Genomic DNA, 115,343 nt, shown 5'->3' with positions numbered 1-115,343 from the left:
TACAATAAAAGGGGTTTGGCTTTGTATGAAATATGAACTTCAAGCAATGTTAGAAAATGGAGGGGGTTCTATTGTAAATACATCCTCGCTTGATGCTTTGTTATGCTCACCAGGTACGACCGCCTATGCTACAGGTAAAAGTGGTATCATTACTCTAACAAAGTGTGTTGCCCAGGAGTACGGGAAGCAAGGAATAAGAGTTAACACCCTCACACCAGGTGCAATTAGGACACCAATGATTGATAGTAAATTTGAAGGTTTATCAGTAGAAGAAGCAAAAAGGCTTGAAGATAAATATAATAGCCTAAATGCTTTGGGTAGAATAGGAACGCCTAAAGAAGCAGCAGCAGTCGTGACATGGTTAATGTCTGATGAGGCGACTTATATAACTGGACAAAATATTATTGCAGATGGTGGAGTGAATTTTATTTAGTAAAAGATTAAAAATTACCTTTCTTGCATCTTTATATAGTGTAAGTGCTTAAAAAATAAAGGTCTTTTATAATATAAATCTGTTTGAACTATTACTTTATAAAGTAATACGTTTTTCAACTAATGGGCGCGAACCACGAAGAACTGAAAGTGTCATTTTGATAGCTAATTTTTTGCAATTAAATGGAAGTTTAGTTCAAGAAGGAATAGCACCAAAAATAATAGAATAACTATTGAAATACATTTACAAGGAGTTATTTTATAGTGTTTAACGAGGGAAAAATCATTGCTCTGATTAAAAAAGATGAATGGATGATGGAGATATTAGATACTGCCAAATCGTTGAATTTACATGATTGGTGGATTTGTGCTGGATTTGTCAGATCAAAAGTATGGGATGAATTACATGACTTTAGTGTAAGGACAACTATTCCAGATATTGACGTAATCTATTATGACTCGACTAATATTGATGAATTAGAAGAAAAGAAACTCGAAGAAAAACTAAAATTCCTTGTACCGAATATTCCCTGGTCGGTTAAGAATGAAGCGAGAATGCACCTTAGAAATAATGTTCCTCCTTATTCTTCTTCTGTTGATGCAATTTCAAAGTTTCCAGAAACTGCAACAGCTTTAGGAGTAAAGTTAGATGAAAAGGACAATGTTATTTTAACAGCACCTTGTGGAATTAGTGATGTTGTTAATTTAGAGGTGAAGCCGACTCGCTTTTTTACAGAGACTAAAGAACGTGCGGAAATTTACGAAGAACGCATAACAAAAAAGAATTGGAAATCAACTTGGAGTAATATAAAGGTTTACCATATCAAAAGTGCTTATTAATCTACCATGAAAGAACGCAATTTCCTTACATATTCTGTGGTGATGCAGAGCTTCTTAGGAGGCTAACGGTGGGTAATCTTTAAAGGGGTTTAAGAAATGATCTTCAGCAAACGGGCGCGATTCTACAACAAGAATTGTGCTCTTTCTTTATGTTAAGGACTATTTAATTGAAGAACTTACTTTAAAGAAAACGGTAAAATTAGTTATCAGAATCTTTTTACCGTTTTCTTATATATTACTTTTTTAGTACATTTGTAATATGATGAATCGGTCTTCCTAAAATGGAGAAAATAACAATAGCCATGGAAGTAAAGATGACTACTAATTCAGTAAATGACTTACTTTCTAAATCAATATTTAATATAGTTTTTGACCACAATGGACTTGTGATACCCAAAATTATGATGATAACAACAGCAAAAATTCTTAAAGTTAAACCATAATCATTTTTCATATCACTCACCTCCTCGTATATTGTCTTATGATTTCTATAATTTCTTTGTTAGCAGGAATAATGCTAAAAAGAAGCCCAATTGTCCCTGAAATAACAATTGCAATGGTTGCAGATAAAAGCGACGGACTTATTTAGAATGGTAAAAAATTCAAGATAAATAGTGCTGTAATTATACCTAAAATATACCCTATTATTCCATAAATTGTAGTTAAAATTATTGATTGTTAAATTCAACTTGGCCCATGTATAAGAACTAAAAATAAAATTGTGAATAATTATACTTAAATTAAAGGGGGCTTTAGTAAAAGAGAGTAATTGATTTTTTGATTGAAGTTCATATTTTAGTTATTCCATTATAGGGCGCTATCCATTAACAAGGATCAGCGCTTATTTTCATTTTGGGGCCAGATTGTTGTACATCCCTTTTAAAGAAAATAGGTATGAGTTAAGAGATTGTGAGGGCTTTCACTTAAACTAATTTGGCAGATTAAGTTGGAGTTATCTGAAACTTTCAATGTTATTAAACGTATAGAAAATAAAGAAAGGAGTTGTTTTTATTATGAAAAGTAAAAGGATGTTAAAGTTTGTTATAAGTTCTTTTACAGTTCTACTACTCTTGTCTGGGTGCTCAAGTAAACCTTCATTGGAGTTAGTTAGCTCAACTGTTGATATTAGAAATGATGAAGAAAGACTCGGAGGAATTGGTGTTACTTCAGGAGAAAAGAGTGGTGAAATCATAGTACCTACTGTACTGAGTTATGATTTCGTTTTAAAGAATACTGGTAAACAGATTCTTGGGAGAGCTGAAAATCCAAATAAACAGACATATGAATATGATGACGGAATAAAAGTTTTTATTGAACCAAATGAAAAGTTGAAAGCAGTTTCTAAAGAAATAATGGGCGTAAATATTTTTAGTTTTGACGAAGAAGGAAGACAAATAGCAGAGCTAGGTATAGGGAAAACGGGTGTGCCTATTATTGAACCAAATCAAGAAGGAAAATATACTTTTGATTTTATTTTAGGTGCGAATGAAGAAAACCCTGAATTAAGAGTTGTACCCTCATCAGAACAATTAGAAAAGTTGAAGGAAAATGCTATGGAAGCGAGTTTAATTGTTTATATTGAAGATGAAGAAATCGCACGTTTTGACCTTAGTAATTCAAATTAAGTTGGCTTAAACAGCTTTTAATAAATACACTTTTGTTTTTAAACCAGTGGCAACAATTTAACAAAAATGGACTGTTTAAGCAGTCCATTTTTCTTCGCCTTCTTTTCTAATGAGTGCTTATCTTCAATAAGAATCTTCCATAATCGGGCGCGTGCGACGTGTTCTGTTATAAGCACTAAAATGCGAAAAACAGGAGACTTTTCATTTTTTGCTAATACTAAAATTAAAATCTCAACTTTACAACTGAGGATGGGAATGACGGAACCATGTTACCTGAAACCATCCCGACAATACTCCTGCATGCGTCATAATTGACAGATTATGGGGTATGAAGCCAGGTGGAGTCGGCAGAACAGAGGCTAAAGCCTCACTTTTTTTTTCCGTGATGCCATGCCAATGGATATGCCGGGCGGCTGAAAAACTAGATATGGTGAGAATCGTTCCAGGTATAGGAACCGACGAACTTTCGAATTTAAGGGTCTAAAGATTGAACATATGGAAACCTATGGACCATCTAACGATGGTGTGAGTGGTGTGGAGTAAAAATGCGCCCTCTGAAACACGCTATATCGAACTATGGTGATATCCAGCTCACAGGCTTAAAGAAAGCACCTACGTCTAGGAAGGATAGCTAGGTTGTAAGGAACGCGGAAAGCAAGGAACATTGAAACGAAGGCTGTCACCTGAAATGGTTGTTATAAGGGTAAACCGAAATACATTTATCCTTGTGAGGGTAGGGGCACGACCTATGAAACTTCTGTAATGGGAGCTGAGGAACAGCCCCGAGTCTAGCGAAATCAAACGATTATTTTCCTAAAGTGCATTGCACCGATCGGGTATGAACGTGGGAACATCACCTCGGAGAGGGGGGATGCCACAGTGCAAGCTCTACGATATTGGGATTACTACAGTATGACTGAAACTTTTACGGATTTATATGATAGAGCCACTCGTAAAGAATCTTTTACCCGATTATATGACATTATTACATCAAGAGAAAATATTCTACTGTCTTATCGAATCATAAAATCTAATAAAGGTTCAAAAACTGCGGGAACAGATGGTAAAACTATAAGCGATATAAAAATACTGTCTGAAGATGAACTAGTAACCACTGTACAAAGTAAATTACGAAACTATCGTCCAAAGAAAGTAAGACGAAAACTGATTGAAAAAGAAAATGGAAAGATGAGGCCGCTTGGAATTCCTTGTATTTTAGACCGAATTATCCAACAGTGCTTCAAGCAAGTTCTGGAACCTATTGCAGAAGCTCAATTCTATAAACATAGCTATGGTTTTAGACCTCTTCGGTCTACTCACCATGCAATGGCAAGAGTACAATCCTTAGTTAATCACGCATCACTTCACTATGTAGTTGACATTGATATTAAGGGTTTCTTCGATAATATCAACCATACTTTGCTTATCAAACAACTGTGGAATCTAGGTATTCAAGATAAAAAGGTCTTAGCTTGTATTTCCAAAATGCTAAAAGCTGAAATTGATGGAGAAGGAATCCCTTCAAAAGGGGCACCTCAAGGTGGATTGTTATCGCCTTTACTTTCAAATGTTGTCCTTAATGATTTAGACCAATGGGTATCTACACAATGGGAGTTCTTTCCTTTAAATCGACCATACGAAACAAGAGAAGGTCAGCTGTGTGCCAAAAAACGTACCAATCTTAAAGAAGGATATTTGGTTCGTTATGCAGACGACTTTAAAATTCTCTGTCGAGATTGGAAAATAGCCCAAAGATGGTTTGCTGCCGTAAGGCAGTACCTAAAAGACCGCCTAAAATTAGATATTTCGCCAGAAAAATCTCAAATTGTAAACCTTCGAAAACGCAATTCAGAATTTCTAGGTTTCACGATTCGGGCGAACAAGAAAAGAAACAAGAGGGTTGCCCACACGGGAATAAAAGATAACAAAAGGCAGAAAATCAAGGCTGAAGCGAAAAAACGCATTCAGATACTAAGAGTGTCCCCAACATCTCAAAATGCTTTACTTTTCAATAGTTTCGTCTTAGGAATGCATAATTATTTCAATCGAGCAACCCATGTTAATATAGAGTTCTCTCGTATTGCCTACGAACTGCAATCCTTTATGTACAATCGTCTAAAATCCGTCGGTATATATGAACATCCATCAAATGCATCTCCTACTTATAAGAAATTCTACAGCAGAGGAACTAAAACATTTAAAGTAGCTAATGTATATCTATTCCCTCTTTCTAATGTAAAAACTAGGAACGCCATGAACTTTAGTCATGGTCTTACCCCTTTTACAATTGAAGGAAGAGCACGTATACATAAAAAGATTCAAACGGATATTCAACGGGAAATTGCATTATTGATGAAGTCAAATATTCAGGCACGAAGTGTTGAATATTTGGATAATCGGATTAGCCGATACAGTATGAAAATGGGGAAATGTGAAATCACAGGCAATTTCCTTTATGCTAATGAAGTTCACTGTCATCATTATATCCCAGTACATCTTGATGGAAGCGATCAATTTAAAAACCTTCGCATTCTCCATAAAGATGTGCATCAATTAATTCATATGACGGATAAAAAGACGATTACAATACTCATATCGAAACTTGGAATTTCTGGACCTATGGTCCAGAAAATTAATACTTACCGCGAAAAATGCGGAATAGAACCAATCTCATAAAGGATGGGTAACTAGGAACTTATAATCTAGTACAAATCGTTAGATGGAACGCGGAATGATGGGAAACTATCACGTTCCGTGTGGAGCAGGGGAAAAGCTGGAGATAACATCAAAGGTTTACCTATTGCTACTTGTGCGGCTGAGCTTAGGTCGTATCATATAACGGGTGGGATTCCCGTCGAGTAAGAACTAGCCATTCACTCGTAGCGAGTCTTGGAGGACTAAAGGAAACTTTAGTTTTTAAGCGTAGACAGTTAGGTGGCGGGCCGAAAGCCAAATGGTTGAAGGGATTGAGCTCCATAATGATTGTAATTTGAGAGGGCTGATGCTTTAAGCGCTGCAGAAAGCTACATTTTATCTTTCGTTAAAGGCAAGAAAGATAAAACCTCTCTGGAGTCATAGACCTTGGCACGTTATACATTGATATGATACGGCAACTCAGGAGACCCTACCGGTCTTTTCTTTTTTTTTAGAAGAGTATGGTTTACAAGCGATAAAAAGCAAGGAAACCAAATGCCGTTGTAGGGAGTCGGATAGCAGCGTAGTACCAATGAAATTGGGTAATGCCGATGGAGGAAAGGCTGCTACCTAGTTATCGCCCTTACTAGAGACACATTTACTACACACAGAGGTAGGTATACTAAATGGAAACAAAACTACTAAGGATAGCAGAATTAACAAAGTCTAATCCTAAAATGAAATTCACATCACTTGCACATTTACTAAATAAGCAAGCACTAGCTCAATGTCATTATGAACTACCCAATAGGAAAGCAACCGGGATTAACGGTACAACTAAAGAGCAATACGGTGAAAATTTAGAAGAAAACATAGAGGAGTTAGTAAGTCGGCTTAAAAGCAAAAGCTATCGTCCTGTTCCTGTAAGGAGAATGTATATTCCGAAGCTCAATTCAAACAAGAAAAGACCATTAGGAATACCGGAACATGAAGACAAGATTGTTCAAAAAGGCATTACAAAGATACTAAATACCATCTATGAAAATGATTTTCTAGATTGTTCCTTTGGGTTTCGACCTAATCGTGGTTGTCATGATGCTTTGAAAATACTGGATTTTTATATTGAAAAGAGATCAGTAAATTATGTAGTAGATGTCGATATTAAGGGATTCTTTGACAACGTTGACCACAAATGGATGATGGAGTTCTTAAAACTGCGAGTTGCTGACCCTAATCTACTAAGAATAATTGGTAGGTTTCTTAAAGGTGGATACATGGAGGAAGGTAAGAAATACAAAACAGACAATGGCACACCGCAAGGTGGAGTTATATCACCGGTATTAGCCAATGTGTATCTCCATTATGTCCTTGACTTATGGTTTGAGAAAAAGGTTAAGAAACAATGCAAGGGACAGGCATATATAGTAAGGTATGCAGATGATTTTGTGTGCTGTTTTCAATATCAGAGCGAAGCTCAGGAATTCTTCCAATCATTGAAATGTAGATTAAAGAAATTTAACTTGGAAATTTCCGAGGATAAAACCAAAATTATTCCCTTCGGGCGGTTTGCCGAGAAATATGAAAAGCAAAAGGGAAATAGTAAACCAGCAACCTTTGATTTCCTAGGCTTTACACACTATTGTGGGAAAAGTAAACAAGGGAAATTTCGGGTGAAACGGAAATCGAGTAGCAAGAAAGTCCAAGGTAAATTAAAAGAGTCTAAAGAATGGCTGAAGAAGAATAGAAATAGAGATATTCATATGATCATGGATAGATTTCGACGATCGCTTATAGGTTATTACAACTATTATTGCATCACTGATAATACCAAAAATGTTTGCAACTTCAAAGACAAAATCGAGAACTTACTGTTTAAATGGCTCAATAGAAGAAGTCAAAGGAAATCCTTTACATGGGATAAATTCAGACTATTTCTTGATAAATATCCACTACCTTCACCAAGAATTAAAGTGAATATATATGATTTAAGAAAAGAGATTAGCTACATTCTGTGAATGATGACTAGGAGGAGCCGTGTGCATTAATAGTGCAAGCACGGTTCTGTGAGGGGATGGAGTACAATTTACCGTAAGGTAGAAAGGCTCCCTACTACTCGACTCCTGCATAGGATTAGCGCTCAATTTTCTTTTTAGGGCCAGACTCTGTAATAAATAGAAATGATTTAATTATGGTTAACCGAAAATTTTGGAACTTATTCCCAACACGATCGTATTAATTTAAAGACAAATAGGGTAAATATTGAACATACATAAAAGGGGAATAGTTTATGGAAAACAAAAAGTGTATTAAATGTGGAAATACGGAATTTGCAGAAGGTACAGATTATATGCCAATAAAACCAAACAAATTGTCATTGAGTGGTTCAAATAAAATTTATACATTTTGTTTAGAATGTGGAGAGGTTTATTCTATTCGTATTGAAAACACAGCCATTTTAAAAAAGTAACAATGGTGGTTTCTTAAAGTATAAGTGACTTTTTTACCACCTGAATTTTTTTAACTTTAGCAAAAAGACAAGATAAAGGAAAGAAGGAAAAGGAGGATCATGTTAAATGGTGTTTCGGTCAAGAATTGATAAATACTTTTTATTAATGATTTCTATTGCAATAATAGCCTTAGGATTAGCATGTCTTTTTCCACTTTTCTTAGATGGAGAAAAAGAACCGTTTGCCATTGTATTAATGTTGTCGATTTTCATTTTGTCAGTAGGCTTCTTATTATGGGTTAGTTTTTCTATAAGTTATGTATTTCAAGAAAATCATTTGCTGGTGAAGGCTGGACCTTTAAGAAAACGTATCCTGTATAGTGAAATAAGCAGCATTCGCCCTACGAAAGATATTTTAACAGGCTATCGTATTTTATCATCAATTGATGCTTTAGCTATTTCTTATCAGTCCGGTTTGATAGGAGAGATAAAAATTACTCCTAGAGACAAAGACGTTTTTTTAGCAGAATTAGCAATAAGAGTTCCAAAATTGGCTAACATACAATGATTTTTAATGGGATGTATCATTCTTCAAAGGGCGCAGTCCTTAAAGAAGAGATGCGCCTATTTATGTAAAGGGTCATCCGGTTGAAAATATCAATGGATATTTATGGTGATATGTATTTGTGGATGGTGTAAGATCTTGAAAAAAAGAAGGGAGGGATTCGTAGTGCGAACTTGTCAAAACTGTGGAACAAAGTGGTCTTGGTTTAGTTCTATAAAGAAATTATTGACGTTTCGTAAAAGTATGAAATGTAGTCATTGCGGGAAAATTCAATATCAAAGTAAGTCTTCGAGAAATACTACATCTTTATTAATTTTACTCCCCATTATCACTATACCATTTACTGTATTGTTTGATTTATCCATTATGTCTGTACTTCTCATGGAAATTACCTTACTATTTGTAGCTCTATTAATTATGCCATTATTTTTGAAATTAACTGATAAAGAAGAACCCTTATGGTAAAGAAAGAGGCTGCACCAGATATTTCCTATTCACATCCTCATATCAACACAACAATCGGGCGCAGTTAATGAACCTGGTTAATGAATTTAAACTAAATGAATCGTGGATGGGCGTACTTTATTATACAAAATTTGGATATATTGATTGAACTTTAAATCTTAATTTTCCGTAGAAAGAAAAAACTGAATCGGGAGGAAGAAAATGTTTAATGATAAACCAAAGCGTATAAATTGCGGTAAAGAAATTAAAGATGATGAAGTGGTTTTGATAAAAATGCGATACCCTAAGAATAAAGGTTTTACTGAAATAAAAGCTTTTTTTAAAAATGAAGGGAAATTCATTTGCGAAGAATGTTTTGAAAACAAATAAGAATAAATTCCGCAATCGGGCGCAATTATCGAAAGATGATCGCGCCTATTTCATGTTTGGGCCATTTAATGGAATAACACCTTTAAAAAATGAATCCTTGTCTTAGAGATTAGAATTGATTGTGAAATACTGTACTTTAAGTAATGGGTATTATTTGAAGTACAACTGGTATAATTATCTTTAAGAAAATCGGCATTTTTGGGGTGGATTAATATAAATAATTGGATTGCACTTACAAAAACTGAAGAAAAAACCGTTTGGAAAAAGGTGTATAAAGATTTTAAGTTTAAACCAAGTATCTCAAAATTTCCATCATTTGATGTACCAAGCCCATTCATCTCATATAATATTTCAGCTTATCGAAATTGGTCAGGAGATAAAGATGAATATGAAAAGGTTTATAAAGACCTTGAAGACAAATCATTATTAGCTTTTCAAGAATTGACGAATAAAGATGAATATTTTTATGCCTTAGATTGGCAACATCCATGTTATTGGGTTAATCCCTTTATAGAATTTCCCAGAGACGAATTTAATGAATGGATAATACCTGTTTTTCCTGATGGTGATTATTACTTCTTTATACAAAAGGATTTTAAATGGGGATTTTTAGGCCATCCTTGGGAAAAAACCATAACCATATTCGGCAAGGGTCTAATCCAAGTTTTTGAAAAAAATAAACCAAAAATGCTTAACACAGTTTTAAGGAAAGGTTAATCACTTACCTTTGAACAAAAATGGGCTGCAGAAGTCAACGTTATCTTTATTTACATCGTTAAAGGGCGGTTTAGTTAAAGATGAAAGATATTATAAATGTTAAAATGAGACTTAATAGGAGGCGAAATTACTCTTGAATAAGACTCAAGTGAAGGTTTATTTCAGCTTGTTTGGAGATGACTTTCCATTAGATGAAGTAACGGAAAAGTTAGAAGTAACACCTACCGACACAAATAAAAAAGGCCATATAATTCCAAACCGTTCAACTATTATTAGAAAAGAAACAAGTTGGGATTTAGGAACAGGCTACCAAGTTTCACTTGATGTAAATGATCAACTAAAACAAATTATAGATAGGCTACAAAATAAGTCATCAATAATTAACGAAATAAAAGAGGCTTATTCCTTGGAGTGTAAATTCTTTATTGAAATAAAAATAGAAAAGGGAAATACCCCAGCTTTATATTTGGATAAAGACATTATAAAATTTGCATCAAGTATTGAAGCTGAATTTGATGTAGATTTGTATGCTAATCCTTATAATGATTTTGGAGAATAAAAAAATACAAACTTTATTTCACTAATGGGCGCGAAAATGCAACAACTTGGACTGTTAATTTTTAGCAGTCCATTTTTCTCGGCCTTTAATCAATTAAAGGAGCAGTATAGTCGAAAAAAAGATATGCTAAACTAAAAAAGTGATTTTCTTTTTACGTTTTTAATATTTTTCCATATATTTAATAAAAGGTGGTTAAATAAATGACTATTCATCACTCTTTAGTTTATTACATAAGAATAGGATACTTACCTATTCTTGATAGATACCGATTAAAAGATATTAATTCAGAATACGGTTGTTTTATAGGTTTAGATGTGTGTTTTCCACTACATAAAGTATTGGAGATGGAAGCTCAAAGCTTAGAAGGTACTTGGAATGAAGTAAATTATTATGTTGCTAATGCCTTCAGAATTATAACTGATGAGTATAATGAAGAACTAGGGATTGAAGAAGCAGAAAAATTAAGGGATGTTGATAGGGAAATTATTCATGAAATTGAATATCAACTAAAAGCACCTCCCACTGCTTGCTATCCTATTTATTTTATATCGGTTGGTGATGGTACAGAAGAACGACTTGTTTACATTGGAAAAACTTCCTCAAAAACACATCGTTTCTCTGGCGGTCATAGTGCTGCACTTAAACTTCATGCACCTGAATATGAGGGGCTTTCCAAACATATCTATTTTGGTACAGTTGTCTTTTTAGACCATGAAAAAAATTATATGCCTTTAGAATTTATACAACCATTTGAGGATGCCAAAAACCTATTAAGTAATTTAGAGGCTGGTCTAATATACGATCTGAAGCCTGAATTAAATTCAACCTATTTAAATAAGAAACATGCAATTTTTGATATGTTAGTAAATATTGAAAACCATTCAAGTAGGTCTAATTTACTTGAAAATATGCAGGTCTCTATTCAAAGTTAACTATTATTTTTAGGTATTGTATTGGGTTTAAAACTAAATTAAGTTAGTCTGTAGATAATTTGTTTCTATGAGAATTTTGTCCTTTAAATACGCTTGTGAAATAATGTACTTAAACTTACTGGAAGTTATATACAGTATCAGCAAAAAAATGTTGATGTGATACACCTTTTATCATTGTTTATATGTATCCGTAGATAAGCGGTTAAGGACTTGACTTGGAGCCTCTGTGGGTACGATTTGTCTTGAAAGGCTGAAGCAGTTGTTTCATCAGGCATCCAAGCATATCATACCCACCTCTCCAAGTAAAGTCCTATGTTTGTTAACGTTGAAATCTATAAATACTTACTGTAGATAATGCTTCTATAAAGATAGAAATTTGGCACTTTTACTATCTTTACTTACGTTGAATACGGTAGAAAATCATACTGTAGAAAAGGGGGCGTTAGTTCAACAAGACATATTACATACGATCTTCAGCAATCGGGCGCGATTATCAAAAAGGTGATCACGCCTAATAAATCCTCGGAGGTGCACTGGCACCTCTTTTTTTGGGTTGACAAATTTTTAAAATATTAATAAAGTTTAATTGTTAACCAAACAAAAAAATAGTTTACAATTAAAGGGGAGAAACAAATGACAAATCAACAATTGAAATTAAGAATGATGATTGTGACAGCACTTTTTGCTGCAATTATTGGTGTAATGGCTCAAATTACAATTCCACTTCCGCTCGTTCCAATTACAGGACAAACTCTTGCTATTGGCTTAGCAGCAACAATCCTAGGTTCTCGTTATGGAACCTTATCGGTCATTTTATATTTAATTATTGGTTCTGCAGGAGTACCAGTATTCGCTGATTTTTCAGGTGGAGTTTCAAAGCTTATCGGACCTACTGGAGGTTATTTAGTGGGCTTCCTTCCAACTGCCTTCCTAGTCGGATGGTTTATGGAAAAAACAGCCTTCAACTTCAAGAATGCTGTGATTGCTAATAGTATTGGAATGCTCATTACTTTGGCATTAGGCACTGCTTGGCTAAAGATTGCTGCCGAGCTTTCTTGGTCAGCTGCTTTTGCAGGAGGATTTACTCCATTTATCATTGTTGGGTTAATCAAGGCTGCCCTTGCTTCGTGGATTGGTGTCTTAGTTCGAAACCGATTGATTTCTGCTAGGCTATTGTTTTTAGAAAATAAAGACCAAACAAAATCAACCTAAAGAATATTGATGATTTGTAGTTTATTCTTCAGCTCCCTCGCAGGGAAAGGCTAATTAACTTTTAATTCTCCCGTAAATGGGTTCCAATCCGTGCAAATAAAGCTTTATTATTTATGCAACTAATGGGGGCTTTCCAGAAGGAGCAGTGCTTTTTTATTTTAGATTAGTCCGCTTATAAAGGTAATGAATATAAAGTTAAAGCAAAGGGAAACAAATTAAATATTCAACCATGGGAAAAGATTACATTAAATGTTTTTATGCCGTTTGAAGGTATAGGTGATAAATCTTTGTTAGGAATAGATAACCCTAGTATTCAAATAATTGGTTATTTGGATAATATTGAAAACAAACATAAATTTAGTATTAGAGGGGACTTGAACAAAAATTAAAGTGGAGTCTTCTTTAACGGGTGCTTTACTTCATTAAGGGGTAAAGCCTTTTTTCTTATTCAAGTAATGGTCTAGTTGGTTGTAGGAGATATGGGAAAATAAAGCTTTAAATTAAAGGGTTTTAAACAGTATTAAGTCGAAATTAAACCTATGTTGTATTTCAAAAAGGAAAGGAAAAGAGAAATAAAGTGAGAATAGACAACAAAACTTTAGAAGCTATAAAAGTGTTCTCCCTGGTTGTAATTGCAATTAGCTCAGTGTGCATTGCCTTTTGGTTGGCCCAAATTATTTCTCTTTTAGAGGTTATCGGTGGTAATTTAAGTGGAATTAACACAAGCCTGTTTGATTTAGTAAATATGGAATAGGTTCGAACCAAATTAGGGAGCGTGTAATCAAGAATGGATTAACGCTTTTTGAACTAAGGCGGGCAGTTTAGTGCAACAAAATAATATCTATCAACCCATTTACTTATTGATTTTCTATGCGTTATTGCTCAAACAAAACTAAGACCAAGCAATAATATATAAATCACCACTGCTGATAGCCCAAGAAATGTAATTACCCTCCAAAATCCTTTTGCAGGAAAAGCTAATACAAGGGAAATTCCAAATAAAATCAATTCAATAATTGAACCCCAAAATCCATTCAGATTAGAAATATTGTGTGCAAAAAACGCAAAAAGTAATGCTAAAACAAAAAATGCAAAAGAAGCTATACTTAAATATTTTTTTTGCATTATATAACACTCCTACCTAGAAAATTTAATTAATAAATGTTTATACGTTGAATAATATCCAATATTTCCTATTATATCATTGATTTTCGTTTTAAAATTGTTCACACTTAATCTAGTAGACTATAAAAGTTGGAAGTTGGTGTGAGAAAGAACTGATATTTGCATGTTGTGATTAATATACTGATTGAATTTTAAAATAGTTTATGTTGGTTGTTCCACAATCGGGCGCATTTCTCAAACAAGAGATGTGCCAATTTTTGTTATGGGCTAGATTGTTGAGGAAACCTCCCAAGATTGTGAAAGTTTTCACGGTTAGTTTAGTGGAAGAAGGAATTTATTAATTCAATCTCAAGTGTGATAAAATACAAAAAATAAAAGATCCGGAGGGGGATATTTTGCGAAAGGTGGAAGTATGTTCATACAATGAGAAATGGGCTCAAATGTTTATGGAAGAAGCTGAAAAACTAAATCATATTTTCAGGAATGAAATCGTAGATATTCATCACATTGGTAGTACATCTGTTCTAGGGTTAAAAGCAAAACCAACAATAGACATAATGCCTGTTGTTAATGATATTAACAATGTTGATAAATATAATTTAGAGATGCAAGAAATCGGATATGAACCTAAAGGTGAAAACGGAATACCTGGACGGAGATACTTTCAAAAAGGTGGGGACAATCGCTCTCATCACGTTCATATCTATCAGATTGGAAGTTATGAAATAAAACGACACTTGGCTTTTCGCGATTATTTAAAATCACATACAGATGAAATAAAGAATTATGGTGAATTAAAAGAGAAATTAGCAGACATAGAATTAAAAGCACTTGAATGGTATGAAGAAAATAACAATAAATCATTAAACAACCGATTATAAATACTGAGCTAACAGGTACTTGAGTGAAAGTTTAGGGCAATGAACGCTAATGCGGTCATTTTTTCTTATTGAGCAAACGGGCGTTTATCCTATCAAAGAGTCGTAGCTGAGGCTCTTTTTTTGATATAACTTACTGACGTTTAATTGAAGAAATAAATTATATAATTAATAGAATATTAGCAGCTAAAGGAGAAAAAAGTAATGATAAATTATAATGGACGTAATTTTGTTTCGGTTGAAAATACAGAGAATGGAGAGGTTTCTTCACAAACTTTTTTTGAATACAAGCAAAATGGACATATCATCTCAGGAACGTACAGTGGTGGAGAGATTGTTCAGGGGATATTAATTGGCATAGTCAAGGATGACGGGGTTTTAGAATTTAGATACAACCACGTTAATAATAAGAATGAAATTAGGGGTGGACACTGTATTTCTACCCCTAAAATCTTACCAGGCGGAAGAATTAGACTGTATGAGAATTGGAAATGGCTTGATGCAGAAGAAACTGAAGGAAGTTCAATCATTGAAGAAGTTGTTGGGTGAACTTATAAAAATAATAAAGTATTTCTTGTTCCATTAAAGGGCGCTTGAATTGAACAACGAATGGACTGCTTCGGCAGTCCATTTTGCATATCGTCCATTATGACGAAAGGGCAGTTTAGCTCAAGAAGGAGAATGAGTATTTATGTGGAATAAATTAGTAATAAAATTTTATAATGATGGGTAATTTTAGTTGAATGGGAAAATTGAGATATGGAGTGACAGGATTGAAAAAAGCATTAGTAATGGGTGGCACTGAGTTTGTAGGAATGGCAATTCTAAAAGGTTTAATATCAAAGGGGTACCAAGTAGATTTTTTAACTAGAGGAATTAAAAAAGTTTTTATCCAGGGTTACAATAAACATTATATTTGTGATAGAAAAAATGAAAATGAAATAAAAAAATGCCTAAGTGGGATTGAGTATGATTATATCTTTGATATTTCAGCTTATTCACGTAAGGATGTTGAAATTTTATTAAAATCAGTCAAGTTATCTAGAATAACGCGTTACTGTTTTTTAAGTTCGGGCGCTGTATATACTATGTCTAAAAACTACCTTTATGAAAATAGTGAACGAGGTACAAACCCTAATTGGGGAATGTATGGACTGGACAAAAAGGAAGCAGAAGATTATCTTTTTAATTTGAGTAAAAGTAATGGTTTTCCAATGGTCATCTTCCGCCCGTCATATATTTATGGAGAAGGAAACAATCTTTATCGAGAGTCTTATTTCTTTCATAGAATTTTAAATAATCAACCGATACCAATTCCGAATACAGGTAAAAAAACGCAGTTCATACATATTAATGATGTTGTAGATATTATTCTAGATTCTATAACAAACGATAAAACTGTAGGTGAGGCATATAATTTAACGCATCCAAGCGAATTTGAGTGGATAGAGTTTGTTGAGATAATTCAAAAAATCGTTTCAAAACAAACAACGATTTTAAGTGTAAGTCAGGAGGATATGAATAATCTAAATATAACTCCTCGGCAGTTTTTTCCTTTTAGAGATATTACCTATTTAATGGATATAAATAAACTAAAAGAACATAATCTTATTTTACCTCGTATTAATATAGAGGAAGGTTTGCAAGCTAGTTTTGATTGGTTTTTACAGCAAAATGTAAAAGAGCAATTTGATTGTATGAAAGAGTTAAGAAGAGTAACAAATTATTGTTTACAGAAAAATGATTTCTTATAAGTAAGGATGCTTTTTATTTCCACAAGTAATATTACACTTAAACCAATTAATAAAGGCTACTTGTTGTTCTATAAAAGGGCGCAATCCTCTAACAAGGATCAGCGCTATTTTTATTTTTGACCATTAAATTGAATAAGGCTTTTTGAATTTAATGGCAGGATAGTTGAACGGGGGAATTTCTGATAAGTCTAACTAATCTGGGTTAAAATTTACAAATACTTGAGAGGAGAGATAGTATGCAAAAGGTTGGAATTGTCGGAGGAATGGGACCAGAGTCAACAGTAGATTATTACCAATCAATAATTTCAAAGTTTCAAGAAAAGATAGGAAGTCAAGAAGACTTACCAGAACTCTTTATCAATAGTATTAATATGTATAAGATGTTTAATTTGCTTATTAAAGGACAGACAGAAAAGTTAATAAACTACTTGGCTGATGCAGTTCAAAGGCTAGAAAATATAGGGTCTGATTTTGTGGTGATTTCTGCAAATACGCCACATATTGTTTTTGAACAAGTTCAACAAAGAGTCAAAGTACCTATGATAAGTATTGTAGAAGAAACTTATATAAAGGCTGAAGAAATGGGTTTAGAAAAGGTTGGTCTTTTAGGAACCAAGTTTACGATGGAAAGTGATTTTTTCAAAAAACCTTTTATTTCTAATCACAAGGATATTATAGTGCCGAACCGGTTAGAACAGGATTTCATACATAAAAAGATTGTTGAAGAATTAGAAAATGGTATTGTGAACATTGAAACAAAAGAAGAATTTTTAAATATCGTCACTCAAATGATAAAAAGAGATAATATACAAGGAGTCATATTGGGTTGTACAGAACTCCCTATGTTAATCAAAAATGATGATTTAAATATCCATCAATTAAATACAACAGAAATTCACGTTAATAAGATTGTAGATGTCATTTTTATGGATAAAAAATTATTTACCTTATTAAACTAAAGGTGACTTAAATTAATAAAGAGAAATAAATGATCTTTAACAAAACGGGCGCGATTATCAAAAGATGATCACGCCTATTTCATGTTTGGGCCAGATTGTTTAAGATCAAAGTTGAAATAGGTTAGAGATTGTGAAGAATTGTACTTAAAGTAACTGGCAGGATAGCTTAATAACAAAATTACTACAAAAATATTCATAATATTTCAAACGTTTAAACAAACAACAAGGTTTCTCACACATATTGGTCGAATATGTAATTTTGTAACGTAGACCATCTAAAAAGGAGTCGGATAAACTATGAAAACACGAGTAACGGAGATTTTTGGAATTAAATATCCAATTATACAAGGAGGACTTGCTTACCTTGCTTATGCTGAACTGGCGGCCGCGGTCTCAAATGCAGGAGGACTCGGACAAATTACTGCGGCAACGCTAGGTACACCAGAAAAACTACGGGAGGAAATTCGTAAAGTACGTACTCTCACCAATAATCCATTTGGAGTAAACTTTGCGATTGCAAAGCACGATAACGGTGGAAAATTTCAGAAATTGCTTGAAGTTGCAATTGAGGAAAAGGTACCCGCTATCTCTTTAACCGGAGCGAACCCACAACCTGTATTTGAACGAATTAAAGGAGAAAATATTCGTACGCTTGTCCTCGTAGCGGGTGTTAGACAGGCACAGAAAGCGGAACAGCTAGGTGCAGATGCTGTAATGGTGGTTGGACAAGAAGGCGGAGGGCATTTAGGACGAGAAGATATTGGCACAATGGTTCTTACTCCTAGTGTGGTCGATTCCGTATCGATTCCAGTATTAGCAAGTGGTGGGATTGGAGATGGACGAGGTTTGTTGGCAGCTTTTGCACTTGGGGCAGAAGGAATTGAAATGGGTACTCGCTTTATTGCGACCCAAGAGTGTGTTCACGCAAACGAGAAATATAAGCAGGCAATCGTAAATGCAAAAGAGACGGATACAGTAGTTATTAAGAGAACATTAGGTACACCGGGGCGTGTTCTTAAAAATGGCTTTGCATTGAATATTATCGAACGTGAACAGGAAGGAGCAACCTACGAAGACCTAATAGATGTGATTAGCGGTAAAGCAAATCTCAAATATATCTATGATGGTAATGAAGGAGAAGGTTTTGGATGGGCTGGACAGGTAATTGGTCTTATCGAAACTATACCGACAGTACAGGAGTTATTTGACGAGATGATTCAAACTGCGGAAAAAGGATTGTACCGTATAGGTAATATTATCAAAGAACGGATCAATAGATAATTATTTGAAAATGGTGCTACTTTGTAACCATTTTATCGTTCTCCGACAGAAGACTTCCACCTCAAGGAATGTGAAGGTGGAGCCCAATGAGTAGGTGGGAGATGAATGTCGGTTGGCGTTAGCCAAAACGTTCCTCACCATGGCATAATAAGAACTAACGTTCCTGTTTATTGAGGTGAGATTCATGCTGGTCAACAAAGCCTATAAATTTCGTCTTTATCCAAATAAAAAACAGATTGAATTAATTAATAAAACCGTCGGATGTTCAAGATTTGTCTTCAATTTTTTTCTAGGCAAACAAAAAGAAAAAGATGCTTATTGGTATATTGTCGAAGAACTGGTTCAAAACGGTCAACTTCCGATGAATAACTGGAGGGGCCAATTCCTAAACAAATATGAAACAGTAAAATCACTGCCTGAACTTAAGAAGCATTATTCTTTTTTGCAGGAAGTCGACAGTATTGCTTTGCAAAAATCGGTTGAGAACTTAGCGGATTCCTGTGGTCGATATTACAAAAAGCAGAATAAACAACCACGTTTTAAATCAAAAAAGAATAGAGTTCAATCCTATACCACTAAACAGACGAATGGGAATATAGCTGTCATGAACAACTATATAAAATTACCAAAGCTAGGTCATGTCCGTTTTGCGAAAAGTCGTGAAGTAGAAGGAAGAATTTTGAATGCAACCATTAGACGAAATCCTTCTGGTAAATACTTTGTTTCTCTCGGAACGGAAATAGAAGTAGCAGAATTATCTAAATCAAACTCTGTTGTTGGAGTGGATCTGGGCATTAAAAACTTTGCCATTCTTTCAGATGGAACGATCTATTCCAATCCAAAGTTTTTCCGTACACTTAAAGAAAAGTTAGTCAAAGCACAACAAACTATGAGCAGACGAACGATAGGCGGTGCGTACTAGTACAAGGCCAAAAAAAAGTCGCGCGTATTCATGAGAGAATAACGAACGCAAGAAAAGACCATTTAGACAAATCTCCACCCAAATTGTCAAAAACCACGACATTATTGGGATGGAAGATTTGTCCGTATCAAACATGTTAAAGAATCATCATCTTGCCAAAGCCATTAGTGAGGTATCTTGGTCGCAACCAAAAGTATGATTGAATATAAGGCGAAATGGGACGGTAGACAAGTCATATCCGTAGCCAGTTAAACAAAGATTGATTAATTGGGAGTTATAAGATGAAAAATAAAAAAAGAAATAGAGACGGCTTTTTTAAAGATACCCTAATTGAGTTTATATTTGAAGTGGTTTGGAACATCTTAATGTTTATACCAAGAATGATAATTCGCTTAATAGGGCACATTTGGTGAAGTGATTAGTCAAAATAGAGCTAACGAGGTCGATTGAAAATAAGAGCAGTCGCTTTTTTACAAACGGGGTAGCATCCCTGTAATCAATGAAAGTGCGGGTCAAGTTTGTGAAAAAACGTACTTAAAGTAACGAGGTCTTTAGCACAATAACTTTGGAACTTTTGCGGGTTTACCGTGTTATTCAATATTCCATGAACGGGTGCGACTCTTGAAAAGAAGGGCCTTTTTTTCTGATTGGATTCCGGATAAGTTTTTTATAAACAACTGGTTAGGTAAAGAGGAAATATTTAGGGCTTTAAAGAATGAATTAGCTTGAAGAATTGACATTGTAGGGAGTGATGTAAATGCCTGTTATCACGGTGAAATTGGCTAAAGGAAGAACCATTAAACAAAAACAACAATTTGTTGAAGCAATTACAAATGAAGCAGTTAAATCATTAAATGTAAATAAGGAATGGGTTACAGTAATTTTTGATGAATACGATAGGGAAAACTGGGCTTCAAACGGACAACTACATTCCCTTAAATTTGGTGAGGGATTTGGAAAGATAGGAACAGAAAAATAGTTTCAAATACTTGGATCTTCAACAATCGGGCGCTATCCTGCAAGAAAGGATTAGCGCTTAATTTCATTTTAGGGACAGATTGCGAAGGAAGAATGGCTGACTTTACACAAGGTAAATTAGTTAAGGATAAATAGTGGTGAACCGAAAAAAGGCGCTTTTGAGTGGAACTATTATTTGGGATTTTGTGCATAATTTTGGAACCAATACCCATTTCAAACGTAAGTAATGTAAAAGACTTAGTGTTGGGAGGCATAAGTATGAGGCAGCTTTATATAAAGCAGAAGGTATTCAGTCTTAGCGGGAAATTTACAGTAAAGGATCAGCAGGAGAAGGATATATATTACGTGGAGGGAAGTTTTATGCAAGTTCCAAAGACTTTCTCTATTATGAATACAGCAAGAGATGAAGTAGCACTCATTACGAAAAAGGTGTTCAGCTTTTTACCAAAGTTTTTGGTTGAGGTGAATGGTCGAGAGGTATTAACAATTAAGAAGGAATTTTCCTTCTTAAAAGCACGATATACAATTGATGCGGCAGGCATTGAAGTAAATGGTAATTGGTGGGATATGGATTTTCAAGTTTTAGAGCATGGCAAAATCGTAGGTAAAGTGGGCAAGGAGTGGTTCACTTGGGGCGATAGCTACAAGGTTCAAATAATAGATGAAGAGATGGAAACCATTATGATTGCACTCGTTGTTGCCATCGATTGTGTGAAGGCTGATCAAGGAGCTGCTTCCTCAGCAGCGTCGATTTAAAGTAGAGGTGTAAAATTAAAAGGCTGACAGTTTTAAAAAATCACTACTTTAATAGGTGCGGTGAACCGTATCATAAATAAATGACAAGGCCATTTGGTACCAAGGTTTTATATTCGTTCTTCAGCAAACGGGTGCAATTCTGCAGCAAGAATTGTACTCTTTCTTTTTGTTAGGGCCATTTAACGGAACAACACCTTTAAAGAAAAATGGATCCTAATATTAAAGTTTAGAAGGGATTGTGAAATTCTGTACTTAAAGTAACTGTGCAGTATAGTGGAAGAAAGAAGTAATCATAAAAGGAGTTTCTTTAGTGTCATCGAATATATACTATATATTTATGGGGGGGGATAGGATGGATAAAGTTAAAAAATATCATTTATCAAAGTTTAATAAGCTATTATTCCTTTTTCCACCCCTATATTTAATTCATGATCTTGAAGAGATTCTAACAGTAGAGAAATTCCTCGTAGAAAATTCAAACATTATACCGTTTCGTGTAACAACATTGGAGTTTTCATTTGCTTTTACCCTATTATGGATTTTAGCTTCAATAGGTTGTTATAAAGCCTTTTTAGATAAGAAGTTTATTGGTATGAATCCAACTACTTACCTTTCATTTTTAGTCCCTGGAATACTCTTGGCAAACGGCATTGGCCATTTGTTACAATTCATTTTCTTCAAAGACTATGTTCCAGGGATAATTACATCAATCTTCATTCTACTTCCCTATTCATTTTTAACAGCTAAGTTTCTTATTACTGAAAGGGTATTAACAATAAAAAGGATTCTAAGCTATTTAATACTAGGTTTTGTTTTACAAGCACCTCTTGCACTGGTGGCACATTTTATATCAAAATTAACATTATCATTGTTGTTGAACTAAAGGGTGCTTATCTTGAATTAGGTTTTAGTAACAACCTTCCACGAACGGGCGCTTTAATGGAATAAGTACTAAGCTCATTTTTTTTGTGTATAACTAGGGAATAAAAGAATATGTTTGATTAATGAGCAAGCAAAGTTACAGGCTTCTAATATGTAGATATCATTATATGTTTTTGATTTAGATACTCATATCGGGTGTCTTTTTCATTATCAATACATTTGTAGAATGATGATTATTGGGGATGTGCACTTTTTAGTTATAGGGGGTTATGACTATGAAAAATACCCACCTATGTCTCAAGGATCAAATATGATTCAAGGACAGAGGAGATAGTATATATCAAGGAATGTAACACTTTAGTGCAAAGCTGGGAACCCGATGCTGTTGCTGTTTCACACCTGAATTTCTTCAACTTGTCATTAGCTAATCAGCGTATGCAGTTTCGCCCAAATACATCAAGACAAGCGCCATTGGTCGTGACCAATCGAAACTCCATCCGAACCGTTTCTGCAAGAAGCTGTTCCCGCTCATCTAAGTCTCAAAATCCGGTCTGAAAACAGCAGTAAAGACCCTGTCTAATGATTACTACGTTGATTTTCTGCATCGGTACAACTCACTTGACCTCTTATTTTGCGTGACTTAAGGGCATTCTCACGGTTATTTTTACACTATGGGGCCTACTAAACGACAGCGTTTTGACAGTGGGAGCGGCTTTGACCCGGTAGGGCTTATTTATTGTGATTTTAATAAAACATTTAAAAAATAAAAAGCAATCATTTACTCTAAGATTTTTCATAATATGATACCTTTAATTGGTAGTTTTAAAGAAAATAAGGTTGTAATTAAAATAAATGAAAAGCAGCAAACTGAAGTACCAAAGAATAACGCTTCATTGGGGAGGATATTAATCATTGTTATTATTTTATATACTGTCTGTCCTATGTTAGTGAAAAGTGGAAGAAATGATGTAATATCTTTCCCTAAAGAATGAGTTACTAAAACTTTCTCCAGAAGTTTTAGTAACTCATCCGTTTAGACTTTAGAAAAAATCTATACCATCTGCTTTTTTTTTATAAAAATACTATTCAGGACTGATTTTCCGTTAAAATAAACATTGTCGATTTTCACAATAGTTTTTCACAAATTATCAATGTTCAAATATACTTGTGTTTGATAATTAGTTATTAGGCGTGATATAAGTGTAAAAGAAGTGGAACATTTAGCCTTATATTTTTTGACCGAGAGTTTGAAGTTGTATCCATAGTGAGAGGATTTGAGTTTGAAATGATAGATAATTTTTGGCGTGATTTACCACGACCATTTTTTGTACTTGCACCAATGGAAGATGTGACAGATGTTGTTTTTCGTCACGTAGTAAGTGAAGCCGGTCGCCCGGATGTATTTTTCACAGAGTTTACAAACTCGGATAGCTATTGTCATCCAGAGGGCATGCAAAGTGTGCGTGGCCGTTTGCTTTTTACAGAAGATGAACAGCCAATGGTGGCACATATTTGGGGGGATAATCCTGAATATTTCCGTAAAATGAGTATTGGCATGGCAGAACTAGGATTTAAAGGCATCGATATTAATATGGGCTGCCCTGTACCGAATGTGTCATCGAGAGGGAAAGGTAGTGGCCTTATTCTGCGTCCAGACGTTGCAGCAGAACTTATTCAAGCAGCAAAAGCGGGCGGACTGCCTGTCAGCGTGAAAACACGACTTGGCTATAAGGAGGTTCAGGAGTGGGAGGAGTGGCTAACGCATATTTTTAAACAGGATATTGCTAACCTTTCTATTCATTTACGTACAAGAAAGGAAATGAGCCAAGTAGATGCGCATTGGGAGCTAATTCCGGAAATCAAAAAATTACGTGACCGTATCGCACCAAATACGCTGCTAACAATCAATGGAGACATTCCTGACCGTCAAACTGGGCTTCAGCTTGCTGAACAATATGGTATTGATGGCGTTATGATCGGGCGAGGTATTTTTAAAAATCCTTATGCTTTTGAAATAGAGCCAAAAGAGCATAGCAGTAAAGAATACCTTGATCTTTTAAGACTGCAGCTTGATCTTCAAGATCATAATGCGGAAGCACTGCCACGTTCAATCACAGGGCTTCATCGCTTTTTCAAAATTTATGTCAAAGGATTCCGTGGAGCTGGTGAATTAAGAAATCAATTGATGAACACGAAATCAACAGATGAAGTGCGTGCATTGCTTGATAACTTTGGAAAAGAATGTTGATGGGACGGGGACAGTTATACGGTTATAGGTTTGATTAAAAGATTTACATCATCAATAAGGGCACTTGTTTTTAAACAAACTCCCTTATTATTTAATAAATCATCATCTTTGTGTTATTTCTGGTGGAGGAAATCCTCGATTGAAATTACATTTGCATACATACTTTGAAGTGCGCTGACAAACCATAATGAACCTGTTCTGCTGGAACAACCTTATCTAGGTAAGACAAATCCTTTGTCGCACATGCATCTTCAATTAGTGTAGTTTCAAAGCCTAGATCCACTGCAGCTCTAACTGTTGCATCAATACACATATGAGTCATCATACCTACAACCACAACCTTGGTTACACCTTTTTCACTTATAGACAAGATTACAAAAAAATCATAAAAACAGCTAAAAAGGTATAATTCTCACGGATATTGAGAATTATACCTTTTTGCTTAAGGGGACTTTTTCAGTGCCTAGTTTGGTACCCAGTTCAAAAGAATATGGCAGAAAAGCAGTCCAACAGTATATGGAAAAACAAGGAATTTCAAAGGGTAATATAGTAATAAAAATTCCTAGCCGTAACCACCATAACCATATCCGTAGTAATCAGCCATGTAAAATCCCCCTTTTTTATAAATTAAAAATATCTTCGACCAACAAAGGCAGAACCTACGATAATAAGTAGAATAAACAGTACAACAATTATTGCGAAACTTCCGCTCCATGGAGGGTTAACAGAATAGTTTTGTCCCGATAACAAAACCTATCAGAATGAAAACGATAATATATAAAGGAGATTACATATGCTGAAAAAGATAGTGAAAATCCTTCAAGCACTCCTATTTGTAATTATCAGTGCATGTTTTGTTTTGCTTGTTTGGGGTAAAATTGACAGAACAGCAGCCGAAAAAAGGATGGTATTTGACAAGCAGCCCATCCAATACCCGATTCGTCAAAGTAAAATTACTTTGTATACGGACGGGAAACAATTTAACAATCAATTATTCTCAGATATAAGTAAAGCAAAACATTACGTGTATATCAACTTTTTCTCTATTGCTGATGATAAAGTAAGTCATCAGTTTCTGGATTTATTGAGGCAAAAAAGCCTGGGAGGTGTAGAAGTATATTATGCAGTGGACAGGCTAGGTGGAATTTTACTTAAGAAAAAGGAAATAGAATTATTGGTTAAAGCAGGAGTGCATTTTACGTATTACAATAAGCCTGCTTTTCCTTATCTTTTTTCTTCTTTGGATCATCGGAATCATCGGCGTATTTCAATTATTGATGGAAGGATTGGGTACATTGGCGGATTTAACATCGGCAAGAAGTATATAGGAGAAAAAGCAAAACTCGGTCACTGGAGAGATTATCACCTTCAAATACGAGGAGAAGGAGTTCAAGATCTAAAAGATCAATTTGTATTAGACTGGAAGAAAAACACGGAGCAACAGATTCCAATACACAGCGCGACAAAGGAAAAGGGAGCAACCTTGCATCAATTTACTGCATATTATAGCGGAGAAAAGCTTGGGCAAGATTATGCAATGCTGTTTCATCAAGCAAAAGAGTCCATCATTATAGAAACACCTTATTTTATACTAAACGACAGAGCTATTTGGAACTCAATAGTGGATGCAAGAAAAAGAGGAGTCCGTGTTAAAATTCTGTTCTCACCCCATTCGGATGCACTGTTAGTTAAAGAAGCAGCGTATCCATATATTCGAAAAGCATTAAAACAGGGAATAGAAGTATATGGTTATAAAAAGGGAGTGTTACACGCTAAAGTATTCTTGATTGATGAAACCGTATTGATGGTTGGGACCGTAAATTTTGATTCGCGCTCGTTTCATTTAAATGAAGAAATGAACTGTTATATCCATGACCCTGTCTATATTTCTAAAATAAAGCCAGTTATCAATAAAGACATCCAAAATTCAAAACGAGTAACATCCTCTGACGTCAATCAATTATCTATAAAAGAAAAAATTAAAGAAAAGGTTGCAAAAATGATTGAGTACTATTTGTAAAAACTAAGTATTTATATTTTAAGGAGTTGTAAACTGTATTCTATTAGACTAAATTAATTTACTGATTCAAAAAAGAAAGCTATGGAGTACATAAATGCAATCACTATTTTTATGGGTGAAATGGGTTTAAATAAGGTTTATCAAAACTTTTTAGAGATATGGTCTGACGAGGTTACGAATCAAAATGCTTTTTTCTTTTATCTAAAATGGGGTGGGCAAAGGCGTACCTACTCAAGAAATCAATGAGTTAGCAAAGTTAACATTAAGAAATGTTATTTGGTGTATTTATTGAGGGAGTATAGTTGCATAAGAATAAATTCCAGAAGATCGCCATTAGAGTCAATCTTTTTCTTTTCACTGTTTTAGATAAAAAAGTTACTATTTGAAAGCACGTTGTAAACAAATTTATCGTGATAATATTTTATGAAGTAGAAAAAACTATTGTTTAGGAAAGGAGGGATTGCGAATGTCTGTTAAAAAATGGGTAACAGGATTGGTCGTTGTGCTTGCAATGGTTATGACAACTCTGGGTTCACTTGGCGTATCTGCCGAATCCGGTGTTGTACCTCAGCCTAGTGAGAGGGTGAATTCGATTGAGGTTGAGTTGAACGATGATTACTTTAATCCGAAAATCATCACTATTACGAATGGAACAACCACAACGTTGATATTGAAAAACAAAGGCAAGAAAGAGCACACCTTCACAGTGAAAAAGCTCGGCATTGACGCCGAGGTCCAGCCAGGAAAAGAAAAAAACATTACCGTGACACCGAAACAGCCCGGTACATATGAACTTATATGTCGGTACCATTTCCAGGAAGGAATGGTTGGAAAGGTAATAGTCAGATAAAAAGCAGGGCACAATAGTGCCTTGCTTTTTTAATAGGCAAAGTAAATTTACTTATTTGTACCCAGACATCATCATAACAACTAACTTTCCTGCACAAACGGAAGTACTCTTCTTAGTCTAAAGGCTAAGTTTTAGCGGGATTCTTTATTAAGTTTATTTTTCATTACAAAGGATATTAATGTTTGGATTATTTCCACCTCTAAGGGTAAATCCTTGTAAGTGATTTCTCAAATGTAAGCAGAATATTATAGATTTGATTTATGGTACTATTTCAAAAACAGTTCCCTGGTTAAAATCAGTCACTTTCATAGACGCATAAACCCCTAAATATAATTTGGTTTGATTCAGATTCGTTCCCAAATTAACAAAATAGGCTGATTGTTGACCAAAATCATATTCGGTTTGTATCACACTAAAATCATTTTGTTTACCATTTGGTCTTGCAATGGTATAAGCTAAAGCTCCTCTAACCAGAGGTTGGGATTCTTTCCGGGCAAGATCGGTAAACACAACGCTTCCTGTTAAACCAGGAATTCTATTCCCTATATAGGCTTGGACTCCTGTAATTGCAGTTCCTCCAAACTTTTCGGGCCTTTGATCTTTATGAAAATAACTAGTTAAAGGCTGAAGACGGCTCCCTGAAAGGGATATTGCTTCATTGTAATAGGCAATAGTTTTCTCATCCAAAGTCGGACTGTTAGTGCAGCCTCTTATAACCGAAGCAGGAAAAGCACCTTCCCAACCTCGCCAGCCAAAGTTAATAAATCCTTCTATGTCAGATTCAGAATTCATGTAAGAAGCATGAATAAGCTGAGTAACCGGTATTGGTTTATAATGAACGAATGAAAAAATCGACTCGACCAAATCCTGGCCGACATTTCCTGCATATTTAATATACTGATTATAAAACCTTTGAAATGAAATGCCAGGTATATTGCGAACCCCTTTGGCCATTACCGTGAGCGTTTCCTGAATAATTGTGGGAAGTTCATTAAAACGTGTGACAATGGGTGGGTTATTGATGTATGTATCCTTATCTACATCAATTTCAATGATTTTACCGGCAATTTCCAAATTATCCTGGCTTAAATTAAATGGATCATAGCCTGATCCACCATCTCCGGTTGTTAAAACAAGTTTTCCCGTTTCAGGTGAAAAGTTTAAGCTATTGACACCATTATGATTTAAAAAGGGTCTTCGTAAGTTAAGTAATGTCCGTTTTTTTTGAGGTTGACCATTTGATTGTAAAATCCATTCTTCCACTGTATCGATATGATCATATTGAGTTTCTCTATTTATCCACCTTTGGTTTAAGGTTTTGGTATCACACGGGTTAGGATTAATATGTTCAGTAAGAGCACCTGGACCTTGTGTTCCAGCTACTGAATAATGAAGATAGAACAGACCGTTATAATAAAATTCGGGATGAAACGCTAGCCCTAGCAATCCCCGTTCATCATATCCGCCACCAGAAACACCTAGTTTTAGGATTCGCGGGCGAATATCTAAAAAAGTCCTTAAATTTGAGTTTCCTATGTAAAAGATCTCTCCTACCTGGGTTGCAATAAATAATCTTTCAATTGAGTCACCCGGAAGTATAGTTGTTTTTAAAACAGTAGGTAAATTTATCTTACTTACAATGGGCTGTAAACCAACCTTAACTTTTATCAACTGACTTTGCACTCCTTCTGATTGTTTTCTTTTATAAGAATATGATTAGAACTGTCTATTAGTACCAAAATAGGCCGGGAAATCTGAAAAGGCATTGCACCACTTTCCGTACCAGCGTAATTAAATTAAAGGAGTGCGATATTCCATATTTATATGTATCCGTAGATAAGCGTTTAAGGACTTGACTTGGAGCCTCTGTGGGTATGATTGGTCATGAGGCAGAAGCAGGTGTTTCATCAGGAAACCTCGCCTATCATATCCACCCCTCCAAATAAAGTCCTATTATTTTCCTTTCATCGAGAGTAAATGTTAACTAATAAATGATAATATTAAAAATATGACAAGAAGGGAGAAAGGCTTTTTACTATCGTGGTAAAGTGGAACAAAACAAATCATATATGAATAGAACTAAAAAGGTGGTTGTTCAATGAAGAAGAAAAGTCATATTTTTGGTTATATAGGTATTGCAATATTAATCGTCGTTCTTATTTTTGTAAGGTTTAATGATAGAAATGTTTGGGAAGTTAATGCGTCTAATCTCAAAGATTCATTTCAAGTTATTAGTGGCAATGAAGCAGAAATTGCAGACTTAAAAGAATGGACGCAGTTTGAATGGGATACTTTGTACAGCTTTTCACCATATACTCCAAAGTCAACTATTTATAAAACAATAGGGTATAAATGGGATAACATAAATGAGACGTCTAGCGAAGGGATGAACCAAGTTGTATTTATGAATAATGGTAAAGTAGTATGCTATTTTTATGGTTATCCTGAAAACAATAAAATAGGATTTAATTTCGGTAGTTATGAAGGAAACTATATAAAGCTTACAAGTAGAACAAAATTGCCTTTTAAAATGACTACCGATAACGATGTAAGATACTTTGAGTATATAAATGAATAAGCAATTCCTTCTTCAAGTAACGGATGCTTATCTTCAATAAGATCTTCCGCAATCGGGCGCCATCCTGTCAGTAATTGTGTTCTTTCTTTTTGTTTAGGGCGAGATACTTTAATTAAGAGGGTTCGCCCTTTTGTATTCAAGTAAAAGGTCATGCTAATGCTTACTGACATAAACAGGTACATGGCTTAATGGATATTACTCTTAAAATACAAAGGAACTTTAATTTTATAATATGAGAAAATAGTGGTAGCCAAAATGGATTATAGTGTAAAATTACACGAGGCTATACTTGGTTATATCCAGCTAAAAGAAAGTATTTCTATCCTTGTTTAACTAAGGAATGAGCTAAACTATATAATAACTGATCCAATTAAGCTCAAAACATATTTAAAGTGGCTGTCCCAAAATAAAAACGTTTGGGATGACCACTATTTTTTTTAAAATGAATAAGAATCCTCTTTTACTAATTACTTAGCATTTTATTGTTTAATTTATCTTGTTCAACAATTTTCGATAGCTCAAGCAGCACTAGAAAAGGTTCTTGAAAATGTAACCTTGAGTATACCTGTAATCGATTCTATTGCAAGTGTATTTTACCTTAATACATTACACAAAATTATAAAAAAGGACTATTTCGGTGTATTGACAAATGCTTATGATGTAATTATTATAATTACATGTAATTAATTAAATTACAGGTTAATTTATTAATATAGGAGGAGCATAAAATGAAAATTGGAATTATTGGTGCAAGTGGTAAAGCAGGAAGCCTTATTCAAAAGGAAGCTGTTGAAAGAGGACACGAAGTTACTGCCATCGTCAGAGATGCATCTAAAGTACAAAACAAACAGGTTGCAGTAGTAGAAAAAAATATTATTAATTTAAAATCACAAGATGTTGAACAGTTTGATGTGGTAATAAATGCATTTAAAGCTGCTCAAGGACAAGAACAACAGCATATTGAAGCTGGTAAAGTTCTAATCGAAGCATTAAAAGGTGCTCCAAATACAAGATTGATAGTCGTTGGGGGAGCAGGAAGTCTGTTTATGGATGAGGCAAAAACAGTTCGAGTAATGGAAACTCCTGATTTTCCTGAAGCCTACCTTCCAACAGCTACCAACATGGGCAAAAATCTAGAGGAACTAAAAAGTATAAGCGTTATCCAATGGACATACATCAGCCCAGCAGGATTTTTTGATCCTGAAGGTAAACGTACTGGATCTTATCAAAAAGGTGGAGATCAATTAATCTTCAATTCAAAAGGTCAAAGCTATATAAGTTATGCAGATTACGCAATTGCGGTTTTAGATGAAATTGAAAATCCACAGCACATAAACGAACGTTTTACTGTCGTTGGCGAAGCGGAGTAAGAAGTGACGGCGTAAAAACAGTCTTTTTTTATCAAATAGTCTTAAAAGGAGTTTTTTAATATGAATCAAAAGGAACTTGCTCTTATCTATGTGTGGGATGCATACTGTGGCTGGTGTTACGGGTTCTCGAAGAGTATCCGAGCCTTTCATGAGAACCACCCCGAATTACCCCTGACCATATTGTCTGGAGGTTTGTTTGTTGGCGATCGTAAACAGCCAATTGGGGCATTCCCATACATCCCAGAAGCACACAAGCGAATCAGCCAGCTTACCGGTGCAGAGTTTGGAATCCCTTATCAAATGTTGTTGAAAGAAGGTACTTTCGTCATGGACTCCGAAGCGGCGGCTATCGGCTTTTCTGCATTGCGTTTCTTCGCACCAGAACGTGCAGTGCACTTAGCCTCGTCCTTGCAGCGTGCGTTTTATTACGAAGGCAAGAGTCTCAGTGACCCAGCAACTTACCGAGAGATCTCCAATGCTTATAATCTTGACCCAGAGGCAGTTCTGGCACGGATCGAGGACCCGGCTTCCGCCAGAGCTGTCCACGCAGACTTCATCAAGGTTGAGCAGATTGATGTCCATAGCTACCCTACGCTCCTTTTGCAGAAGGGTGACGAATTTATCGGGCTTGGCGGGGGTGTTATGACCACCGAGAAACTAGAGGCTCGCCTGGAAAGTGTCATTTCATGACTTGAATCCTTAGTCCCCTTCCGAATAAAACGTAGAATCGTGGTTGTCTACAATATCGGTATTTTTGGTGGATCGCTGGCCTGTGGTTTTATTTAAGCGCATCAATGCTTATGCACTTCCATGGATAGCGTTTGTACTCATTCTAATATCATTTATTTTCATATGGAATGGATACCGAACTGCCTTTCCAAGAACGAACCCGTAATCGCTCGTATTCTTTTTAACGATAGATTAGATTGGTTTAATGAACATAACCCTTACAAAAGACCTTTGTGGATTGTAGAGTATGGAGGCGAAATTTGTGGTTGGGTAAGTCTTCAATCTTTCTACGGAAGACCTGCTTATAATGCAACTGCTGAAATAAGTATTTATCTTCATGAAGATTTTAGAGGTAAAGGACTTGGGAAAAAGATTTTAAACAAAGTGATAGAGGAATGTCCTAGGTTTGAAATTGATACCTCTTGGATTCATCTTTGGACACAATGAGCCTAGTTTTGGACTGTTTTCAAGTTTTGGTTTTGAGAAGTGGGCTCATTTGCCAGAAGTCGCTAAATTAGATAGAATTAAGAGAGATTTGAATATCCTCAGAAAAAAGATTTCTTAACCTTAAGAATTTTAATTCTTCAACTGACGGGTGCCTTTACGAAATAACAAAAGCCTCATTTCTCACTAGTACCGAGAAATGAGGCTTTTGTTATTTGGATTCTCTTCAACATTGTAAATCCTCATTTTCCTGATGCCTCCCCCATATGAAGGGAGTTGTTTTTAAGTTAGATGTGCAAAATAGCGCATAAATTGACAGTCTGCCGGAGCCAATGAAGGAGAATAATTAAAGACCAAAATAACGTTTTGCGATTTCATGAAATAATTGTTTATCAATCTCTTTTTTCTTCGACTTTCCATCCACACATTCAGTAAAAGAAGTGTCTGTTAATGTCATAGTCCCTTTATCCGTGAATTTGGTAATTAACGGCTTCTTATTAAATTTTGATTCTGGATGTTCAGTGTTGATTTTTTGCACTTCATTTAATTCAGATAAATCCTTTATGACTTTTTTAGAATCAAAAGCATAACCTATTTTCCAATCTGTATCCTTATGCTTTAATTTCATATAAAAAATGGAATCCCCATGTTCACTATCTATATTTTCCACTTTAAATTCACCGTTATTAGATGTTACCGTCTCTCCATTTAATGGAACAAGTTTTAAGGGTGAGCTTCCACCAAATCCAATATCCACTATATAGAAATGCCCGTTATGTTTGATCATATTAGCCACATGGGTTTTTCCCATAGTACTCCATTTTTGACTACTATAGTTGTATCTCATAGCAAGGATTAAATTTGTATTAAAGCCATTTTCAATTAAGAAGAAGTAAAAAATAGAATTTAGTTCATAACAAAGACCGCCTTCGTTTTGTTCTATTATTTTTTTTATCAAATTCTCTCTCGTAATTTCATTTGTCCTATTCTCTACAATACATAAATTTTCAAACGGGATTGCTTTTGCTGCCTTTTCGAGAACAGCATTTAAGTTTTCAAATGTAATTACTTTGTCACATGGGATTCCTAATCTTTTTCGGAATAGTCTATTTAAATTCGTCATTTTAATTCAATCCTTTCTACGATAAATGACTGACCTAGTATACCATTGATATACTGGGTTACGGGAGCTTTTCTACAAAAAGCTATTTGAAGTGATCTATAACAAAACCAGCTAATAGAAGCTCATTCTTATTCCATTTAAGGGCGCGACTCTTGAAAAGAAGGGTCTTTTTTTCTGATTGGATCCCGGATAAGTTTTTTATTAACAACTGGTTAGATATAGAGGGAATATTTAGGGCTTTAAAGAATGAATTAGCTTGAAGAATTGACATTGTAAGGAGTGATGTAAAGGCCTGTTATCACGGTGAAATTGGCTAAAGGAAGAACCATTAAACAAAAACAACAATTTGTTGAAGCAATTACAAATGAAGCAGTTAAATCATTAAATGTAAATAAGGAATGGGTTACAGTAATTTTTGATGAATACGATAGGGAAAACTGGGCTTCAAACGGACAACTACATTCCCTTAAATTTGGTGAGGGATTTGGAAAGATAGGAACAGAAAAATAGTTTCTAATACTTAGATCTTCAACAATCTGGCGCAAGAATTGAAAAAAACGGACTGTTTCAGCAGTCCATTTTTCTTGAACTTTAATCAGTTAAAGTGCAGGTTTCTTGAAAAAGGAAAATGATTGATTAGAAGAAAAAAGATAGCGAGGATAAATAGTACATTATAAATGCAGAGGAGAAAACATTTAAGTTCCATTTTATAGGAGAGTGTACTGGAGGTTCAATAAATCTTGAAGAAGATGAAATTATTGACAGTAACTGGGTGAAGGTGGATGATTTGGTAAACTTTAACGATGATGAACTTCGCAATCCAAGTGTAATAAAACAAATAGCAAATTGTCTTGTTAATAAAAGTTTCCACCCGATTAATGTATTTCATAAACAAATTGAGTAAAATTCCTTGTTTAACAAACGGGCGAAATCCTGTAATAAGGATCAGCGCTTTTTTCATTTTAGGGCCATTTAATGGGGCAACACCTTTAGAGAAAACTGGAAATTCATATTAAAAAATAGATAAGATTGTGAAGGATGTACTTAAACTATCGTGCAGTATTGTTTAATAAAGTTGTTATAATAGAAATGATAATCTTAACAGTAAAAAGGAGAAAAAATGGGGAAAATAAAGGCTTGGGCGAAGAATTTAAAGCGACAAATATTCATTCTTTATTTTGCTTACAAAGATGAAAGAGTACCTTGGTATGCTAAGGTATTTACAGCTTGTGTTGTAGCATATGCGTTCAGTCCTATTGACTTAATACCTGACTTCATACCGATTCTTGGTTATTTAGACGATGTAATTATTGTTCCGTTGGGAATTATGTTTGCATTAAAGATGATACCCAAAAGTGTAATATCTGACTGTGAAGTTAAAGCAGAAGAAATGATGAAAAATGGTAAGCCAAAGAATTGGATAGTTGGTTCACTAATTGTTTTGATTTGGAGCTTAATTATCTTATGGCTTATTGTAAAGGCATATCAGTTATTCAACGAATAGGGTGCGTTAGTTCAACAAGAATTAAGTGACTTTAAGACTGAGGTCAAATTTAGTTGTTCCATTAAAGGGCGCTATCCATTAACTGAACTGCGCTCTTTCTTTATGTATAGGGTAGATAATGGAGGAAACCGAAAGAGTAGAATACTGGATTAGATTATTTGTAAAGTGTTTCACAGGGAGTTGAAGAAGGATAGTAATCCAAGGCACTCTAAAGAGCCCGTTTTTTATATAAAAAACAGGCTCTATTATATTTCGAGAATTAAAAGATAATGGATGAGTTCAGTTTTAAATCTATATTAAATTACATTTTCTTTATCCATGTTTATTCTATTTTTTATGAAATGCATTAATTGCTTTACGTAATCTTCTGGCTGTGTCGTTTGATTTTGCATCCAATGTATCGCAGCTCCATAAAGTGCCCAGCTTAACATCACCGTAAATGCCTCTACCTCAGTTTTGTTTTGGTTAGCCCATTGCTTTTGAGCCCACTTTGAAAAAAAGGCTTGAAGTTCCATTTTAAAAATCGTTTCTATCTGGGGTGTAAATGCCTCGTAACTTCGCTGACATTGGTTGCTGATCGAAGTTAGGAACTTAATGATTGATAAGAAAATAGCTTTAATGGTCTCTTCGTTAATTACCTCATGTGCACCTACTTCTTGAATGACTTCTCTCATAAAACTTTCACTTATAACCTTTTCAAGCAAGTCATATTTGTCAATGAAATGAGAATAAAAGGTTGCACGATTAACCGTTGCAGCAGTTGTTATATCTTTAATGGTGATGTTTTTAAAGTCTTTTTTCATTGATAACTCGATAAATGCATCCATAATGAGCTTACGAGTGCGAAGTATACGTGGGTCGATTTGTTTTTCCATAAAAATTGCTCCTTTTTTTAGACATTTTTATCAATATGTTGTTTAAGCAATATATGTTTTATTTTGTCGGTTGCTTCAAGTTTTCCAACTTGATATATTGATTGTACAACAAATGTTGTTTAAACAAAAGATGTTGGAGTGAAGAAAATGAAAATAACGATTTTTGGTGCAAATGGTCAAATTGGTCATCTTCTTGTGAGTCTTGCACTCCAGGCTGGATATGGTGTTACTGCCTTTACAAGACGACCCAATGCTTTAATGATAGAACATAAAAAACTGCAAATTGTAGTTGGATCTTTAACAGACCGAGAAAAATTAAAAGAGGCAAACGTAGGAAGTGATGCTGTGGTAAGTGCTCTTGGGCCAGCATTGTCAATGAAACGACAAGTTTCTGACCTCCCTATTACAGAAGCACATAAAGCAATTATCTCCGTTATGGAGGAGTGCGGACCGAAAAGGTTGATTACGCTTGCAACACCTACGATCTCTGCAAAGGAAGATGTTAAACAGCTTGTTACTGAGTTACCGAGTAAAATGGCAAAGATATTATATCCCACTGGATTCGCTGAGATGAAAGCAATAGAGAAATTGCTTAAAAATTCTAAGCTTGATTGGACTGTTGTACGGATCATTAATCCAAATGTTAAAACAAATGGGAATGGTTATTCTGTATCGTTTGGTAATACGAAAGGTAAGATGAATGTTTCTCGTTTTAATGTTGCGAAATGTTTGCTTGAAGCTACGATGAAAGACGAATGGATTCATAAAATGCCAATCGTATTTAACAACTAGGTGGGGAAGGGAATGTGCGAATTTGAATTTGGAGTTTATTCATTAGGCGAACGAATACCTGATGCAAATGGCTTTATTTTAAAAATTAAAAAAGAAATAAGAATCTCAAAAGGGGAGAGAAATATGGGGATTTTAACTTATATTTTACAAGGAATTCTTGCCTTAATGTTTTTAATGGCAGGATTCGGGAAAGTAACAGGTTCTAAAATGCATGTTGAAGCTTTTACGCATTGGAGATTGCCACAATGGTTTAGAGTTGTAACTGGGATTGTTGAATTAGCAGGAGCTGTACTTTTAATCGTTGGATTTTGGACTTCAACTTCCGCGATGGCAGGAGCACTTTTACTTGCCATTACATGTGTAGGCGGCATCCTTACACATATTAGGGTAAAGGATTCCTTTAAGGATACTGCTATGATTCTATTCTTAGCTATTCTATCGTTTGTTGTATTTTTTCTTTATTTCTCGTAATAGTTTTATCTTCAACTAACTGGGTGATCTAGGGGATAAAAAATGATTGAAGGGCAAAATATTTGTGCGATATGCGATACATTTTGGAGGAAAAGATTATGAAAATATTAGTTACAGGTGCAACAGGAAAATTAGGTTCAAAAGTCGTGGAGTTGTTATTAAAAACCATACCGGCAGATCAATTAGCAGTTAGTGTTCGCAATCCGGAAAAAGCAGAAGGATTAAGAGCGCACGGGGTCGAAGTCCGGCAAGGTGATTTTGATAAACCGGAAACACTGGATGCTGCTTTTGCTGGAATTGACAAGTTGTTAATTGTATCTTCGTCTGAAGTGCGGCTTGGAGGCGATGAAATAAGAATGAGGCAACACGCCAATGCAGTTGCTGCCGCTAAGCGCGCCAACGTTAAATTTATTGCGTTTACCAGTGCGCCTAAAGCCAGAAATAGCGACTTTTTCCTTGCTCCAGTTTATAAAGCTACGGAAGAGGCTATCGTAAAAACAGGCATTCCTTATTCATTTTTGAGGAATAACTGGTATCTGGAAAATGAAATTGGAAGTATTCAAGCAGCTATGGCTGGTGCTCCCTGGATAACGGCGACCGGAGATGGAAAAGTAGGTTGGGCGCTCAGGCAAGATTTGGCGGAGGCAACTGCCAACGTACTGACTGGAAACGGACATGAGAACACGATTTACGAACTTTCCGGTGAACTTATGACACATAAAGATTTATTCTCTACCCTTGAAACTATATTAGGAAAAGAGATTTCTTTTCAACAGGTGGATGATGACACATATGCCGAGATTATGAAAGGTGCGGGAGTTCCTGAAGCCTTCCTTCCTATGCTTATTAACACACAAAAGGGCATTCGTGAGGGTGGATTAGAGGTTGAAAGTAACGATTTGGAAAAACTGCTTGGTCGCCCTGCCGTTCCGATGAAAGAGGCTTTAACCCAAATTGTTAGCCAAATCTCCCACGCAGCCAATTAAGTTATTACAACACTTAGAAGTAGTATGGTTTGTTATTTTTCATGAAGCTTAGGAATTATGATAATGAAGTTAATTCAAAACAATTCGTTTTTTTAGACCATGGAGGAAGAAATCCTGACAAATGAAAAATAAAATATTGGAATTATCTTAGGAAGCACTCGTCAGGGTCGAGTTAGTGCCTGAAGTTGGAGAATGGGTAAAAGGAATTGCTGACAAACGTGGAGATGCAAATTATGAAATTGTCGATATAGCTGATTACAATTTGCCGTTTTTCGGCACAACCGATGGAACAGAATCTGGAATAGCAGCCTGGAGTGCAAAGGTTGCCAGCTTGGATGGATTCGTATTTATTGTTCAGGAATACAATCACAGTATTATTGGAGCATTAAAAAATGCACTTGATATTGCCAATCGTGAAGCTTGGAATAACAAAGCCACAGGATGGGGGAACTGGTGGTGCTCGTGCAGCTGAACATTTACGAGGAATTTGTGGAGAATTATTCATTGCAGATGTGAAGACTCACCCAACATTATCTTTATTTACAGATTTTGAAAACTTTACAACATTTAAACCAGCTGAATTACATCTTCCTAATGTCAATTTGATGCTTGACCAAGTTATTTCCTTAGTCGTTAATAAAAAGGGGTACCCAAGAGAAATCTTATTCATTGGGTACCCCTTAATCTTTACTTAAAACACTTTCGTAGTCCAATCCTCACAATTCCAAACGTCGGTCGCAATTTCACGATAGAAATCAGGTTCGTGGGATACCATCAAGATACTTCCGCGATATGCCTTTAAAGCACGCTTCAATTCTTCTTTTGCGTCCACATCCAAGTGATTGGTAGGTTCGTCTAGAATTAATAAATTCGTTTCTGTGTTTAAAATTTTACACAATCGAACTTTGGCTTTTTCACCACCAGAAAGGACTTCGATTTTACTTTCAATATGTTTCGTCGTTAATCCACATTTTGAAAGAGCAGCACGAACTTCAGCCTGATTCATACTTGGGAACTCGCTCCAAATCTCTTCTATACAAGTGTTGTAGTTGGACTGTTTAACTTCCTGCTCAAAGTAACCGATGTATTGATACTCACCACGTTCTACTTTACCCGAAATTGGATTAATCAACCCAAGAATACTTTTTAAAAGAGTAGACTTACCAATACCGTTTGCACCAACGAATGCAATTTTTTGTCCGCGTTCCATTTTCAAATTCAGAGGCCGCGAAAGTGGTTCATTGTAACCAATAACAAGATCTTCAGCCGTGAAAATCCAACGGCTAGCTGCACGAGCTTCTTTGAAATTAAACTCTGGTTTTGGCTTCTCTTTCCCCAATTCAATAACTTCCATTTTGTCGAGCTTCTTCTGACGAGACATTGCCATATTACGAGTCGCCACACTTGCCTTGTTACGAGCAACGAAATCTTTCAAATCAGCAATTTCTTGTTGTTGACGCTTGTAAGCAGACTCTAGCTGTTGCTTCTTCATTCCATGAATTTTTAAGAAGTTATCATAGTCACCAACATAGCGATTCAACTCTTGATTTTCCATGTGATAGATCAAGTTAACAACATTGTTCAAAAATGGAATATCATGTGAAATCACGATAAATGCGTTCTCATATTCCTGTAAATAGCGCTTCAACCATTCGATATGCTGTTCATCCAAATAGTTCGTAGGCTCGTCTAGTAATAGGATTTCAGGCTTTTCTAGCAAAAGCTTAGCTAGCAAAACTTTCGTACGTTGCCCACCGCTAAGATCATCTACATCTCGATCGAGTCCAACATCGTCTAATCCTAGACCACGAGCAACTTCCTCAACTTTTGAATTAATTTGATAGAAATCATTACTATCTAAAGTTTCTTGTAGTTCTCCAACTTCTGCAAGTAATGCGTCGATATCAGCACCTTCATCACCCATTTTTGCATAAAGTTCATTGATTTCTGATTCTGTATCAAAAAGATATTGAAAAGCAGTACTCAAAGCATCACGCATCGTAGTACCTTTTTGAAGTACAGCATGCTGATCTAAATACCCAACACGAACCTTTCGTGACCATTCAACTTTCCCTTCATCGGGTTGCAGTTTCCCAGTAACAATATTCATGAAAGTAGACTTACCCTCACCATTTGCCCCAACTAGTCCAACGTGTTCTCCTTTTAAAAGTCGAAAAGACACATTATTAAAAATCGCACGATCACCGAAACCGTGGCTTAAATTTTGTACGTTTAATACGCTCATTTTTTTAACCCCTTATCTAAAGTCACATGAGGATATCTTACTAGATTTTAGCTTTTTTTTCTATCTTGAATTTATTTCTTGTGAAAAATGTAATTCGATTTTTGGGCTAAATTGAAGTCTGCCCCTTCTTGATTCAATAAGATTATAAAATTATATTATTTGGACGTATAACAATTTGGTAAGAGTCTATTATAAAACCGAACCTGGAGGAAAGATATGAGTTATTCCCATGTGGTAATAACTGTAGAAAAATGTAAGAATTGGTTGAGTTCTAAACTAAAATTTTCAAAACAGTGTAAACTCATCCAAACTCTAGTTGTTGCCACATATCCTCTACACATGTAGAGTGCGGGAAACATTTTGTAAATAACCTATATCAAAAACATAACAAATAATCATAAGTAAAATTTCAGCTTCAAATTAAGATAATTATCTTCTTGGTTTGCAGACTTTAGTTATTTAAAAGTACTAACAATAAAAAATGCAGTCCCAACCTTCGTTTGCAATGCTCCTGGTGGTGGCGGAAAAATTGCATTACAACCAAATTACCTTATTTCACAAAGTGCGGATAAAGTGGTATTACGGAATTTTGAAGGTGTGATAACGTACTACCCAAACCCTCAAAACTATATACCCGGCACAGCGGAAGGCTATTTTAAAGGTGTACCCCGATTATGAAAAGTACCAATCCAAAGTTGGTATATCCGCAATAATGAATGACTGTAAATTCACCCTCATTTGCTAATAACTTTTTTTACATCCTCAACAATCGGGCCAGATTGTGGAATAACAAGTGGAGAGAGAATTATTAATTGCGAAGAATTTCACTTAAACTAACGAACAGGTTAGCTTTAGAAGGAAATCGAATATTTTTAGCGAATTGATAATAAAAAACTCGATAAGAAGAGGTATTTCAATGGCAATAAGAAGAATGGGGAACTTTTTTGTAGACATTGAAAAAGGAAAAAAATATCTGGGGATAGATTCAGATAATATAAAAGGGTGTATCGAAGAATACAACACTGGTAATTACGAAGGTATTTTTGGAAATTACGGTTTTGGCTTTAAGGAAGATAACTTTGATTTTCTACATGAACTTACCAATGTAAAATCAATCTGGTTTTGGGAAGTTAATTTAAAAAATACAGAAGGTATTTATACTCTTGATTCCTTGGGGAGTTTTGGATTGCATGGGAAAAGAAATGGTATAAACTTTGCCAAATTTCCAAATTTAAAAGTTTTATCAACCGATTGGATTTCTAGTGATGAAAACTTAGAAAATTGCTTAAATATCCATGGCTTTTATCTATGGCATCACAAACCTAAAGAGAAGAATTTTGAAAAATACCACTTCCCACCATGTTCAAACGAAATCCAATTGAACTGGTCCAATGTAAGTGATTTAAATACTTTGAATGGACTAAAAGGAATCAAGAGATTTGAGATACACAGGTCACGAAATTTAGTCTCTTTAAAAGGTCTTGAAAAATATCAAGATACTTTAGAAGAAGTCATTGTAGATACATGTGGCAGGTTATCGGATTATAAATTTTTGGGAAAATTCCCTAAACTGAAATTTGTGAGTATTAATGGCAATGTTGTAATTAATAAAAATGATTGACGTTCTTCAACTACCATGAAAATAAACTTCTGTAACTTTGGGGAAAAGGGCACACTAAAGAAGACGCAGCTTATTCATTTTAAAAAAAGGGGAGAGCGCCTAAATAATTGGTTTTATTGAAGATAAGTTGACTGGATTAAGATGCTTCAGGTTCTTTTAATGTAACTGTGTATCCTAAACTTTCAAGTCTTCGTAGGGAATGCCGAACAATTGATTGCTCTTTCTGCTTATCAAAGTAGTCTTCGCCTAAGTCTACATACATTTCTTTTCGAGTTAAGAGATAATAAGAGATGCGTAACATGGCATGAGCGACTACAATTCCTGCTCGTTTCTTACCTTTTCGTGATGCTGTACGTCTATACAGTGCACCGAGATAGTTTTTAGATCCTCTTACAGAATGAGCTGCTTCAGTTAATGCTGATCTCAAATACTTGTTTCCTTTTTTGGTTTTAGCTGATTTCCTTTTTCCCGCACTTTCGTTATGTCCAGGAACTAGTCCTGCCCAAGAACACATATGAGCTACGCTTGGAAACTGTTTCTTAATATCAGTTCCGATTTCAGATAAGATCTGCTCAGCCATTCTTGTAGCTATGCCAGGAATAGAATCTAGTCGTTCTATATCTTCTTGGTATTTGCTTACTCTTTGTGCTACTTCTTCGTCTAGCATCTCAATTTGCTCAGTCAAAAAATCAATGTGTTTAAGAATGCTTTTTAACATAAGACGTTGATGTGGATTGATATACCCTTTAAGAGCGAGCTCAAGCTCTTCTTTCTTCTTTTTCATTGTACGTCGAGCAAAGTTTGCTAGTTTTTCAGGATTTTCTTCACCTTCGGCAATAGCGTTAAGCATATCCCGAGCTGAAACGCCCATGACGTCTGAAACAACAGACCCTAGCTTAATGTTTGCTCCTTCTAATACCTTTTGGATTCGATTATGTTGTCTAGCACGCTCTTCAATGATACTCCGCCGATAGCGAACAAGTTCACGCAATTCCCTTTGATTACGGTCTGGAATGAAACTAGCTTTGAGTAGACCATGACGAAGAAGTTTAGCGATCCATTCTGCATCCTTAACATCTGTTTTACGTCCTGGGACTGCTTTCATATGTTGGGCATTCACAACTAGAAACTCAATATCTTCAGCCTCTAGTAAATTCACAATAGGTTTCCAGTACACACTCGTACTCTCCATGGCAACATGGGTACATCTATGTTGTTTAATCCAGTCAACCAACTGTATTAGAAAAACAGTTTTAGTTGAAAACGTTTGAATCTCCTTTCCTTCTGGTGTCATAATACATGCAGTAATATTGTCCTTATGAACATCCATACCACATGCCCGTTCAATGACTACATCCATTGAAAACAACCTTTCTACGACTTTCATTATTGGAGGCTGGTGCAGCAACCAGAATAGGATTAATCTACCATGTGTGCTTCCTGTAAGGGAGCGACAGTCAGTGGTGCACCGTGGTCGTTGGAGTCAGACTAACGGATGGGCTCTAACGCACCATAGTTCATCGACCTTCCTCCCCCAGCCGTAGAATCAGTATTGACGGTTTTTTACCATTTTCATTCTCTGTGGTGAAGCGCTGATTTTGCGCTTCATGGATGGCTAACGGGCGCAAAAATTGCGTAACTAGAGGCTGTTAATAAGCAGCCCTTTTTTCTTGGTCTTTAATAAGTTGAAGGACAGTTTAGTTGAAGGTGAAAGAACACCCTAATGCACATTTAACTTCTATTGCGAGTACAATAAAAAATATTATTTAGGCAACCCTATCAATATAAAAATATGGGAGTGGTTGCGATGAATAAAGTAGTGCTAATGTTAATCATGGTATTTTTCTTAACTGCTGGTAATACTTCGGCTGCTAAAGTTACAGCAGTAGGAGGAGGGAGATATGAAGTGAAGGACCAAGCTACAAAGATGTTTATATATGACACAATGCAGGTATGGATGCGTCATAGCTTAGACGATTATTATCATAATAAATATCATGCAGACTCCATAAGTTGGGGAGAGCTAAAACCAGAAGGAATTCATGTTTGGATAAAGCAGTTTGAGCCTACTGAAAACATCAGCACGTATACCCATCTTATAAAAATCTCTTTACAATATGATAAATTAATTATCAATGACAAGAAAGAAATTAAAACAAAGGATACATTTACTTATGCAGTTAACGCAGATTTACTTTCACTTTGTCCTGAATCAGGTAAATCTGAAAAGGAATTTAAATTAATCAATTCTTATCATAAAGTGCGACCATAGCTGGTTGCGCTTTTATTTGTTAATGTTATAGACAAAAGTTAATGATTAATATGAAAAGATTGAGTAATAAATGGCACCTTGTTCAGCTAATGGGCGCGATTATCGAAAGATGATCGCGTTTATTTCATGTTTAGAGTCAGATTTTTTAACAATACGATTTAGAAAAACTGGTAAGGGTGTAGGTGTTGTGAAGGTTTTCAGCAGTTTAGTAAAACAAAAAGGTATGGTAAAATAAATTTACAAAAAATTCTAAAAGGGAGATAAACCATGGATACTTTTATAATTAAAGAACTTCAATCACAAAATGAAATGCTTGAAGCATTTCCAGTAATGAAACAGTTACGTACTCACCTTGATGAAAATACATATCTTGAATTAGTAATAGAAGCTCAAGAAAAAGATAGATATAAAATGTTTGCTTTATTTGATGGTGATGAAATTGTTGCGGTGACTGGTTTTAAGCCAATGATAACACTTTATTATGGGAGATTTGTTTGGGTATGTGATTTAGTTACAGATAATAATAAGCGTTCTAAAGGATACGGTGAAAAACTACTTACATATGTTCATAAATGGGCAAAAGAAAATAATTATGAAAATATAGCCTTATCATCGGGATTACAGCGTAAAGACGCACATCGTTTTTATGAAGATAAGATGAAATATGACAAAGTAAGTTATGTATTTAAGAGGTCTTTAAAATAGGTGCTTTTTTATAACGGGTCAAGTTAGTTTATAAGGAAATCTCCTGTCTAAATGTATAATGATAATAAAAGGGGGGATTTTATTTGGAAGGAATTCCGATGAAACTGGAAATATTACTAGATGAAGAAATTGATGAACAGGAGTTTGTTGATATAATTAATCGCTATTACAAGCAAGAATGCTACATTTATGCGGTTATTCCTGAATATGAAGAAGAACTTCTAAATGAGCTTTCTAATGATTTTATTGAATTTAATAAATTCCCGTTACCACGAGGTTTTCCAAGGGAAATGGGGCATTTAGGATATATTAAAGACAATCAAAAAAAATATGTTTACGAATTTTATTTAAGGTCTACCACAATGGATTATTTGGTATTTTCCGAAACTGATGTATCAGAACAATTAGGTACATTAACCAAGAAGAGTGTTGATATATACAAAATATTTGAATCTAATAGGATTCCTCATATAACCATTGGTCCCGATGGTCAATGGCTAAATGTCCTTAAGTATTGATATTAAAACCTAGTTCAACTAACAGTGGCGTTAGTTAGTTGAACTAGAATCTAAGTTATTCAATTAAAGGGCGCGATTGTTGAAAAGAAAGACTATTTCTTATGCAAGAATTAGGTAACCACTACTACATCATTCACTATTCAAAGCCACGTTGATTGTGGAAACAATGCACCCTAGAAAAAATAAAAGTCAGAAAAATTTAAAAGCGTCAAACACTTGGAAACAAGAGTTTGGCGCTTTTTCAATTTTGTTGACCCAGACTACGATCAGGTGAAAATCAACATTTATCGCACATTTTAATTTTGACTCTGTAGGTTTTAGTAGTTTTTTGTAGGTCTCATTTTAAACTAAGAATATTCACAAAAGTAAAGGCGATAACAAAGGGCTACTAATTTAAGGAGGATTTTAAATGAAGAAGTTTGGTCTTGCTTCGCAAATTTTTGTTGCACTTGTACTCGGTATTGTTCTTGGTGCTTTATTTCATGGTAATGAAACAGTCATGGCCATTATCGCTCCGATTGGCGATATTTTTATTCGTTTAATCAAAATGATTGTTGTCCCGATTGTCATCGCTGCATTAGTAGTCTCAATAGCGGGAGTTGGCGATATTAAAAAACTAGGGAAATTAGGGGGGAAGACCCTTCTATATTTTGAGATTGTCACGATCAGTGCTATTGCGATTGGATTGCTGTCGGCAAACTTGTTCCATCCGGGCTCTGGTTTAGATACAAGTAATCTTGAAAAAAGTGATATTTCAAAATACGAGGCTACAACGAAAACAGTTGAAAGTCATGGCTTTGCGGACACGATTGTCCATATTGTTCCGAAAAATATATTTGAATCCATGGCTCAAGGGGATTTGTTGCCAATTATTTTCTTCTCAGTGTTTTTTGGTTTAGGAATTGCGGCTATAGGGGAAAAAGGAAAACCTGTCCTTGGGTTTTTTGAAGGTATATTGGATGCGATGTTTTGGGTGACAAATCAAGTGATGAAGTTCGCACCATTTGGTGTGTTTGCGTTGATTGGAGTGACTGTTGCTAAATTTGGGATATCTTCATTAATCCCTTTAGGGAAATTAGTGGTGGCTGTGTATTTAACAATGATATTTTTTGTATTCGTTGTTCTTGGAATAATTGCAAAAATGTCTGGGACAAGTATATTTATTCTAATAAAAGTGTTAAAAGAAGAACTAATATTGGCTTTTACAACCGCAAGTTCAGAGGCTGTTCTACCAAGGCTTATGGACAAAATGGAGAAGTTTGGTTGTCCGAAATCGATAACTTCATTTGTTATTCCAACAGGTTATACGTTTAATTTAGACGGTTCATCCATTTATCAAGCACTAGCTTCACTTTTTGTTGCCCAAATGTACGGGATTAATCTATCATTGACACATCAAATTACATTGTTATTGGTGCTAATGTTAACTTCAAAAGGAATGGCCGGTGTTCCGGGTGCATCATTCGTTGTCGTTTTAACAACACTTGGTTCTATGGGGTTGCCAATAGAAGGTGTCGCATTTATCGCAGGTATTGATCGCATTTTAGACATGGTACGAACAGCGGTAAATGTTTTAGGGAATTCATTAGCGACGATTGTCATGTCAAAGTGGGAAGGTGAATTTGATGAAGAAAAAGCGAATGCTTACATTAATTCAACTAAGCAGGCAGAGGTTGCGTAATATATAACGAAATTGAACCTTATGGTGAGTTTATCGGTGGTGATAATAGTATCTGTTTTGAAAAAACAATTTTGTAGAGAAGCTGACACCATTCCTTTCTTTTTTGTCAGGTACGTCAAGGTAGATATGGTAAAAGGTTTCTTCAACTATTGGGCGCTTTCCTTTAAATAAGGATTGCGTTCTTTTGTATTATAGGACCATTTAACAGAACAATACCTTTAAAGAAAAATGGGTCCTAGTATTAAAGTTTAGAAGGAATTGTGAAATTCTTAACAAATTCTTTTATTTACAAATAACAAAACTATCAAATCCTAATATATGGTAAAATTAAACATATGCGATTGTGAAATAAAAGCAGTCGCTTTTTTGAGTTTAACTATTTTTTCACACTAGACAAATAATTACATACAACAGAAAGGATTCAAATGAAAAACACAAAAAAATTATTTAAATTTCTCGGCTTAATTACTATATTACTAGTAATAACACTTTTTCGTCCCACATGGACTCAGCATATAAAAGGCAATAATAGTATAAGCACATTAGAACAAGTAGAGATAAATGGAAGCAGTCACGAAATAATGATACGTGGCAATGATAAGGATAATCCAGTTATTCTTTTTGTACATGGAGGACCAGGAACTTCAGAAATACCGTATGCTGATAAATATCAGGATTTATTGGAGTCAAAATTTACGGTCGTTAATTACGATCAAAGAGCAAGTGGAAAATCATATCATTTTTTTGAGGACTATTCTAACCTTACACCAGGCTTATTGGTAGAGGACTTATTGGCTATCACGGATTATGTAACAGAACGTCTTGGTAAAGAAAAGGTAATACTTATTGGTCATTCTTATGGTACATATATTGGAATGCAAGCTGCCCAAAAAGCCCCTCAAAAATATGAAGCATATATTGGTATTGGACAAATGAGTGACACAATAGAAAGTGAGATTGACAATTTAAATTACACTATTGAAAAGGCACAAAATGCTGGAAATACGGATGATGTTTTATATTTACAAGGATTAACTGAAAAAATCAAAAAGGGCGATATGTTTACCCCAAGGAATTATGTTATCAAATATGGTGGAGCTACAAGACTTATTGATAACCCTGATGGTGATAACATAGGTATGTTATTAAGTAGTGAATATAACTTATTAGATGTAATCCGTTATAACTATGGGTTAACCTATTCACAAAATATTTTGTTAAAGGATTTAACGGAAAATCCATTACCTTCCATGGTGAAAAAACTTGAATTACCGCTCTATATTATCATGGGAAAATATGATTATATGACTTCTTCTAATGCAGCAATAAAATACTTTGAAATGATTGAAGCCGATAAAAAGGAATTTATTACTTTTGAACAATCAGCTCATTATCCACAGTTTGAGGAGAAGGAAAAATTTTATCAATGGATGTGCGATTCGTTTTTAAAATAAATAGGGTACTATTTTCATACCTGAAAAGAGTTTGTGAAGAATTGTACTTTAAGCTAACGAGGTTCGTTGATCCAAGATGGATTCACGCACCCGTTTGTTGAAACTATTGTACTAAAGTAAGCAGTTGAGTAAGGGCGGTTATTAGTAATGAATTTCTGAGTATTTAAATATAAAAATGATTTAGGAGGTACTATGAACTTTTTTCTTAAATTATTGGCTTATGTTGTCTTTGTAATCGGGTCACTATACTTCTTCTTTGGAAAAAATAATTCCTCCGAGAAACAAAGGAGAAAACAAATAGGGATAATAATGTTAGTAAGTATTTTAATATTAAGTTACTATTATTGGTTTCCTAATTAAATCATCATATTCCAATAAGGAACGGTGTTTCAAAAACAACTGAGTGTCATTTTTCCTTCTTTAATATCGGGTAGCTTACCTGGAACAACGGTGATGCACTTTTCTTATTTAAGTAAAGGGAAGTTTGGTTGAATAAGGAATAGGAAAATATAGTAAAGAAAACTCGCCAGTATAATTCGGCGAGTTTTGCTTTTTTATTTGCTAATAACAAAACAATTGTCATTTTGGTTTATGACTTCAAAACGGGCAGAAGAGTTAAAAATTCTTTACTTAGAGTAAACTCTAAGTATTACTCTTCATTTGTATCACAAATTAATAGAGAGAAGAAATGATATATCAGATTTAATGGAGGCGGTTATATTGACATATTCTATTGGAGAATTTTCTAAAATCGTTGGGTTAAGCGACCATACATTGAGGTTTTATGAAAAAGAAGGGTTAATAAAAGTAAGCAGGAACGATAACAATGTCAGAATCTACTCGGATGAAAATAAATTATGGATTGAATCTTTGCTCCACTTGAAAAATACCGGTATGTCACTAAAAGACATGAAACAATTTGCCACGTGGGGGCATATTGGAGATGCAACAATGGAAGAACGGTTAGCTTTACTTAAAAATCATCGCAAAAAAGTAGTCGAAGATTTGAAGAGGCTTCGTCAAAGTTTAGAGCATCTGGATAATAAAATTAATTTTTATGAAAATGAATTAGGAGACTGTTTCTCTACAAATTAAGCAACCATTTGTTTTTTTCATTTGCGAATAAAATAAAAATAAAAAAACACTTGCCTTAGAGTGCTCTCAAGGGATTAACCTTTTCTTGCACCATTTAAATACATGAAGAGTTGATAACCCTTTACAAAAATAGTGCGAAACTAAGAAGAACATATAAATAAACATATAGAAAGAGGTTAAAAAATGAACACAAAATATAGCAACGTATTTGAATCACTTACATTTAAAACTGGTATCACGATTAAAAATAGAGTCGTTATGGCACCAATGACAACTTGGAGCAGTAATGATGATTACACCGTTTCAGATGAAGAAGTGAACTATTATAAAAGAAGAGTCAATGGAGTAGGACTTGTTATCACTGGCTGTACACATGTTCAACCAAACGGTATAGGTTTTACGCATGAATTCGCAGCTTATGACGATAAATTTATTCCAAGTCTACGGAAACTGGCGGATGCGGTGAAAAGTGGAGGAGCTCCTGCGTTACTTCAAATTTTTCATGCAGGAAACAAGGCATTGCCTTCTTTAACACCAAATGGTGAGGTGGTTAGTTCCAGTGCTTTAGGGACTGAAGCTACTGCATTTGCTCCTACAGTATTCCCTAAAGAACTTTCACATGATGAAATAATAGAAGTGATTCATGCGTTTGGAGAAACAACTAGACGAGCTATTGAAGCTGGTTTTGATGGTGTTGAAGTTCATGGTGCACACGGATTTTTACTTCAAAACTTCTTCTCTCCTTTCTTCAATAGACGTAAGGATGAATGGGGTGGCTCTCTAGAAAATCGCTTGCGTTTCCTATTGGCAGTCATTCAGGAAATGAAAAATGTGATTAAGAATCATGCAACAAAGCCATTTATTTTCGGATACAGAATATCACCTGAAGAACAAGGCGGTTATGGGATGGAAGATGCCTATGAATTAATTGACCGTTTGGTTGAACAGGAATTGGATTACATCCATGTATCGCTTGATGATGTATCTTCAAAACCACGAGGCATTGAAGATGGAAAAACACGGCTTGAATTAATTGTTGAACATGTAAACGGCAGAATTCCTCTAATGGCTGCTGGTTCTATGGTAACTGCTGATGATGTCGCATCAGCATTAGATAAAGGTCTATCCCTAACAGCAGTTGGTCATACGTTAGTCATGAATCCAGATTGGGTAGAAAAGGTTCAGAATGGAAAAGAAACTGAAATTAAGTCAGCAATTAAGACTTCTCAAGTGAGCGATCTTGAGCTTCCAGAAAAACTTTGGGGGATCATTCAAGCTTCAGGTCCATGGTTTAAGATTGAAGATTAAAATTGAAAAGAAAATTTACTGTTTTTTATTACGTTTGTATTGAATGGAATACGATGAATGATGTTAACATCAAGGGTGTGCTTTATGGTATTGCTGCTGTTCTTCCGTCTATGAAAGAAAGAAAAGAAGGTCATATCATCTGCCATCGTTGAAGATAGCAAAATTGGAATCGAGCATGCAAGCATTGCTCGTGCCATTGCATTTGCAACTGAACAACCATCAGATGTAGCGATTAATGAGCTGATTGTCCGTCCAACCATTAAAGAACTCTAAAAAGAAAGTCTTTGTAATGAGGCAGCCTCACTTTTTTGGGGCTGCTTATTTTGTATTTAAGACATTAATACAATTAAAATGGAGAATGAATTTTAAGCTTTGTGAAGCTTTGTACTTAAACAAACATGTTCTTAAGATTTTCAGCAATAGGGCGCATATGGGCTATTTAGTTCAATTTGGTAAGATGATTGTGCTAAATCATCTTCTGTTAATAAAAGTATGGTACCATCCAAATCACTATACCTTTGAGAACTTTCAGGGCGTTTTTTTTCCTTTTGATAAGAAAAAAGAACATAAGGGAAATTCTATGATATCGTTAAGAGATTAATTATTAAAAAAGGTATGAGGAGAATAAAAATTATGGGAAATACAGCATTAATAATTATTGACTTGCAAATTGGTGTTCAGCCTGAAAATGTTCCGCTTTATAACTTAGCCAATGTATTAAATGGGGTTAATCAAAGAATTCGTTTATTTAGAGAAAAAAACAATCCTATAATTTTTGTCCAACATAATGATAGTGATCTAGTTCTAAATTCTCCAGATTGGAAGCTATTTTCAGAGCTTGATGTTAAAGATACAGATATCTATATCAACAAAACACATGCAAACTCATTTTTCCAGACTGATTTGAATGAACAACTAAGGAAATTAAATATAAATAAACTTGAAATTTGTGGCGCGCAAACTGAATATTGTGTAGATACAACTATTAGAATGGCTCATGGATTAGGATATAAATTATTTATGAAAAAAGGGTTAACTACCACCCTTAACAGTGAACTTCTAGGAGCTAAAACAATCATTGAGCATCATGAGAATCTCTGGAATAATAGATTTTTAACTTTTTTATAGAAAAGAATTGTTTTTATCAAAATGAGTAGTTCTTAAAAAGACCCTGTTCCGTGGGCGATAAATTTAAAATTGGTTTAAACTTAAAAGGTAGTGGTTGGATGAAGGTAAGTAAACAAAACGCAGAACATTACATATGGGGAAATATTTGTGATGGCTGGCATTTAGTGAAAAATAAAGACTTAAGTGTAATTCACGAACGTATGCCCCTTAACACTTCAGAAATAAGGCATTATCATAATCAAGCACGTCAATTTTTCTTTGTTTTATCTGGTACTGCAACAATAGAAATTAATGGGAAACGTACAACTTTAAACACTAATGAGGGAATAGAAATACCACCTCTAATTTCACACCAAATGATTAATGAATCTAATGGAGATGTAGAATTTTTGGTAATATCATCACCTAATAGTAGAGGCGATAGGATTTTGACAGATAAATAAATTGATTTTTTATTAAACTAATGGGCGCATTATTGGGGACCTGCTGGTTCATTTACTTGGATAGGGTACTGGGTGGGCGCAACTTTTTCTTACGTTTATTCGTTGTCTTCAATTGTTTGTATGTTTTTAAATAAAGAATAGAGTAATATTTTATTGAGGGTAATTAACTTATTTTTAATTTCGGGTTCACATTTTCCAATATCCGTTCAAAAAATTAAAGGATCTCCAAAGATAAATGGTAAAATATTTCAAAATGGGGTATTTTCTTGAACATTAAAGACATTAAAGCAGGTCAAGTAATCACCTTTTTATTAATTTTAATCACAATCTCACCGATAAATTTTATTGTACTTAAATTAGAATTAGGTTTTCTTGAATCATTTTTTGTGTTTTTAGTGTTGGGGACACCAGCCTTTTCTTTAATTAAGTATATTGAAAAACGTTATCAAAATAGGCAATGGATGCAACAAAGAGCTTCCGCATTATTATTGATGTTGGCTATAGGCATGTTCTTTGTTGGACTAATTTTATTCAATATTGGCTTAAGATAGGTTCTCAAGACGACTCTTGTTCATTATACAAAAGAATGTTAATTCTTTCTCAAGTAATGGGAAATTGTAATTTGTTAATGTTGATCCGACAGCCTTTTTTTAGTTTGTGAAACAATATACTCAAATTAACGGGTCCAAGAGCTAAAGAACAATTGAGCTGATACAGCTCTTTTTTCTTTTTCAAATTGAAGGGAGAGTAATTAAATGAATTCAACTGAAGTTTATTTAAAAACTGTTAAAGAAGATAATGAACATTTAAGAAATTTAATTTCTAAACTTGACGAACACTTATCCAGTCTCTATCCGAGTGAAGGTATCTTCGGAATAGACTTTAACGATTCAAAAATAAACGACATAACATTCGCTGTTGCATACATTGGAGATAGTCCAGTCGGGTGCGGAGCAATACGTCCATTGGACTCCGAAAACATCGAAATAAAGAGATTTTATGTTGATACAAATTATAGAAAAAAAGGCATTGCTACAAAATTATTGAAGTTCTTGGAGAAGAAAGCTGAGATTTTAAACTTTAAAACTCTGCTATTAGAAACTGGAAATGAACAACCAGAAGCAATTAGTCTTTATCAGAAAAACGGATATAACGAAATTGAACCTTATGGTGAGTATATCGGTTGTGATAATAGTATTTGTTTTGCAAAAAGAATTTTTTAGAGAAGCTCATACCATTCCTTTCCTTTTTGTCAGATACGTCAAGGTGGCTGCTTTACTTCAATAAGGAGTATAGCTATTTTTTTAAGGCTTCTTTTTTTAAAAGTAACGTAAGCAGTTTTAGCTTAATAAGCCTGATTTGGTTTATTGTGCTAAAATTAAAAGAAAAATTAAAGTGGGTTTTTTATTTGGAGCTCTTTTCGGAAAAGTTAATCCTAATATCATTATTTATATTTATCATTCATTCAATTGAAACACTCGCTTATGCTGTCAGATTATCTGGTGCAAGGGTAAAATTATTAGCCTCAGCATTATCTTTATTCAACCTAATGGTAATTATCTCTAGAATGGCAAATATGATGCAACAGCCTTTTACAGGAAGCCTTATTGATAATGCACCTAAAGAAAATACTTTACTTTTTGTAGAAAACCAATATAGGGTGATTATTGCTTCATCGACACTAGGAACAATAATGGGAGTTCTTTTGCTACCTACATTTATAACAATTTTTTCGAGGGCAATTATACATTTATCTGAGGAAAGAGGCTCTATCCCATCTTTAATTAAAAAAGGATTAACTGTTGAATACATAAAACGTGGAGTAAAACATATTCATTTACCAAGAATGTCTTATCTAAAGGATATACGAATGAAAGACATTCCGATAAAATTATTCGTTATTAATATGTTTATTACTGCCATTTATACAATTGGTGTCCTATCTGCATTATATGCGGCTTTAATAGCTCCAGAAAGAGCATCGACATCTATTATGGCTTCAGGACTTATCAATGGAATTGCAACAATATTACTTACAATTTTTATTGATCCTAAAATATCGATTCTGGCGGATGATGTAATAAACCAGAGGGGAAGTTATACTAGTCTAAAGGCATCGTCGCTAATGATGATTACTTCTCGATTATTTGGGACCATACTTGCTCAAGTGTTTTTTATACCGGGTTCTGAATATATTGCTTGGTTTACTAAATTTATTGTATAAAATTAAATATTGCTTGTTGAACAGGTGCAAGATTTAAGTTTGAGGCTGCCATTACGCGCAGCTTTTTATTTTTTTGTAAATGAACCAGGAGATTGGAAAGTTTCTAATATGGTGATTCCTGAAATATTAGTTCATTTGGCTAATTCGATTGAATAACAAATGCAAGTTAATCTGTATTCAATTAACGGATCAGGAGTGCAAGAAGGTATTTTAGTTTAATTGGGAAAATGTTACAATTTCGGTAAGAGGTGATACCAAATGAGTTTAATAATTTTTGTTATTATTCACATATTAATTGGATTAGCATTAATATTTTTTTACGGAAAATTACCTAAAGCATTATCTACATTTGCATTTGTGTTTTTATTTATGAGTTTTATTTATTTTGGGTCTATTATCTTGGAACTTATCTGTGACAGTTGGTACTAACGGGGTTTTCCTTTCTCCAAAAATAAATATTTATTAATAAATGGAAATATTAATATAAAGTGAGAATGGGAGGGGATAGTATTAAAAGCTTTATTAGATATTTTATTTGGAAATTAGTTATTATTCTTTTACTTTATTTAGGTACTGAAATTCAATTAAGATTAAAAGATTACCAAGCTCAGTATTTTAAGGTAGTTCCTCTTATGGCGTTTAATGTGTTTTTTCCTATTTTTATGGGTATAATCATTCGTCTACCACAATTATTATCTGATAAAATACATAAAAAACAATTGCAAGTTGATTGGGTGAAACTTTCTGTGATAGGGATTCCATCACTTTGTGTAGCTCTAAGTCCATTTCTAATTTTACTAAATACACCTTTATTCATCCGACTTTTTGTAATTCAATTAATAAGTTCCGATTTCTCACTGACTAGCTTAGCTGGTTTTATCTCTGTATTGAAGGAACTAAAAGACATTCGCCTTTTTTTGACGGAGAATTTGTTGATGAATACTATATGTCTAAACTTATATAAAAATATCTTGCTAAGCTAATGGGTGTGGATTCTTCAATCATGAAGGATCTCTTTTTTATATAGGTAATAGGGGCTTTTCATTAATATGGTCTTTTCCAATATATTCCCTTTTTAAAGGAAATTTAACCAAAACCTCCTTTGTTCTCACTTCAATGACTTATAAAAGGATAAATATTACAACAATGTGAAATACCAATCAAGGCTATTGTAAGCCTTACCGTCCCATGTTACTCTCAGGTGAAGTTAAATACGAGGAGGGATTTTTTCTAATTGGTCAGTTGCATCCCCCATTCCGACTGGTTAGGCATGGGAATATTAAATGCTGAATTTATCGCTTGTTGATATTATGGTTATCGCCTAATGATTTTGGTGTTGATAATGGTGATTGCCCAAACTAGAATGACGAGAGGTTGGAATCTATGGGAAAGAAACCAATGAATGAGAAAACAGAACCGGGAATATCGCGCCGACGTTTTTTATCTCTTGGTGTTGGTGCAGCAGGAACTGCAATCGCAATGGGTTATATTGGTGCGGCTGGGAAATTTCTAGAACCACCGGTAGCCAATGCAGAAACGCTAAAAGAAGTAGGGAAAGTGTCCGATTTTGAGGAAGGTGTTCCTAAATTAATTACTTATCAGGGGAGTGCCGTCGAAGAAGGCATCTACGTACTCAACATGGGAAACGAAGGATGGCTTGCTCTAGAATTTCTCTGCACCCATTTACAGTGCGCGGTAAATTACGAAGATGCATCGAAAACATTCATTTGTCCATGTCATGGGGGAGGATTTGATATTAAAGGAAATGTTCTCTTTGGACCAATACCAAAACCTTTACAACGCCGGGTTATTCAAGTTCAAGGAAATTCTGTAAGAGTAGGGGGAAGGTTGGTTTGAGAAAATGGCTTGAAGAAAGATTAAGGGTTCAGGAACTTCTAGACTCAATGTTTAAGCACCCTGCTCCTAAACGAAGTAATTTTTTAGACTATTTAGGCTTTGCTACTTTATTTGCTTTTATTAATGAAGCGATTACGGGAATATTATTGGCTACAGTATACATACCTTCAGCTAATGAAGCATACAACAGCGTCAAGGCTATAGAAGCTTCGGGTGCTGAGAATTTTGTTCGCTCCTTACATGCATGGGGAGCAGATTTCATGATTGTTTTAGTGGTTATACATTTGCTTCGTGTATTCTATGTCGGTGCTTATAAATACCCCCGTGAGTTAACCTGGGTTTCAGGAGTAATTCTGCTTCTGGGAACTGTTGCATTAGGATTTACAGGTTATCTTTTACCTTGGGATCAAGAGGGATATTGGGCAACGAATGTCGGTACGGCAATGGCAGGTTATGTTCCATTTATCGGGGATTATCTGATACAGGTTTTGCGGGATGGCGTAAACGTAACGGGAGCGACATTAACCCGGTTCTTCGCAATCCATATACTTGTTCTCCCTGGGATTATCTTATTATCTTTCTTGCCTCATATCTTTTTTGTTCTTCGTCAAGGTATGACTTCTACAGACGAACTTACTAAAGCAAAACAGAGGGGGGAAGATATAACCCAAAAGTCACGTCCTTTTTATCCAAATGAAGCTTTTCGGATGGCTTTTTTTATTTTAATTAATGCAGCTGCCCTTTTCATTCTAGCTGGTTATTTTCCTAAGGATTTGGGCGATCCAGCGGATCCATTAAACATGGAAAACTATACCCCTAAGCCTGCCTGGTATTTCATGGGTGTATATCAACTTCTAAAGTTTTTTCCTGGGAAGTTGGATGTCCTAGCGATGGTGGGGCTACCTTTGATAGGGATTCTTGTGTTATTTTTCTTGCCATGGATTGATCGTAATCCGAGTCGTACACCTAAGAAAAGACCCATTGCACTGGGTGTGGCAGCGGTAATAATGATAGGGCTAGGTATTCTAACCTATCAAGGAATGAGTTCTGAACCTAAGACTTTAGCCTCGACGGGCGTAGTTACCCATCCAAGTTTTCAAAAAGACATTCTACCTATTTTTCAGACTTCTTGCACCCAATGTCATCCTGGATACGGAAGCTATTCTGGAATTTCGAAGGAAATAACTCCTGGAAATCCTGATAATAGCCTGCTATATGATAGTTTGACAGGTAAAATGAAATTCCCGATGCCTCCTGGACAACCTTTGAGTAATGATACGATTCAAACTTTTAAAAACTGGATTCAGGATGGGGCAAAGAATAATTAAAATTTTACGACATTCATGATAATGCACTATAAATTGTTATAGTTTTAACTTTGAAATTAATGATAAATCCTAATTTAGGTTGGTTGAATGACTCCGTTTCTCAAATGGATCATTTGACTATCCTGTTTTTTTCGAGGCATGGCACAGTTTCATAACCGGAAATTGTGGGGCAAGCGGATTAAACCTTAATATTGTTCGGATGTGGAAGATAAAGATAATGATTTTGATTGCTGCCTTTAGCTTGTTAAACTACCGCACCCGTAGCTTAAGAAGGATTATTGATTTCTTCCATGGAGTATATGATGGGATGTATTTATATTAAAGACAGACAGAAGAGTTCATAAACATCTACTTATTTTATAAATAAGGATAGGTTAAACAAATGATAATTGATAATCAGGAATATCATGTGAATGGATTGACGTATACCATAAGGTCTTCCATCGAAAACGATGCAAAAGATTTGTCCGCATTAAGGCTACAAATTGATGGAGAAACGGAGAATATGGACAGAGAAAAAGGAGAGGCTTTCATAGATGTACCTGGATTTAAAAGGGTTATACATACGGACACAGTAAGTTCAAGAAATTTATTTTTGGTTGCTGTGGCTAGTGAGGGTATTATTGGGTTCTCAAGATGTGAAGGAACTTACCTTATGAGATTCTCCCATAAAGTAGAATTCGGTGTGTGCGTACTCAAACATTTTTGGGGATATCGAATCGGAAAAAATCTTTTGAAGGAGTCTATCGCTTGGGCTGACTCTAATTGTATTAAAAAAATGACTTTGAATGTCTTAGAAACAAACGGTAGAGCCATTGAGCTTTACAAAAAGCATGGCTTTGAAATCGAAGGCATATTAAAAAAAGACAAAATGCTTTCCGATGGTGAATACTATAACACCATTGTTATGGGGAGATTCAATGAATGACATTCATAGAAATGGTTATTCAATTTATGGGAGCTTTACAATAAATAAGAAGTAAAGCAGGGGGCTCCTTCAATAAAAAATCAGCACCAATCTTCAGCTATCAGGCGGATTATCAAAAGGATGATCGCGCCTTTTTCATCATGTTAAGGCCATTTACTTGAAAATAATAATCATAAAATTTTCAATTTTTTATGAACCCCCATCAAACTATATGAGTTACCATAAAATAGTAAATTACTGATATTATTAGAATTAATTGGGGGGAATTATGTTTTCAAATATCGGTGTACCAGGTTTAGTTCTGGTTTTTAATGTTATTCTTTGGATTGTTGGTTTATTTATTTTGTATTTAGTAATTTCAACAGCAATCAGAGATGGTATAAACAAGTCTTTGATTGGTCAATTTATCGAAAAAAAGCATGGGATTAATGGGAATAAAAAGTCATTTCTTGAAAGTGATTTGGATAATGACAAGTAAAACCTAGTGAATAAAAGGGTACCTATAATGAAAGTAGGGCTGGTCAAGGTAAAAGCCCTGATACTTGTTTTAGTTAAGAGAAGGTTTGCTTTTAAGCAAGAAGATATATCAAGACCTAATAATTAAAATAGAACTATTATCCAAAACATAGTGGAGGGTAAATATGAATTTTGGTGATTTGTTATTTCAGCTAATTATTTTTATTTTGTTGCTTGGAATAGTTTTTGCTGTTTATTTTGTTATTCGTTCAATTGTCATAAAAAATCCTACCAATTCAAAGGTACTAGAACAAAAGCTGGATAGGATAATTGAACTACTTGAAAAGGAAAATAAAGAATAACATGGCAGTATTTGTGAGATTGTAAGAACTATCTTTACTAAAGGGTGGGTAGCGGTAGAATATTTTAAGTCTGAGTCAATATCTTAGTTATCTATTAAAGGCCACGATTCTAAAAAAAGGGATCAGTGTCCATTTTTGTTTGTACAGCACCCATAAATAATAATTAATCTTTTTGAATTTATATTATCCTCGTAGATCTGAAGTTGTTATTTTGCTGGCATTTTCGGATTCTGTTAAAAATAAGGAAGTTAAGGCGAGATGTCAGAACAACTACCAAGTAGGAGGAAATAAGATGAAAAAGCCTCTAATTATTTATGTAATATCGTTGATTGTGGAAACAGCCATCACCTATTTTGTTGCAGAGAAATTATCTATCAGATTCATTGAAATAATGTTTATTGGAGGAGTCACTTTTTCTGTAATCGTCTTTTGGTTTTCAAGCAGTGGAGGTAATTTTACGAAGTATAGTGAAAGCGAGGCTAGCGCCATGACAGGCATTATCCAAAAAAGATCGGAACTTGTCTTCAGAAAAGGGCCTGTGTTCTTGGCATCTCTAACTTTTATGCTAATGGGCCTAATCATCTTCATCCTACTAATTGCCGGAGTTATTCCTGAAGTATAAGGTCCGAATCATTTAAGAATATATTGAACGTGAAATCGTGAAAAAATGTATCGTGGAAAATTAATTGATTAACTATATGTATAATTTGTTGCTCAGCAATCAGAAGCTTTCATGTAATAAAGAAAGTGATTTTCCCCATATTATGACCATTTACTGGAGTAATAACTTAGATGTAGTAAATGTTTGTACCTAAATCGTGGTAGGTTAGTTCAAAAGGTTCATTGGTTAAATTTACGGATAAATTCATACTCAAGGATTGGCTACTCGGATATTCACGAATAGGCAAAGAATAAAAAGAAAATTATAATTGTTTTATAAACGCCTCAACCATATAATTGTGTGAAAAAGGATGCGTATCATGCCGATTAATTCTTTTGAGAACTATCCAATGAGCTGGAAGCCATCGATTGATAAAACTGCTAAGCCTATTTATCAAGCACTCGCACGGCAATTGGAACAGGATATATTAAATGGAGTTTTATTACCTGGAACAAAACTTCCTCCACAGAGAGAACTGGCTGATTATTTGGATTTAAATTTAAGTACCATTTCAAAAGCTTTTAAAGTGTGTGAGTTAAAGGGCTTGCTAAGTGCATCTGTTGGAAGTGGCACATTTGTATCGTATGATGCGTTATCGAATGCGTATTTACTTGAAGATACAAAGCCGAGGCACTTAATTGAAATGGGAGCAACACTGCCAGATAATGATTCTTACGAGCCACTGCTACTCCAATTAAAAAGTATGCTCCAAGAGACAGATTATGAAAAATGGTTTGGTTATGGTAGGGCAGGCGAAAGCCTTTGGCAAAAGGATGCAGCTATAAAGCTAATCCGAAGAGGTGGGTTTGAAACAACCATTGATCACATTTTATTTGCAAATGGGGGCCAAAATGCGATTGCTGCTACATTGGCAAGTCTTTGTAAGCCAGGAGATCGCATTGGTGTGGACCATCATACATACGCTGGGTTAAAAACTGTTGCAGCTATGCTTAGTGTACAAATAGTACCGATAAAATCAGAGAACTATGAAATGAGTCCAACGGCTTTTGAGTATGCATGTAAAAATGATAATATTAAAGGCATTTATTTGATCCCAGATTATCATAATCCGACAGCTTCCTTTATGTCTGTTGAGAATCGAAAAATGATTGCAGCTATTGCAAAAAAATATAAACAGTTCATTATTGAAGATGCCTCATACCATCTTCTGGGTAAAAAACCTCTTCCAGCACTCGCATCATTTGCCCCAGAACAGGTCATCTATATTGCAAGTTTATCGAAAGTCTTAGCTCTAGGGTTACGATTAGCATATGTAGCGGTTCCAGATCAATTTAAGGAGCCAATTTCTAAGGCACTTTATAATTTAAATATTACGGTTTCCCCGTTATTAGCAGAACTGACAGCACGTACGATTGTATCAAATCAATTTGAAGTCTTAATTGAGGGTCATCTGGAACAAACGATTCGCAGAAACCAAATCGTAGATCGATATCTGGCAGACTTTACGTGCTTAGGTGATCAGACAGGCATCTTCCGTTGGTTGTTATTACCAGGAAAGATTACAGGGGCTGAATTTGAATTGTTAGCTGCACAGCATGGGGTACAAGTGTATGCAGCTGAACGGTTTGTAGTTGGAAATAGTTGCCCGGAAAGGGCTGTCAGAGTATCTGTATGTGCACCAAAAACCCCCGAAGAGCTTGAGCAAGGATTGATGATCCTTAAATGTTTGCTAAACGATCTTACCTAATATTGTTCGCCATACAATTAAATATTGTATGGTTTTTTAGTGCGTGTTATGATGTTTCAAATATAGCTAGGGGTTTAATGGAAAATAGAATCAGGGTTCTAGAAAGGTAGGGTAGATTATGTTACATAAAGATAGTGTAAAAGCGGTAGCCGCCCAAACAGCTTCGCTACAAAGCTACATTCGTTCTTCAGAAAAACAACAACAATTATATAAAAGAACATTAATTGTTGTTGTCATATCCCAAATTTTTGGAGGAGCAGGACTTGCAGCAGGAATAACAGTAGGGGCACTTCTAGCGCAAAATATGTTAGGTACAGACAGTGTAACTGGAATTCCGACGGCTCTATTTACTTTGGGATCAGCAGGTGCTGCACTACTAGTGGGACGATTTTCTCAGAGATTTGGTCGTCGTACTGGACTTGCGGTAGGATTTTTGGCTGGAGGTATTGGTGCGATTGGAGTAGTTATTGCAGCATTAATGAATAGCATTCTACTTTTATTTACTTCACTGCTTATCTACGGGGCTGGAACGGCTACAAACTTACAAGCACGCTACGCAGGAACTGACTTGGCAAACCGGGCACAAAGAGCAAAGGCTATTAGTATGGCCATGGTTTCCACTACATTCGGTGCTGTTGCTGGCCCAAACCTGGTGGATGTAATGGGTGAGTTTGCTATATCCATAGGAGTTCCTGCTTTAGCTGGTCCATTTATATTAGCTGCTGCAGCGTATATAGTAGCTGGTTTAGTTCTATTCATTTTACTTCGTCCTGATCCCTTTATTGTTGCAAAAGCAATATCTGATGCTCAAAGAACATCCAGTAATTTACTTTTAGGGGAAAATTCAAAATTGTTATCAATAAACAGACGAGGCATTTTTGCAGGAGCTGCAGTAATGGTTCTCACTCAATTTGTGATGTTGGCAATTATGACGATGACACCCATACATATGGGACACCATGAACATGGGTTGAATGAAGTAGGACTTGTCATTGGATTTCATATAGGTGCTATGTTTTTGCCTTCGTTAGTAACTGGTTTTCTTGTTGATAAAATTGGCCGTACTTTTATGGCTATTGCTTCTGCCATTACACTATTTGTTTCTGGCATTTTAGCTGCTGTGGGACCTGCTGATTCGATGGTAGTGCTCATAACAGCACTTGCTTTACTTGGACTTGGCTGGAATTTTGGTTTAATTAGTGGCACAGCGATTCTTGTAGATTCAACTCCACCTTCTACTCGGGCTAAGACGCAGGGTTCTGTAGATGTTTTGATTGCTTTGTCGGGAGCATTAGGAGGAGGTTTATCTGGAATGGTTGTAGCACACTCCAGTTATGCAACTCTTTCAATTGCTGGTGCTGTGCTTTCATTACTGCTTATTCCAATTGTTATTGGGGCAGGTAGCACTCAAAGAAGGTCTAACAAAATAGAGATAACAGAGTAAAGGTAGCCTATTATTCTTTTAAAATAATTGTTAATCGTAATCAATTGCAAAAATAAAAAAAGGGGTGGTTATATATGGGGAATAAATTTGCAGAGAGAGCTCGTTTAGTAAAATCCTCTGAGACACGTGAAATTTTAAAAGTAACAGAAAGACCAGAAGTAATCTCTTTTGCGGGAGGACTGCCCGCTCCAGAGTTGTTTCCAGTAGAAGCTCTTAAGGGTGCATGCAATGCTGTATTGAATGAAGAGGGTGCGGCTTCCCTTCAATATAGCACGACTGAAGGATATATTCCTTTAAGAGAATTTATTGTTCAAAGGATGAAAGTTATCGGGATCAACTCTACTATTGAAAATGTTCTTATCACATCAGGGTCCCAGCAAGCAATCGACCTTACTGGAAGATTATTTATCAATGAGGGAGATACTATTATTTGTGAAAGCCCAACCTATCTTGCAGCAATTAACGTTTTCAAGTCATATAATGCTAAATTTGTTGAAGTATCCATGGATGATGATGGAATGGTTATGGAAGAACTTGAGAAAAAGTTGCAAGAACATCCTGATGCAAAATTTATCTATACTATCCCGGATTTTCAAAACCCTACAGGTCGTACATTGAAACTTGAAAGACGAAAAAGAATGATTGAGCTTGCTAATCAATATGATGTACTGATTGTAGAGGATAACCCCTATGGAGCTGTAAGATTTGCTGGAGAGCCACTCCCACCTGTGAAACATTTTGACACAGAGAGCAGAGTAATTTATTTAAGCACTTTCTCTAAGATTTTTGCTCCCGGTCTTCGACTTGGGTGGATTTGTGCAGATAAGACTTTTATTGATAAGTATGTTTCTTTTAAGCAAATAGCTGACTTGCATACGGACAGCTTTGCTCAAAGAATTACAGCAAAGTATATGGAACTTTACGACATCGAAGAGCACGTTAATACAATCAAAGCTGTTTATAAAGAAAGATGCACAGCTATGTTATCTTGTATTGAAGAATTTTTTCCTAAGAATTTGGCCTATAGTAAGCCAGAAGGCGGATTATTTATTTGGGTGGAGCTCCCTGATTCTGTTGATTCGGGGGAATTATTCGCTGAATGTTTGGAAAATAATGTTGCGTTTGTTCCTGGTGCCCCATTTTTTCCGAATGGAACTAAGAAAAATACTTTACGTTTAAATTACTCGAATATGCCTATAGACAAAATCAATGAGGGCATGAAGCGTATAGGAGAAATAGTGCATCGTAAATTAGAGAAAGAGAATACTTTTTTTAAAAGAGAATTATAAAAGAGTTTCTGTTAAACAACATTTGTTACTTAACAGTAAAAAGATTAGGACATATAATGAAGATTGAAGATAGGTGAATTATTGAGATATAAAAGGTTTTTTTGAGGGGGAATTTGGATGGCAACCTTAATACCCTTGTTAATTCATGCATTAATATATGTACTTATTTTTTATTCTCTTTATTCTTACTTAAATAGAAAAGTTAATCGAACAGGGCTAGTTATTTTAACTATTATGTTTTCACTATTCTTTATTGCTGGTATTATAATCGGATTGTTTATAGGAATGAATTTGGGCGGTAACTATTATGTAGACTTTGTATTCCTTGGATTGCGTGGATACGAAGCAGTTGGAGAAATCGGTGCTATCATTGGAGGAATTCTCGGAGCGGTGTGTGGATTTTTACTTGTTCTCTTGATTGTAGGACTCAAAGGAAACGGGAAAATCAAATAACACTTTGATAAAATGTATTTAAATTAGCAATGTAAAAAATTACACGCTAAACAGGCGAGTAAAGCATAGAGTGTAGACGCTTAACATATAGAATTGTGTGTTGAAAACATAGAAAAAATCTCGTATAGCCGATTGGTCTCTATTAAGGATCAGTCGGCTTTTTAATACCTTGAAATTGTATATAAATTTTTAAAAATAAGGTATTGACCTAGAGTTAACTATAAGGGTTAATATTGTTTTGCTAGAGGTAAAAAAGAAAGGGGGACTATTGGTAGGAGATATTGCTCAAGCAGTTGCTTACGTTATACCTGACAGAGTCTATGTTAGTAATATGAATATTGGCCCAACAAAACAACCAATATAATTAAAAAATTAGCAAATAAAGATAGGTGTTTTAAAAAAATGGACAAGAGGGATTTTATAGATTTTTGTAAGAAGGGCAATCCAATTTCAGGTGAGGATAAAGAATTACATGGATTATTAGTACAATGTAGTTATGAAGCTCAAAGGATAACTATGGGATTGAATACTTCCTATCATTCAAGAGAAGAAATAGCAGAGATATTTAGTGAACTGACAGGCACCAAAGTTGATTCTTCTTTTATGTGTTTTCCGCCATTTTATACTGATTTTGGAAAAAATATCACTATTGGTAGAAACGTCTTTTTTAACATAGGATGTTCATTTCAAGACAGAGGTGGTATTAGTATAGGAGACGGTTCAATGATTGGTATGAATGTCACCATTGCTACACTTAATCATGGATTGTCAATAGAAACAAGAAACATAACATATCCCTCTCCAGTTATAATAGGTAAGAACGTATGGATTGGGTCTAACGCAACAATACTACCTGGTGTTACGATTGGCGACAATTCAGTTGTTGCGGCAGGAGCAGTTGTCACTAAGGATGTCCCTAAAAATACAGTTGTGGCAGGAGTGCCAGCGAAAGTCATAAAAGAAATTAATAATTGATTTAAAAGTGATGTTCACATGAACTTCCGATCCATTGGTGAAAGCAGGCTTTTTCCATAAAGTAGCCATTAGAAGTTGAGATCAATGAGTGGATTATTCAACCACCCTTCCAAGTATGTTAAATCATCAACTGCCCATTCACAAAATTTTGGGGCAGTATTTTTTTTGTTTAATACTTTCCTAATAGCTTATTGAGGAGAAAATAGAATGAAGAAAATCCTTCTGGTATTTTTTACAATTTCTGTTATTTTTATTTTTTCAGGGTGTAGTAATAGTGCAGAAAACAATACATCATCTGAAACATCTGCTGTTTCTAAAAATAACTCAACCGATGAACACAATAAAAACCAAACTGATAGTGCGAAGGAGAAGTCAACAGTGAAAAAAATGATTACCATAAATATCATAGTCGGAAATAGGAAATTCACGGCAACTCTTGAGGACCACAATACTGCTATAGCGCTTGTTAAACAGCTACCGCTAACAGTAGATATGTCAGAACTTAACGGCAATGAAAAATATAATTATTTATCCGGTAATCTGCGCTCAGATACGTCCACCAGTCCGGGAAGGATCAAAGAAGGCGATTTAATGCTTTATGGAAACAACTGTCTTGTTCTTTTCTACAAGACATTCAATACTTCCTACAGCTATGTAAAACTCGGTCACATTGACAACACCACAGGTCTTTCTGAAGCCCTAGGTTCAGGTAGTGTAAAGGTTACATTTTCCGTCAGTGAATAAGGTTAAGATGGTAAATTTAATTTAATGTTCAAATTATATTATATTTAACTCTTAAGATATAAAAGTAAAATTATGTAACAAGGCTGCCCCAACTTTTTTGGGGCAGCTTACCTTGTTCCTTAATGCATAAACACCCTCCAAAACATTTTTCAAAAGTGGATTTTTAATAGAGATACGACCCTTTGCGGTGGTTGGACCTTACTGGAACAACAAACATGAATACAGGTGGTTTTGTTAACTATTAATAGTAACTCCTACTTTATCAATTTTATGAAAATCTTCCGTTCCGGCATCCAATGCAGACTTGTAATAGCTGCATTTATACTCGATGACTTCCATTGTTTTTTTCAATTCTTCTATCTGTGCCTCTACAATAGCTTTTCGATCTATAAACATGTCATATCTTTGTTGCAACGTGGAATCCCCATCAGAACACCAATCTATGAAATTTTTAATTTCCTTAATTGGCATCCCGGTGGATTTCAGACATTCAATTATTTTTAAAGCGCTGATATCGGATTCCTTAAATAATCGGTTTCCACTAAGTGTCCGTTCTACAAAAGGCATTAGTCCCTCCTTGTCGTAGTAACGCAAGGTATAGGGTGTAAGATTCAATTCTTTTGCAGCTTCGCTGATAGAATATGTCTTCATCATTTATCTCCTATTCTTCATGATATAGATTTCGAGTTAACTCTATGACTGTAGGGAATTTATCATGTTCTATGCTAATTGTCAAATGTTACTTTAACATTCTAGCGAAAGTAGACTTAAAAATATTAAGTTCTTTAAATAAGGTATTGACTTAGAGTTAACTATAAGGATTAATATTGTTTCCAAGAGAATAAAATTAGGGTAGAAATGAAAGAGAGGGATTTTCACCCTGAGTTATGCATTTATTCTCGGTACAAGCACATCCTCTTGGAAAAAAATTATTGGAGGTTTTATTAATGATAACTGCTAAAGCACGAGCTGTAGACGGTCCAGACAAATCGTTTCGAGCTGCTGAAATTAAAAGACGTGATCTTGATTCGCAAGATGTTCTGATTGAAATAAAATATGCAGGTATATGTCATTCCGACATCCATACTGCGCACGGCGAATGGGGCCCAGTTAACTATCCACTCGTACCTGGACACGAGATTGCAGGAATTGTTACGGATGTAGGAGCAAATGTAACAAAGTACAAGATTGGTGACCGGGTAGGGGTCGGATGTATGGTTGATTCCTGTGGTGAATGTGAAAACTGCCGCAAAGGAGAAGAACAATACTGTCTAAAAGGCAATGTCCCTACATATGCAGGTGTTGACAAGTACGGCGAGCCAACTCAAGGTGGTTATTCTACTCATATAGTCGTAACTGAGGACTTCATAGTTAGAATACCTGACAACATTGAACTTGATGTAGCTGCACCATTACTTTGCGCAGGTATTACGACTTATTCGCCACTAAACCATTGGGGAGCAGGTCCAGGTAAGAAAGTTGCGGTTGTTGGTTTGGGCGGTCTTGGTCATATGGCTGTTAAGATTGCACATGCCATGGGTGCAGAAGTTACGGTTCTGTCACAAACATTGAATAAGATGGAAGATGGCTTGCAATTCGGCGCTGACAACTACTATGCCACAAGCGCCCCTGAAACATTCGAGAAACTTGCCGGTACTTTTGACCTGATCATTAACACGGTAAGTGCAAAAATCGATATTAGTGCTTACCTCTCATTGTTAAGTCTAGATGGAACTCTAGTAAATGTTGGTGCGCCTGCAGAGCCATTATCATTAAATGTGTTCTCTCTCATCGGTCATCGCCGCTCCTTTGCAGGTTCGATGATTGGAGGAATCCGTGAGACTCAGGAAATGTTAGATTTCTGTGCAAAACATAACATTGTTCCTAAGATTGAAGTAATTTCAGCCGACCAAATTGATGAAGCTTACGAACGTGTATTAGCTTCAGATGTAAAGTATCGTTTCGTAATTGACATCAGCACAATGTGATTTGCGTAAATAAAAAATTCTAATGGTAATTTCGAGGGTGTCCCAAAAGCCTGCTTTTGGGACATCCTTTATATATATATATATATTGCTTCATCAGGAACAATGGCAGCATTATATGCAAGATTGAATGTAGTCACTGAGTTTAATTTATCAAAATTTTTACCAAACCAATCCACAAATTCATTTGTATTATAGCGGTCTTGATTGTTATCTTTGCTTGAAAGGAGGGGGATAAAATGTCGAATACAGAAGAAATTACTACAATACAGAAATTGAACAGTTATGGTAAACCAAAAGCGAAACGAAGAATAATAAAGAAAATACTGATTTATTTCTTGGTCTTAATAGTTGTATTAGGAGTTGTCATTTCATTGTTTATAAACATACATCCAGCTTTCGGCGGTAATCCAAGTAAGGAGCAAAAAGTGGTATACAGTTCGTTTGATAATTATGATAACGGGAAATTTGTATATCGGGTAACAAAAAAGATGACCGGGAGTGCATCTAATAGCCCATCAACATTTAAGGACTCTAATTCAGTTGGTAATCAAACCAATCCCGCTGGTCAAATTCCTATTTCTGAGCTTGATTGGAACAAAATTAATAGTAAAGAAGATAGTTTAACTTGGTTTGGACATTCTGCTTTTTTACTTAGTATCGATAATAAAAAGATACTTATTGATCCCATGCTGGGACCCATAGCTTCACCCGTTTCCTTTGTAGGACCTAAACGCTACAGCAAAGATTTATTGGATATTATTGAAGAAATGCCTCCTATTGATGCTGTCTTTATTACACATGATCATTATGATCACTTAGATTATCAATCTATAAGAAAGCTAAAGAGCAAGGTCGGTCATTTCTTCGTTCCTTATGGTGTAAGTAATCATCTGATTCGATGGGGTGTTGCAAAAGACAAAATTACAGAGCTCAATTGGTGGGATGAAACTGAGTTCCAAGGTTTAACCATTGCATTAACCCCCTCCAAACATTTCTCTGGAAGAGGGATTTTGAATCGAGATACGACCCTTTGGGGTGGTTGGGTCATTCTTGGAAAACAAATACGTTTCTTTACAAGTGGAGATGGTGGCTATGATGCCCATTTTAAAGATATTGGAAAAAAATATGGACCTTTCGATATCGCTTTAATTGAAGGCGGGCAATATGATAGACGCTGGTCTTGGGCTCATATGTTTCCTGAAGAATCTGTCCAGGCTAATATAGATGTAAGAGGCAAGCATATGATGTTAATGCATTGGGGTGCTTTTACCCTTGCGAATCACGGTTGGATAGAACCAATAGAACGAGCATTAAAAGAGGCAAATAAAAATGATGTGAATCTCATCGCTCCACAAATCGGTGAAACGGTTCCATTGGATAGAAGGTTGCCTATTTCTGTTTCATCATGGTGGAAAAAGTAATTTGGCAAAGAATGACGAACAGGCGCTATACCAAAAGAATTGTGCTCTTTTTTTGTGTGCATTTTTAGCAATAAAATACATATAAAAAGGTTTGGGAAATTTTAAAAACAAAGAATTGACTTAGAGTTAACTATAAGGTTTAACATTGGTTTGCAAGTGAAAAAAGAAGAGCGTGTTGAGGAAAGGGACATTGTTTTCATTTTGACAAGTTGGAAGCATTCTTTACTGAGAATTTATAGTAGAAAATCGTATTTAAAGTATAGGAGGAATTAGAATGCCCGAAAAAGTAACAGCAGGACGGGATTTGTTAGGTGAGTTTGCACCGAAATTTGCAGAATTAAACGATGATGTATTGTTTGGACAAGTATGGAGTCGAGAAACAGAGTTGAGCTCGAGAGATCGCAGTATGATTACTGTTTCAGCGCTTCTTTCTGGCGGGAACTTCGAACAATTACAAGGCCATATGATGAAAGCGAAAGCGAACGGAGTCACAAAAGAAGAACTGGTTGAAGTGATTACACACTTAGCCTTTTACTGTGGGTGGCCTAAAGCATGGTCAGCTTTTAATATAGCAAAAGAAATTTATAAGGACTAAGGGAGGACTAAGCTTATGATTATCAATGACATGAAAGACACGGTTTTATTCGATGTTGGAGAACCAAACCCGTATTCTCAATTTTTTGTTGGGAAAAGTTATTTGAAAATGCTCACACCAGGACCAAATGCCATTGGAAACGTAACTTTTGAACCGGGTTGCCGTAATAACTGGCATTCTCATGCAGGTGGGCAATTATTGTTTGTTACTGCTGGTGAAGGTTACTATCAAGCTGAAGCGGAACCCGCTCAACGCTTAAAAGCGGGAGACGTTGTAAATATTCCAGCCGGTGTAAAACATTGGCATGGTGCTGCAGATGATTCATGGTTTGTTCATTTAGCAGCTTCAGGTGACCCAAGCAAACCAGAAACTGAATGGTTTGAGCCAGTAAATGATGAGCAGTACGCAGTAGCAAATAAAGTGAAATAAATAACTCAGTTGCTCATAGGGAACTGTCAGATTTGTATTCAAAGGCATCCGAATGCTCATACGGATGCCTTTTGAATACAATCTACGCCCTTCATTTTTTAAGGGTATTTTTCTCAATACCTAAACTCTTACGAAAGTATTCAAAAAGAAATTAATAGAGGGGATCTTGGTTTCAAACGCAAATAAGTAAGATGTTAGAATTAGGTTCACAACGGGGTGTTGATCCAAATAGGATTGATGCTCTTTTTTGTTGAAGTTACTGAACTAACGGAGCGGGTTTGTTTAATAAGCGATTGGTATCATGGGGAAAATAAGAACTCTTCCTAATTTAATTATAACATTTAAAAAATGGTTAATATAGACTTATAATTCTCATTTACTACTGCTAAAATCAATAGAACATTAATGGTTAGGAGAGATAGAATGGGTCCTTTGGTTCTCGATTTTCAGGAAATGGAAAAAACTCAGCTTTCGCTCGTTGGCGGAAAAGGGTTAAATTTAGGGGAATTATCAAAAGTTGAAGGAATACAAGTACCTGAAGGATTTTGTGTTACAACAGTGGGATATCAAAAAGCCATCGAACAAAACGAAACGTATCATGCTTTGTTGGATCGACTAACCATGCTAAAAGTAGAAGATCGAGATCAAATTAGTGAAATCAGCAGGAAGATTAGACAAATCATTATGGATGTAGAAATTCCTTCCGATGTTGTGGGCGCAGTTACTCACTATCTCTCCAAATTTGGAGATGAACATGCTTATGCAGTGCGTTCTAGTGCGACTGCTGAAGATTTACCCCATGCCTCTTTTGCTGGTCAACAAGACACCTATTTAAATATCATCGGCGTCGATGCCATCTTACAGCATATCGGCAAATGCTGGGCTTCCCTATTTACGGATCGCGCTGTAATCTACCGTATACAAAATGGATTTGACCACAGTCAAGTTTATTTATCCGTTATCGTTCAAAGAATGGTGGATATCCCACAGGCTTCAGGGATATTATTTACCGCTGATCCGATTACTTCCAACCGAAAGTTGCTATCCATAGATGCCAGTTTTGGACTTGGAGAAGCACTGGTCTCCGGCTTGGTCTCTGCCGATAACTATAAAGTAAAGGATCAAGAAATCGTAGATAAGATGATAGGAACAAAAAAACTGGCTATTTATGGCCTAAAAGAAGGCGGGACAGAGACCTTGCAGGTCGATCCCAATCTTCAAAAGACTCAAACCCTTACTGATCAACAGATTTTACAACTGGCAAGCATTGGTAGAAGGATCGAAGCATATTTCGGCAGTCCCCAAGACATCGAATGGTGTTTGGTTGATGATATATTTTATATTGTCCAGAGTCGACCAATAACTACTCTTTTCCCCATCCCTGAAGCGAGTGATGAAGAAAATCACGTTTACTTATCGGTCGGTCATCAACAAATGATGACCGACCCCTTGAAACCATTGGGGATGTCGATATACCAGCTAACATCTTTTGGACACAGGTTTAAAGCTGGTGGATGGTTGTATGTTGATGTTACAAAAATGCTGGCTTCACCTAATAGCAGAAAAACATTATTAGATGGTATGGGACAACATGATCCGCTCAGTAAGGACGTACTTATGACCATAATAGAGCGGGATTTTATAAAATTGGTACCAAATGATAATCAAGAACAGAGTTCCGGAAAAAGTAATAAAAGTGTGTCGTCTTCTGATGCAGGGGCACAAATCGAAAACGACCCGACAATCGTTTCTGATTTGATTAAGAAAAGTCAAACATCGATAACAGAGCTAAAACAAAACATTCAAACGAAATCCGGATTGGATTTATTTGATTTTATTCTCGAGGATATCCAAGAGCTAAAGAGGATTCTATTTGACCCACAAAGTACAGCTGTTTTCATGGCTGCTATAAATGCTACATCATGGATTAATGAAAAAATGAATGATTGGTTGGGTGAGAAAAACGTTGCAGACACGCTTTCTAAATCTGTACCAAACAATATTACTTCGGAAATGGGTCTGGCGCTATTGGATGTCGCCGATGTGTTTCGTCCTTTTCCAGAAATAATTGAATATTTACAACATGTAAAAGATGATAATTTTTTGGATGAACTGGTTAGGTTTGAGGGGGGACAGGAAACCCAAGAGTCAATAATTGCTTATCTTAACAAATATGGAATGCGATGTGTCGGAGAAATCGATATTACTAAAACTCGTTGGAGCGAAAAACCAACTACGCTTGTTCCCATGATTCTTAGTAACATCAAAAACTTTGAGCCTAATGCCAGCAATCGAAAATTTGAGCAAGGGCGACTAGAAGCTTTGAAAAAAGAACAAGAGTTATTAGATCGATTGCAGCAATTACCGGATGGTGAACAAAAAACCAAAGAAACTAAAAGAATGATTGACCTAATCCGGAATTTCATTGGTTACCGTGAATATCCAAAATACGGTATGATTAATCGTTACTTCGTTTACAAGCAGGCTTTATTGAAAGAAGTCGAAAAACTCGTACAGAAAGAAGTTATTCATGAAAAAGAAGATATATACTATCTCACCTTTGAAGAACTTCGCGATGTCGTACGCACAAATACACTGGATTACCAGATTATCAGTAAACGAAAAGACGAGTACAAATTTTATGAAAAGCTAACTCCCCCACGTGTTATTACATCTGATGGTGAAATCATTAAAGGTAAATATAAAAGAGAAAATCTCCCAGCTGAAGCGATTGTAGGTCTACCTGTTTCTTCTGGAGTTATAGAGGGACGTGCACGTGTCATCTTAAACATGGAAGATGCTGATCTAGAAGATGGAGATATATTAGTCACATCCTTTACTGACCCTAGCTGGACACCATTGTTTGTATCTATAAAAGGCCTTGTCACCGAAGTTGGTGGACTGATGACCCATGGAGCAGTAATTGCGCGAGAATATGGCTTACCAGCAGTTGTTGGAGTGGAGAATGCTACCAATCTGATAAAAGATGGGCAACGAATTCTTGTCAACGGAACAGAAGGGTATATCGAAATATTGTAATTGCTGAATACGTCCAGAAATAATTAATAGCATCGCACAAGTGGTTACCTTTTTAGAGTAGGCATGGAATAAAGGAGGATATACGGATAATCCGTTGTTTGGACCACCTGTATATCCTCTTGGCTTACTAACTTTCGATAAGGAGATAAACCTTATCGCATTCTATAGTTGTTTTATATGTTTTGACACATCCCGTATCCGGTTCTTGCACCTTTCCATCATTCAGGCAAATCTTCCAATCATGCATCGGACAAAAAACAAATTCCCCACTCACAACTCCCTCTGCTAATACTCCGCCTTTATGCGGACAGCGGTTTTCAACCGCTCGAATGCTTCCGCTTGACAATTTAAATACAGCGATTTCTTTATCACCTACAAGCACTGTTTTTCCTAAATGACCCGGTAATTCATGAACAGAACCAACTAATACTTTCGACTCGGTTAAGCTTTTGTTCACCATGAATCATCTCCTCCAATGAAACATCCTTCAAAATTAAGACATTACTATTCTTTCAAATAGGTCTTTTTTCTTTTGATTGTCCTTAATAATCTCCTTCCATGGATCTTTGAAAAGGGATAACGTTTCTTCCATACGAGTGTTCAATTCTTTGCGCTTTTCCTTATCTTCTAAAATCGATTGTACGTGTACTAAACTGATACGCTCGATCCATGCAGAGGTACGCTCCAAGTAGTTGGCCGTTTCGCGGTAATACTGCAAATAAGCACCTGTAATTTCCATTACTTCTTCATTCGTTTTCACTTTGTACAACAAGTCTCCCCCGCGTAGATGAGTTCCACCGTTACCGCCTATATAAATTTCCCAACCACCGTCGATGCCAATAAATCCAATATCTTTAAAGCCGGATTCCGCACAGCTTCTCGGGCAGGCAGATACTGCCATTTTCACTTTATGAGGCGTTTGAAGACCTTGGAATTTCTTTTCTAGTGCGATTCCAAGAGCCATTGAATCCTGCGTGCCAAAGCGGCAGAACTGTTCACCGACACATGTTTTAACCGTACGAAGGGATTTTCCATACGCAAATCCGGAAGGCATATCGAGTTCTTCCCACACTTTTGGCAGGTCTTCTTTTTTGACCCCGAATAGGTCAATTCGCTGGCCACCTGTTAATTTAACCAATGGAATCTCATATTTATCTACCACATCTGCGATTTTTCTCAAGTCTTGTGAATTGGTCACTCCGCCGTACATTGCTGGCACAACCGAGTATGTTCCATCCTTTTGAATATTCGCATGCATCCGTTCGTTTACCAAACGGGATTCTTTTTCATCTTTATATTTCGTTGAGTTAACCATTCCTAAGTAGTAGTTAAGAGCCGGGCGGCATTTGGAACAGCCTTCCTCTGTGCTCCAGCCAAGGACATTCATGACTTCTCTTGTATGAGTCAATCCTTTCGCTCTAATTTCTTCTACCACTTCATCCCTTGATAATGTTGTACAAGCGCAGATTGCTTCTTTTTGAGAATTTGCATTAAATTCCGACCCTAGCGAATGCTGTAACAATTCAGCTACAAGCGGCTTACATCCGCCGCAAGAACGGGAAGCACTTGTACAAGCTTTTATTTCATCGACCGAACTACAGCCTTGCTGTTGGATTGCCTGGACAATGGTTCCCTTTGATACTCCATTACAGCCGCAAATGATTTCTTCATTTGTCATGCCGGCAACCGAGCTACCCATCGCTGCTTCACCAATCGGATGCAAAATTGATACTTTCGCTGTTTCCGAAATATCTGCCTGCTTTTGGATCATTGAGAACATGCGGTTGCCATCGCTGCTGTCACCGAACAGCACGGCTCCGACAATTTGATTCCCTCGCAATACAATTTTTTTATAAATGCCATCTTGTTCATCGAACACCTTGATTGCTTTTTTGTCTTCTCCCTCTGTGAAGTCACCAGCAGAGAATACTTCCACACCAGACACTTTCAATTGAGTGGATAAAACCGATCCCTGATACGGCTTTGTTTCTACACCGCAGATTTCCTTCGCTAATATTTTTCCCTGTTCGTAAAGGGGGGCAACCAATCCGTAAGCAATGCCCTTATGCTCAGCACATTCTCCAACAGCGTAAATATGAGGGACATCTGTTTGTAAATAGTCATTGACGACAATCCCGCGATTAACAGAAAGACCGCTTTCTTTGGCTAATTCGATATTTGGTTTAATACCAACCGCCATGACCACTAAGTCCGCTTTCAATTCGGTTCCATCGCTAAACCTTAATCCTTCTACACGTTCATCTCCAAAGATTTCCTGCGTTTGTTTTTCTAATAAAAATTTCATCCCTTGTTTTTCTAATTCCATTTGCAATAGCTTACCTGCCGTCGGATCCACTTGTCGTTCCATTAAGTATGGAGCAAGATGGATGACAGAAACATCCATTCCCAGATTTAAAAGGCCTCTAGCTGCTTCCAGTCCGAGCAGCCCACCTCCGATAACGGCAGCCTTTTTGTATTGTTTTGAAGCAACAAGCATTTCATCCGTATCTTTGATATCACGGAAGGTTGTTACCCCTGTTTTATCCGCTCCCGGAATTGGAAGGATAAACGGAAGAGATCCTGTTGCCATAATTAATTCATCATACGGCTCCATTCTTCCTGAATCGGTCACGACCAATTTTTTCTCGGAATCAATCTTTATAACCGTTTCCCCCGTGTATAATTGAATATTGTTTTCTTTGTACCAATCCCAGTCATTTAACGTGATATCAATGACTTTTGTATCACCTTGTAATACCTTTGATAATAGAATTCTATTATAATTTGGATGCGGCTCACTTCCGAAAATCGTAATCTCAAATTTTTCCTTTGATACATTCAATATTTCTTCAATGGCTCTAACACCAGCCATTCCATTTCCTACAAGAATCAACTTCTTCTTCTCCATCCAGCGTTCCTCCTATTAGCAAGTTGTATAAGTTGAATAAATTTACTAAACTATATCATGGTTTGTTGAATACGTGACCTGTTGTGTTAGGATTTCTCACAAGGTTTTCTCGATATGTAATGTCCTCCAAAATGTTTCTTCCACTGCAATTTATTATCGGGAAGTGTTTTAATTGGTTTTTAGGGTTCAAGATAAATCAGTATACGAGTGGTCTATTGAGGGGAAGAGATTAATGGAAAAAAAGGCCTTTCATCTTCACTATCTTACTAGCGGAGATGAAAGGCCAATTCTTCATTGAATCTAAATCATTAAATTTTCACAGAAGCTTCTTTTGGGGGACAAGCTTTCCTCCATGAAATTTGCGCAATCATCAAAACTAAAAGTGCCGCCAATCCAATTCCTGCATAAACCATAAAACCTGTTGCGTAGGTTCCTGTCACTTGTTTAAGTGTTCCAAGAATATTGGGTACGAAAAATCCGCCGACACCGCCGGCAGCTCCGACAATACCGGTAATCATCCCGATTTCTTTTTGAAATCTCTGTGGAACTAATTGGAAAACCGCTCCATTTCCCATGCCAAGGCACATCATTCCGATGAATAATAAAGCTGTCACCATAGTTATAGATGGAAGTTGGCTTACGCCAAACATGCTGAGTGCTACACCGATAAACAAAAAGGTGAGTAGTCGAACGCCGCCGATTTTATCGGCGATGAATCCGCCTACCGGACGGAAAAAGCTACCTGCCGCCACGCAAAGTGTTACGAAATCTCCTGCTCTTACTTTTGATAAATCATATTGATCGACAAAAAAGATACTTAAAAAGCTGGCTAAACCGACAAAACCACCGAAAGTGACACTATAAAGTAAACAGAAATACCATGTATCTTTTAGTTTGAAGACATTGAAATATTCGATGACTGGTTTTGCCGGAGGCTGTGAAGGTGCATCTTTTGCAATAAGGACATAAATAGTTAATACAATTAATAGAGGAATAAGAGCTATTCCCATCACGCCGTGCCAGCCGACATGTTCTGCAAGACGCGGTCCAAATAAAGTAGCAAATAACGTTCCGCTGTTACCTGCACCTGCGATTCCCATCGCTAATCCTTGTAAATGCGGCGGATACCAGCGGCTCGCCATCGGTAATGCTGCAGCAAAACTTGCACCTGCTACACCAAGCAGGATTGCAATTAAGTAAAGTTCTGTAAGTGTCTGTCCGAATAACCATCCCCATGCAAGCGGGAGCATCGTTACAATCATTCCGCCAATTGCTGTTTTTCGAGGCCCAATCCGGTCAGTTAAGACGCCGAGGACGAGACGGAAGAATGAGCCGCCAAGAATAGGAACGGCAACAATGAGGCCTTTTTCTGCGGGTGAAAGAGCGAAATCTTTTGTGATATATACCCCTAGAGCTCCTAATAAAACCCAGATCATAAAGCTGACATCAAAGTATAAAAATGAGGCGAATAGAGACGGTGCATGACCGCTTTTTTTAAGATCGGATAACTTCATAATGTTTCTCTCCTTTTAACATATGAATTTCTGATTGTTAGTAAGTGCGCAAGTGAATAAATGGATTTTTAATTACAATCTGATCGTTTGATTTTTTGGAAAGATGACCTTTCCAACCCATACTAAAAATGAAAATAGACCAATATTTTTTATATCTTCATACCTCCCTGGTTGTAAAGTTTTTGTTTCGTTCTTGGTTAAAGGATAGACTGTTACAGTGAGTTTTGTCACAATTCATGTAAGATAATATGACATAAATAATTTATTAATCTGGATTTTATGAAATAATAAGTCCTATAACGATATGGACTCTCATTTTTTACAATCGGCTGGAGGTTTAGAAATGACTAAACAAAAACTAGTTTTAATAGGGAACGGTATGGCGGGTGTGCGTTGTATTGAGGAAATAATAAAGAATGATCCTGATGCTTTTGAGATTACTATTTTCGGAAGTGAACCGCACGCCAATTATAATCGAATTTTATTGTCGACCGTGCTGCAGGGCATGACGTCGGTCGAAGATATTACGATAAATGATCGTGATTGGTATGAAGAGCATCATATTCAATTGTTTACAGGAGAAACGGTGATAAAAATCAATAAAGAAAAAAAACTGGTACGGTCGGATAAAGACCGGGAAGTTTCATATGACAAACTGATCTTGGCAACTGGTTCTGTTCCATTTCATCTTCCGCTTCCGGGTGCGGATAAAGAAGGGGTTATCGCATTTCGAACGATTGAAGACTGCCGGAAAATGATTGAAACCTCGAAAAAATATAAAAAAGCAGTTGTGATCGGGGGTGGATTATTGGGTTTAGAAGCAGCGAGAGGACTGTTGAATCTTGGGATGGAAGTGAATGTAGTTCATATTGCCCGCTATTTAATGGAAAGGCAGCTTGATCCAACTGCTGCCAAAATGCTGCAAAAAGAGTTGGAAAGTCAAGGAATGAACTTTCTTTTAGAAAAGGAGACACAAAAGATTATCGGAAACCAACGGGTAGAGGGTTTGCGTTTTAAGGACGGAACGGAAGTGGAGGCTGACTTGGTCGTGATGGCTGTAGGGGTTAGGCCGAATGTTCAGTTAGCAAAGGACAGCGGCATTGAAACAAACCGTGCCATCATTGTGAATGACTATTTGAAGACCAATACTCCTAATGTTTACGCTGTTGGGGAATGCGTGGAACACAGGGGAATGGTGTACGGGTTGGTCAAACCCCTTTATGAGCAGGGGCAAGTACTGGCCAAACACATTTGCGGTATCGATTGTAAAGGTTATGAAGGATCGATTTTATCCACGCACCTAAAGATTTCGGGTGTTAATGTATTTTCAGTCGGCCAGTTTGCGGGGGGGAAAACAACAAAGGAGATTACCATCTTTGATGAATTAGTCGGTATTTATAAAAAGATCGTCTTTCAAGACAGTAAAATGGTTGGAGCTGTATTGTTTGGAGATACGCGGGATGGAACAAGGCTGTTGGAGATGATTATTAAGAAAAAAGATGTGTTGGATGCAGAAAAAGTCCTTTTGCTTCAGTCGTCAAATGGAGACGAACATTCGGTTGCTTCCATGGCGTATAGCGAAATCATTTGTAATTGTAACATAGTGACAAAAGGAATGATCATCGAGGCGGTTCAAAAGGAAGGCCTATCAACGATTGAACAGGTCAAAACATGTACGAAAGCCTCTGGTTCATGCGGAGGTTGTAAGCGGTTGGTAACGGATCTTCTTTCCTATATCCAGAGTGACGAACATGATGAGGAAATGGAACAAAAGTCGATGTGCTCCTGTACATCGCTAATGGAAGACGAAGTGGTGCACGAGATGCAGCTGCTGGGATTGACTTCAGTGGAAGAAGTGATGGATAAACTTGAATGGGAAAACAAGCAAGGCTGTTCAACGTGTCGACCTGCCTTGAACTATTATTTAGGAATGATTTTTCCAGAGTATGAAAGTAAACAAGAGATTCTTTTCGTTAGCGAAAGAATGAATGCAACCGTTCAGGATAATGGTACGTACTCAGTTATTCCGCAAATGTTTGGCGGCATGACAACCGCAGAGCAATTACGAAAAATTGCAAATGTGGCTGAAAAATACGCTATATCAAATGTGGCAGTTACCAGCGAACAAAGAATACATTTAATGGGTATTAAGAGTGAAGACTTGTCAGGTGTATGGGCCGATTTGAACATGCCTTTAAGTTCTACGTATAAAAATATGGTTCAAAATGTAAAAACGTGTATTGGCGAACATGTTTGCCAATGTAATAAATATCCATCTCTAAAGTTGGCAGTCAAATTAGAGAAGAAAACAGAATTTGTAACGACTCCATATCGTGTCAAAATCGGTGTATCTTCTTGCATGCATAATGGGGCGGGTTCGACAACAAAGGATATCGGGGTAATTGGGACTGACAGAGGGTGGGAAATTTATGTCGGTGGCAGCAGTGGGCGCAATGTAAGAGTCGGAGAATTGCTATGTGTTGCGGGGACAAAAGATGAAGCGATGGAGGTTATCAGCGGTTTTATCCAATATTATCGAGAGACAGGCAATTATTTGGAGCGTACTTGGGAGTGGCTGGAACGACTTGGCTTAATCCATGTAAGGGAAGTGCTATTTGATCAAGAGCTTCGTCATCAGCTGTTAAAGAGGTTAGATGAGGATAAGTCTTGGAGAAAGAGGATGGCTCAAAAGGGATAAACGATATACCATATACCATAGGTGAACTATATGACGGCACTTATATTACGTTATTCAGCGGAAAAGTGAATAGAGAAAATAAGTGAGCGAAGGATGAGGTAAATTGACTGAGTTGTTATTAAAATACTTTCGGATGAAGCAGCAGGAAGTTCAATCAGAAAAAGTATATGATACACAATGTCCCTATTGCAGTATGCAATGTAAAATGCAATTGATTGAACAATCAATTGTTACAAGGAAAAAGCACACGACAATTGGAAAGGACAATCCAACTTCCGAGGGGCGTTTATGTATTAAAGGGATCAATGCACATCAGCATGCTTTTCATGATGACAGAATCAAGCATCCATTATTTAAGGTGGATGGTAAATTTGTTCGTATTTCCTGGGAGGAAGCACTGAATCATATTAAAGAAAATTTCAACAAAATTCAATCTGAAGATGGTATGAATGCACTAGCAGTTTATGGCAGTGCCTCGATTACGAATGAAGAGGCGTATTTACTCGGTAAATTTGCACGTGTGGCATTAAAAACAAAATACATTGATTATAACGGCCGTTTATGTATGTCCGCAGCTGCTTCGGCAGCAAGCCAAACGTTCGGAATGGATCGGGGGCTGACTAACGCCTTAACAGAAGTTCCATTCGCACGGTGTATTATTTTAGCTGGTACGAACATTGCCGAATGTCAGCCGACCATTATGCCATATTTTCAGAAAGCGAAGGAAAATGGCGCGTATATTATCGCCATTGATCCACGAGAAACGGCTACGACAAAAATCGCGGATTTGCACTTAAAAGTAAAACCGGGAACGGATGCTGCCTTAGCGAATGGACTTTTAAAAGTCATCATCGAAGAAAACTATATCGATGAAGACTTTGTTGCTGAAAGAGTGAACGGCTTTGAGGAAGTGAAGGTGCATGTATCTTCATTGAACTTAGCAGAAATTGGCCAACTGACCGGTATTCCAGTCGATCAAATTCGCAAAGCGGCTGTGGTATTCGGTCGTGAGGAAACGGGTATGATTTTTACAGCAAGAGGAGTGGAACAACAAACAGATGGGTCTATAGCTGTTCGGAATTTACTGAATATTCTTATTGCTACAGGTAAAATAGGGAAGCCTTCCTCCGGTTATGGAGCAATCACTGGTCAGGGGAATGGGCAGGGAGCTCGGGAGCACGGTCAAAAGGCAGATCAGCTTCCGGGGTATCGCTCGATTGAAAACAAAGAACATCGGGAGTATATTGCCGGTGTGTGGGGAATCAACGAAGACGAGCTACCGGGCAAAGGGGTATCAGCTTACGAAATGATGGAGAAAGTTCATGAAGGCGAGATTACCGGTATGCTTCTAATGTGTTCTAATCCCGTCGTTTCTAATCCGAACGCGAATTTCGTCAAGGAGGCATTGAAGAAATTAAAGTTTTTTGTGGTAGTCGATTTATTTGTTTCCGAAACTGCTAAGCTAGCAAATCTTATTTTGCCAACTACATCTTATTTAGAGGATGAGGGCACCATGACCAATCTGGAAGGGAGAGTAACACTGAGGGAAGCGAGTTATCCGATTCCGGGAGAAGCTAAGCATGACTGGCAAATTATTTGTGACATCGCCCGTGTTCTTGGAAAAGGGAAATATTTTTCCTTTTCATCTACGGAAGAGATATTTAATGAATTAAGGGTAGCGAGCCGCGGTGGAATGGCTGACTACTACGGTATTACGTATGAGCGCTTAAGGGCGGAGGGTGGCATCTTGTGGCCGTGCCCAGAAATAGACCATAAAGGGACAAAACGAATATTTGAAACATCTTTTCCGCTTCCTGATGGGAAGGCGTCTATGATTGTTGTTCCAAATAACCCGGCTGTTCCGAAAGAACAACCGAATGAAGATTTTCCACTCTATTTGACGACAGGAAGGATTATGTCACATTATTTAACAGGGGTACAAACAAGAAAAAGTCCGTCATTAGCAGCAAGAAATTTCGAATCATTCATGGAAATTCATCCTACAACAGCGCTGAAATACCGAATTCAAGATCATTCTTTAGTGAAGATTGAATCTAGACGAGGAAGCATTATTGTCAGAAGCAAATGGTCAGAAGCGATCCGTCAAGACACGGTTTTTATCCCCATTCATTGGGACGATTCCCAAAATGTCAATCGCCTCGTGTCAAAAGAATTAGACCCAACATGCAGAATGCCGGGGTTTAAAGTCAGTGCCGTTAAAGTCAGTACTGTTACAGACTTTTAATTGGTTTGAAGCACCATAATTTATTCAAATAAGTTTAAATAGCTTAAAAAGCAAGTGATACTCTAAAAGAAAATCTTAGTGAACTTAATCACAAGTTACCGTGTTTTTTTTGTATGGAAACGCAAAGTAATTCGCCACCACCAGTGAAACCCATGACAAAAATTGTCATGGGTCTTTAATTATTGATATACTCCTTCATTATATTGAGAAGTGAGAATAGACAATATATTGTAATTAAATAAAATGTTCCCGTTATAAAAGAAAGTTAAAATAAACTAAACAAGTTGGTGATGTAAAGGAACCATAGAACATAGGAGGAGAAACCAAAATGATTAGAAGACTTAACGAAAATGACCAAGAGGTTTGTTTTAAATTGATAAAAACTATGCCAGCTGAAAATTTATTTATCATTGGCGACATTGAAGCATATGGGTTTGACCAAGAATTCCAAAAAGTTTGGGGAGAATTTAATGAAAGTGGAGAGCTAGTAGCTGTTTTGTTAAAATTCGAGGAAAACTATATTCCATTTGCGGCGGAATCCTTTAATGCTATGGGATTCGCAGAAATTATGTCTAATGATCCTGATTTTAAAATGATGTCCGGATTAAAGGAATTTACTGAACAAATTGAGCCCTTCCTGAAACAAGAGCTTAAGAGGAAGAGGCAAAGTTATTATGCTAAATGTACAAAACTAGATGGTAATATAAATAATATAGATTTAAAAAGTGTTCAAAAAGCCCTTTCTAAAGATGCAGAAGCCCTTGTTGAATTGATAAACTCAATTCCAGAGTTTGAATCAACCCTAACAGTAGAAAGAAAATATCGTGAATTGAAGGATGGAACTTCGCGTTCATTTTTTATTTTAGCAGATGGAAAAATGGTATCAACAGCATCAACTGCAGCAGAAAATTCTATGTCCGCAATGGTTGTAGCTGTCGCTACATTAGAAAACTATAAGAAAAAGGGCAATGCAACCAAATGTATGCTCAAGCTTTGTAATGAACTGTTACTCGAAGGGAAAGATCTCTGTTTGTTCTATGATAATCCTGAAGCTGGAGCAATCTATAAAAAAATCGGATTTAAAGATATAGGATTCTGGATGATGTATACATATAAATAGAAATCTTTTAATAAGATATCTAGATTAAAGTTTAGAAGGGATAGTGAAATTCTGTATTTAAAGCACAGGATGGTTAGTTGAACAAGAAAAATCAAAACCATTCTAAATTGAATGGTCAGGGTGATTTAATTTAGGTTGATTGGAGCGGAAGGTGCTCGACTCCTGCGGGAGCAGCGGGACAGGTGAGACCCCGCAGGTGTGTAACGCCGAGGAGGCTCAGCGCCCGCCCCGCGGAAAGCGAGCACCTGGAGCGGAAATCAACAGGCCAATTAGCAGGATAAATAAAAAATTGCCGAGAAAAATACTGAATACTCTTTCTTGACAATCTGACTATTCTAAATTGAATGGTGTTTATCATTATCATAATTTCGTGATGTCCTAGAGTATTGTTAATACGCGTTCTATTACTCTTTTAGTAAGTGGCATAAATTGATTAAGTATTAGTCCTCCTAAACAAACGGTTAATAAAGTTCCAATTCCAATTGGTCCATGGAAAATTATTGCTAATATCAAGAATACGAGGTAAATGAATGTTCTCGAAAAAAATAAATTTGTTCTAGATAATTCTTGTAGGATTAATGTTAAACGGTCAATTGGAATCGGTGCAAAATTTGTTTGTAAATATGTTGCAGTTCCTAGTCCTATAACAACCAAGCCAATTCCAAAACAAATAACTTTGCTGATTACTTGTTCGGGTGTTATAAAACTGTGCAATAAATAAAGCCACATATCAATACCGATACCGGTTATAAATGCTGTTAATAACCCTAAAACTTCTGGTCTTTGTCTTTTTAAAAATGAATTACAACCTATTAATATTAAAGCTATTATAATTTCCCAACTTCCCACAGTTAGCCCCACATTTAAGGATAGTCCTACCAAAAGCGCATCAAAGGGTGAAGTTCCAAGGTCTGATTGTATAGTGAAAGAAATACCCAGGGTTAATAGTAATATTCCTATTACATAAACAACATATTTGGCTTTAACCGACCTCGTTATCATTTTTTAGAAGATAATTCTTTGAGCATGAGAATATGTGGGATTCCATCTTCCATAAAGATTGTAGAAGAAGTCCTAAACCCTAGTTTTTTATAAAATCCTTCTGCCTGCGTTTGTCCATGTAATTTAACCTGCGAGGCTCCCCGTTCTTCCGCTATTTCTTCTAACGTTTTTATAACGATTTTTCCAAGACCAAATTTACGGTAAGGTTTAAGAATGCAGATTCTCTCCAATTTTCCTACTCCATGCAAAAACCTTATCCTTCCCGTACCGACCGGTTGTTCATTGTAATGGACTAATATGTGTTGGCAATGTCCATTGAGTGTATCAAATTGATCAAATTCATCTTCTAGTGGTACGCCTTGTTCTTTCACAAATACTTGTTTCCGAATAGCAAATGCTGCCCTTAAATCTTCATCAATCGTTATTCTTTTTACATTCATTTTTTTTCAGTCCCTTTAGATTAATATGACCATGATGATTTTGTTGCAAATGCAATAAAATTAGGCTAAATTTAATTTATATTAATTTTATAGTAAATGCAACAAATAATGAGGTTAAGGAGATAATCATGAAAGAAATTTTACGAGAAATTGGAATGATAGCAAGGGCATTAGATTCTATAAGTAATATAGAATTTAAAGAATTTGACCTTACAAAAGGGCAGTATTTATACCTTGTCCGTATATGTGAAAACCCGGGAATTATTCAGGAAAAGTTAGCTGAGATGATAAAAGTAGATCGAACAACAGCTGCTCGTGCTATAAAAAAGCTTGAAATGAATGGTTTTATTGAAAAGAAAGACGATCAACATAACAAGAAAATAAAGAAGCTCTTTCCTACAGAAAAAGGGCAAAAAGTTTATCCTTTTATCAAAAGAGAACATGATTATTCCGATACTGTTGCATTAGAGGGTTTTTCCGAAAGAGAAGTAGAAACCATTTTCAATCTTCTTCAAAAGGTAAGGAAAAATATAGAAAAAGACTGGGAATTTGTAAAAAAGGGAAACAAGAGAAATTATTGATTATTTAAAGGAGCGACATATTTAAATGACTATAAATATAAAAAAGTGTGGCCTTGAAGATTTGCACACACTTCAAGAAATTAGTTATGAAACATTTAATGAAACATTTATGCATCAGAACTCACCCGAAAATATGAAAGTCTATTTGGAAAGGGCATTAAACTTAAAACAATTAGAAAAAGAATTAATCAATATTTCTTCGCAATTCTTTTTTGTTTATTTTAAAAATGAAGTGGCTGGATATTTAAAGGTCAATATCGATGGTGCTCAAACTGAAAAAATGGGCAATGAATCACTTGAAATCGAAAGGATTTATATCAGGAGTAAATTTCAAAAACACGGGCTTGGCAAATATCTGCTAAATACAGCTATGGAAATTGCTATAGAACGTAATAAAAAGAAAATCTGGCTAGGTGTATGGGAAAAAAATGAAAATGCTCTTGCTTTTTATAAGAAAATGGGGTTTGTCCAAGCTGGAGCCCACTCTTTTTATATGGGTGATGAAGAACAGATAGACTTTATAATGACCAAAACTACTGCACAAAATTATAATTACTAATTAGGTCAAGATTTGGTAGTTACAAATGTCGAAGTACGAGTGCATTTACTACCAAGTACTAAATGGGTGAATGGTAGCGATTTGTTAATTGCGCAGCCGGTAGCAAGATTTGCAATGAAAAAATTACACTCTAGACAGGCAGACAAAGTAGAAAGTGTAGATGCTTAACGTATAGAATTGTGTGTTGAAAACATAGATAAATATTTTGTATAACCGATTGGTCTATTAAGGATCAGTCGGCTTTTTAATGCCTTGAAACTGGTCTAACCTCAAGAATAAATACTTTATGCACTATAATAAACATTAATAATTTGACTACTTTGTGACAAGTTTGAAATCATATTGACAATCATATGTTTCAATTCTACTATTGATAATAGTTATCATTATCAATTAGAAGGAGCTATACTTATGTCAAACCGAATAAATAAAAAAAGATTTAAACTTATGTCAATAATGATTGTTATTTTATCCTTGGCTTTACTTGGTTGTTCTAGTGAATCAGTAGAAAAATCAGAATCTACCAGTAAAAGAGACAATATGATTACTTTTGCTTGGCCCAGGGATATAGGTGAATTGAATCCACATGTTTACAATCCATCTCAATTATTTGCTCAATCTATGGTATATGAACCTTTAGTTAGCTACCAGGATGGAGGAGAGCTAAAACCGCATTTAGCGGAATCTTGGAAAATTTCTGAAGATGGCAAAGAATATTTGTTCAATTTACGTAAAGATGTGAAGTTTTCTGATGGGACAAGTTTTAATGCAGAAATAGTGAAAAAGAACTTTGATGCTATTTTAAAAAATATAAATTCGCATAGTTGGTTAGGATTTATTTCAAAAATCGCTCAAACAGAAATCGTAGATGAGTATACGTTTAAATTAACATTAAAAGAACCGTATTACCCTACTATTCAGGAGTTAGCTGTCGTACGCCCGGTTCGATTCCTAGGAGAAGCTGGATTTCCACAAGATGGTGACACTTCAAAAGGTGTAGCAAAACCAGTCGGGACAGGCCCATGGGTATTGGATGAATACAAAGTAGATGAATTTGCTATTTTTAAACGTAATGAAAATTATTGGGGCGAGCTCCCAAGTGTAGAGAAAATTAAAGTCAAAATCATTCCCGACGCGGAAACACGCGTACTTGCTTTTGAAAAAGGTGATTTAGACCTTATATATGGTGAGGGTGTTATCAGTTTAGATTCCTTCAAACAATTAGAATCCACAGGCTCCTATAAGACTAGTATTTCAGAACCAGTCGCCACTCGACAACTAGTTATGAATACGAATAAAGAACAGCTTTCTGATATACGTGTTCGTCAAGCATTACATTATGGATTTAATAAACAAGCAATGGTAGAGGGCGTGACATCTGGTTTGGAAGAGAAGGCTGACTATATCTTACCAACAAACTTACCATACACATCAAATGTTGATGTTGCCAAGGTTAATTACAATGTTAAGAAAGCAAAACAATTATTAGATGAAGCAGGCTGGAAGTTGCCAGAAGGTAAAGCTATTCGTGAAAAAGATGGGAAACCACTTGAGATCGAGTTAATGTTCAACTCAGCTGAATCAATCCAAAAAACAATGGCTGAAACATTACAGTCTGAGTGGGCGGGATTAGGTGTAAAACTAAATATTGTCGGAGTTGAGCTTACCACTCAAGTAGAAAGATTCAAAAAAAATGAGTTCGAATTGAATTTCTTTAGTAACTATGGTGCTCCATATGACCCACATACCTTCGTAAACATTGTTGCCACAAAAGGATTTGGATTTAATGAAGCGATTTCAGCTTATCCTAATAAGGAGGAGTTACTGAAACAAATAGCTGAGGTTAAACAATCCACTGATGAAAATGAACGTCAAAAACTATACACTGAAATTTTAGTTTCACTACAAGAGCAAGGTGCAATTGTACCGATTTCTTATATTAAGAAAATTGCAATCTATCAAAAGGATGTTTCTAATTTCGCATTCCCTGCTAACCGAGATGAACATCCATTTACAAGTATTAGTATCAAAGAGTAAGCGACAGGAGAATTTCTTATGGGGACTTATATCGTCAAACGAATTGTGACAATCATTCCAATTTTCCTGTTGGCTACCTTGCTAACATTTGGAATGATTAACCTATCACCAGTTGATCCTGCTGAGGCATATTTAACTGCTGCACATATCCAACCTACAGATAAGGTATTAGCCCAAAAAAGACATGAGTTTGGCTTAGATCAACCTCTCCTTGTACAATATGTGAACTCCGTTATTAAAATAGGCCAATTTGATTTTGGCCTATCTTATGTTACGAATAAACCTGTATGGGAAGAGCTTTCTTCTCGATTGCCAGCAACTATTCAGTTAACGATAGGGAGTATCATCATAGCGATCCTAGTAAGTATCCCTCTTGGTTTTTTAGCTGGTATAAAGAAGAACAGTGCAATTGACCATTTTAGTCGATTCCTCTCCTTTTTGGGGGCATCCATACCTTCCTTTTGGCTTGGATATTTACTCATTTTTTTCTTTTCTGTAAAACTAGACCTTTTACCTGTAGAAGGCATAGGAACTTGGAAACATTTAATTTTACCCTCTGTAACTTTGGCTTTACCTTTAATAGCTTTATATACTCGACTTTTACGTGCAAGTGTACTTGAAATTTTACAAGAACCATATGTTCTTTTTGCACGGACGAGAGGAATTGATGAAAAAATCATAATGGGAAAGCATATTTTAAGAATCGCCATTTCCCCTATGATTTCTGGACTTGGAATGAATATAGGGAAACTGATGACTGGAGCTATCATTGTAGAAGCAGTGTTTTCGTGGCCAGGATTTGGGCGCTATTTTATTGAGGCTATTTTTAATCGTGATGTCCCTATCATTCAATGCTATGTCCTATTAGCTGCAAGTTTATTCCTCATCTGCAACTTAATTGTCGATCTTATCCAAATGTATATTGACCCACGTATTTCTAGCAAAGGAAGGCAGTATCAATGATTGCAAAGTTTCGTGATAGATTAAAAAGTCAAAAAATGATTTTCATCTGTTCTGTAATACTGTGCGGGTTGTTTTTAATCACGATCCTTGCTCCATGGCTTGCACCTAATGACCCCATCGCTGTTAATTTAGCTCATAAACTACAGCCACCCTCTTCGAATTACCCATTAGGAACAGATCATTTAGGTCGATGTACGTTATCACGTATCCTATTTGGCGCTCGTATTTCGCTCGGGTTTGCTATGTTGATTTTTATGTCATCTTTAAGTATTGGTTTAATCATTGGTATCATTGCTGGATATAAAGGTGGTTGGGTTGATCAATTGTTAATGAGATTCGGTGATGGGGTGATGGCGATCCCAAATCTTTTACTTGTTCTTGGTTTTGTTGGTATTTGGGGAGCTGGTCTTAAACAAGTCATTTTAGGTTTAATTCTCGTCCAATGGGTTTATTACGCAAGAGTAATCCGAGGAATGGTCCTAAGCCTGAAAGAACAAAACTATATTGCTGCAGCTAAAATAAGTGGTTCTTCTCAATGGACAATTATGAAGAAACATATCATTCCAAATGTTCTTCCATCGTTAGCGGTAATGGGAACATTAGAAATTGGGTGGGCTATTATGGATTTATCCTCCATGTCATTTCTAGGGTTAGGTGTTCAACCCCCTATAGCAGAGTGGGGAGCGATGATTCACGAAGGAAAGTCATATATCCGGACAAATCCAGCATTAATGCTTTATCCGGGTTTAATGATTATGCTAGTCGTTGTTACCTTTAATTTATTGGGAGAAGCATTATCAGAACGTTTTGGTGTTATACGACGCTAATTAAAAAGGACTGTTGAAAAATGGAAACAAATGAGCCAAACATTTTAAATGTCAGAGACTTAAATGTGCAGGTAAGAACCAGAGAAGGTTTGACCACGCTTGTTCAGGATATTAATTTTGGTATAAAAAAAGGGAAAATTCTTGGTCTTGTTGGGGAAAGCGGTAGTGGTAAAACCGTTACAAGTATGTCTATCTTACAGCTACATTCTAAAAAAAACATGAAAATTCAAGGCAGTATTACGCTACAAGGTAGGGAATTAAATGGCTTAGAAAACAACGAAATGAGGAAGATTCGAGGGAATGATATTGCTTTTGTTATGCAAAATCCAATGAATGCTTTTACTCCAGTTTTTACGATTGGCCATCAATTTGTTGAAACCATTAGATCTCATACTTCATTAAAGAAAAAGCAAGCAAAGGAGCTTGCTCTTGATGTAATGCGAAGTATAAATTTGCCGGATCCTGATAAATTACTAAGAAACTACCCTTTTCAATTGAGTGGAGGTATGCTCCAACGAGTGATGATTGCTATGGCTGCATCTTTACATCCTGCTGTTGTTATTGCTGATGAGCCAACAACAGCACTCGATCTTCATAATCAATTATTAGTGCTTCGTCTATTAGATAAAATTCGGTGTGAATATGGAACATCTATTTTACTCATTTCTCATGATCTTGGGGTGATTTCAGAAATGGCAGATGATGTAATTGTGATGAATCATGGAAGAATTGTTGAATCTACAAATGTATTTGGATTATTTGATCATCCACAACATGAATACACCAAGAAGCTACTAAGTACAAGGCCAACCTTACAACTTGAACAACAACCTATCACCCATATTTTGTGAGAAATATAGTGTATTTTGGTAAGGGGTGAAAATAATGAGCTTATTACAAGTAAAAGAAATAAACCATAGTTATGAATCTAAGAAGTTTTTTAAATGGAAGGATCAGAATCAATCAAAAAATGGACTCATTGATATTTCTTTTTCTATTGATGAGGGTTCATGTTTAGGATTACTTGGTACAAGTGGAGCAGGGAAAAGTACCTTAGGAAAAGTGATACTAGGCATACAACGTCCGCAGCAAGGTCAGGTTTTGTTTCAAGGATATGACATCTATAAAGCGGATAAGCTTACTCGGCAAAAAATTCGTCGCGATCTCCAGGTTGTTTTTCAAGATTCATATTCATCGGTTAATCCTCGAATGACTGCTGAACGTATTATAGGAGAGCCATTAGAGAACTACGAAAAACTAACAATAGGAGAACAAAGAAGAAGGGTTATTGAGCTATTAGAAAGAGTAGGATTAAGTGAAGAGGATTTAAAAAAATACCCACATCAATTTAGCGGTGGACAATTGCAAAGGATTAATATTGCTAGAGCAATCGCTCTTAAACCGAAGTTAATCATCCTAGACGAATCGGTTAGTAGTTTAGATATGGTTACACAAAGCTTAATATTAGAATTATTAAGAGAATTAAAGGATGACTTCGGTTTATCCTATCTGTTTATTACACATGATATTAAAGCGGCCTTTTCAATTTCTGATACTTTCGGTGTGCTTGAAAAAGGAGAATTAATTGAGTTTTACGATTCAAAAGACCAGTTTTTTTCCTCCAAACATCCGACAGTCGCACGAATGAGAGACTCGATTCTTGCTGAACACCCACGTTTTCGCTCAATTACTACGAGGGCGAACAGGGGTTAGCACAAAACTGCGAATGGAGTACCTAAATATCGTGAAATCAGAAATAAAACGTAGGCATGATGTCACAACACCAAAAATGCTGTGACTTTTTGTTATTTAAAGGGGAAGTTATATGAGTATACAGAGATCTACTTATTCAAGCACTATACAGACATCATCTCTAACAAATAAACAATATATGGCTTTAGCCGTACCCATTATTATATCTCAGATGACAACTCCTCTCCTAGGAGCAGTTGATACTGCGGTAGTCGGTCAACTTCCTAATCCAATCTTTATAGGTGGTGTGGCGGTTGGAAGCCTAATATTTAATACATTATACTGGGTGCTTGGTTTTTTAAGAGTGAGTACATCAGGTTTCACCTCTCAAGCCCACGGTGCCAATAATCATGTTGAATTACAGTACTCCCTATTAAGACCGATGTTCATTGCAATGGTCATAGGTGGATTATTTGTCTTGCTCCAAGAGCCTATTAAATGGGCAGCTTTAACGATCATAGACCCTAGTTCTGGTGTAGCTGAACAAGCTGCATTATATTATGATATTCGTATCTGGGGTGCTCCCTTTACTCTAATGAGCTATGTGATTCTTGGATGGCTAATCGGCTCGTCTCATGTAAAATTAACTGTATATTTGCAAATAGGGATGAACGTTCTGAATATTCTATTAGATATTGTATTTGTTACTAGTTTGAATATGGGGGTTGTGGGTGTTTCCATCGCAAGTCTGATTGCAGAGGTCGGAGTAACAGTAGTAGGAATCTTCATCTTAATAAAGTTAAAATTAGTAGACCTTACATCAATTCAACTAATTAAAAATATTTTTGAAAAAAATGTATTTTTAAAAATGATTAAGGTAAATCGTGATTTGTTCATTAGGTCGATCAGCCTGTTAACTGTCTATACGCTTTTTACTTCAAAAGGGGCACAAATGGGGGAAGTGGAGCTTGCTGCTAATGCCATTCTGTTTCAGCTGCATTATATTATGGCCTATGCTTTAGGTGGTTTTGGGAATGCCGGCAGTATATTGGTTGGTAGAGCTATTGGTGCAAATAATCTTTCAATGTTCAATGAAACCATTAAGTTATCTGCAAAGTGGGGGATTTTATCAGGGGTCTTTTTATCATTACTGTTTTTTATTTGTTCTTCTTTTATTTACCCTCTTTTTACCTCAATAGAACAAGTCATACAATGTATTTTACAATACCAAGGATGGCTTTTATTATTTCCTGTAGTGGGATTTTGGGGAATCATTCTCAATGGAGTTTTTTCTGGTGCGACAGAAGCGATTCAAATTAGAAATTCAATGATCATTTCTATGATTCTATTTATTATTTTAGTTTACTTGTTAACTCCAATACTTGGGAATCACGGATTATGGATATCCTTTACTTTATTTACTTTATCACGTTCTCTTGTTTTAGGGTTTTATTTACCTAAATTGTCAAAAGGGTTATTTTAAATAACAGGTTCCCACTCAAGATATGTGTAAGCAGTCGTGAAAATTATACTAAAAGAAGGCAACTAATCCTTATGTGAGTTGCCTTCTCATGGTTCTTGCAATGCATTAACAAAGCTGTATTTGTTGTGGATTGTTCCGTCTGATTGACAGATTATTTTTTCAACTAATGAAATAAGAGTTTGAGGGGTCAAATCCGTACATTGATACTGATTTATCATATTTCCTATTATTTTTAAGCGCGAGGTCCCAATTTTATATTATGAGTAAAAAAGATTATTACTTGTGCAAGTAACGGACGCCATTCTTTCAAAAAGAGTGCGCTCTTTTTGAGTTGGTCTAGATTGTTAATGTCATTGCCACGTAATATTCTTAAAATTAATGAAGTATTGATTGTAATATTAATGGAACAGAAAGCCCAGAATTTGGTTTAGTGTTATGGGCAGTTTTAGTGGACGGAAAGAAACGTTTTGGGTATAGTATACGTATTAAAAAAGCTCGAAAAATAACCTAAATAGAGTCTTTTAGTGATGGAAATATTTAGATAGGAAGGCGTAAATATGGCAAAATCATTTTATCATTTTTTGATGAAATATCGACACCCAGAGCCAAGCGATACTGTAAGTCACTTTGCAAACCATGCATACCATGATCACAGTTTTCCAAAAGGATCAACAGATTACCATGAAATCAGTGCGTATCTTGAACTGAACGGTCATTATTTAAAAAGCATGTCCATTTTTGATGAGGCATGGGATATTTATCATTTAACCGAAAGATAGGTCTATAACCTATCTTTTTTTTTGGCTGTTTTCTAAGAGATTGTTGTTTTTGAACGAGTTTTGAATGCATGCAGCTGAAAATAAAGCTGATAGTGAGCACCTGGAGCGGAAATCAACCACACTTCTCTTTTAGTAAATAACAACAAAGTTTACGAAAACAGCCTTTTTTTTTTGGAAAAAAGGCGAATGGTGTTTTTTATCAACACGTTGCTAAGAGGCATTTGCTGTGCCTTTTTATATTACAAGTGCATATAATATCAAAAATAATTTCACGGCTATCATTGAAAGGATGGAGGATATGGATAATGGGAAAAAACCGAACAAACCTAAATATAAAATCGGTGATACAGTCGTGATTATCATGTATGGAACGGTAGGAAAGATCACTGATTTAAGATGGCTTGATGGAATGTATGTTTATGAAATAGATAAAAGCGAAGGGCTCTATTTTGAAAAAAAATTGGAACTCTTATCTGAATATAAAGGCGAAATAGTTGAAAAGGAACACATTGAGATTGAATATAAATTCTTTTTTGGAGACATTGTCCAGGTGAAGGGGTATGGAGCGGAATTATTTAAAATTGTTGGTTTTCGTACTGAAATATGGCGTTATAAGGAAAATGCCTGGGAAGATGTAATTTACGAGTTATCAAGAATTAGAGATGGGGAATGGTTAGAGGCAGGTGAAGAAGAGCTAACATTAGTGGCTGATGCTGAAAATGCAGATATGTTTATCCAAAAGCTTGGACTACTGTTTTTAGCGAACAAACCACAAGCGAACCTCAATCTTCCTGAACCAAAGAACCCGATTAGAAAAGCAGAGCAGGAAGAGTTGAATAAAAAAATGGAAAAGAAAGAATATATCGACTTCCTTTTGGATGTATATAATGATTATAAGATCTTATACAACCTATTCCACGATTCTGAATATAAGAAGGTTATGCGGGTTGTATTGAAAAAGCTGGCCTCTATTGTCAATGGTGATGAAATCAATCGTGTTTAGCAAAAAAATAGAAAAACATATTATCCCACCTAGTTTATTTCCCCACAACAAGTCCCTTCATATCTTGTCCATTGTTAAGGTCTTTTAAAGTATTGAATCATATAGGTGAACTATGTCTGTTAATTGAAAATATGAGGGTATGAAAAAAGAACAACGGTCATACATTCCAATAAAGGGGGCGATACTGTGAGAGAAATCGAAGTTTTCATTGACACGGAAGAAATAGCAGAATTTTTCTTTCATGAACTTTTAAAACGGGGATACGTTCCCACTGAGGAAGAACTGGAGGAGATGGCTGATATAACGTTCGAATACTTAGTAGAAAAAAGTATCATTGATGAAGAAGTTGCGGAAGATTAACATAGATAACGAAATGACGAGTAGATACTCGTCATTTTTTGTGTACTAAATAGAAACCTTTTGCCTTCGGTATCGTATAATTAATTTACAAGGAATTTTCTAAATGTATTGAAAATAGGGAAGGGGAAACGGGAAATGTCTTTATTTAATAAGGTGCTCGCAAGTGTTGGGATGGGTTCTGCTACAGTCAATACGAAATTGGAAAGCGATAAATTAGTTCCAGGCCAGGAAGTCAAAGGAATTGTTGAAATCAAAGGCGGAAGTATTGATCAAAAAATAAATGAAATTTATTTGTCATTGTACACTACATATATTAAAGAGGCAGATGAAAAGAAATACACAAATAATGCTTTAATTGACCAGGTCCGAATAAATGACCCATTTGTCATCAAAAAACAGGAAACCAAACAAATTCCATTTTCCTTTGAACTTCCAATAGACACACCAATATCTTTAGGAAAGACACAAATCTGGGTTGCTACAGGTTTAGATATTAAAAATGCAGTCGATCCATCTGATAAAGATTTTCTGAAGGTAATCCCAGATTCATTAACTCAAACCGTTTTAAATGTGATAAATGATCTTGGCTTTCGTCTTCGTGAGGTAGAGTGTGAGGAGGCACCATACCGCCTCCGTCGTCGTTTACCATTTGTTCAGGAGTTTGAATTTGTGCCAATTACTGGATCATTTAAAGGTCGTCTTGATGAACTCGAAGTTCTGTTCTTTCCAATCTCCACAACAGAAACGGAAATCTTTATGCAGGTTGACCGTAGAGCGCGTGGTTTAGGTGGATTTTTAGCAGAAGCATTTGAGATGGATGAAAGCCATGTTCATTTCACGATAAAATCAAGTGATTTACATTCGATTAGTGAAAAAATAACCGCTATGATCCAAAGGTTTTCATAATATTTGTCAGGGTGGAGATTCTTCTCCACCCTTTTTTGGTCTATTTTTGGAAAGTTCTTAAAAAACGACAAAAAAACAAGAAAACTGATGAAGGATTCGACAAAAGCAATGTTTAATTTATTAATAAACAATTAAAAGAATTTTGTGATAATTTAGCATTAGAATAGTTACCGATAAAATGATTGAAATGAGGAGGAGTCATTATGTTAAAGGAATTAGTTGGAAAACGAAAAAAAAGATTTGATGTAACCCTTTACCAAACTCCGGTATTCAGTCAAAAGAAGGGATACCAGGAAGTATATCGTTTACCTGTTGAGGAGAATAACCATAAGGAATGCTTGGATAATGTCTTTAAAGTATTTAATATCTCGGATTGCATTCCAAACGATTATGGCGGAAGATATGTTGGGACTGGAGATATAATTTCAATTGAGGAAGGAAGGAACGGTCAATCATTCTACCAACTTCAGTCAGGAGGATGGATGAAAATCAATCGAATCCGTTTAAGGTAAAAAGAGGAGAGCGAAAGCTTCCTCTTTTTTTGATCTAAACGATACTGAAATCTAATTAGTTTTGTAATTATTGTTTGTTTTTTCGATTATGTGCGGAATTCTCTTTACCATGGGCCTCTTGTTCAGCAATAATCGCTTCTGGTGGAATATGGTTGTTTTTTTTCGGAGAATTAGTTCGATTTCGATGTTTCTTTCCCACATTTACTCCTCCTTTTGATTTGTTTGTTAGATTAAGCTTAATTAAAAAATTGTAAAAACATGATTCATTAACATGGTAAAAGCTTTTTAAGGAAAGGCTAGGTTTAGCTTTTCCTAAATTAATCTATATCATGAAACTTGGAACGATATTTTTCAGCAATGTGATAATATGGTATAGTTTGAATGGTCAATGATGTACACTTGTCTTCATAAGAATGGAGGAAATGAAAATGAGCATTCATATTGCGGCGAAAGAAAATGAAATTGCCGAGACGGTCCTATTACCAGGGGATCCACTCCGAGCAAAATATATTGCAGAGACTTTTTTAGAGAATGCCACTTGTTATAATGAAGTTCGTAACATGTTTGGGTATACGGGTACATATAAAGGGAAAAAAATATCAGTGCAAGGTACTGGAATGGGGGTTCCCTCTATTTCAATTTATATTACTGAATTGATGCAAAGCTATAATGTCCAAAATTTGATTAGAGTTGGTACCTGCGGTGCTATTCAAAAAGATGTTAAGGTTCGGGATGTTATTTTGGCAATGAGTGCTTCAACAGATTCACAAATGAATCGTATTACTTTTGGTGGAATTGATTATGCACCTACTGCCAGTTTTGACCTGCTTAAAAAGGCTTTCGATTCTGGGATAAAAAAAGGATTGAATTTAAACGTTGGGAATGTGTTTACCGCTGATTTATTTTACAACGATAATGCAGACTTTGAAAAATTGGCGAAATACCAGATTTTAGCAATAGAGATGGAAACGGCTGCATTGTACACACTAGCAGCAAAACTTGGGCGAAAGGCCTTATCCGTTTTGACAGTCAGTGATCATATTCTGACTGGAGAAGAAACTACATCAGATGAAAGACAAACAACTTTTAATGACATGATAGAAGTTGCCTTGGAAGCAGCAATAAAGGAATAACGAATTCCCTAAATTACAACGAAAAGGTACCAGTTATAGGTACCTTTTCAATTTGTTCATTCATTTTGAATCAATCAGATTTCACTTATTTTACAATGCATTTTGTCGTTTCGTGGTAAAATACTAAGTATTGTATTTAAATTTGAAAGGTAAGGACAGGTGGGTTTTATGAAAAGATTGCATTATCTAATTGGATTGTGTTTAATCCTTTTAACTGGGTGCAGTCAAATGGATTTATTAGATAAAAAAGCACCATCTAAAAATAATCCAAAAGAGGCACATTATGTGCAAGATGAGCAGCAAACAAACAAACAGGGTAATGAAAATGGTTTAAGGTTAGAGGCGGTATACTTTAATAAGATCCAAGATGTTGCTGGAAAAAGGGTAATCCAAAATCCTCTTAACCTGTTGGCTTTAGTTAACAAGCAGTTTGCCTTGCCTGATGGCTATGTTCCAAATGATCTAACTCGGCCTAACGTAGACTTTTCCTTTGGAAATAAGGACATTGAAAAGAGCTATATGCGTAAGAAAGCTGCAGTTGCATTGGAAAAAATGTTTAAAGATGCGAAAAAAAACGGTGTTGAGTTACAGGCTGTTTCGGGGTACCGTTCATATGATAGGCAAGTTGCATTATTTAATGCTGAGGTGGATAGGGTTGGAAAAGATAAGGCTATCCAAGCAGTCGCTGTTCCTGGGAATAGTGAGCATCAAACAGGCTTAGCAATGGATATCTCAAGCCAAAGTAATAATCTTAATCTTTCGGAAAGTTTTGAAGGAACAAAAGAAGGGAAATGGTTGGCCGAAAATGCTGATCGATTTGGATATATCCTTCGTTATCCAAAAGGAAAAGAGGCAATTACGGGGTATGAGTATGAGCCATGGCATTTCAGATACGTTGGGGAAAAAGCAGCAAAGATAATTTTTGAGAAGAAGCTTACACTTGAAGAATATTTTAAAGTAGTTGAAAAGATTTAAAACAAAGGCTTGATTTGTCGCACAATGTTGATTGGAGTGGAACGGAAATCAACATTCTAGTTTTACAAAGCCAAAACAAAAAGATGAAAAATTATCGACATATTTTATGGAGGCAAAGCCGATTATAACCAAATTCCTTTGTTAAAATGCAGTGAAAAGTGTTATTCTAAAAAACAAGGAAATATTTATCTTTATACAGTTCTTCAAAGGTATAATGAAAGTGGTGAAACGTTTGGAACAGGATAATGTAGAACAAGAAAAGCAAGAGCAACAAGAACATCCAAAAAGTGAATCAACTGCTGGTTTTATTCGTATTAAAAAGTTTTACTTTGTGATGTTATTACTACTATTAGTATTTTTAACAGCAGGTATTACAACTTTTGCGTTGGCTTTTGGAGATGAAAAGGTCGTTACAGTTGGATCAGAGAGGCAAGAATTTGATAAACTCTATACTGCGTACGATACAATTAAACAAGAATATTTTAAAGATGTTAAGGACACTAAATTAATCAATGGTGCCATAAATGGAATGATTGAATCGCTTGATGACCCATATTCAGACTATATGAACGAAGAAGAAGCTGGCAGTTTTCATCAAAGCATATCTTCTTCATTTCAAGGAATAGGGGCAGAAATTCAGGAAAAAGAAGGTCATATTATCATCGTTTCACCTTTAAAAGGTTCTCCAGCTGAAAAGGCAGGATTGAAACCGAATGATATGGTCCTTTCTGTGAATGGAAAAAGCTTGCAAGGAATGAGTTCTCAAGAAGCAGTAACATTAATTAGAGGTAAAAAAGGCACAAAAGTAGATTTATCTATTCAGCGAGCAGGAACTGATGAACCAATGAGTATGTCGATTGTTCGCGACGACATTCCACTCGAAACGGTTTACGGTGAAATGTTAGATGATGGAATTGCAAAAGTACAAATCACTACTTTTTCAGAAAACACAACTCAAGAGCTTGTAGATGTTTTAAAAGATATGAAGGGAAAAGGGATGAAGGGACTAGTTTTAGATTTAAGACAAAATCCCGGTGGACTTTTAGACCAAGCAGTAAATATCTCGAGTATGTTTGTGCCTAATGGCAAAATATTATTTAAGGTTGAAGATAGAAAAGGAAATATAAAGGAATATAAATCAAACAATACAGAGGGAACAACAATTCCTCTAGTTGTGGTAATCGATAAGGGAAGTGCAAGTGCATCAGAGATTTTTGCTTCTGCTGTTCATGAATCAGCTGGAATTCCACTTGTTGGAGAAAAATCATTTGGTAAGGGAACTGTGCAAAGGGCGCAAGATTTCCCAGATGGTTCAAACATTAAATTTACAACTGATAAATGGTTGACCCCAAATGGAAATTGGATTCATAAAAAAGGGATAAAGCCAGAATATGAAGTAGCATTACCTGCCTATGCTTCATTGCCGTTTATCAACCCTGATAAAGAGTACAAGCTATCTTCTTCTTCAAATGAAGTGAAAGCTGCCCAACAGATGTTAAAGGCTATAGGTTATGATCCAGGTAGAGAAGATGGATTCTTTGATGAAAAAACACAAAATGCGATTATCAGTTTGCAAAAAGATGCTAAAATTGAAGCAAATGGTGTTCTTTCAGGGCAAACAACAATGGCTTTAATGGAACGTATAAGAGACCTAATAGTCAAAAATGATACGCAAATTAATAAAGCTATAGAAGTGTTAAAACAGCAAATGGGTTCCTAATAAAAAAAACCTCTTCAACTGAAGAGGTTCAGACTGTCGAGAAACTCTCGACAGTCTATTATTTTACCTAAAAACTTTAGTGATTCACCGCATTAATTTATTTATTTAGGCTCTTCAATAGGTCTGTTGATTTCCGTTCCAGGCGCTTCACTTTCCGCGGGGCGGGCGGTGAGCCTCCTCGGCGCTAAAGCGCCTGCGGGGTCTCACCTGTCCCGCTGCTCCCGCAGGAGTCTTCGCGCCTTCCACTCCAATCAACAGGGTGGTCCCAATACAAACTATCAACTCAACCAATAAATAATAAAAATAAGTTGTGAAATCAATGTTTAAGCCAAAAGAGTCTAGCCAAAGTGAATATGAATTTGTGTCTATTGATTAATTAGTTCCTAACGATCATCGCCTCCGTTTAATTGATAAATATATTAATTTTTCATTTCTTCTTGAAAAAGTTCGCCCGTTTTATAGCGACGATAACGGTCGTCCTTCTGATCCACTTGTTCTATTTAAAATGGTGTTTATAGGCTATCTACGGTATTCATTCCGAAAGACAATTAGAAAGAGGGATAAGAATGAACGTTGCCTACCGCTGGTTTTTAGGTTTAAAGTTCAAAGATCCAGTTCCCCATCACTCTACGATAAGTTGGAATCGTCAACATCGTTTTAAGGATTCGCTACTATCTCAATGTACACGGTCAAAAAACATGGTAAAAGTTGTGACACAACATGTATGGGAAGATAATTTGGAAAAGGTAAGGTTAAATCGGTTATCTATATCGGGAAAAATGCCAAATTTAGAAAGAAAAAAATTGAGCAAGCTTTGCAGACTCAGGAAGAGCTACATGGGCTTCGCTACTGCCGATTACGGGGATTGAAGAAGGTAAGTGAACAGGCTTTCCATACTGCAGCCTGCCAAAACATAAAAAAGATTGCAACACATTTAGCTAGGTTGGATATGGTGTGTTGCAATTCTTTAGACCGATTTGCCCCTAGGTTGATTGGAGCGAAGCACCTGGAGCGGAAATCAACCGGCCATTTAGCAGGCTACAAATAATACAAAAAAATTGCCGAGAAAAATACTCTTTCTCGACAATCTGAACCTCTTCAACTGAAGAGGTTTTTTATGTCTTTCTGCTACCCTTTCTGCATGATTTTGGACCACAAGGGAAAAACTTAAATATCGTTTTTTTTACGAAAATCACAGAAATTGAGTGGGGAAAATGAAAGGGAAAATCATCATTATTGCTTTATCAGTGGTTTTACTGTTTTCGAATATCCCATACTTTACAAGTAACGGGTATGCAGAAAATGAGATCAATTTGCTACCGTGGAAAAAGGTTAATAAGGTTTTACCAAAGTATAGTAAGTTCATTGTTATGGATATTGAAACAGGAAAGGAATTTTGGGTTCAAAGAAGGGCAGGGAGCCGTCATGCGGATGTTCAGCCAATAACACATCATGACACAAAAATAATGAAACAAATTTATGATGGAAAATGGAGCTGGAGAAGGCGAGCGATTATTGTCAAAAGTGGCAATAAGAAGATTGCTGGTTCTATGCATGGTATGCCACATGGTGGGGGTGCATTGGAAAATAATTTTCCTGGACATTTTTGTATTCACTTTTTTGGAAGTACTACTCATCGGACCAACAACATGGATTTATCGCATAAATTAATGATTTTGAAGGCTGCTGGCCAACTGCCAAGCCATTTGGCGACACCTGACCCCTATGAAGTTGTGAATGCCTATTTCGCTGGATTAAAAGAGCAGGATCAAACAATAGTTTCAATCATTTCACTTCAGCCTGTTCAATGGAAAGATTTGTTAAGTAAAATTGAAGCTGTTCGGATTACCCAAATGACGGTACTACCCATAGAAGATCTTAACGCCGAAATACATATGTCGATACCTATCAATGTTGACTGGTTTATCAAGGATATAGGATTAAAAAGATTTCATGGTAATATTGAACTGATTCGTTTTTCGCAAACAGATCCATGGAAGGTCGACTCCTTGTCCTTTCTCGAAAATAACAACTTATCCTTTAAACTTGATGAAACAAGCTTGAGATTTTGATCTCGAGCTTTTTCATTGATACAGAGGGAATTTCTTTGCATTATTATGTCCAATTATGTAACAATACGTTAGAGTGATATTTTCTAAGGAGTTCCATTCGGTGGAGATACACCATTTTGCATATTTGCTGGATCAATACGATACATATTGATGATGGAAAGTTTAAATATTTTAGTAGATTACGAAAATGGGGAAATAAAGAGGTGGATAAGTGATGAAAAAGCATGTTTATTTATGGGGAGCCCTAGTATTACTGATGATTGTTTTAACCTCATGCTCTCAAAGTGGGGAAGAAAAAGATGATACACCCAAAATGCTCGATGTTAAATTAACGGTAAATCCCACTCAAGTTCAGCCAAACGAAATGATAACATTTAAGGCGGATGTGACTTATGGCAAGGAAAAGGTAACGGATGCTGATGAGGTAACCTTTGAATTTTGGCGATCCAAGGATGAAAAGCACCAAAAGGTGAAAGTTGCTAAGGCAACAAATGGGGTCTATCAGCTTGAAAAGAGCTTTACTACTGAAGGGACTTATTATGTGATTTCTCATGTTACTGCAGAAAGTATGCATAGTATGCCCAGAGTCGAATTTGTTGTAGGCAGTCCAAGTGAGCCTGAACCTGCACACTCAGCGAAAATGGATATGTAAAATATAAAATGAAAAGGCTGATATTTCAGCCTTTTTCTGGTTTTGAGCGGAAATTCACTTTTGCTTTCTCTAAATCTTTCATTTTTTTTGCAACCTTTTTTTCAACTTTTTCCGTACCTTCGTAGCTTGTGCCAATATTTAATCTTCCTGTCAATTCTTTGATTCCTAATTGTCCTAAATTATTTGTATAGTCAAGTTTCTCAACAATGATTTTATCAATCCTAAGGTTCTCGATGTGAACAGAAGGGGGAGCTTCGTTTTGCGTGATATCTATGTCCTTAGGATTTTTTTTAGGTATTTCGAGCTTGGCAAGACGTGCTTCTAAATCCGTTATTTTAGAGAGTAAAGCTGAGATATGGCTACTTGCACTTTTTGGGAATATCCACGCTTTAACACTGAAACCCTTTTTTTTACTCATAATGAGTCACTCTTATCGAATGAAATCTCTACAAATTCCGTATCTCCCTTCTCTATGGGAAGGAAAACTTTTAGGATTCCGTTATCAAAGCTGGTGGTAACCTTATTTTTTGAAACAGGAATAGGTAATTCGATTTTTTTCTCGAATTTTCGATTTGGTCTTTCCTTCAAGTAGTATTGTATTTTCGGAAATAGGCTTTTAAATTCTCCTCTAATAATAAGTTGGGTGTTTTGTAAAGCAATATATATTTCTTGAGGATTGATACCTGGGAGTTCAGCCTCGACTATCAACATGCCTTCGTATTCATAAAGATCACAATGAGGTAGAATCTCACGTTGTTGCATAAATGAATTTGGATCTATGTTAAATTTGTCGCGTTGGGAGTTGTTTTTTTCACCATCCTGAAAGATATCCTTCCAAAGATGGGTGGCTTGATATTGTTTTGTCATATCAAGCCATTGTTTTAATTTTTCCATATCCATGACAAACCCTCCTTAATGCTCTGTTTATCACACTTTAATGGGTAGTAAAAACACTCTTCGGTAGAAGTTCTACTTTATGTCATCATATTTATCTTTCTCAAAATCAATGCGAAAATTAAAATTGACGCCTAGAGAGTTTCCGTGACGTCAATTTCGCAGAATTGCATATCCACACTTTTGGGGATCTTTATTTCTAGTGTTCCGTCCTTATAGTTAGCGGTTGCACCTTTCTTTTTGACGATTGCTGGGAGTGTCAATGTATGTTTATCTTCAGAATGGGGGATGTGTTCAATAATCATGAGATTTGCAGTATGGTATAATTTCATTTCTCTCAGCCATTCTTCTGATTTAATGATAATCCGAACATAAATATACTCATGTGTCTCAAAAATAGAGGTTTGTAGTGAAGATTGATGGTTTGACGATGGTGAGTTGCTCGATGAAGTTTGGTTAGTTGTATTCGGGAAAATTCCTCTTAATAACTCTTGAGGATTCATCATTCCTTCCGCATAATTAGGTAACATTTTACTCATGATTTCTTTTGTGTATTTTTCAATCTCATTAGGGTTTACATTATCCATCATCTTTTTCATGTTGTCATTAAAAGGGAATAAATTCCATGGGAACACATATCATTCCTCCTTTCAGAACAGAACTCTTTTTACAGTTGGTTTACCATTGGTAAAGAAGGATTAGCAATTTGGTCTTGGTCACTAACATCTAAATCAGCAACGCCATTTGTTGACACAGCGTTACTTGAGGAAATATCCCCATAGGCAATATTCGAACCAACTGTTTTATAGTTTGAGGTGTGGCTATTATGAACGGTAGGGCCAATATCCACATTGGCATTACTGGTCATTCCGTTTGTTTTTATGCTAAATATATTAATTTGATAGGGCATTCAAGCTCACATTCCTTTTATATTTGATTTGAAATGACATTGGCAGGGTTTGCGATATCGCCCTGATCATTCATGTCTGGATCAATAAAGACGTTTTCCATAGCGGCTGTCGGAGGAGCAAAATCTCCGAAGGATGCGTTGTGACCTTGTGATTTTGTGTTTGCAGTTGGTGAATTGTGTAATGCCTCTCCGATATTAAGTGAGCCATTGTTAGAAATACTGTTGATTTTTAAGTTAAAGATATTAATTACTGTCTGCATCCTCTCACTTCCTTTTAAGTTGATATTGTATAGTATGCAATTAAAAGCCCAACCGTTAAGAAAAGTTAACAAGGAAAAAAATCGACCAGTAAATATGCTTCTCCTGTATACAATGCAAAAAACAAAAAAAGGATCATCTCAGTTTAAATAAGATGATCCTTTTTTATGTTTTGATATTGATGCTTTTGAATTGAAACGAGGCGAACCGTTAAACAAATGGCTCCAACAGCTAATCCGGTTATTAATCCGACCCAGTACCCATAGGGTCCCCAAGCTGTGAAGTTTGCCAAAAAATAACCAAAAGGAAGGCCGACTGCCCAGTAGGATACAAGTGCCATGATAAAAGTTATATTAACGTCCTTGTAGCCCCTTAGTGCCCCTTGAACGGGTGCCTGGATTGCATCAGAAAGCTGAAAGAAAAGGGCGTACAGGAGAAAGTGAGCAGTTAGTTTTTGAACGGATGGGTCATCAGTATAGATCCCAGCGATTTCATGTCTGAAAAGTAACAATATAATCCCGGAAAAAAATGCCATCGCAACAGCTATTGCCACTCCAATGAAACTGTATTCACGAGCATCCTGAAAACGCTTAGATCCAACCTCAAATCCAACCACAATAGTCAAAGCCATTGAGATACTAAGCGGTATCATGTAAATGAATGATGCAAAATTCATGGCTGATTGATGAGAAGCAATTGTTACAGTATTAAAATCACTCATTAATATAGTAACGGCTGAAAATATACTTGTTTCAAAAAAGATCGACAAGCCAATTGGTATCCCAATTTTTAATATTTCTTTCCACTTATTAATGGAAACAGCATAAAAACTTTTAAATATACCATAGGATAGGAAAGGCCGCTGAGTATGGATGATGGCTGCTGCAATAATAGTAATAATCCAATAAGTGATGGCCGTTGCATATCCGGTCCCGACCCCGCCAAGTTCTGGAAATCCGAATTTTCCATAAATGAGTAAATAATTAAAAATGATATTAATCGGTAAGGAACAAATTGTAATGATCATTGAAACCCGTGTTTTACCAAGTGCATCAATAAATGAACGGAGCACATTGAAAATAAACAGTGGAATCATTCCATAGCTTAAAGCAATTAAGTAATTTTGAGAAATGGATTCAACTTCATTATCTAATTTCATACTATTTAACACGGGTACAAGAATAAAAGATCCAAGAATAATGACAATAATAGCTAACAAAACAGCTAAATAGATCCCTTGTATTACTGAAAAAGCTACTTTTTCTTTGTTCTTTGCTCCAACAAGTTGCGCAATGATTGGAGTTACAGCAAGCATCCCAGTGAGTCCAGTAAAAACAGGTACCCATAAAGAAGAACCTATTGCAACACCAGCTAGATCAACAGAACTGTAATGCCCCGACATGGTTGTGTCAAAAAAATTCATCATCATAAGTCCAACCTGGGAAATCAAAATTGGAATGAAAATAGTTAATAATAACTTAAGTTTCTCGGACTTCTTTATTTTATTGTACATTAATAAAATCCTCTGTTTCTAATCAAATTATATTGGGAAAATTATATCATATTTTGCTAGCATTCATTTATTCTTTGGAACATTCATATATCTAAAGAAGGAATGAATTTGCTTACTATTGTCAATTATATGAGTAAATCATTGTGGGGGGACGAGGACAGTGAGCTACAAATTAAATCGGATTAATCCTAACCAAATTCAAGTTTTCTTTCTTGATGGAAGATTTGAAACTTTAACAAATGAGGAATTATCTTATTTATTAGCCGAAATGGGGGATTCTGAAACAAGCACTACAGAATTCTTTCAAAGTGACCTACAATAAAACGCTCCGAATTAATTCGGAGCGTTTCCTTTTTCAGGAATAAGAAAACCATGAAATTCATTAAAACTGTCCATCTCTGGCGCTTAAGCTTTTCTAGGCTTCAAGCAATTGTGACGATTCTTGGAGATGTGGAGTGGTTCTTAAGACATGGAGAGTATAATGATCCTTTGAAATTTCATACAGATCATAAATATCCCCTTGGGCATTTAGCTGATCATATAAGGATTTTCTTGATTCGTTGGCCTTTATAACATAGGGGAGTTTTTCTGCTGCTTTGATGGATCGAATGTTTTCTTTTCTAATGCGCATGAAAATTTTCTCAATTTCCAGTTCAAAGAAAAGTTCTTCGAAGAAGGCATCTTTCGCAGGTTTATTATATCCCTTTCCGTGATAAGGCTTACCAAGCCAAGTTCCTAGAAAACCAGCTTTGTCCTGAATGTCATACAAGTTAATCGTCCCAATTGGAGCGCCCCACTCATCAAGAATTGTGCGTGAAATTAATTCACCTTGCTCTTCAGCTTCGATTGTTTGCTTTGTTACAAACAAGAACTCATCGTAGCAATTGGCCTTTTGACGCACAAATGGGAAGACTTCTGGGTGCGTCATTAGATCATACAAAGTATGACAATCGTGGAGTTCACGTTTCTTGAGTTGCATGCTAATCCCTCCAATGAAGGGTAGTCTGAACCCGAACCCGTGCCTAAATACACGTCGGCCCTAGCCCACCCTCGAAATTTTTTGTGTTGCTAAAAAATTTCGGGGTGGGAATCGAACCCACTAGGACCAGAAAAACTGGTGGCGCACCATTTGCCTTCCCTAAAACTTAGTCTATGAAATTGTCGTTAAAAAATTTATTGTACTGTAGGTGTATAATACAAGAAAAAATGAAAAATTGAAATAGGTATATTTATGAATTTTTCATGATTATAACAAACTAATTTTCACTTGTTTATTTTGACAAATACCCCATGGATCATGGTCCATTTTGGTTTGGCTATATAATGAAATGGATGATGGCTCCAGAGGACAAGGTCAGCGTCCTTACCCACTTCGATACTTCCTAGTTGGTCGTCGATTCTAAGATTTCTAGCCGGATTTATGGTGATCCCTTCGAGGGCTTTTTGTTCTGAAAGACCCTCCCGCACAGCTAAGGCTGCACATACATTTAAATATTGGATAGGAATATATGGGTGATCCGTTGTGATCGAAACTTCAATTCCATGGTTTGATAGTTCTTGATAGGTTTTCCAAGTTTTATTTTTCAATTCAACCTTCGATCGCCGTGTCAAAGTGGGTCCTACCGATACCTTCAAATTTAGATCTGCTAATTCAGATGCTATCAGGTGGCCTTCGGTGCAATGTTCAATTCGAAGGTCAAGATTAAATTCTTTCGATAGTCTTACAGCCGATAAAATATCATCTGCTCGGTGCGCATGGATTCGGACAGGTATTTCCCTTTTCAAGGCTTTGACCAATGGATCCATTCTTAAAGATTCTGGAATTTCAGTACGTTGGGCATTATAGAAGGCCTCTCTAAGCATTCCCATGATTCCCATCCGCGTAATTGATTCCGACGACCCATGACTATGAATTCTTTTTGGATTTTCCCCAAAAGCAATTTTCAAACCAGCTGTTTCCTGTATAATCATTTTTTGTATATTATTCCCTGTTGTTTTAATAACTGATGTGGTTCCTCCAATTACATTTGAACTTCCCGGCATGACATGAACCGTTGTAATTCCGTGGCTAATTGCATCAGAAAAGGCAGGATCAAGTGGATAGACTCCATCAATTGCTCGAATATGAGGACTAAGTGGTTCAATCGTCTCATTCGCATCATTTCCAGCCCAGCCAGTTCCTTCGTCATATAAGCCAAGGTGGGTATGAACATCAATAAACCCAGGTAATAAATAACCGTTGGAACAATCAATCATTTTTGTGTTTGAATCAGAGGGGAGATTTTTGCCAATCTTACTGATTTTACCATCTTTTATCAGCACATCTCCTGTCTGAAGAGGGGGAGAAGTGATTGGGTACACTTGTGAATTTTTTAATAATATATTCATATTTTCCCTTTCTTATGTGATGTCCAATTTGTTTTTTATGATAGATTTTATGCAGATAGGAAAATATAATTTTATCTATTTTTTATTTGGTTAAAAAATCCCTTTCCATTGTAAAATAATGATAGTTGAGCCCAAAATCCAAACGTAAATGGCAAATATTTTTAAAGATTTCTTTTTTAAAAATTGGATCATCCCGACAACCGCCATATAGCCAAATAGGGCAGAAGATAAGGTCGCGATAAATAGACTACCGAAGGATACTGCTTCAATGGTCTGTTCAGACATTTTTAAAAATTGGAGAACGATACCTCCTGCAATTGCCGGGATCGATAGTAAAAAAGAAAAATAGGCCGCAGTTTCTCGATCCAGTTTGCGGAAAAGACCAGCCGCAATGGTAAGTCCGGAGCGAGAAATAGCGGGGAAAATGGCTGCTGCTTGAAATGTGCCAATCAAAAGTGCATCCCCATATCCGATGTTGTTCATTTTCTTAGCGCCCGATTTAACCCCATCTGCCATCCAGAGGATCCCACCTGTGAGTAAAAACTCCCAACCAATCGTTTTGCCAGTTTTTGATATTGATTCAAACAAATCGTTTAAGAGCAAGCCTACTAATACGGCAGGGATTGTCCCAACCACTAACAATAGCGAGTGTTTTCTAAAAGGATGTTTTATTATATCGAACAATTCTTGTTTGTATACGATAACAACAGCCAGTAATGTCCCAACATGAAGCATCGTATCAAGGAATAAGCCCGCTTCATCGAGGTGGAATAGATGTCTTCCCAAATATAAATGCCCGGAGCTTGAGATGGGTAAAAACTCCGTTAAACCTTGTATGATTCCAAGAATTAAAGCTTCAAACATCGACATATTATCATCATTCCTTATCTTATTCTTGTTGTTAAATATGGTTACTAAAATGTATTCAAGTTGTCCAAAACAAGAACTATAATATAAAATCACATTGTTATAAAATTCCATATTTTGTGACACATTTTAAAGTATTTCTATTTGGGATAGGATAAAATGAGAGTATATAAATGTATTGGAGGAAATATCCATGCCTACAAATGAAGAACGTACATTTGCTGCAGTCATATATGCGATTAGCTTTTTTACTGCTTTTATCGGTCCAGTAATCATCTGGCTGTTAAAAAAGAATGAATCTGAGTTTATTGATTATCATGGAAAGGAATACTTAAATTTCCTCATTTCTTACTCTGTTTACGCTGTTATCAGTATGGTTCTGATGTTCGTCCTAATCGGGTTTATTCTCATTTGGATTGTAGGAGTATTCGCTTTTATCTTTACTATCGTGGCCGCAGTCAAGGCATATGAGGGTAAAGAGTATCAAATTCCACTAATTTTTCGATTAATACGCTAAAATACATGAAGGGAGGAGGGGAGAGATATGGAATTCATTGGAAATCTAAATCTTGCCATCATTTTACCTATTTTTATCATCCAATTGATTTTACTTGTTGTAGCGTTAATAGATTTATATAGAGTTGAAAAAACTAACGGTCCTAAATGGGTTTGGATTTTAGTAATCTTGTTACTTAATATTATTGGTCCAATCCTTTATTTTGTAATTGGAAGGAGAAATCAATAATGCCGGTAGTTGCCGTTAATGGTTTGAAAAAGGATTTCCAAGATAAACGAGTAATCAAGGGAGTGGATTTTAATCTAGAAAATGGAAAATGCACAGCATTAATTGGTCCGAATGGATCTGGAAAAACGACGATATTGCGTATGCTTTCTGGATTAATTAAACCATCATCAGGTGCTATTCGATTTCAAGGTGCAGGATATGAAGGGGACATTCGACAATATATCGGATATTTACCACAATTCCCAGTATTTTACGAATGGATGACCGGTTTTGAGTTCCTTAAATACGTTGGTAGATTAGGTGGGTTAACCAAGATAGATGCAACCGAGCGCAGCGAGGAGTTGTTAACTCTAGTTGGTCTTATTGATGCAAAGAATCGCCGGATTGGCAAGTATTCTGGGGGTATGAAACAGCGTCTGGGGATTGCCCAAGCTATCATTCATCATCCTAAACTTGTCATGCTTGATGAACCGGTATCTGCATTAGACCCGTTTGGGAGAAGAGAAGTATTAGAGCTTTTGGAAAAATTAAAACAGGATACGACTATCCTTTTTTCAACCCATATTTTAAATGATGCTGAGGAGGTCTGTGATAATATTCTCTTCTTGCATGATGGGATAATAGTTGAATCTGGATCCATGACTGAGCTTCAAACAAGGCACCAACAAGCAAAGATTGTAATTGAATTCCGGCAGGACACAAATAAGTTTGTTCAGTCTTTTACATCTCAGCAATTAATCGAGTCGAAGAAAATAGAGGGAAACATCGGAATTTTAGTTGTAAAAGATTTAGATCAAGCAAAAGCTGCCTTTTTAAGGGAAATTGCTGATGAAAATTGGCCTCTTATCAGATTTGAAGTGGGTGGCTTAAGCCTAGAGGATGTATTCTTAAAGGTGGTGAAAAAATGAGACAATGGCTAACGATTTTACAAAAGGAAATCCTGGAAATGTGGAGGAATTTTAAGTGGATTTGGTTTCCACTCACCTTTGTTTTATTAGGTGCTTCAGAACCTTTAACTACATTTTATACACCGCAGATCATTGATTCACTTGGTGGGTTACCAGAAGGAGCTGTCATCAAACTGCCTACTCCTACATCACCCGAAATTCTTTTTCAAAGTATTGGACAGTTCAATTCTATTGGTCTGCTAATTATTGTACTCGCTTCAATGGGAATTATTTCTGCCGAACGAAAAAGCGGGGTAGCAGAATTAATTCTAGTTAAGCCAGTATCATATTTATCATATATTACAGCTAAATGGGCAGGAGCTACTCTTTTATTATGGAGCTCTTATTTTGTTGGCTTACTCGCAAGTTGGTATTATATAGCCATTTTATTTAAGCAAATACCCTTTACAAATTTGCTTGTCTCTTTTATCATTTTTGGAATCTGGCTTACATTTGTCCTAACAATAACGGTGTTCTATAATGCGTTTTTTAAATCTCCAGGGGTTGTTGGATTTGTATCCATGGCTACAATTATCATTCTTAATTTAATTTCAGGAACTTTATCCCAGTGGCTTGAATGGAGTCCAGCCCAGTTATCTTCCTACACTAGTTCCTACTTAATATCAGGAGCTATTCCGGATGAGGCGTGGGGAGCAATAACCGTTACAACAGTATCTATTTTCGTACTATTAGCTGCTTCTGTTTATATTTTTCGAAAAAAAGAATTGGCTTGATACTATATTTTTATATTTTGAAAGGAAGAATTGTTGTGGTGTATGACTATGGTCTTGTTTTAGAGGGTGGGGGAATGCGAGGAGTCTATACTGCTGGCGTTCTCGAATGTTTTTTAGAGCATGAAATTTCTTTTCCTTATGTTGTGGGTGTTTCAGCTGGTGCTTGCAATGCAGCATCGTATTTATCTGGGCAAAAAGGCCGGAATCATACAGTAAACATCGAATATGCCTCCGATCCTCGCTATATTTCATGGCGAAACTTTTTTAAGAATCGCCAGTTTTTCGGAATGGACTTTATTTTTGATGAGATTCCTAATAAGCTCGTTCCATATGATTATGAGTCCTTTTATCGTAATCCTGCCGAGTTTGTTATCGGGACCACAGATTGCAACACGGGAGATCCTGTCTATTTTTCAAAAGAGGACTATGGCAAGGAAATGCTGACAGTTCTGAAGGCTTCTAGTTCGCTGCCATTTATAGCACAGGAAATTACCTATAAGGATAAAGTGTTACTTGATGGAGGAATTAGTGATCCGATTCCAATTAAAAAGGCTCAAGAAGATGGATTTAGGAAAAACGTTGTGATTTTGACTAGAAATAAAGGTTATCAAAAACAACCCTCACGGTTCCAATTTCTCGTCAAGGGAAAGTATCGTCATTATTCAGGCTTACAGTCCGCATTAGCACGTCGGTACCAAAAGTATAATGATACAATTCGCTTTCTGGATGAAGAAGAAAAGGCAGGGAATGCAATCGTGATTCGCCCAACAGTTCCTATCGAGGTTGGGCGGATGGAACGTCGACCAGAAAAGCTTGAAAAGCTGTATCGGGCAGGCTACAAAGATGCCAAAGGTTATATCGAAAAAATCCAGAAATGGTAAGTAACATAGAAATATATTTGAAGCCCCTCGACCAAGGTCAGGGGTTTTTGTCTCTATTAGGGGATGATTGGTGTAACATTATCATATTTGTTTGAGTAAAATAATAGAATGGTATAAAGCATTAATTGGATAAGGAGAAAATCTGATGAACATCCAACAATACTACCGCTCCGCGGCTACTGTTTCTCTCAATGGGAGCCTAGCAGCATTTGTTCCTGTGATCATCATTCTAGTAGGAAGTATATTGTTTTCAGTTAACCTTCCACTTTTGTACGTTATGATACCTTTTTGTGTTTATAGTTGTATTTGTTACCAAGTTTATTTAATCCAGCA

120 protein-coding genes and 6 pseudogenes (2 of these 126 cut by a window edge) are annotated in these 115,343 nt (G+C 35.9%); 101 read left to right on the top strand and 25 right to left on the bottom strand.

What is annotated here, in order from left to right:
• Positions 1 to 433, top strand: partial view of an SDR family NAD(P)-dependent oxidoreductase gene (locus tag B1NLA3E_RS14230; protein ID WP_041580553.1) — the 3' portion only. 341 nt of this gene lie to the left of the window's left edge; 433 of the gene's 774 nt are visible here — the last part of the coding sequence; its start codon lies beyond the left edge, outside the window; its stop codon occupies positions 431 to 433.
• Positions 434 to 744: 311 nt separating this feature from the next.
• Complete coding sequence (locus B1NLA3E_RS14225; protein WP_051120222.1) at positions 745 to 1,272, top strand: nucleotidyltransferase family protein; 528 nt, start codon at positions 745 to 747, stop codon at positions 1,270 to 1,272.
• 235 nt (positions 1,273 to 1,507) lie between these two features.
• Here B1NLA3E_RS14225 and B1NLA3E_RS14220 read toward each other — a convergent pair whose 3' ends face one another.
• A complete protein-coding gene (locus B1NLA3E_RS14220; protein WP_015594530.1) occupies positions 1,508 to 1,726 on the bottom strand; it encodes a hypothetical protein in 219 nt (72 codons plus the stop codon).
• Positions 1,727 to 2,285: 559 nt separating this feature from the next.
• Between B1NLA3E_RS14220 and B1NLA3E_RS14215 the strand changes: the two genes are divergently transcribed.
• The 12 genes from B1NLA3E_RS14215 (at position 2,286) to B1NLA3E_RS25370 (ending at position 13,550) form a co-directional block, all read left to right on the top strand.
• The gene (locus tag B1NLA3E_RS14215) at positions 2,286 to 2,897 is read left to right on the top strand and encodes a hypothetical protein (RefSeq protein ID WP_015594529.1); all 612 of its coding nucleotides are present in this window, start codon (positions 2,286 to 2,288) and stop codon (positions 2,895 to 2,897) included.
• An 879-nt stretch (positions 2,898 to 3,776) separates the two neighbouring features.
• Positions 3,777 to 5,573 carry a group II intron reverse transcriptase/maturase gene (gene ltrA, locus B1NLA3E_RS14210; RefSeq protein ID WP_015592367.1) on the top strand — a complete coding sequence of 599 codons (1,797 nt, stop codon included), beginning with the start codon at positions 3,777 to 3,779 and terminating at the stop codon, positions 5,571 to 5,573.
• A 644-nt stretch (positions 5,574 to 6,217) separates the two neighbouring features.
• A complete protein-coding gene (ltrA, locus tag B1NLA3E_RS14205; protein WP_015594528.1) occupies positions 6,218 to 7,546 on the top strand; it encodes a group II intron reverse transcriptase/maturase in 1,329 nt (442 codons plus the stop codon).
• 272 nt (positions 7,547 to 7,818) lie between these two features.
• Positions 7,819 to 7,998, top strand: coding sequence for a hypothetical protein (locus B1NLA3E_RS14200; RefSeq protein WP_041580551.1), 180 nt, complete (start codon positions 7,819 to 7,821; stop codon positions 7,996 to 7,998).
• Positions 7,999 to 8,104: 106 nt separating this feature from the next.
• Positions 8,105 to 8,545, top strand: coding sequence for a PH domain-containing protein (locus B1NLA3E_RS14195; protein WP_015594527.1), 441 nt, complete (start codon positions 8,105 to 8,107; stop codon positions 8,543 to 8,545).
• 162 nt (positions 8,546 to 8,707) lie between these two features.
• The gene (locus B1NLA3E_RS14190; RefSeq protein WP_015594526.1) at positions 8,708 to 9,007 is read left to right on the top strand and encodes a TIGR04104 family putative zinc finger protein; all 300 of its coding nucleotides are present in this window, start codon (positions 8,708 to 8,710) and stop codon (positions 9,005 to 9,007) included.
• Positions 9,008 to 9,208: 201 nt separating this feature from the next.
• Positions 9,209 to 9,376 carry a hypothetical protein gene (locus B1NLA3E_RS14185; RefSeq protein ID WP_015594525.1) on the top strand — a complete coding sequence of 56 codons (168 nt, stop codon included), beginning with the start codon at positions 9,209 to 9,211 and terminating at the stop codon, positions 9,374 to 9,376.
• Positions 9,377 to 9,589: 213 nt separating this feature from the next.
• On the top strand, positions 9,590 to 10,093 hold the full coding sequence (locus tag B1NLA3E_RS14180) for a DUF2716 domain-containing protein (RefSeq protein ID WP_041581120.1): 504 nt from the start codon (positions 9,590 to 9,592) through the stop codon (positions 10,091 to 10,093).
• A gap of 133 nt (positions 10,094 to 10,226) precedes the next feature.
• Positions 10,227 to 10,652 (top strand): DUF4279 domain-containing protein, encoded by a 426-nt coding sequence (locus B1NLA3E_RS14175; protein WP_015594523.1) that lies wholly within the window; start codon positions 10,227 to 10,229, stop codon positions 10,650 to 10,652.
• A gap of 200 nt (positions 10,653 to 10,852) precedes the next feature.
• Positions 10,853 to 11,584, top strand: a complete 732-nt coding sequence (locus B1NLA3E_RS14170; protein ID WP_015594522.1) for a hypothetical protein — start codon at positions 10,853 to 10,855, stop codon at positions 11,582 to 11,584.
• A gap of 633 nt (positions 11,585 to 12,217) precedes the next feature.
• The gene (locus B1NLA3E_RS14165) at positions 12,218 to 12,796 is read left to right on the top strand and encodes a biotin transporter BioY (protein ID WP_015594521.1); all 579 of its coding nucleotides are present in this window, start codon (positions 12,218 to 12,220) and stop codon (positions 12,794 to 12,796) included.
• Between the two features lie 577 nt (positions 12,797 to 13,373).
• Positions 13,374 to 13,550 carry a hypothetical protein gene (locus B1NLA3E_RS25370; protein WP_187292108.1) on the top strand — a complete coding sequence of 59 codons (177 nt, stop codon included), beginning with the start codon at positions 13,374 to 13,376 and terminating at the stop codon, positions 13,548 to 13,550.
• 128 nt (positions 13,551 to 13,678) lie between these two features.
• On the opposite strand, the gene B1NLA3E_RS14160 is transcribed toward B1NLA3E_RS25370, so the two are convergent.
• Complete coding sequence (locus B1NLA3E_RS14160; RefSeq protein ID WP_015594520.1) at positions 13,679 to 13,921, bottom strand: hypothetical protein; 243 nt, start codon at positions 13,919 to 13,921, stop codon at positions 13,679 to 13,681.
• A gap of 395 nt (positions 13,922 to 14,316) precedes the next feature.
• Here B1NLA3E_RS14160 and B1NLA3E_RS14155 point away from each other — a divergent pair, with 395 nt between their 5' ends.
• The 10 genes from B1NLA3E_RS14155 (at position 14,317) to B1NLA3E_RS14105 (ending at position 24,579) form a co-directional block, all read left to right on the top strand.
• The gene (locus B1NLA3E_RS14155) at positions 14,317 to 14,802 is read left to right on the top strand and encodes a GrpB family protein (RefSeq protein WP_015594519.1); all 486 of its coding nucleotides are present in this window, start codon (positions 14,317 to 14,319) and stop codon (positions 14,800 to 14,802) included.
• A 201-nt stretch (positions 14,803 to 15,003) separates the two neighbouring features.
• Positions 15,004 to 15,348, top strand: a complete 345-nt coding sequence (locus B1NLA3E_RS14150) for a hypothetical protein (RefSeq protein WP_015594518.1) — start codon at positions 15,004 to 15,006, stop codon at positions 15,346 to 15,348.
• A 224-nt stretch (positions 15,349 to 15,572) separates the two neighbouring features.
• Positions 15,573 to 16,553: an NAD-dependent epimerase/dehydratase family protein gene (locus tag B1NLA3E_RS14145; RefSeq protein WP_015594517.1), complete on the top strand. Its 981-nt coding sequence runs from the start codon at positions 15,573 to 15,575 to the stop codon at positions 16,551 to 16,553.
• A 236-nt stretch (positions 16,554 to 16,789) separates the two neighbouring features.
• Complete coding sequence (locus tag B1NLA3E_RS14140) at positions 16,790 to 17,512, top strand: aspartate/glutamate racemase family protein (RefSeq protein WP_015594516.1); 723 nt, start codon at positions 16,790 to 16,792, stop codon at positions 17,510 to 17,512.
• A 297-nt stretch (positions 17,513 to 17,809) separates the two neighbouring features.
• Positions 17,810 to 18,793 carry an NAD(P)H-dependent flavin oxidoreductase gene (locus B1NLA3E_RS14135; RefSeq protein WP_015594515.1) on the top strand — a complete coding sequence of 328 codons (984 nt, stop codon included), beginning with the start codon at positions 17,810 to 17,812 and terminating at the stop codon, positions 18,791 to 18,793.
• Between the two features lie 184 nt (positions 18,794 to 18,977).
• Complete coding sequence (locus tag B1NLA3E_RS14130) at positions 18,978 to 19,715, top strand: RNA-guided endonuclease TnpB family protein (protein ID WP_015594514.1); 738 nt, start codon at positions 18,978 to 18,980, stop codon at positions 19,713 to 19,715.
• 757 nt (positions 19,716 to 20,472) lie between these two features.
• Positions 20,473 to 20,694, top strand: a complete 222-nt coding sequence (locus B1NLA3E_RS14125; RefSeq protein ID WP_015594513.1) for a tautomerase family protein — start codon at positions 20,473 to 20,475, stop codon at positions 20,692 to 20,694.
• Between the two features lie 257 nt (positions 20,695 to 20,951).
• Positions 20,952 to 21,449, top strand: a complete 498-nt coding sequence (locus B1NLA3E_RS14120; RefSeq protein ID WP_041580550.1) for an LURP-one-related/scramblase family protein — start codon at positions 20,952 to 20,954, stop codon at positions 21,447 to 21,449.
• 352 nt (positions 21,450 to 21,801) lie between these two features.
• Entirely contained in the window at positions 21,802 to 22,332 is a 531-nt protein-coding gene (locus B1NLA3E_RS14115) for an HXXEE domain-containing protein (RefSeq protein WP_051120158.1), read from the top strand.
• Positions 22,333 to 23,616: 1,284 nt separating this feature from the next.
• Complete coding sequence (locus B1NLA3E_RS14105; protein WP_041581116.1) at positions 23,617 to 24,579, top strand: tRNA dihydrouridine synthase; 963 nt, start codon at positions 23,617 to 23,619, stop codon at positions 24,577 to 24,579.
• 145 nt (positions 24,580 to 24,724) lie between these two features.
• Here the strand turns inward: B1NLA3E_RS14105 and B1NLA3E_RS14100 are convergent, their stop codons facing one another.
• Positions 24,725 to 24,949 carry an isochorismatase family protein gene (locus B1NLA3E_RS14100; protein ID WP_236619580.1) on the bottom strand — a complete coding sequence of 75 codons (225 nt, stop codon included), beginning with the start codon at positions 24,947 to 24,949 and terminating at the stop codon, positions 24,725 to 24,727.
• A gap of 89 nt (positions 24,950 to 25,038) precedes the next feature.
• Here B1NLA3E_RS14100 and B1NLA3E_RS25365 point away from each other — a divergent pair, with 89 nt between their 5' ends.
• Positions 25,039 to 25,254, top strand: coding sequence for a hypothetical protein (locus tag B1NLA3E_RS25365; RefSeq protein ID WP_041580548.1), 216 nt, complete (start codon positions 25,039 to 25,041; stop codon positions 25,252 to 25,254).
• Here B1NLA3E_RS25365 and B1NLA3E_RS24085 read toward each other — a convergent pair.
• Positions 25,207 to 25,329: a YjcZ family sporulation protein gene (locus B1NLA3E_RS24085; RefSeq protein WP_083935103.1), complete on the bottom strand. Its 123-nt coding sequence runs from the start codon at positions 25,327 to 25,329 to the stop codon at positions 25,207 to 25,209. The two genes, B1NLA3E_RS25365 and B1NLA3E_RS24085, sit on opposite strands and share 48 nt — an antisense overlap.
• A gap of 43 nt (positions 25,330 to 25,372) precedes the next feature.
• Between B1NLA3E_RS24085 and B1NLA3E_RS14090 the strand changes: the two genes are divergently transcribed.
• The gene (locus B1NLA3E_RS14090) at positions 25,373 to 26,599 is read left to right on the top strand and encodes a phospholipase D-like domain-containing protein (protein ID WP_015594509.1); all 1,227 of its coding nucleotides are present in this window, start codon (positions 25,373 to 25,375) and stop codon (positions 26,597 to 26,599) included.
• Positions 26,600 to 27,065: 466 nt separating this feature from the next.
• Positions 27,066 to 27,449 carry a cupredoxin domain-containing protein gene (locus tag B1NLA3E_RS14085; protein ID WP_015594508.1) on the top strand — a complete coding sequence of 128 codons (384 nt, stop codon included), beginning with the start codon at positions 27,066 to 27,068 and terminating at the stop codon, positions 27,447 to 27,449.
• Positions 27,450 to 27,707: 258 nt separating this feature from the next.
• On the opposite strand, the gene B1NLA3E_RS14080 is transcribed toward B1NLA3E_RS14085, so the two are convergent.
• Positions 27,708 to 29,120: a PQQ-dependent sugar dehydrogenase gene (locus tag B1NLA3E_RS14080; protein WP_015594507.1), complete on the bottom strand. Its 1,413-nt coding sequence runs from the start codon at positions 29,118 to 29,120 to the stop codon at positions 27,708 to 27,710.
• Positions 29,121 to 29,547: 427 nt separating this feature from the next.
• Here B1NLA3E_RS14080 and B1NLA3E_RS14075 point away from each other — a divergent pair, with 427 nt between their 5' ends.
• From B1NLA3E_RS14075 to B1NLA3E_RS14060, 4 genes and pseudogenes are all read left to right on the top strand, one after another.
• Positions 29,548 to 30,027: a hypothetical protein gene (locus B1NLA3E_RS14075; protein ID WP_015594506.1), complete on the top strand. Its 480-nt coding sequence runs from the start codon at positions 29,548 to 29,550 to the stop codon at positions 30,025 to 30,027.
• Between the two features lie 728 nt (positions 30,028 to 30,755).
• A complete protein-coding gene (locus B1NLA3E_RS14070; RefSeq protein WP_015594505.1) occupies positions 30,756 to 31,397 on the top strand; it encodes an NAD(P)-dependent oxidoreductase in 642 nt (213 codons plus the stop codon).
• Positions 31,398 to 31,457: 60 nt separating this feature from the next.
• Positions 31,458 to 32,087, top strand: a complete 630-nt coding sequence (locus B1NLA3E_RS14065) for a DsbA family protein (protein ID WP_015594504.1) — start codon at positions 31,458 to 31,460, stop codon at positions 32,085 to 32,087.
• Positions 32,088 to 32,249: 162 nt separating this feature from the next.
• Positions 32,250 to 32,691 (top strand): annotated as a pseudogene (locus B1NLA3E_RS14060) (GNAT family N-acetyltransferase).
• A 225-nt stretch (positions 32,692 to 32,916) separates the two neighbouring features.
• On the opposite strand, the gene B1NLA3E_RS14055 reads toward B1NLA3E_RS14060, so the two are convergent.
• Entirely contained in the window at positions 32,917 to 33,693 is a 777-nt protein-coding gene (locus B1NLA3E_RS14055) for an arylamine N-acetyltransferase family protein (RefSeq protein WP_015594502.1), read from the bottom strand.
• 303 nt (positions 33,694 to 33,996) lie between these two features.
• Here B1NLA3E_RS14055 and B1NLA3E_RS14050 point away from each other — a divergent pair, with 303 nt between their 5' ends.
• Both B1NLA3E_RS14050 and B1NLA3E_RS14040 read left to right on the top strand, forming a co-directional pair.
• Complete coding sequence (locus B1NLA3E_RS14050) at positions 33,997 to 34,203, top strand: tautomerase family protein (protein ID WP_015594500.1); 207 nt, start codon at positions 33,997 to 33,999, stop codon at positions 34,201 to 34,203.
• 610 nt (positions 34,204 to 34,813) lie between these two features.
• Entirely contained in the window at positions 34,814 to 35,197 is a 384-nt protein-coding gene (locus tag B1NLA3E_RS14040) for a YkvA family protein (RefSeq protein ID WP_015594498.1), read from the top strand.
• Positions 35,198 to 35,493: 296 nt separating this feature from the next.
• On the opposite strand, the gene B1NLA3E_RS14035 is transcribed toward B1NLA3E_RS14040, so the two are convergent.
• On the bottom strand, positions 35,494 to 36,072 hold the full coding sequence (locus tag B1NLA3E_RS14035; protein WP_015594497.1) for a TetR/AcrR family transcriptional regulator: 579 nt from the start codon (positions 36,070 to 36,072) through the stop codon (positions 35,494 to 35,496).
• A 147-nt stretch (positions 36,073 to 36,219) separates the two neighbouring features.
• Between B1NLA3E_RS14035 and B1NLA3E_RS14030 the strand changes: the two genes are divergently transcribed.
• The 4 genes and pseudogenes from B1NLA3E_RS14030 (at position 36,220) to B1NLA3E_RS14015 (ending at position 39,016) form a co-directional block, all read left to right on the top strand.
• Positions 36,220 to 36,864, top strand: a complete 645-nt coding sequence (locus tag B1NLA3E_RS14030; RefSeq protein ID WP_015594496.1) for an NAD(P)H-binding protein — start codon at positions 36,220 to 36,222, stop codon at positions 36,862 to 36,864.
• A 12-nt stretch (positions 36,865 to 36,876) separates the two neighbouring features.
• Positions 36,877 to 37,335 (top strand): DoxX family protein, encoded by a 459-nt coding sequence (locus B1NLA3E_RS14025; protein ID WP_236619579.1) that lies wholly within the window; start codon positions 36,877 to 36,879, stop codon positions 37,333 to 37,335.
• 98 nt (positions 37,336 to 37,433) lie between these two features.
• The gene (locus tag B1NLA3E_RS14020; protein ID WP_041580546.1) at positions 37,434 to 38,321 is read left to right on the top strand and encodes an SDR family oxidoreductase; all 888 of its coding nucleotides are present in this window, start codon (positions 37,434 to 37,436) and stop codon (positions 38,319 to 38,321) included.
• Between the two features lie 135 nt (positions 38,322 to 38,456).
• Positions 38,457 to 39,016, top strand: a pseudogene (locus tag B1NLA3E_RS14015) (NADPH-dependent FMN reductase).
• Here B1NLA3E_RS14015 and B1NLA3E_RS14010 read toward each other — a convergent pair.
• Positions 39,013 to 40,566, bottom strand: a complete 1,554-nt coding sequence (locus B1NLA3E_RS14010) for an ABC-F family ATP-binding cassette domain-containing protein (protein WP_015594492.1) — start codon at positions 40,564 to 40,566, stop codon at positions 39,013 to 39,015. The pseudogene B1NLA3E_RS14015 and the gene B1NLA3E_RS14010 sit on opposite strands and share 4 nt — an antisense overlap.
• A gap of 483 nt (positions 40,567 to 41,049) precedes the next feature.
• Between B1NLA3E_RS14010 and B1NLA3E_RS24080 the strand changes: the two are divergent.
• Together B1NLA3E_RS24080 and B1NLA3E_RS14005 are read left to right on the top strand one after the other, a co-directional pair.
• Positions 41,050 to 41,305 (top strand): annotated as a pseudogene (locus tag B1NLA3E_RS24080) (lysine 2,3-aminomutase); the annotation flags it as partial.
• 177 nt (positions 41,306 to 41,482) lie between these two features.
• Complete coding sequence (locus B1NLA3E_RS14005; protein ID WP_015594491.1) at positions 41,483 to 42,187, top strand: hypothetical protein; 705 nt, start codon at positions 41,483 to 41,485, stop codon at positions 42,185 to 42,187.
• Positions 42,188 to 42,323: 136 nt separating this feature from the next.
• Here the strand turns inward: B1NLA3E_RS14005 and B1NLA3E_RS14000 are convergent, their stop codons facing one another.
• Positions 42,324 to 43,547, bottom strand: a complete 1,224-nt coding sequence (locus B1NLA3E_RS14000) for an IS110 family transposase (RefSeq protein ID WP_041580545.1) — start codon at positions 43,545 to 43,547, stop codon at positions 42,324 to 42,326.
• A 447-nt stretch (positions 43,548 to 43,994) separates the two neighbouring features.
• Between B1NLA3E_RS14000 and B1NLA3E_RS13995 the strand changes: the two genes are divergently transcribed.
• From B1NLA3E_RS13995 to B1NLA3E_RS13870, 27 genes and pseudogenes are all read left to right on the top strand, one after another.
• On the top strand, positions 43,995 to 44,459 hold the full coding sequence (locus B1NLA3E_RS13995; protein ID WP_015594489.1) for a hypothetical protein: 465 nt from the start codon (positions 43,995 to 43,997) through the stop codon (positions 44,457 to 44,459).
• Positions 44,460 to 44,726: 267 nt separating this feature from the next.
• Positions 44,727 to 45,164 carry a GNAT family N-acetyltransferase gene (locus B1NLA3E_RS13990; RefSeq protein ID WP_015594488.1) on the top strand — a complete coding sequence of 146 codons (438 nt, stop codon included), beginning with the start codon at positions 44,727 to 44,729 and terminating at the stop codon, positions 45,162 to 45,164.
• 83 nt (positions 45,165 to 45,247) lie between these two features.
• The gene (locus tag B1NLA3E_RS13985; protein ID WP_015594487.1) at positions 45,248 to 45,682 is read left to right on the top strand and encodes a hypothetical protein; all 435 of its coding nucleotides are present in this window, start codon (positions 45,248 to 45,250) and stop codon (positions 45,680 to 45,682) included.
• Between the two features lie 409 nt (positions 45,683 to 46,091).
• A complete protein-coding gene (locus B1NLA3E_RS13980; protein ID WP_015594486.1) occupies positions 46,092 to 47,363 on the top strand; it encodes a cation:dicarboxylate symporter family transporter in 1,272 nt (423 codons plus the stop codon).
• A gap of 425 nt (positions 47,364 to 47,788) precedes the next feature.
• Entirely contained in the window at positions 47,789 to 48,817 is a 1,029-nt protein-coding gene (locus tag B1NLA3E_RS13975; protein ID WP_015594485.1) for an alpha/beta fold hydrolase, read from the top strand.
• A 720-nt stretch (positions 48,818 to 49,537) separates the two neighbouring features.
• On the top strand, positions 49,538 to 49,912 hold the full coding sequence (locus B1NLA3E_RS13970; protein ID WP_041580544.1) for a MerR family transcriptional regulator: 375 nt from the start codon (positions 49,538 to 49,540) through the stop codon (positions 49,910 to 49,912).
• A 183-nt stretch (positions 49,913 to 50,095) separates the two neighbouring features.
• The gene (locus tag B1NLA3E_RS13965; RefSeq protein WP_015594483.1) at positions 50,096 to 51,220 is read left to right on the top strand and encodes an NADH-dependent flavin oxidoreductase; all 1,125 of its coding nucleotides are present in this window, start codon (positions 50,096 to 50,098) and stop codon (positions 51,218 to 51,220) included.
• Positions 51,221 to 51,261: 41 nt separating this feature from the next.
• Positions 51,262 to 51,493, top strand: a pseudogene (locus B1NLA3E_RS25665) (oxidoreductase); the annotation flags it as partial.
• Between the two features lie 360 nt (positions 51,494 to 51,853).
• Positions 51,854 to 52,348, top strand: a complete 495-nt coding sequence (locus tag B1NLA3E_RS13950) for a cysteine hydrolase family protein (RefSeq protein WP_015594481.1) — start codon at positions 51,854 to 51,856, stop codon at positions 52,346 to 52,348.
• Between the two features lie 98 nt (positions 52,349 to 52,446).
• Positions 52,447 to 52,791: a cupin domain-containing protein gene (locus B1NLA3E_RS13945; RefSeq protein WP_041580541.1), complete on the top strand. Its 345-nt coding sequence runs from the start codon at positions 52,447 to 52,449 to the stop codon at positions 52,789 to 52,791.
• A 266-nt stretch (positions 52,792 to 53,057) separates the two neighbouring features.
• Positions 53,058 to 53,342 (top strand): hypothetical protein, encoded by a 285-nt coding sequence (locus tag B1NLA3E_RS13940; protein WP_015594479.1) that lies wholly within the window; start codon positions 53,058 to 53,060, stop codon positions 53,340 to 53,342.
• A 204-nt stretch (positions 53,343 to 53,546) separates the two neighbouring features.
• Positions 53,547 to 54,014 (top strand): GNAT family N-acetyltransferase, encoded by a 468-nt coding sequence (locus tag B1NLA3E_RS13935; RefSeq protein WP_015594478.1) that lies wholly within the window; start codon positions 53,547 to 53,549, stop codon positions 54,012 to 54,014.
• A 185-nt stretch (positions 54,015 to 54,199) separates the two neighbouring features.
• Complete coding sequence (locus tag B1NLA3E_RS13930) at positions 54,200 to 55,015, top strand: lipid II flippase Amj family protein (protein ID WP_015594477.1); 816 nt, start codon at positions 54,200 to 54,202, stop codon at positions 55,013 to 55,015.
• 494 nt (positions 55,016 to 55,509) lie between these two features.
• Positions 55,510 to 55,998, top strand: coding sequence for a hypothetical protein (locus B1NLA3E_RS25355; RefSeq protein WP_015594476.1), 489 nt, complete (start codon positions 55,510 to 55,512; stop codon positions 55,996 to 55,998).
• Between the two features lie 400 nt (positions 55,999 to 56,398).
• Positions 56,399 to 56,872 (top strand): ubiquinol-cytochrome c reductase iron-sulfur subunit, encoded by a 474-nt coding sequence (locus tag B1NLA3E_RS13920; RefSeq protein ID WP_015594475.1) that lies wholly within the window; start codon positions 56,399 to 56,401, stop codon positions 56,870 to 56,872.
• On the top strand, positions 56,869 to 58,200 hold the full coding sequence (locus tag B1NLA3E_RS13915; RefSeq protein ID WP_015594474.1) for a cytochrome b: 1,332 nt from the start codon (positions 56,869 to 56,871) through the stop codon (positions 58,198 to 58,200). The genes B1NLA3E_RS13920 and B1NLA3E_RS13915 overlap by 4 nt, the downstream gene beginning before the upstream one ends.
• Before the next feature lie 382 nt (positions 58,201 to 58,582).
• Positions 58,583 to 59,128, top strand: coding sequence for a GNAT family N-acetyltransferase (locus B1NLA3E_RS13910; RefSeq protein WP_015594473.1), 546 nt, complete (start codon positions 58,583 to 58,585; stop codon positions 59,126 to 59,128).
• Positions 59,129 to 59,396: 268 nt separating this feature from the next.
• Positions 59,397 to 59,606: a hypothetical protein gene (locus B1NLA3E_RS13905; RefSeq protein ID WP_015594472.1), complete on the top strand. Its 210-nt coding sequence runs from the start codon at positions 59,397 to 59,399 to the stop codon at positions 59,604 to 59,606.
• A 163-nt stretch (positions 59,607 to 59,769) separates the two neighbouring features.
• On the top strand, positions 59,770 to 59,946 hold the full coding sequence (locus B1NLA3E_RS24075; protein ID WP_015594471.1) for a DUF4083 domain-containing protein: 177 nt from the start codon (positions 59,770 to 59,772) through the stop codon (positions 59,944 to 59,946).
• A gap of 292 nt (positions 59,947 to 60,238) precedes the next feature.
• On the top strand, positions 60,239 to 60,568 hold the full coding sequence (locus tag B1NLA3E_RS13900; protein WP_041580540.1) for a hypothetical protein: 330 nt from the start codon (positions 60,239 to 60,241) through the stop codon (positions 60,566 to 60,568).
• 358 nt (positions 60,569 to 60,926) lie between these two features.
• A complete protein-coding gene (locus B1NLA3E_RS13895) occupies positions 60,927 to 62,315 on the top strand; it encodes an aminotransferase-like domain-containing protein (RefSeq protein ID WP_015594469.1) in 1,389 nt (462 codons plus the stop codon).
• A gap of 115 nt (positions 62,316 to 62,430) precedes the next feature.
• Entirely contained in the window at positions 62,431 to 63,759 is a 1,329-nt protein-coding gene (locus B1NLA3E_RS13890) for an MFS transporter (RefSeq protein ID WP_442852666.1), read from the top strand.
• A gap of 74 nt (positions 63,760 to 63,833) precedes the next feature.
• A complete protein-coding gene (locus B1NLA3E_RS13885; RefSeq protein ID WP_015594467.1) occupies positions 63,834 to 65,048 on the top strand; it encodes an aminotransferase-like domain-containing protein in 1,215 nt (404 codons plus the stop codon).
• Positions 65,049 to 65,165: 117 nt separating this feature from the next.
• Positions 65,166 to 65,501 (top strand): hypothetical protein, encoded by a 336-nt coding sequence (locus B1NLA3E_RS13880; protein WP_015594466.1) that lies wholly within the window; start codon positions 65,166 to 65,168, stop codon positions 65,499 to 65,501.
• 238 nt (positions 65,502 to 65,739) lie between these two features.
• The gene (locus tag B1NLA3E_RS25835; RefSeq protein WP_268870635.1) at positions 65,740 to 65,865 is read left to right on the top strand and encodes a hypothetical protein; all 126 of its coding nucleotides are present in this window, start codon (positions 65,740 to 65,742) and stop codon (positions 65,863 to 65,865) included.
• Between the two features lie 38 nt (positions 65,866 to 65,903).
• Positions 65,904 to 66,476, top strand: coding sequence for a sugar O-acetyltransferase (locus tag B1NLA3E_RS13875; protein WP_015594465.1), 573 nt, complete (start codon positions 65,904 to 65,906; stop codon positions 66,474 to 66,476).
• 207 nt (positions 66,477 to 66,683) lie between these two features.
• Positions 66,684 to 67,220 carry a cyclophilin-like fold protein gene (locus tag B1NLA3E_RS13870; protein ID WP_015594464.1) on the top strand — a complete coding sequence of 179 codons (537 nt, stop codon included), beginning with the start codon at positions 66,684 to 66,686 and terminating at the stop codon, positions 67,218 to 67,220.
• 234 nt (positions 67,221 to 67,454) lie between these two features.
• On the opposite strand, the gene B1NLA3E_RS13865 is transcribed toward B1NLA3E_RS13870, so the two are convergent.
• On the bottom strand, positions 67,455 to 67,871 hold the full coding sequence (locus B1NLA3E_RS13865) for a MerR family transcriptional regulator (RefSeq protein ID WP_041580539.1): 417 nt from the start codon (positions 67,869 to 67,871) through the stop codon (positions 67,455 to 67,457).
• Positions 67,872 to 68,167: 296 nt separating this feature from the next.
• Here B1NLA3E_RS13865 and B1NLA3E_RS13860 point away from each other — a divergent pair, with 296 nt between their 5' ends.
• The 5 genes from B1NLA3E_RS13860 (at position 68,168) to ppsA (ending at position 74,692) form a co-directional block, all read left to right on the top strand.
• Positions 68,168 to 69,208, top strand: coding sequence for an NAD(P)-dependent alcohol dehydrogenase (locus B1NLA3E_RS13860; protein ID WP_015594462.1), 1,041 nt, complete (start codon positions 68,168 to 68,170; stop codon positions 69,206 to 69,208).
• A 323-nt stretch (positions 69,209 to 69,531) separates the two neighbouring features.
• Positions 69,532 to 70,629, top strand: a complete 1,098-nt coding sequence (locus B1NLA3E_RS13855; protein WP_041581112.1) for an MBL fold metallo-hydrolase — start codon at positions 69,532 to 69,534, stop codon at positions 70,627 to 70,629.
• A 274-nt stretch (positions 70,630 to 70,903) separates the two neighbouring features.
• Complete coding sequence (locus tag B1NLA3E_RS13850; RefSeq protein WP_015594460.1) at positions 70,904 to 71,224, top strand: carboxymuconolactone decarboxylase family protein; 321 nt, start codon at positions 70,904 to 70,906, stop codon at positions 71,222 to 71,224.
• 21 nt (positions 71,225 to 71,245) lie between these two features.
• Positions 71,246 to 71,653, top strand: coding sequence for a cupin domain-containing protein (locus tag B1NLA3E_RS13845; RefSeq protein ID WP_236619676.1), 408 nt, complete (start codon positions 71,246 to 71,248; stop codon positions 71,651 to 71,653).
• Between the two features lie 423 nt (positions 71,654 to 72,076).
• Complete coding sequence (gene ppsA, locus B1NLA3E_RS13840; protein WP_015594458.1) at positions 72,077 to 74,692, top strand: phosphoenolpyruvate synthase; 2,616 nt, start codon at positions 72,077 to 72,079, stop codon at positions 74,690 to 74,692.
• Between the two features lie 127 nt (positions 74,693 to 74,819).
• On the opposite strand, the gene nirD is transcribed toward ppsA, so the two are convergent.
• The 3 genes from nirD to B1NLA3E_RS13825 form a co-directional block, all read right to left on the bottom strand.
• The gene (gene nirD, locus B1NLA3E_RS13835) at positions 74,820 to 75,152 is read right to left on the bottom strand and encodes a nitrite reductase small subunit NirD (RefSeq protein ID WP_015594457.1); all 333 of its coding nucleotides are present in this window, start codon (positions 75,150 to 75,152) and stop codon (positions 74,820 to 74,822) included.
• 33 nt (positions 75,153 to 75,185) lie between these two features.
• A complete protein-coding gene (nirB, locus tag B1NLA3E_RS13830; RefSeq protein WP_015594456.1) occupies positions 75,186 to 77,600 on the bottom strand; it encodes a nitrite reductase large subunit NirB in 2,415 nt (804 codons plus the stop codon).
• 308 nt (positions 77,601 to 77,908) lie between these two features.
• A complete protein-coding gene (locus B1NLA3E_RS13825) occupies positions 77,909 to 79,114 on the bottom strand; it encodes a nitrate/nitrite transporter (RefSeq protein WP_015594455.1) in 1,206 nt (401 codons plus the stop codon).
• A gap of 343 nt (positions 79,115 to 79,457) precedes the next feature.
• Between B1NLA3E_RS13825 and nirB (B1NLA3E_RS13820) the strand changes: the two genes are divergently transcribed.
• The 3 genes from nirB (B1NLA3E_RS13820) to B1NLA3E_RS13810 all read left to right on the top strand — a co-directional run bounded on the left by nirB (B1NLA3E_RS13820) (position 79,458) and on the right by B1NLA3E_RS13810 (position 85,177).
• The gene (gene nirB / locus B1NLA3E_RS13820; protein ID WP_015594454.1) at positions 79,458 to 81,812 is read left to right on the top strand and encodes a nitrite reductase large subunit NirB; all 2,355 of its coding nucleotides are present in this window, start codon (positions 79,458 to 79,460) and stop codon (positions 81,810 to 81,812) included.
• Positions 81,813 to 81,915: 103 nt separating this feature from the next.
• A complete protein-coding gene (gene nasC, locus B1NLA3E_RS13815) occupies positions 81,916 to 84,057 on the top strand; it encodes an assimilatory nitrate reductase catalytic subunit NasC (protein WP_015594453.1) in 2,142 nt (713 codons plus the stop codon).
• A 328-nt stretch (positions 84,058 to 84,385) separates the two neighbouring features.
• Positions 84,386 to 85,177, top strand: coding sequence for a GNAT family N-acetyltransferase (locus B1NLA3E_RS13810; protein ID WP_015594452.1), 792 nt, complete (start codon positions 84,386 to 84,388; stop codon positions 85,175 to 85,177).
• 335 nt (positions 85,178 to 85,512) lie between these two features.
• Here the strand turns inward: B1NLA3E_RS13810 and B1NLA3E_RS13805 are convergent.
• Positions 85,513 to 86,179, bottom strand: a pseudogene (locus B1NLA3E_RS13805) (YczE/YyaS/YitT family protein).
• Positions 86,176 to 86,619 (bottom strand): GNAT family N-acetyltransferase, encoded by a 444-nt coding sequence (locus tag B1NLA3E_RS13800; RefSeq protein WP_015594450.1) that lies wholly within the window; start codon positions 86,617 to 86,619, stop codon positions 86,176 to 86,178. The pseudogene B1NLA3E_RS13805 and the gene B1NLA3E_RS13800 overlap by 4 nt, the downstream one beginning before the upstream one ends.
• Before the next feature lie 128 nt (positions 86,620 to 86,747).
• Between B1NLA3E_RS13800 and B1NLA3E_RS13795 the strand changes: the two genes are divergently transcribed.
• The 13 genes from B1NLA3E_RS13795 (at position 86,748) to B1NLA3E_RS13740 (ending at position 98,321) form a co-directional block, all read left to right on the top strand.
• Complete coding sequence (locus B1NLA3E_RS13795; RefSeq protein ID WP_015594449.1) at positions 86,748 to 87,200, top strand: MarR family winged helix-turn-helix transcriptional regulator; 453 nt, start codon at positions 86,748 to 86,750, stop codon at positions 87,198 to 87,200.
• 25 nt (positions 87,201 to 87,225) lie between these two features.
• Positions 87,226 to 87,759 carry a GNAT family N-acetyltransferase gene (locus tag B1NLA3E_RS13790; RefSeq protein WP_015594448.1) on the top strand — a complete coding sequence of 178 codons (534 nt, stop codon included), beginning with the start codon at positions 87,226 to 87,228 and terminating at the stop codon, positions 87,757 to 87,759.
• A gap of 411 nt (positions 87,760 to 88,170) precedes the next feature.
• Complete coding sequence (nikA, locus tag B1NLA3E_RS13785; RefSeq protein ID WP_015594447.1) at positions 88,171 to 89,796, top strand: nickel ABC transporter substrate-binding protein; 1,626 nt, start codon at positions 88,171 to 88,173, stop codon at positions 89,794 to 89,796.
• 18 nt (positions 89,797 to 89,814) lie between these two features.
• Positions 89,815 to 90,759 (top strand): nickel ABC transporter permease subunit NikB, encoded by a 945-nt coding sequence (nikB, locus tag B1NLA3E_RS13780; protein ID WP_015594446.1) that lies wholly within the window; start codon positions 89,815 to 89,817, stop codon positions 90,757 to 90,759.
• Complete coding sequence (gene nikC, locus B1NLA3E_RS13775; RefSeq protein WP_015594445.1) at positions 90,756 to 91,586, top strand: nickel ABC transporter permease subunit NikC; 831 nt, start codon at positions 90,756 to 90,758, stop codon at positions 91,584 to 91,586. The genes nikB and nikC overlap by 4 nt, the downstream gene beginning before the upstream one ends.
• 20 nt (positions 91,587 to 91,606) lie before the next feature.
• Positions 91,607 to 92,437 (top strand): ABC transporter ATP-binding protein, encoded by an 831-nt coding sequence (locus B1NLA3E_RS13770; RefSeq protein WP_015594444.1) that lies wholly within the window; start codon positions 91,607 to 91,609, stop codon positions 92,435 to 92,437.
• A 34-nt stretch (positions 92,438 to 92,471) separates the two neighbouring features.
• The gene (gene nikE, locus B1NLA3E_RS13765; RefSeq protein ID WP_015594443.1) at positions 92,472 to 93,299 is read left to right on the top strand and encodes a nickel import ATP-binding protein NikE; all 828 of its coding nucleotides are present in this window, start codon (positions 92,472 to 92,474) and stop codon (positions 93,297 to 93,299) included.
• Positions 93,300 to 93,411: 112 nt separating this feature from the next.
• Entirely contained in the window at positions 93,412 to 94,761 is a 1,350-nt protein-coding gene (locus tag B1NLA3E_RS13760) for an MATE family efflux transporter (RefSeq protein ID WP_015594442.1), read from the top strand.
• 557 nt (positions 94,762 to 95,318) lie between these two features.
• Positions 95,319 to 95,540: a YozE family protein gene (locus B1NLA3E_RS13755; protein ID WP_015594441.1), complete on the top strand. Its 222-nt coding sequence runs from the start codon at positions 95,319 to 95,321 to the stop codon at positions 95,538 to 95,540.
• Between the two features lie 298 nt (positions 95,541 to 95,838).
• On the top strand, positions 95,839 to 96,543 hold the full coding sequence (locus tag B1NLA3E_RS13750; RefSeq protein ID WP_041581109.1) for a hypothetical protein: 705 nt from the start codon (positions 95,839 to 95,841) through the stop codon (positions 96,541 to 96,543).
• A gap of 186 nt (positions 96,544 to 96,729) precedes the next feature.
• On the top strand, positions 96,730 to 96,903 hold the full coding sequence (locus B1NLA3E_RS24065) for a YozD family protein (RefSeq protein WP_015594439.1): 174 nt from the start codon (positions 96,730 to 96,732) through the stop codon (positions 96,901 to 96,903).
• A gap of 135 nt (positions 96,904 to 97,038) precedes the next feature.
• The gene (locus B1NLA3E_RS13745; protein ID WP_041580538.1) at positions 97,039 to 97,809 is read left to right on the top strand and encodes a sporulation protein; all 771 of its coding nucleotides are present in this window, start codon (positions 97,039 to 97,041) and stop codon (positions 97,807 to 97,809) included.
• A 203-nt stretch (positions 97,810 to 98,012) separates the two neighbouring features.
• Positions 98,013 to 98,321 (top strand): YodL domain-containing protein, encoded by a 309-nt coding sequence (locus tag B1NLA3E_RS13740; RefSeq protein WP_015594437.1) that lies wholly within the window; start codon positions 98,013 to 98,015, stop codon positions 98,319 to 98,321.
• Positions 98,322 to 98,388: 67 nt separating this feature from the next.
• Here B1NLA3E_RS13740 and B1NLA3E_RS25830 read toward each other — a convergent pair whose 3' ends face one another.
• Complete coding sequence (locus tag B1NLA3E_RS25830) at positions 98,389 to 98,520, bottom strand: hypothetical protein (protein ID WP_268870634.1); 132 nt, start codon at positions 98,518 to 98,520, stop codon at positions 98,389 to 98,391.
• 229 nt (positions 98,521 to 98,749) lie between these two features.
• Between B1NLA3E_RS25830 and deoD the strand changes: the two genes are divergently transcribed.
• The 7 genes and pseudogenes from deoD (at position 98,750) to B1NLA3E_RS13710 (ending at position 104,873) form a co-directional block, all read left to right on the top strand.
• On the top strand, positions 98,750 to 99,454 hold the full coding sequence (deoD, locus tag B1NLA3E_RS13735; RefSeq protein WP_015594436.1) for a purine-nucleoside phosphorylase: 705 nt from the start codon (positions 98,750 to 98,752) through the stop codon (positions 99,452 to 99,454).
• Positions 99,455 to 99,622: 168 nt separating this feature from the next.
• A complete protein-coding gene (locus B1NLA3E_RS13730) occupies positions 99,623 to 100,429 on the top strand; it encodes a M15 family metallopeptidase (RefSeq protein ID WP_041580537.1) in 807 nt (268 codons plus the stop codon).
• A 214-nt stretch (positions 100,430 to 100,643) separates the two neighbouring features.
• Positions 100,644 to 102,149: a S41 family peptidase gene (locus tag B1NLA3E_RS13725; protein ID WP_041580536.1), complete on the top strand. Its 1,506-nt coding sequence runs from the start codon at positions 100,644 to 100,646 to the stop codon at positions 102,147 to 102,149.
• Positions 102,150 to 102,468: 319 nt separating this feature from the next.
• A pseudogene (locus B1NLA3E_RS26035) lies at positions 102,469 to 102,829 on the top strand (transposase); the annotation flags it as partial.
• 134 nt (positions 102,830 to 102,963) lie between these two features.
• Positions 102,964 to 103,197, top strand: coding sequence for a hypothetical protein (locus B1NLA3E_RS26030; protein WP_442852642.1), 234 nt, complete (start codon positions 102,964 to 102,966; stop codon positions 103,195 to 103,197).
• A 166-nt stretch (positions 103,198 to 103,363) separates the two neighbouring features.
• Positions 103,364 to 104,221 (top strand): hypothetical protein, encoded by an 858-nt coding sequence (locus B1NLA3E_RS13715; RefSeq protein ID WP_015594433.1) that lies wholly within the window; start codon positions 103,364 to 103,366, stop codon positions 104,219 to 104,221.
• Between the two features lie 214 nt (positions 104,222 to 104,435).
• Positions 104,436 to 104,873, top strand: a complete 438-nt coding sequence (locus B1NLA3E_RS13710) for a FixH family protein (protein WP_015594432.1) — start codon at positions 104,436 to 104,438, stop codon at positions 104,871 to 104,873.
• Between the two features lie 25 nt (positions 104,874 to 104,898).
• Here the strand turns inward: B1NLA3E_RS13710 and B1NLA3E_RS23320 are convergent, their stop codons facing one another.
• The 6 genes from B1NLA3E_RS23320 to B1NLA3E_RS13680 form a co-directional block, all read right to left on the bottom strand.
• Positions 104,899 to 105,291: a hypothetical protein gene (locus B1NLA3E_RS23320; RefSeq protein WP_015594431.1), complete on the bottom strand. Its 393-nt coding sequence runs from the start codon at positions 105,289 to 105,291 to the stop codon at positions 104,899 to 104,901.
• Positions 105,288 to 105,773, bottom strand: coding sequence for an Hsp20/alpha crystallin family protein (locus B1NLA3E_RS23315; protein WP_015594430.1), 486 nt, complete (start codon positions 105,771 to 105,773; stop codon positions 105,288 to 105,290). Before B1NLA3E_RS23315 ends, B1NLA3E_RS23320 begins: the two co-directional genes overlap by 4 nt.
• Before the next feature lie 128 nt (positions 105,774 to 105,901).
• Complete coding sequence (locus B1NLA3E_RS13695) at positions 105,902 to 106,402, bottom strand: Hsp20/alpha crystallin family protein (RefSeq protein WP_015594429.1); 501 nt, start codon at positions 106,400 to 106,402, stop codon at positions 105,902 to 105,904.
• Between the two features lie 32 nt (positions 106,403 to 106,434).
• Positions 106,435 to 106,677, bottom strand: coding sequence for a spore germination protein (locus tag B1NLA3E_RS13690; protein ID WP_015594428.1), 243 nt, complete (start codon positions 106,675 to 106,677; stop codon positions 106,435 to 106,437).
• 17 nt (positions 106,678 to 106,694) lie between these two features.
• A complete protein-coding gene (locus B1NLA3E_RS13685) occupies positions 106,695 to 106,937 on the bottom strand; it encodes a spore germination protein (RefSeq protein ID WP_041580535.1) in 243 nt (80 codons plus the stop codon).
• Positions 106,938 to 107,080: 143 nt separating this feature from the next.
• On the bottom strand, positions 107,081 to 108,448 hold the full coding sequence (locus B1NLA3E_RS13680; RefSeq protein WP_015594426.1) for an MATE family efflux transporter: 1,368 nt from the start codon (positions 108,446 to 108,448) through the stop codon (positions 107,081 to 107,083).
• Positions 108,449 to 108,608: 160 nt separating this feature from the next.
• Here B1NLA3E_RS13680 and B1NLA3E_RS25350 point away from each other — a divergent pair, with 160 nt between their 5' ends.
• The gene (locus B1NLA3E_RS25350; RefSeq protein ID WP_187292107.1) at positions 108,609 to 108,770 is read left to right on the top strand and encodes a hypothetical protein; all 162 of its coding nucleotides are present in this window, start codon (positions 108,609 to 108,611) and stop codon (positions 108,768 to 108,770) included.
• A gap of 93 nt (positions 108,771 to 108,863) precedes the next feature.
• Here the strand turns inward: B1NLA3E_RS25350 and B1NLA3E_RS13675 are convergent, their stop codons facing one another.
• From B1NLA3E_RS13675 to B1NLA3E_RS13665, 3 genes are all read right to left on the bottom strand, one after another.
• Positions 108,864 to 109,427, bottom strand: coding sequence for a GNAT family N-acetyltransferase (locus B1NLA3E_RS13675; RefSeq protein WP_015594425.1), 564 nt, complete (start codon positions 109,425 to 109,427; stop codon positions 108,864 to 108,866).
• A gap of 284 nt (positions 109,428 to 109,711) precedes the next feature.
• Positions 109,712 to 110,836 carry an amidohydrolase gene (locus B1NLA3E_RS13670; protein ID WP_015594424.1) on the bottom strand — a complete coding sequence of 375 codons (1,125 nt, stop codon included), beginning with the start codon at positions 110,834 to 110,836 and terminating at the stop codon, positions 109,712 to 109,714.
• Positions 110,837 to 110,926: 90 nt separating this feature from the next.
• The gene (locus B1NLA3E_RS13665) at positions 110,927 to 111,706 is read right to left on the bottom strand and encodes an undecaprenyl-diphosphate phosphatase (protein ID WP_015594423.1); all 780 of its coding nucleotides are present in this window, start codon (positions 111,704 to 111,706) and stop codon (positions 110,927 to 110,929) included.
• Between the two features lie 190 nt (positions 111,707 to 111,896).
• Between B1NLA3E_RS13665 and B1NLA3E_RS13660 the strand changes: the two genes are divergently transcribed.
• From B1NLA3E_RS13660 to B1NLA3E_RS13635, 6 genes are all read left to right on the top strand, one after another.
• On the top strand, positions 111,897 to 112,220 hold the full coding sequence (locus B1NLA3E_RS13660; RefSeq protein ID WP_015594422.1) for a DUF4870 domain-containing protein: 324 nt from the start codon (positions 111,897 to 111,899) through the stop codon (positions 112,218 to 112,220).
• Positions 112,221 to 112,247: 27 nt separating this feature from the next.
• Entirely contained in the window at positions 112,248 to 112,448 is a 201-nt protein-coding gene (locus B1NLA3E_RS13655) for a PLDc N-terminal domain-containing protein (protein ID WP_015594421.1), read from the top strand.
• Positions 112,448 to 113,356, top strand: coding sequence for an ABC transporter ATP-binding protein (locus B1NLA3E_RS13650; protein ID WP_015594420.1), 909 nt, complete (start codon positions 112,448 to 112,450; stop codon positions 113,354 to 113,356). Before B1NLA3E_RS13655 ends, B1NLA3E_RS13650 begins: the two co-directional genes overlap by 1 nt.
• Positions 113,353 to 114,129, top strand: a complete 777-nt coding sequence (locus B1NLA3E_RS13645) for an ABC transporter permease (protein ID WP_015594419.1) — start codon at positions 113,353 to 113,355, stop codon at positions 114,127 to 114,129. The genes B1NLA3E_RS13650 and B1NLA3E_RS13645 overlap by 4 nt, the downstream gene beginning before the upstream one ends.
• 38 nt (positions 114,130 to 114,167) lie before the next feature.
• Complete coding sequence (locus tag B1NLA3E_RS13640; RefSeq protein ID WP_442852665.1) at positions 114,168 to 115,010, top strand: patatin-like phospholipase family protein; 843 nt, start codon at positions 114,168 to 114,170, stop codon at positions 115,008 to 115,010.
• 145 nt (positions 115,011 to 115,155) lie between these two features.
• Positions 115,156 to 115,343: the 5' portion of a hypothetical protein gene (locus tag B1NLA3E_RS13635; RefSeq protein ID WP_015594417.1), read on the top strand. 616 nt of this gene lie beyond the right edge of the window; the window shows 188 of its 804 coding nt (coding positions 1-188); the start codon lies at positions 115,156 to 115,158; its stop codon lies off the right edge, out of view.

The organism is Bacillus sp. 1NLA3E (genome assembly GCF_000242895.2).
In the GTDB taxonomy this organism is placed as follows: Bacteria; Bacillota; Bacilli; order Bacillales; family Cytobacillaceae; genus Bacillus_BU.
Note: the sequence above shows the minus strand (reverse complement) of the source record. Positions and strands in the feature narration are given on the sequence as shown.

What these genes read in the sequence shown, in the direction of transcription:
- B1NLA3E_RS13965 (WP_015594483.1), top strand. Translation starts at nt 50,096, where the DNA reads ATGAACACAAAATATAGCAACGTATTTGAATCACTTACATTTAAAACT.
- B1NLA3E_RS14140 (WP_015594516.1), top strand. Translation starts at nt 16,790, where the DNA reads ATGCAAAAGGTTGGAATTGTCGGAGGAATGGGACCAGAGTCAACAGTA.
- B1NLA3E_RS24075 (WP_015594471.1), top strand. Translation starts at nt 59,770, where the DNA reads ATGAATTTTGGTGATTTGTTATTTCAGCTAATTATTTTTATTTTGTTG.
- B1NLA3E_RS14030 (WP_015594496.1), top strand. Translation starts at nt 36,220, where the DNA reads ATGAAAATAACGATTTTTGGTGCAAATGGTCAAATTGGTCATCTTCTT.
- B1NLA3E_RS13810 (WP_015594452.1), top strand. Translation starts at nt 84,386, where the DNA reads ATGATTAGAAGACTTAACGAAAATGACCAAGAGGTTTGTTTTAAATTG.
- ppsA (WP_015594458.1), top strand. Translation starts at nt 72,077, where the DNA reads ATGGGTCCTTTGGTTCTCGATTTTCAGGAAATGGAAAAAACTCAGCTT.
- B1NLA3E_RS23315 (WP_015594430.1), bottom strand. Translation starts at nt 105,773, where the DNA reads ATGGATATGGAAAAATTAAAACAATGGCTTGATATGACAAAACAATAT.
- B1NLA3E_RS13885 (WP_015594467.1), top strand. Translation starts at nt 63,834, where the DNA reads ATGGGGAATAAATTTGCAGAGAGAGCTCGTTTAGTAAAATCCTCTGAG.
- B1NLA3E_RS13980 (WP_015594486.1), top strand. Translation starts at nt 46,092, where the DNA reads ATGAAGAAGTTTGGTCTTGCTTCGCAAATTTTTGTTGCACTTGTACTC.
- B1NLA3E_RS13850 (WP_015594460.1), top strand. Translation starts at nt 70,904, where the DNA reads ATGCCCGAAAAAGTAACAGCAGGACGGGATTTGTTAGGTGAGTTTGCA.
- B1NLA3E_RS14115 (WP_051120158.1), top strand. Translation starts at nt 21,802, where the DNA reads ATGGATAAAGTTAAAAAATATCATTTATCAAAGTTTAATAAGCTATTA.
- B1NLA3E_RS13990 (WP_015594488.1), top strand. Translation starts at nt 44,727, where the DNA reads ATGGATACTTTTATAATTAAAGAACTTCAATCACAAAATGAAATGCTT.
- B1NLA3E_RS13770 (WP_015594444.1), top strand. Translation starts at nt 91,607, where the DNA reads ATGGAAACAAATGAGCCAAACATTTTAAATGTCAGAGACTTAAATGTG.
- B1NLA3E_RS13900 (WP_041580540.1), top strand. Translation starts at nt 60,239, where the DNA reads ATGAAAAAGCCTCTAATTATTTATGTAATATCGTTGATTGTGGAAACA.
- B1NLA3E_RS13880 (WP_015594466.1), top strand. Translation starts at nt 65,166, where the DNA reads ATGGCAACCTTAATACCCTTGTTAATTCATGCATTAATATATGTACTT.
- B1NLA3E_RS14090 (WP_015594509.1), top strand. Translation starts at nt 25,373, where the DNA reads ATGCTGAAAAAGATAGTGAAAATCCTTCAAGCACTCCTATTTGTAATT.
- nikC (WP_015594445.1), top strand. Translation starts at nt 90,756, where the DNA reads ATGATTGCAAAGTTTCGTGATAGATTAAAAAGTCAAAAAATGATTTTC.
- B1NLA3E_RS14000 (WP_041580545.1), bottom strand. Translation starts at nt 43,547, where the DNA reads ATGGATGTAGTCATTGAACGGGCATGTGGTATGGATGTTCATAAGGAC.
- B1NLA3E_RS14040 (WP_015594498.1), top strand. Translation starts at nt 34,814, where the DNA reads ATGGGGAAAATAAAGGCTTGGGCGAAGAATTTAAAGCGACAAATATTC.
- B1NLA3E_RS14035 (WP_015594497.1), bottom strand. Translation starts at nt 36,072, where the DNA reads ATGGAAAAACAAATCGACCCACGTATACTTCGCACTCGTAAGCTCATT.
- B1NLA3E_RS13750 (WP_041581109.1), top strand. Translation starts at nt 95,839, where the DNA reads ATGGATAATGGGAAAAAACCGAACAAACCTAAATATAAAATCGGTGAT.
- B1NLA3E_RS14085 (WP_015594508.1), top strand. Translation starts at nt 27,066, where the DNA reads ATGTCTGTTAAAAAATGGGTAACAGGATTGGTCGTTGTGCTTGCAATG.
- B1NLA3E_RS13755 (WP_015594441.1), top strand. Translation starts at nt 95,319, where the DNA reads ATGGCAAAATCATTTTATCATTTTTTGATGAAATATCGACACCCAGAG.
- B1NLA3E_RS13910 (WP_015594473.1), top strand. Translation starts at nt 58,583, where the DNA reads ATGATAATTGATAATCAGGAATATCATGTGAATGGATTGACGTATACC.
- B1NLA3E_RS13875 (WP_015594465.1), top strand. Translation starts at nt 65,904, where the DNA reads ATGGACAAGAGGGATTTTATAGATTTTTGTAAGAAGGGCAATCCAATT.
- B1NLA3E_RS14010 (WP_015594492.1), bottom strand. Translation starts at nt 40,566, where the DNA reads ATGAGCGTATTAAACGTACAAAATTTAAGCCACGGTTTCGGTGATCGT.
- B1NLA3E_RS14130 (WP_015594514.1), top strand. Translation starts at nt 18,978, where the DNA reads ATGCTGGTCAACAAAGCCTATAAATTTCGTCTTTATCCAAATAAAAAA.
- B1NLA3E_RS13895 (WP_015594469.1), top strand. Translation starts at nt 60,927, where the DNA reads ATGCCGATTAATTCTTTTGAGAACTATCCAATGAGCTGGAAGCCATCG.
- B1NLA3E_RS13860 (WP_015594462.1), top strand. Translation starts at nt 68,168, where the DNA reads ATGATAACTGCTAAAGCACGAGCTGTAGACGGTCCAGACAAATCGTTT.
- B1NLA3E_RS13690 (WP_015594428.1), bottom strand. Translation starts at nt 106,677, where the DNA reads ATGCCCTATCAAATTAATATATTTAGCATAAAAACAAACGGAATGACC.
- B1NLA3E_RS14160 (WP_015594520.1), bottom strand. Translation starts at nt 13,921, where the DNA reads ATGCAAAAAAAATATTTAAGTATAGCTTCTTTTGCATTTTTTGTTTTA.
- B1NLA3E_RS13715 (WP_015594433.1), top strand. Translation starts at nt 103,364, where the DNA reads ATGAAAGGGAAAATCATCATTATTGCTTTATCAGTGGTTTTACTGTTT.
- B1NLA3E_RS14215 (WP_015594529.1), top strand. Translation starts at nt 2,286, where the DNA reads ATGAAAAGTAAAAGGATGTTAAAGTTTGTTATAAGTTCTTTTACAGTT.
- B1NLA3E_RS13825 (WP_015594455.1), bottom strand. Translation starts at nt 79,114, where the DNA reads ATGAAGTTATCCGATCTTAAAAAAAGCGGTCATGCACCGTCTCTATTC.
- B1NLA3E_RS13790 (WP_015594448.1), top strand. Translation starts at nt 87,226, where the DNA reads ATGACTATAAATATAAAAAAGTGTGGCCTTGAAGATTTGCACACACTT.
- B1NLA3E_RS14020 (WP_041580546.1), top strand. Translation starts at nt 37,434, where the DNA reads ATGAAAATATTAGTTACAGGTGCAACAGGAAAATTAGGTTCAAAAGTC.
- ltrA (WP_015594528.1), top strand. Translation starts at nt 6,218, where the DNA reads ATGGAAACAAAACTACTAAGGATAGCAGAATTAACAAAGTCTAATCCT.
- B1NLA3E_RS13800 (WP_015594450.1), bottom strand. Translation starts at nt 86,619, where the DNA reads ATGAATGTAAAAAGAATAACGATTGATGAAGATTTAAGGGCAGCATTT.
- B1NLA3E_RS14185 (WP_015594525.1), top strand. Translation starts at nt 9,209, where the DNA reads ATGTTTAATGATAAACCAAAGCGTATAAATTGCGGTAAAGAAATTAAA.
- B1NLA3E_RS13730 (WP_041580537.1), top strand. Translation starts at nt 99,623, where the DNA reads ATGAAAAGATTGCATTATCTAATTGGATTGTGTTTAATCCTTTTAACT.
- B1NLA3E_RS13865 (WP_041580539.1), bottom strand. Translation starts at nt 67,871, where the DNA reads ATGAAGACATATTCTATCAGCGAAGCTGCAAAAGAATTGAATCTTACA.
- B1NLA3E_RS14025 (WP_236619579.1), top strand. Translation starts at nt 36,877, where the DNA reads ATGTGCGAATTTGAATTTGGAGTTTATTCATTAGGCGAACGAATACCT.
- B1NLA3E_RS14005 (WP_015594491.1), top strand. Translation starts at nt 41,483, where the DNA reads ATGGCAATAAGAAGAATGGGGAACTTTTTTGTAGACATTGAAAAAGGA.
- B1NLA3E_RS13680 (WP_015594426.1), bottom strand. Translation starts at nt 108,448, where the DNA reads ATGTACAATAAAATAAAGAAGTCCGAGAAACTTAAGTTATTATTAACT.
- B1NLA3E_RS13795 (WP_015594449.1), top strand. Translation starts at nt 86,748, where the DNA reads ATGAAAGAAATTTTACGAGAAATTGGAATGATAGCAAGGGCATTAGAT.
- B1NLA3E_RS25355 (WP_015594476.1), top strand. Translation starts at nt 55,510, where the DNA reads ATGGGAGGGGATAGTATTAAAAGCTTTATTAGATATTTTATTTGGAAA.
- B1NLA3E_RS14200 (WP_041580551.1), top strand. Translation starts at nt 7,819, where the DNA reads ATGGAAAACAAAAAGTGTATTAAATGTGGAAATACGGAATTTGCAGAA.
- B1NLA3E_RS13710 (WP_015594432.1), top strand. Translation starts at nt 104,436, where the DNA reads ATGAAAAAGCATGTTTATTTATGGGGAGCCCTAGTATTACTGATGATT.
- B1NLA3E_RS13945 (WP_041580541.1), top strand. Translation starts at nt 52,447, where the DNA reads ATGAAGGTAAGTAAACAAAACGCAGAACATTACATATGGGGAAATATT.
- nirB (WP_015594454.1), top strand. Translation starts at nt 79,458, where the DNA reads ATGACTAAACAAAAACTAGTTTTAATAGGGAACGGTATGGCGGGTGTG.
- B1NLA3E_RS13760 (WP_015594442.1), top strand. Translation starts at nt 93,412, where the DNA reads ATGAGTATACAGAGATCTACTTATTCAAGCACTATACAGACATCATCT.
- B1NLA3E_RS14170 (WP_015594522.1), top strand. Translation starts at nt 10,853, where the DNA reads ATGACTATTCATCACTCTTTAGTTTATTACATAAGAATAGGATACTTA.
- B1NLA3E_RS14065 (WP_015594504.1), top strand. Translation starts at nt 31,458, where the DNA reads ATGAATCAAAAGGAACTTGCTCTTATCTATGTGTGGGATGCATACTGT.
- nikE (WP_015594443.1), top strand. Translation starts at nt 92,472, where the DNA reads ATGAGCTTATTACAAGTAAAAGAAATAAACCATAGTTATGAATCTAAG.
- B1NLA3E_RS13905 (WP_015594472.1), top strand. Translation starts at nt 59,397, where the DNA reads ATGTTTTCAAATATCGGTGTACCAGGTTTAGTTCTGGTTTTTAATGTT.
- B1NLA3E_RS23320 (WP_015594431.1), bottom strand. Translation starts at nt 105,291, where the DNA reads ATGAGTAAAAAAAAGGGTTTCAGTGTTAAAGCGTGGATATTCCCAAAA.
- B1NLA3E_RS13975 (WP_015594485.1), top strand. Translation starts at nt 47,789, where the DNA reads ATGAAAAACACAAAAAAATTATTTAAATTTCTCGGCTTAATTACTATA.
- nirB (WP_015594456.1), bottom strand. Translation starts at nt 77,600, where the DNA reads ATGGAGAAGAAGAAGTTGATTCTTGTAGGAAATGGAATGGCTGGTGTT.
- B1NLA3E_RS13745 (WP_041580538.1), top strand. Translation starts at nt 97,039, where the DNA reads ATGTCTTTATTTAATAAGGTGCTCGCAAGTGTTGGGATGGGTTCTGCT.
- B1NLA3E_RS14165 (WP_015594521.1), top strand. Translation starts at nt 12,218, where the DNA reads ATGACAAATCAACAATTGAAATTAAGAATGATGATTGTGACAGCACTT.
- B1NLA3E_RS14225 (WP_051120222.1), top strand. Translation starts at nt 745, where the DNA reads ATGATGGAGATATTAGATACTGCCAAATCGTTGAATTTACATGATTGG.
- B1NLA3E_RS14220 (WP_015594530.1), bottom strand. Translation starts at nt 1,726, where the DNA reads ATGAAAAATGATTATGGTTTAACTTTAAGAATTTTTGCTGTTGTTATC.
- B1NLA3E_RS13920 (WP_015594475.1), top strand. Translation starts at nt 56,399, where the DNA reads ATGGGAAAGAAACCAATGAATGAGAAAACAGAACCGGGAATATCGCGC.
- B1NLA3E_RS13935 (WP_015594478.1), top strand. Translation starts at nt 53,547, where the DNA reads ATGAATTCAACTGAAGTTTATTTAAAAACTGTTAAAGAAGATAATGAA.
- B1NLA3E_RS13655 (WP_015594421.1), top strand. Translation starts at nt 112,248, where the DNA reads ATGGAATTCATTGGAAATCTAAATCTTGCCATCATTTTACCTATTTTT.
- B1NLA3E_RS13660 (WP_015594422.1), top strand. Translation starts at nt 111,897, where the DNA reads ATGCCTACAAATGAAGAACGTACATTTGCTGCAGTCATATATGCGATT.
- B1NLA3E_RS14055 (WP_015594502.1), bottom strand. Translation starts at nt 33,693, where the DNA reads ATGACGAATTTAAATAGACTATTCCGAAAAAGATTAGGAATCCCATGT.
- B1NLA3E_RS13995 (WP_015594489.1), top strand. Translation starts at nt 43,995, where the DNA reads ATGAATAAAGTAGTGCTAATGTTAATCATGGTATTTTTCTTAACTGCT.
- nikB (WP_015594446.1), top strand. Translation starts at nt 89,815, where the DNA reads ATGGGGACTTATATCGTCAAACGAATTGTGACAATCATTCCAATTTTC.
- B1NLA3E_RS13675 (WP_015594425.1), bottom strand. Translation starts at nt 109,427, where the DNA reads ATGCAACTCAAGAAACGTGAACTCCACGATTGTCATACTTTGTATGAT.
- B1NLA3E_RS13950 (WP_015594481.1), top strand. Translation starts at nt 51,854, where the DNA reads ATGGGAAATACAGCATTAATAATTATTGACTTGCAAATTGGTGTTCAG.
- B1NLA3E_RS14105 (WP_041581116.1), top strand. Translation starts at nt 23,617, where the DNA reads ATGATAGATAATTTTTGGCGTGATTTACCACGACCATTTTTTGTACTT.
- B1NLA3E_RS13870 (WP_015594464.1), top strand. Translation starts at nt 66,684, where the DNA reads ATGAAGAAAATCCTTCTGGTATTTTTTACAATTTCTGTTATTTTTATT.
- nikA (WP_015594447.1), top strand. Translation starts at nt 88,171, where the DNA reads ATGTCAAACCGAATAAATAAAAAAAGATTTAAACTTATGTCAATAATG.
- B1NLA3E_RS13685 (WP_041580535.1), bottom strand. Translation starts at nt 106,937, where the DNA reads ATGCAGACAGTAATTAATATCTTTAACTTAAAAATCAACAGTATTTCT.
- B1NLA3E_RS14195 (WP_015594527.1), top strand. Translation starts at nt 8,105, where the DNA reads ATGGTGTTTCGGTCAAGAATTGATAAATACTTTTTATTAATGATTTCT.
- deoD (WP_015594436.1), top strand. Translation starts at nt 98,750, where the DNA reads ATGAGCATTCATATTGCGGCGAAAGAAAATGAAATTGCCGAGACGGTC.
- B1NLA3E_RS14075 (WP_015594506.1), top strand. Translation starts at nt 29,548, where the DNA reads ATGAAGAAGAAAAGTCATATTTTTGGTTATATAGGTATTGCAATATTA.
- B1NLA3E_RS13645 (WP_015594419.1), top strand. Translation starts at nt 113,353, where the DNA reads ATGAGACAATGGCTAACGATTTTACAAAAGGAAATCCTGGAAATGTGG.
- B1NLA3E_RS14150 (WP_015594518.1), top strand. Translation starts at nt 15,004, where the DNA reads ATGATAAATTATAATGGACGTAATTTTGTTTCGGTTGAAAATACAGAG.
- B1NLA3E_RS13670 (WP_015594424.1), bottom strand. Translation starts at nt 110,836, where the DNA reads ATGAATATATTATTAAAAAATTCACAAGTGTACCCAATCACTTCTCCC.
- nirD (WP_015594457.1), bottom strand. Translation starts at nt 75,152, where the DNA reads ATGGTGAACAAAAGCTTAACCGAGTCGAAAGTATTAGTTGGTTCTGTT.
- B1NLA3E_RS14135 (WP_015594515.1), top strand. Translation starts at nt 17,810, where the DNA reads ATGAAAACACGAGTAACGGAGATTTTTGGAATTAAATATCCAATTATA.
- B1NLA3E_RS13665 (WP_015594423.1), bottom strand. Translation starts at nt 111,706, where the DNA reads ATGTCGATGTTTGAAGCTTTAATTCTTGGAATCATACAAGGTTTAACG.
- B1NLA3E_RS13740 (WP_015594437.1), top strand. Translation starts at nt 98,013, where the DNA reads ATGTTAAAGGAATTAGTTGGAAAACGAAAAAAAAGATTTGATGTAACC.
- B1NLA3E_RS14120 (WP_041580550.1), top strand. Translation starts at nt 20,952, where the DNA reads ATGAGGCAGCTTTATATAAAGCAGAAGGTATTCAGTCTTAGCGGGAAA.
- B1NLA3E_RS14125 (WP_015594513.1), top strand. Translation starts at nt 20,473, where the DNA reads ATGCCTGTTATCACGGTGAAATTGGCTAAAGGAAGAACCATTAAACAA.
- B1NLA3E_RS13725 (WP_041580536.1), top strand. Translation starts at nt 100,644, where the DNA reads ATGAAAGTGGTGAAACGTTTGGAACAGGATAATGTAGAACAAGAAAAG.
- B1NLA3E_RS14070 (WP_015594505.1), top strand. Translation starts at nt 30,756, where the DNA reads ATGAAAATTGGAATTATTGGTGCAAGTGGTAAAGCAGGAAGCCTTATT.
- B1NLA3E_RS13650 (WP_015594420.1), top strand. Translation starts at nt 112,448, where the DNA reads ATGCCGGTAGTTGCCGTTAATGGTTTGAAAAAGGATTTCCAAGATAAA.